Annotated in this window: 112 protein-coding genes, 1 tRNA gene and 1 pseudogene (2 of these 114 only partly in view); 63 read left to right on the top strand and 51 right to left on the bottom strand. The window is 58.2% G+C overall.

The genetic code is table 11. The features are described 5' to 3' along the window. On the top strand, nucleotides 1-122 hold the 3' portion of the coding sequence (gene ung / locus KFS80_RS15320) for a uracil-DNA glycosylase (protein WP_053118204.1). 574 nt of this gene lie to the left of the window's left edge; only the last 122 of its 696 coding nucleotides appear in the window; its start codon lies beyond the left edge, outside the window; its stop codon occupies nucleotides 120-122. Between the two features lie 145 nt (nucleotides 123-267). Here ung and KFS80_RS15315 read toward each other — a convergent pair whose 3' ends face one another. From KFS80_RS15315 to KFS80_RS15295, 5 genes are all read right to left on the bottom strand, one after another. Then, the gene (locus KFS80_RS15315) at nucleotides 268-1,302 is read right to left on the bottom strand and encodes an AbrB family transcriptional regulator (RefSeq protein ID WP_212545218.1); all 1,035 of its coding nucleotides are present in this window, start codon (nucleotides 1,300-1,302) and stop codon (nucleotides 268-270) included. Then, the gene (locus KFS80_RS15310) at nucleotides 1,295-2,809 is read right to left on the bottom strand and encodes a tripartite tricarboxylate transporter permease (RefSeq protein WP_008083559.1); all 1,515 of its coding nucleotides are present in this window, start codon (nucleotides 2,807-2,809) and stop codon (nucleotides 1,295-1,297) included. The genes KFS80_RS15315 and KFS80_RS15310 overlap by 8 nt, the downstream gene beginning before the upstream one ends. A 1-nt stretch (nucleotide 2,810) precedes the next feature. After that, entirely contained in the window at nucleotides 2,811-3,269 is a 459-nt protein-coding gene (locus tag KFS80_RS15305) for a tripartite tricarboxylate transporter TctB family protein (protein WP_053118040.1), read from the bottom strand. Nucleotides 3,270-3,325: 56 nt separating this feature from the next. Beyond that, on the bottom strand, nucleotides 3,326-4,303 hold the full coding sequence (locus tag KFS80_RS15300) for a Bug family tripartite tricarboxylate transporter substrate binding protein (RefSeq protein WP_053118042.1): 978 nt from the start codon (nucleotides 4,301-4,303) through the stop codon (nucleotides 3,326-3,328). Between the two features lie 104 nt (nucleotides 4,304-4,407). After that, nucleotides 4,408-5,700 (bottom strand): OprD family porin, encoded by a 1,293-nt coding sequence (locus KFS80_RS15295; protein ID WP_053118044.1) that lies wholly within the window; start codon nucleotides 5,698-5,700, stop codon nucleotides 4,408-4,410. Between the two features lie 236 nt (nucleotides 5,701-5,936). On the opposite strand from KFS80_RS15295, the gene KFS80_RS15290 reads away from it, so the two are divergent. Then, nucleotides 5,937-6,608, top strand: coding sequence for a response regulator (locus tag KFS80_RS15290; RefSeq protein ID WP_053118046.1), 672 nt, complete (start codon nucleotides 5,937-5,939; stop codon nucleotides 6,606-6,608). Then, nucleotides 6,601-7,986: a sensor histidine kinase gene (locus KFS80_RS15285; protein ID WP_212545217.1), complete on the top strand. Its 1,386-nt coding sequence runs from the start codon at nucleotides 6,601-6,603 to the stop codon at nucleotides 7,984-7,986. Before KFS80_RS15290 ends, KFS80_RS15285 begins: the two co-directional genes overlap by 8 nt. A gap of 106 nt (nucleotides 7,987-8,092) precedes the next feature. Here KFS80_RS15285 and KFS80_RS15280 read toward each other — a convergent pair whose 3' ends face one another. Next, complete coding sequence (locus tag KFS80_RS15280) at nucleotides 8,093-8,914, bottom strand: HDOD domain-containing protein (RefSeq protein ID WP_212545216.1); 822 nt, start codon at nucleotides 8,912-8,914, stop codon at nucleotides 8,093-8,095. A 34-nt stretch (nucleotides 8,915-8,948) separates the two neighbouring features. After that, nucleotides 8,949-9,890: a CAF17-like 4Fe-4S cluster assembly/insertion protein YgfZ gene (gene ygfZ / locus KFS80_RS15275; protein WP_212545215.1), complete on the bottom strand. Its 942-nt coding sequence runs from the start codon at nucleotides 9,888-9,890 to the stop codon at nucleotides 8,949-8,951. Between the two features lie 150 nt (nucleotides 9,891-10,040). Between ygfZ and KFS80_RS15270 the strand changes: the two genes are divergently transcribed. Together KFS80_RS15270 and KFS80_RS15265 are read left to right on the top strand one after the other, a co-directional pair. After that, nucleotides 10,041-10,295 carry an FAD assembly factor SdhE gene (locus KFS80_RS15270; protein ID WP_053118052.1) on the top strand — a complete coding sequence of 85 codons (255 nt, stop codon included), beginning with the start codon at nucleotides 10,041-10,043 and terminating at the stop codon, nucleotides 10,293-10,295. Then, entirely contained in the window at nucleotides 10,279-10,731 is a 453-nt protein-coding gene (locus KFS80_RS15265) for a protein YgfX (protein WP_212545214.1), read from the top strand. Before KFS80_RS15270 ends, KFS80_RS15265 begins: the two co-directional genes overlap by 17 nt. Here KFS80_RS15265 and nadB read toward each other — a convergent pair. Beyond that, nucleotides 10,700-12,316 carry an L-aspartate oxidase gene (nadB, locus tag KFS80_RS15260; RefSeq protein WP_212545213.1) on the bottom strand — a complete coding sequence of 539 codons (1,617 nt, stop codon included), beginning with the start codon at nucleotides 12,314-12,316 and terminating at the stop codon, nucleotides 10,700-10,702. The genes KFS80_RS15265 and nadB overlap by 32 nt on opposite strands. Nucleotides 12,317-12,874: 558 nt before the next feature. On the opposite strand from nadB, the gene rpoE reads away from it, so the two are divergent. From rpoE to KFS80_RS15240, 4 genes are all read left to right on the top strand, one after another. Beyond that, entirely contained in the window at nucleotides 12,875-13,456 is a 582-nt protein-coding gene (rpoE, locus tag KFS80_RS15255) for an RNA polymerase sigma factor RpoE/AlgU (RefSeq protein WP_003172477.1), read from the top strand. Between the two features lie 30 nt (nucleotides 13,457-13,486). After that, entirely contained in the window at nucleotides 13,487-14,074 is a 588-nt protein-coding gene (locus KFS80_RS15250) for a sigma-E factor negative regulatory protein (RefSeq protein ID WP_053118059.1), read from the top strand. 8 nt (nucleotides 14,075-14,082) lie between these two features. Further along, nucleotides 14,083-15,045, top strand: coding sequence for a MucB/RseB C-terminal domain-containing protein (locus tag KFS80_RS15245; RefSeq protein ID WP_053118061.1), 963 nt, complete (start codon nucleotides 14,083-14,085; stop codon nucleotides 15,043-15,045). Nucleotides 15,046-15,254: 209 nt separating this feature from the next. After that, nucleotides 15,255-16,688: a DegQ family serine endoprotease gene (locus tag KFS80_RS15240; protein ID WP_212545212.1), complete on the top strand. Its 1,434-nt coding sequence runs from the start codon at nucleotides 15,255-15,257 to the stop codon at nucleotides 16,686-16,688. 81 nt (nucleotides 16,689-16,769) lie between these two features. On the opposite strand, the gene KFS80_RS15235 is transcribed toward KFS80_RS15240, so the two are convergent. After that, the gene (locus KFS80_RS15235) at nucleotides 16,770-18,203 is read right to left on the bottom strand and encodes a M48 family metalloprotease (protein ID WP_053118065.1); all 1,434 of its coding nucleotides are present in this window, start codon (nucleotides 18,201-18,203) and stop codon (nucleotides 16,770-16,772) included. Between the two features lie 98 nt (nucleotides 18,204-18,301). On the opposite strand from KFS80_RS15235, the gene KFS80_RS15230 reads away from it, so the two are divergent. Then, nucleotides 18,302-18,541, top strand: a complete 240-nt coding sequence (locus KFS80_RS15230; protein WP_134178123.1) for a sulfurtransferase TusA family protein — start codon at nucleotides 18,302-18,304, stop codon at nucleotides 18,539-18,541. Between the two features lie 33 nt (nucleotides 18,542-18,574). Beyond that, complete coding sequence (locus KFS80_RS15225) at nucleotides 18,575-19,645, top strand: AI-2E family transporter (RefSeq protein ID WP_053118069.1); 1,071 nt, start codon at nucleotides 18,575-18,577, stop codon at nucleotides 19,643-19,645. 139 nt (nucleotides 19,646-19,784) lie between these two features. On the opposite strand, the gene KFS80_RS15220 is transcribed toward KFS80_RS15225, so the two are convergent. Continuing rightward, entirely contained in the window at nucleotides 19,785-20,258 is a 474-nt protein-coding gene (locus KFS80_RS15220; RefSeq protein WP_159814175.1) for a peroxiredoxin, read from the bottom strand. A 10-nt stretch (nucleotides 20,259-20,268) separates the two neighbouring features. Beyond that, a complete protein-coding gene (locus KFS80_RS15215; protein ID WP_053118073.1) occupies nucleotides 20,269-20,829 on the bottom strand; it encodes a glycine cleavage system transcriptional repressor in 561 nt (186 codons plus the stop codon). Nucleotides 20,830-21,157: 328 nt separating this feature from the next. On the opposite strand from KFS80_RS15215, the gene dapA reads away from it, so the two are divergent. The 14 genes from dapA (at nucleotide 21,158) to KFS80_RS15145 (ending at nucleotide 33,731) form a co-directional block, all read left to right on the top strand. Then, nucleotides 21,158-22,036 (top strand): 4-hydroxy-tetrahydrodipicolinate synthase, encoded by an 879-nt coding sequence (gene dapA, locus KFS80_RS15210; RefSeq protein ID WP_007911392.1) that lies wholly within the window; start codon nucleotides 21,158-21,160, stop codon nucleotides 22,034-22,036. A 17-nt stretch (nucleotides 22,037-22,053) separates the two neighbouring features. Next, entirely contained in the window at nucleotides 22,054-23,169 is a 1,116-nt protein-coding gene (gene bamC / locus KFS80_RS15205) for an outer membrane protein assembly factor BamC (protein WP_053118076.1), read from the top strand. A gap of 6 nt (nucleotides 23,170-23,175) precedes the next feature. Next, complete coding sequence (locus KFS80_RS15200; protein WP_159814173.1) at nucleotides 23,176-23,937, top strand: MBL fold metallo-hydrolase; 762 nt, start codon at nucleotides 23,176-23,178, stop codon at nucleotides 23,935-23,937. 28 nt (nucleotides 23,938-23,965) lie between these two features. Then, the gene (gene purC / locus KFS80_RS15195; protein WP_008077821.1) at nucleotides 23,966-24,679 is read left to right on the top strand and encodes a phosphoribosylaminoimidazolesuccinocarboxamide synthase; all 714 of its coding nucleotides are present in this window, start codon (nucleotides 23,966-23,968) and stop codon (nucleotides 24,677-24,679) included. A gap of 83 nt (nucleotides 24,680-24,762) precedes the next feature. After that, nucleotides 24,763-24,852: transfer RNA gene (locus KFS80_RS15190), tRNA-Ser, on the top strand. Between the two features lie 1,157 nt (nucleotides 24,853-26,009). After that, a complete protein-coding gene (locus tag KFS80_RS15185; protein ID WP_212545211.1) occupies nucleotides 26,010-26,522 on the top strand; it encodes a hypothetical protein in 513 nt (170 codons plus the stop codon). Next, nucleotides 26,519-26,701: a hypothetical protein gene (locus KFS80_RS15180; RefSeq protein WP_212545210.1), complete on the top strand. Its 183-nt coding sequence runs from the start codon at nucleotides 26,519-26,521 to the stop codon at nucleotides 26,699-26,701. The genes KFS80_RS15185 and KFS80_RS15180 overlap by 4 nt, the downstream gene beginning before the upstream one ends. Continuing rightward, nucleotides 26,698-27,099, top strand: a complete 402-nt coding sequence (locus KFS80_RS15175; RefSeq protein WP_212545209.1) for a hypothetical protein — start codon at nucleotides 26,698-26,700, stop codon at nucleotides 27,097-27,099. The genes KFS80_RS15180 and KFS80_RS15175 overlap by 4 nt, the downstream gene beginning before the upstream one ends. Before the next feature lie 348 nt (nucleotides 27,100-27,447). Next, nucleotides 27,448-29,667, top strand: a complete 2,220-nt coding sequence (locus KFS80_RS15170) for a hypothetical protein (RefSeq protein WP_212545208.1) — start codon at nucleotides 27,448-27,450, stop codon at nucleotides 29,665-29,667. Next, nucleotides 29,667-29,945, top strand: coding sequence for a hypothetical protein (locus KFS80_RS15165; RefSeq protein ID WP_212545207.1), 279 nt, complete (start codon nucleotides 29,667-29,669; stop codon nucleotides 29,943-29,945). The genes KFS80_RS15170 and KFS80_RS15165 overlap by 1 nt, the downstream gene beginning before the upstream one ends. Nucleotides 29,946-30,343: 398 nt before the next feature. Then, on the top strand, nucleotides 30,344-31,450 hold the full coding sequence (locus KFS80_RS15160; protein ID WP_212545206.1) for a hypothetical protein: 1,107 nt from the start codon (nucleotides 30,344-30,346) through the stop codon (nucleotides 31,448-31,450). Between the two features lie 246 nt (nucleotides 31,451-31,696). Further along, complete coding sequence (locus KFS80_RS15155; RefSeq protein WP_212545205.1) at nucleotides 31,697-32,509, top strand: hypothetical protein; 813 nt, start codon at nucleotides 31,697-31,699, stop codon at nucleotides 32,507-32,509. 287 nt (nucleotides 32,510-32,796) lie between these two features. Beyond that, complete coding sequence (locus tag KFS80_RS15150) at nucleotides 32,797-33,036, top strand: hypothetical protein (RefSeq protein WP_212545204.1); 240 nt, start codon at nucleotides 32,797-32,799, stop codon at nucleotides 33,034-33,036. A gap of 134 nt (nucleotides 33,037-33,170) precedes the next feature. Further along, nucleotides 33,171-33,731: a recombinase family protein gene (locus KFS80_RS15145; RefSeq protein ID WP_212545203.1), complete on the top strand. Its 561-nt coding sequence runs from the start codon at nucleotides 33,171-33,173 to the stop codon at nucleotides 33,729-33,731. A gap of 287 nt (nucleotides 33,732-34,018) precedes the next feature. Here the strand turns inward: KFS80_RS15145 and KFS80_RS27320 are convergent. The 5 genes and pseudogenes from KFS80_RS27320 to KFS80_RS15125 all read right to left on the bottom strand — a co-directional run. Beyond that, nucleotides 34,019-34,153: pseudogene (locus KFS80_RS27320) on the bottom strand (hypothetical protein); the annotation flags it as partial. A gap of 324 nt (nucleotides 34,154-34,477) precedes the next feature. After that, nucleotides 34,478-34,909, bottom strand: coding sequence for a response regulator (locus tag KFS80_RS15140; protein ID WP_218959308.1), 432 nt, complete (start codon nucleotides 34,907-34,909; stop codon nucleotides 34,478-34,480). Nucleotides 34,910-35,295: 386 nt separating this feature from the next. Continuing rightward, nucleotides 35,296-36,762 (bottom strand): site-specific integrase, encoded by a 1,467-nt coding sequence (locus tag KFS80_RS15135; protein WP_212545202.1) that lies wholly within the window; start codon nucleotides 36,760-36,762, stop codon nucleotides 35,296-35,298. A 268-nt stretch (nucleotides 36,763-37,030) separates the two neighbouring features. After that, nucleotides 37,031-37,237, bottom strand: coding sequence for a hypothetical protein (locus KFS80_RS15130; RefSeq protein WP_053118083.1), 207 nt, complete (start codon nucleotides 37,235-37,237; stop codon nucleotides 37,031-37,033). Between the two features lie 154 nt (nucleotides 37,238-37,391). Beyond that, complete coding sequence (locus tag KFS80_RS15125; RefSeq protein WP_053118085.1) at nucleotides 37,392-37,583, bottom strand: YegP family protein; 192 nt, start codon at nucleotides 37,581-37,583, stop codon at nucleotides 37,392-37,394. A gap of 237 nt (nucleotides 37,584-37,820) precedes the next feature. On the opposite strand from KFS80_RS15125, the gene KFS80_RS15120 reads away from it, so the two are divergent. Both KFS80_RS15120 and KFS80_RS15115 read left to right on the top strand, forming a co-directional pair. Continuing rightward, nucleotides 37,821-38,741, top strand: coding sequence for a LysR substrate-binding domain-containing protein (locus KFS80_RS15120; RefSeq protein ID WP_212545201.1), 921 nt, complete (start codon nucleotides 37,821-37,823; stop codon nucleotides 38,739-38,741). A 240-nt stretch (nucleotides 38,742-38,981) separates the two neighbouring features. Continuing rightward, nucleotides 38,982-39,347: a 5-carboxymethyl-2-hydroxymuconate Delta-isomerase gene (locus KFS80_RS15115; protein ID WP_212545200.1), complete on the top strand. Its 366-nt coding sequence runs from the start codon at nucleotides 38,982-38,984 to the stop codon at nucleotides 39,345-39,347. 3 nt (nucleotides 39,348-39,350) lie between these two features. Here KFS80_RS15115 and KFS80_RS15110 read toward each other — a convergent pair whose 3' ends face one another. After that, on the bottom strand, nucleotides 39,351-40,286 hold the full coding sequence (locus tag KFS80_RS15110) for a LysR family transcriptional regulator (protein WP_053118090.1): 936 nt from the start codon (nucleotides 40,284-40,286) through the stop codon (nucleotides 39,351-39,353). A gap of 185 nt (nucleotides 40,287-40,471) precedes the next feature. Continuing rightward, complete coding sequence (locus KFS80_RS15105; RefSeq protein WP_212545199.1) at nucleotides 40,472-41,656, bottom strand: cyanate transporter; 1,185 nt, start codon at nucleotides 41,654-41,656, stop codon at nucleotides 40,472-40,474. 401 nt (nucleotides 41,657-42,057) lie between these two features. On the opposite strand from KFS80_RS15105, the gene KFS80_RS15100 reads away from it, so the two are divergent. The 4 genes from KFS80_RS15100 to KFS80_RS15085 all read left to right on the top strand — a co-directional run bounded on the left by KFS80_RS15100 (nucleotide 42,058) and on the right by KFS80_RS15085 (nucleotide 46,411). Next, nucleotides 42,058-43,707, top strand: a complete 1,650-nt coding sequence (locus KFS80_RS15100) for a phosphoethanolamine transferase (protein WP_212545198.1) — start codon at nucleotides 42,058-42,060, stop codon at nucleotides 43,705-43,707. Nucleotides 43,708-43,949: 242 nt separating this feature from the next. Next, the gene (gene rnd / locus KFS80_RS15095; RefSeq protein WP_212545197.1) at nucleotides 43,950-45,083 is read left to right on the top strand and encodes a ribonuclease D; all 1,134 of its coding nucleotides are present in this window, start codon (nucleotides 43,950-43,952) and stop codon (nucleotides 45,081-45,083) included. Further along, complete coding sequence (locus KFS80_RS15090) at nucleotides 45,080-45,373, top strand: YcgL domain-containing protein (RefSeq protein WP_007911350.1); 294 nt, start codon at nucleotides 45,080-45,082, stop codon at nucleotides 45,371-45,373. Before rnd ends, KFS80_RS15090 begins: the two co-directional genes overlap by 4 nt. A 105-nt stretch (nucleotides 45,374-45,478) precedes the next feature. Beyond that, nucleotides 45,479-46,411 carry a D-2-hydroxyacid dehydrogenase gene (locus KFS80_RS15085; RefSeq protein ID WP_212545196.1) on the top strand — a complete coding sequence of 311 codons (933 nt, stop codon included), beginning with the start codon at nucleotides 45,479-45,481 and terminating at the stop codon, nucleotides 46,409-46,411. Nucleotides 46,412-46,500: 89 nt separating this feature from the next. Here KFS80_RS15085 and KFS80_RS15080 read toward each other — a convergent pair whose 3' ends face one another. Further along, complete coding sequence (locus KFS80_RS15080) at nucleotides 46,501-47,094, bottom strand: nitroreductase family protein (protein ID WP_053118102.1); 594 nt, start codon at nucleotides 47,092-47,094, stop codon at nucleotides 46,501-46,503. A gap of 165 nt (nucleotides 47,095-47,259) precedes the next feature. Between KFS80_RS15080 and KFS80_RS15075 the strand changes: the two genes are divergently transcribed. Continuing rightward, complete coding sequence (locus KFS80_RS15075) at nucleotides 47,260-47,709, top strand: YcgN family cysteine cluster protein (RefSeq protein ID WP_053118104.1); 450 nt, start codon at nucleotides 47,260-47,262, stop codon at nucleotides 47,707-47,709. Nucleotides 47,710-47,795: 86 nt separating this feature from the next. After that, nucleotides 47,796-49,025 carry a hypothetical protein gene (locus tag KFS80_RS15070; RefSeq protein WP_212545195.1) on the top strand — a complete coding sequence of 410 codons (1,230 nt, stop codon included), beginning with the start codon at nucleotides 47,796-47,798 and terminating at the stop codon, nucleotides 49,023-49,025. Between the two features lie 102 nt (nucleotides 49,026-49,127). Here the strand turns inward: KFS80_RS15070 and KFS80_RS15065 are convergent, their stop codons facing one another. From KFS80_RS15065 to KFS80_RS15050, 4 genes are all read right to left on the bottom strand, one after another. Next, the gene (locus KFS80_RS15065) at nucleotides 49,128-49,505 is read right to left on the bottom strand and encodes a YgaP family membrane protein (RefSeq protein WP_212545194.1); all 378 of its coding nucleotides are present in this window, start codon (nucleotides 49,503-49,505) and stop codon (nucleotides 49,128-49,130) included. 81 nt (nucleotides 49,506-49,586) lie between these two features. Beyond that, complete coding sequence (locus KFS80_RS15060) at nucleotides 49,587-50,057, bottom strand: RNA methyltransferase (protein WP_210700897.1); 471 nt, start codon at nucleotides 50,055-50,057, stop codon at nucleotides 49,587-49,589. A gap of 193 nt (nucleotides 50,058-50,250) precedes the next feature. Beyond that, the gene (locus tag KFS80_RS15055; RefSeq protein ID WP_007911336.1) at nucleotides 50,251-50,622 is read right to left on the bottom strand and encodes a YajD family HNH nuclease; all 372 of its coding nucleotides are present in this window, start codon (nucleotides 50,620-50,622) and stop codon (nucleotides 50,251-50,253) included. A 48-nt stretch (nucleotides 50,623-50,670) separates the two neighbouring features. Next, nucleotides 50,671-51,357, bottom strand: a complete 687-nt coding sequence (locus tag KFS80_RS15050; RefSeq protein WP_007911335.1) for a spermidine synthase — start codon at nucleotides 51,355-51,357, stop codon at nucleotides 50,671-50,673. An 80-nt stretch (nucleotides 51,358-51,437) separates the two neighbouring features. Here KFS80_RS15050 and KFS80_RS15045 point away from each other — a divergent pair, with 80 nt between their 5' ends. After that, nucleotides 51,438-51,722 carry a hypothetical protein gene (locus tag KFS80_RS15045; protein WP_053118110.1) on the top strand — a complete coding sequence of 95 codons (285 nt, stop codon included), beginning with the start codon at nucleotides 51,438-51,440 and terminating at the stop codon, nucleotides 51,720-51,722. Here KFS80_RS15045 and KFS80_RS15040 read toward each other — a convergent pair. After that, a complete protein-coding gene (locus KFS80_RS15040) occupies nucleotides 51,719-52,192 on the bottom strand; it encodes a Crp/Fnr family transcriptional regulator (RefSeq protein WP_008085900.1) in 474 nt (157 codons plus the stop codon). The genes KFS80_RS15045 and KFS80_RS15040 overlap by 4 nt on opposite strands. A gap of 238 nt (nucleotides 52,193-52,430) precedes the next feature. After that, a complete protein-coding gene (locus tag KFS80_RS15035; RefSeq protein ID WP_212545193.1) occupies nucleotides 52,431-54,485 on the bottom strand; it encodes a S9 family peptidase in 2,055 nt (684 codons plus the stop codon). A gap of 228 nt (nucleotides 54,486-54,713) precedes the next feature. Here KFS80_RS15035 and KFS80_RS15030 point away from each other — a divergent pair, with 228 nt between their 5' ends. Genes KFS80_RS15030 through KFS80_RS15020 form a run of 3 tightly spaced genes read left to right on the top strand, consistent with a single transcriptional unit; the run spans nucleotide 54,714 to nucleotide 56,559 of the window. Further along, nucleotides 54,714-55,211: a hypothetical protein gene (locus tag KFS80_RS15030; protein ID WP_053118114.1), complete on the top strand. Its 498-nt coding sequence runs from the start codon at nucleotides 54,714-54,716 to the stop codon at nucleotides 55,209-55,211. Between the two features lie 16 nt (nucleotides 55,212-55,227). Continuing rightward, nucleotides 55,228-56,004 (top strand): class II glutamine amidotransferase, encoded by a 777-nt coding sequence (locus KFS80_RS15025; RefSeq protein WP_053118116.1) that lies wholly within the window; start codon nucleotides 55,228-55,230, stop codon nucleotides 56,002-56,004. A 12-nt stretch (nucleotides 56,005-56,016) separates the two neighbouring features. Further along, complete coding sequence (locus KFS80_RS15020; RefSeq protein ID WP_053118118.1) at nucleotides 56,017-56,559, top strand: DUF2937 family protein; 543 nt, start codon at nucleotides 56,017-56,019, stop codon at nucleotides 56,557-56,559. Nucleotides 56,560-56,701: 142 nt separating this feature from the next. On the opposite strand, the gene KFS80_RS15015 is transcribed toward KFS80_RS15020, so the two are convergent. Beyond that, a complete protein-coding gene (locus tag KFS80_RS15015; RefSeq protein ID WP_212545192.1) occupies nucleotides 56,702-57,616 on the bottom strand; it encodes a LysR family transcriptional regulator in 915 nt (304 codons plus the stop codon). A gap of 159 nt (nucleotides 57,617-57,775) precedes the next feature. On the opposite strand from KFS80_RS15015, the gene KFS80_RS15010 reads away from it, so the two are divergent. From KFS80_RS15010 to KFS80_RS14995, 4 genes are all read left to right on the top strand, one after another. Beyond that, entirely contained in the window at nucleotides 57,776-59,062 is a 1,287-nt protein-coding gene (locus KFS80_RS15010) for an MFS transporter (RefSeq protein ID WP_212545191.1), read from the top strand. Nucleotides 59,063-59,124: 62 nt separating this feature from the next. Continuing rightward, on the top strand, nucleotides 59,125-59,877 hold the full coding sequence (locus KFS80_RS15005; RefSeq protein WP_212545190.1) for a 5-oxoprolinase subunit PxpA: 753 nt from the start codon (nucleotides 59,125-59,127) through the stop codon (nucleotides 59,875-59,877). Continuing rightward, entirely contained in the window at nucleotides 59,874-60,578 is a 705-nt protein-coding gene (gene pxpB / locus KFS80_RS15000; RefSeq protein ID WP_212545189.1) for a 5-oxoprolinase subunit PxpB, read from the top strand. Before KFS80_RS15005 ends, pxpB begins: the two co-directional genes overlap by 4 nt. Next, the gene (locus KFS80_RS14995) at nucleotides 60,575-61,498 is read left to right on the top strand and encodes a 5-oxoprolinase subunit C family protein (RefSeq protein ID WP_212545188.1); all 924 of its coding nucleotides are present in this window, start codon (nucleotides 60,575-60,577) and stop codon (nucleotides 61,496-61,498) included. The genes pxpB and KFS80_RS14995 overlap by 4 nt, the downstream gene beginning before the upstream one ends. A 117-nt stretch (nucleotides 61,499-61,615) precedes the next feature. Here KFS80_RS14995 and KFS80_RS14990 read toward each other — a convergent pair whose 3' ends face one another. Both KFS80_RS14990 and KFS80_RS14985 read right to left on the bottom strand, forming a co-directional pair. After that, complete coding sequence (locus KFS80_RS14990) at nucleotides 61,616-62,794, bottom strand: vWA domain-containing protein (protein ID WP_007911295.1); 1,179 nt, start codon at nucleotides 62,792-62,794, stop codon at nucleotides 61,616-61,618. Between the two features lie 12 nt (nucleotides 62,795-62,806). Then, entirely contained in the window at nucleotides 62,807-63,652 is an 846-nt protein-coding gene (locus KFS80_RS14985) for an AAA family ATPase (RefSeq protein ID WP_038358424.1), read from the bottom strand. A gap of 302 nt (nucleotides 63,653-63,954) precedes the next feature. Between KFS80_RS14985 and KFS80_RS14980 the strand changes: the two genes are divergently transcribed. Beyond that, nucleotides 63,955-64,215, top strand: coding sequence for a DUF2442 domain-containing protein (locus KFS80_RS14980; protein ID WP_172680085.1), 261 nt, complete (start codon nucleotides 63,955-63,957; stop codon nucleotides 64,213-64,215). A gap of 3 nt (nucleotides 64,216-64,218) precedes the next feature. Here the strand turns inward: KFS80_RS14980 and KFS80_RS14975 are convergent, their stop codons facing one another. Further along, nucleotides 64,219-65,295: an AsmA family protein gene (locus KFS80_RS14975; RefSeq protein WP_212545187.1), complete on the bottom strand. Its 1,077-nt coding sequence runs from the start codon at nucleotides 65,293-65,295 to the stop codon at nucleotides 64,219-64,221. A 128-nt stretch (nucleotides 65,296-65,423) separates the two neighbouring features. Between KFS80_RS14975 and cysK the strand changes: the two genes are divergently transcribed. Beyond that, entirely contained in the window at nucleotides 65,424-66,398 is a 975-nt protein-coding gene (gene cysK, locus KFS80_RS14970; RefSeq protein ID WP_159814663.1) for a cysteine synthase A, read from the top strand. Nucleotides 66,399-66,581: 183 nt separating this feature from the next. After that, nucleotides 66,582-67,520 (top strand): aspartyl/asparaginyl beta-hydroxylase domain-containing protein, encoded by a 939-nt coding sequence (locus KFS80_RS14965; protein ID WP_212545186.1) that lies wholly within the window; start codon nucleotides 66,582-66,584, stop codon nucleotides 67,518-67,520. Nucleotides 67,521-67,565: 45 nt separating this feature from the next. On the opposite strand, the gene KFS80_RS14960 is transcribed toward KFS80_RS14965, so the two are convergent. Together KFS80_RS14960 and KFS80_RS14955 are read right to left on the bottom strand one after the other, a co-directional pair. Further along, nucleotides 67,566-67,745 (bottom strand): hypothetical protein, encoded by a 180-nt coding sequence (locus tag KFS80_RS14960; RefSeq protein ID WP_212545185.1) that lies wholly within the window; start codon nucleotides 67,743-67,745, stop codon nucleotides 67,566-67,568. A 42-nt stretch (nucleotides 67,746-67,787) separates the two neighbouring features. After that, nucleotides 67,788-68,327, bottom strand: a complete 540-nt coding sequence (locus KFS80_RS14955; RefSeq protein WP_212545184.1) for a hypothetical protein — start codon at nucleotides 68,325-68,327, stop codon at nucleotides 67,788-67,790. A 446-nt stretch (nucleotides 68,328-68,773) separates the two neighbouring features. Here KFS80_RS14955 and KFS80_RS14950 point away from each other — a divergent pair, with 446 nt between their 5' ends. Next, on the top strand, nucleotides 68,774-69,637 hold the full coding sequence (locus KFS80_RS14950; protein WP_212545183.1) for a DMT family transporter: 864 nt from the start codon (nucleotides 68,774-68,776) through the stop codon (nucleotides 69,635-69,637). 119 nt (nucleotides 69,638-69,756) lie between these two features. On the opposite strand, the gene KFS80_RS14945 is transcribed toward KFS80_RS14950, so the two are convergent. Then, entirely contained in the window at nucleotides 69,757-70,665 is a 909-nt protein-coding gene (locus KFS80_RS14945; protein ID WP_212545182.1) for a DMT family transporter, read from the bottom strand. A gap of 220 nt (nucleotides 70,666-70,885) precedes the next feature. Here KFS80_RS14945 and aceK point away from each other — a divergent pair, with 220 nt between their 5' ends. The 6 genes from aceK (at nucleotide 70,886) to KFS80_RS14915 (ending at nucleotide 81,478) form a co-directional block, all read left to right on the top strand. Further along, nucleotides 70,886-72,607 carry a bifunctional isocitrate dehydrogenase kinase/phosphatase gene (aceK, locus tag KFS80_RS14940; protein WP_212545181.1) on the top strand — a complete coding sequence of 574 codons (1,722 nt, stop codon included), beginning with the start codon at nucleotides 70,886-70,888 and terminating at the stop codon, nucleotides 72,605-72,607. Between the two features lie 155 nt (nucleotides 72,608-72,762). Beyond that, nucleotides 72,763-75,057: a hypothetical protein gene (locus tag KFS80_RS14935; RefSeq protein WP_212545180.1), complete on the top strand. Its 2,295-nt coding sequence runs from the start codon at nucleotides 72,763-72,765 to the stop codon at nucleotides 75,055-75,057. A gap of 113 nt (nucleotides 75,058-75,170) precedes the next feature. Next, the gene (gene hrpA, locus KFS80_RS14930; protein WP_212545179.1) at nucleotides 75,171-79,082 is read left to right on the top strand and encodes an ATP-dependent RNA helicase HrpA; all 3,912 of its coding nucleotides are present in this window, start codon (nucleotides 75,171-75,173) and stop codon (nucleotides 79,080-79,082) included. Nucleotides 79,083-79,409: 327 nt separating this feature from the next. Next, nucleotides 79,410-80,531 (top strand): beta-ketoacyl-ACP synthase III, encoded by a 1,122-nt coding sequence (locus KFS80_RS14925; RefSeq protein WP_141127922.1) that lies wholly within the window; start codon nucleotides 79,410-79,412, stop codon nucleotides 80,529-80,531. 105 nt (nucleotides 80,532-80,636) lie between these two features. Next, on the top strand, nucleotides 80,637-81,251 hold the full coding sequence (locus KFS80_RS14920; RefSeq protein ID WP_212545178.1) for an RNA polymerase sigma factor: 615 nt from the start codon (nucleotides 80,637-80,639) through the stop codon (nucleotides 81,249-81,251). Beyond that, entirely contained in the window at nucleotides 81,245-81,478 is a 234-nt protein-coding gene (locus KFS80_RS14915; RefSeq protein ID WP_212545177.1) for an anti-sigma factor family protein, read from the top strand. The genes KFS80_RS14920 and KFS80_RS14915 overlap by 7 nt, the downstream gene beginning before the upstream one ends. Nucleotides 81,479-81,615: 137 nt before the next feature. Here the strand turns inward: KFS80_RS14915 and KFS80_RS14910 are convergent, their stop codons facing one another. Further along, on the bottom strand, nucleotides 81,616-82,947 hold the full coding sequence (locus KFS80_RS14910) for a putative porin (protein ID WP_212545176.1): 1,332 nt from the start codon (nucleotides 82,945-82,947) through the stop codon (nucleotides 81,616-81,618). A 283-nt stretch (nucleotides 82,948-83,230) separates the two neighbouring features. On the opposite strand from KFS80_RS14910, the gene KFS80_RS14905 reads away from it, so the two are divergent. Beyond that, complete coding sequence (locus tag KFS80_RS14905; RefSeq protein WP_212545175.1) at nucleotides 83,231-84,355, top strand: GNAT family N-acetyltransferase; 1,125 nt, start codon at nucleotides 83,231-83,233, stop codon at nucleotides 84,353-84,355. 113 nt (nucleotides 84,356-84,468) lie between these two features. Here the strand turns inward: KFS80_RS14905 and aqpZ are convergent, their stop codons facing one another. The 5 genes from aqpZ to KFS80_RS14880 all read right to left on the bottom strand — a co-directional run bounded on the left by aqpZ (nucleotide 84,469) and on the right by KFS80_RS14880 (nucleotide 89,675). Then, nucleotides 84,469-85,164 carry an aquaporin Z gene (aqpZ, locus tag KFS80_RS14900; RefSeq protein WP_212545174.1) on the bottom strand — a complete coding sequence of 232 codons (696 nt, stop codon included), beginning with the start codon at nucleotides 85,162-85,164 and terminating at the stop codon, nucleotides 84,469-84,471. 281 nt (nucleotides 85,165-85,445) lie between these two features. Further along, nucleotides 85,446-87,278: an ABC transporter ATP-binding protein gene (locus KFS80_RS14895; RefSeq protein ID WP_212545173.1), complete on the bottom strand. Its 1,833-nt coding sequence runs from the start codon at nucleotides 87,276-87,278 to the stop codon at nucleotides 85,446-85,448. An 88-nt stretch (nucleotides 87,279-87,366) separates the two neighbouring features. Next, nucleotides 87,367-87,930, bottom strand: coding sequence for a peptidylprolyl isomerase (locus KFS80_RS14890; RefSeq protein ID WP_053118162.1), 564 nt, complete (start codon nucleotides 87,928-87,930; stop codon nucleotides 87,367-87,369). Between the two features lie 3 nt (nucleotides 87,931-87,933). Continuing rightward, the gene (locus tag KFS80_RS14885) at nucleotides 87,934-88,737 is read right to left on the bottom strand and encodes an alpha/beta fold hydrolase (RefSeq protein WP_212545172.1); all 804 of its coding nucleotides are present in this window, start codon (nucleotides 88,735-88,737) and stop codon (nucleotides 87,934-87,936) included. 14 nt (nucleotides 88,738-88,751) lie between these two features. After that, nucleotides 88,752-89,675: a PA3225 family LysR-type transcriptional regulator gene (locus KFS80_RS14880; RefSeq protein ID WP_008086429.1), complete on the bottom strand. Its 924-nt coding sequence runs from the start codon at nucleotides 89,673-89,675 to the stop codon at nucleotides 88,752-88,754. A 49-nt stretch (nucleotides 89,676-89,724) separates the two neighbouring features. Here KFS80_RS14880 and KFS80_RS14875 point away from each other — a divergent pair, with 49 nt between their 5' ends. From KFS80_RS14875 to KFS80_RS14865, 3 genes are all read left to right on the top strand, one after another. After that, on the top strand, nucleotides 89,725-90,039 hold the full coding sequence (locus tag KFS80_RS14875; protein ID WP_053118166.1) for a hypothetical protein: 315 nt from the start codon (nucleotides 89,725-89,727) through the stop codon (nucleotides 90,037-90,039). A gap of 231 nt (nucleotides 90,040-90,270) precedes the next feature. Next, a complete protein-coding gene (locus tag KFS80_RS14870; protein WP_212545171.1) occupies nucleotides 90,271-90,870 on the top strand; it encodes an FMN-dependent NADH-azoreductase in 600 nt (199 codons plus the stop codon). Between the two features lie 345 nt (nucleotides 90,871-91,215). Further along, nucleotides 91,216-92,082, top strand: a complete 867-nt coding sequence (locus tag KFS80_RS14865) for a carboxylate/amino acid/amine transporter (protein WP_212545170.1) — start codon at nucleotides 91,216-91,218, stop codon at nucleotides 92,080-92,082. A 109-nt stretch (nucleotides 92,083-92,191) separates the two neighbouring features. Here KFS80_RS14865 and KFS80_RS14860 read toward each other — a convergent pair whose 3' ends face one another. After that, complete coding sequence (locus KFS80_RS14860; RefSeq protein ID WP_053118172.1) at nucleotides 92,192-93,490, bottom strand: mechanosensitive ion channel family protein; 1,299 nt, start codon at nucleotides 93,488-93,490, stop codon at nucleotides 92,192-92,194. Nucleotides 93,491-93,681: 191 nt separating this feature from the next. On the opposite strand from KFS80_RS14860, the gene KFS80_RS14855 reads away from it, so the two are divergent. Then, nucleotides 93,682-95,022 (top strand): DEAD/DEAH box helicase, encoded by a 1,341-nt coding sequence (locus KFS80_RS14855; RefSeq protein WP_053118174.1) that lies wholly within the window; start codon nucleotides 93,682-93,684, stop codon nucleotides 95,020-95,022. 90 nt (nucleotides 95,023-95,112) lie between these two features. Here KFS80_RS14855 and KFS80_RS14850 read toward each other — a convergent pair whose 3' ends face one another. Continuing rightward, complete coding sequence (locus KFS80_RS14850; protein ID WP_053118177.1) at nucleotides 95,113-95,388, bottom strand: hypothetical protein; 276 nt, start codon at nucleotides 95,386-95,388, stop codon at nucleotides 95,113-95,115. Nucleotides 95,389-95,570: 182 nt separating this feature from the next. Continuing rightward, a complete protein-coding gene (locus tag KFS80_RS14845; protein ID WP_212545169.1) occupies nucleotides 95,571-96,305 on the bottom strand; it encodes a DUF899 domain-containing protein in 735 nt (244 codons plus the stop codon). Between the two features lie 175 nt (nucleotides 96,306-96,480). Here KFS80_RS14845 and KFS80_RS14840 point away from each other — a divergent pair, with 175 nt between their 5' ends. After that, on the top strand, nucleotides 96,481-96,873 hold the full coding sequence (locus KFS80_RS14840; protein ID WP_053118180.1) for a hypothetical protein: 393 nt from the start codon (nucleotides 96,481-96,483) through the stop codon (nucleotides 96,871-96,873). Between the two features lie 103 nt (nucleotides 96,874-96,976). On the opposite strand, the gene KFS80_RS14835 is transcribed toward KFS80_RS14840, so the two are convergent. From KFS80_RS14835 to KFS80_RS14825, 3 genes are all read right to left on the bottom strand, one after another. Then, nucleotides 96,977-97,849, bottom strand: coding sequence for a DUF6279 family lipoprotein (locus KFS80_RS14835; protein ID WP_053118182.1), 873 nt, complete (start codon nucleotides 97,847-97,849; stop codon nucleotides 96,977-96,979). A gap of 76 nt (nucleotides 97,850-97,925) precedes the next feature. Then, nucleotides 97,926-98,642, bottom strand: coding sequence for a TorF family putative porin (locus KFS80_RS14830; protein WP_053118184.1), 717 nt, complete (start codon nucleotides 98,640-98,642; stop codon nucleotides 97,926-97,928). Nucleotides 98,643-98,859: 217 nt separating this feature from the next. Then, the gene (locus tag KFS80_RS14825; protein ID WP_016702300.1) at nucleotides 98,860-99,048 is read right to left on the bottom strand and encodes a hypothetical protein; all 189 of its coding nucleotides are present in this window, start codon (nucleotides 99,046-99,048) and stop codon (nucleotides 98,860-98,862) included. A 340-nt stretch (nucleotides 99,049-99,388) separates the two neighbouring features. Between KFS80_RS14825 and KFS80_RS14820 the strand changes: the two genes are divergently transcribed. From KFS80_RS14820 to KFS80_RS27095, 4 genes are all read left to right on the top strand, one after another. Further along, nucleotides 99,389-100,225 (top strand): CvfB family protein, encoded by an 837-nt coding sequence (locus KFS80_RS14820; RefSeq protein ID WP_053118186.1) that lies wholly within the window; start codon nucleotides 99,389-99,391, stop codon nucleotides 100,223-100,225. 103 nt (nucleotides 100,226-100,328) lie between these two features. Continuing rightward, entirely contained in the window at nucleotides 100,329-100,727 is a 399-nt protein-coding gene (locus tag KFS80_RS14815; protein WP_212545168.1) for a DUF2177 family protein, read from the top strand. A 252-nt stretch (nucleotides 100,728-100,979) separates the two neighbouring features. Further along, nucleotides 100,980-101,909 carry a DMT family transporter gene (locus KFS80_RS14810; RefSeq protein ID WP_212545167.1) on the top strand — a complete coding sequence of 310 codons (930 nt, stop codon included), beginning with the start codon at nucleotides 100,980-100,982 and terminating at the stop codon, nucleotides 101,907-101,909. A gap of 282 nt (nucleotides 101,910-102,191) precedes the next feature. Continuing rightward, complete coding sequence (locus KFS80_RS27095; RefSeq protein ID WP_003184145.1) at nucleotides 102,192-102,320, top strand: PA1414 family protein; 129 nt, start codon at nucleotides 102,192-102,194, stop codon at nucleotides 102,318-102,320. Nucleotides 102,321-102,409: 89 nt separating this feature from the next. Here KFS80_RS27095 and KFS80_RS14805 read toward each other — a convergent pair whose 3' ends face one another. The 5 genes from KFS80_RS14805 to speB form a co-directional block, all read right to left on the bottom strand. Then, complete coding sequence (locus KFS80_RS14805) at nucleotides 102,410-102,658, bottom strand: acyl carrier protein (protein WP_212545166.1); 249 nt, start codon at nucleotides 102,656-102,658, stop codon at nucleotides 102,410-102,412. A 130-nt stretch (nucleotides 102,659-102,788) separates the two neighbouring features. Then, nucleotides 102,789-104,168 carry a sodium:solute symporter family protein gene (locus KFS80_RS14800; protein ID WP_053118194.1) on the bottom strand — a complete coding sequence of 460 codons (1,380 nt, stop codon included), beginning with the start codon at nucleotides 104,166-104,168 and terminating at the stop codon, nucleotides 102,789-102,791. 155 nt (nucleotides 104,169-104,323) lie between these two features. After that, nucleotides 104,324-105,835, bottom strand: coding sequence for a purine-cytosine permease family protein (locus KFS80_RS14795; protein ID WP_159814646.1), 1,512 nt, complete (start codon nucleotides 105,833-105,835; stop codon nucleotides 104,324-104,326). Nucleotides 105,836-105,890: 55 nt separating this feature from the next. Further along, nucleotides 105,891-106,313, bottom strand: coding sequence for a YybH family protein (locus KFS80_RS14790; protein WP_053118199.1), 423 nt, complete (start codon nucleotides 106,311-106,313; stop codon nucleotides 105,891-105,893). A 10-nt stretch (nucleotides 106,314-106,323) separates the two neighbouring features. Continuing rightward, nucleotides 106,324-107,274: an agmatinase gene (gene speB, locus KFS80_RS14785; protein WP_008086245.1), complete on the bottom strand. Its 951-nt coding sequence runs from the start codon at nucleotides 107,272-107,274 to the stop codon at nucleotides 106,324-106,326. Between the two features lie 292 nt (nucleotides 107,275-107,566). Between speB and KFS80_RS14780 the strand changes: the two genes are divergently transcribed. Both KFS80_RS14780 and KFS80_RS14775 read left to right on the top strand, forming a co-directional pair. Beyond that, nucleotides 107,567-108,460 carry a LysR family transcriptional regulator gene (locus KFS80_RS14780; protein WP_053118206.1) on the top strand — a complete coding sequence of 298 codons (894 nt, stop codon included), beginning with the start codon at nucleotides 107,567-107,569 and terminating at the stop codon, nucleotides 108,458-108,460. Between the two features lie 18 nt (nucleotides 108,461-108,478). Next, entirely contained in the window at nucleotides 108,479-109,075 is a 597-nt protein-coding gene (locus KFS80_RS14775) for a tRNA-uridine aminocarboxypropyltransferase (RefSeq protein WP_212545165.1), read from the top strand. Between the two features lie 114 nt (nucleotides 109,076-109,189). On the opposite strand, the gene KFS80_RS14770 is transcribed toward KFS80_RS14775, so the two are convergent. Then, nucleotides 109,190-110,551: an HlyD family type I secretion periplasmic adaptor subunit gene (locus KFS80_RS14770; RefSeq protein WP_053118210.1), complete on the bottom strand. Its 1,362-nt coding sequence runs from the start codon at nucleotides 110,549-110,551 to the stop codon at nucleotides 109,190-109,192. Between the two features lie 310 nt (nucleotides 110,552-110,861). Then, nucleotides 110,862-110,929 carry the end of a type I secretion system permease/ATPase gene (locus KFS80_RS14765; RefSeq protein ID WP_159814645.1) on the bottom strand. The gene runs 2,092 nt beyond the window's last position, so the window shows 68 of its 2,160 coding nt (coding positions 2,093-2,160); its start codon lies beyond the right edge, outside the window; its stop codon occupies nucleotides 110,862-110,864.

Raw genomic sequence — 110,929 nt, 5'->3', positions numbered from 1 at the left:
ATCCGTCGCCGTTGTCGGCTTATCGCGGGTTTTTGGGTTGCGGGCACTTTAGCCGGACGAACAAGTTTCTTGAGCAGAATGGCGAAACGCCGATTGAGTGGCGTTTGCCGCCTGTCGCGTAATCTCGTTCCCACGCTCTGCGTGGGAATGCCTCAATGGACGCTCTGCGTCCGCTTGGGACGCGGAGCGTCCCGGGCTGCATTCCCACGCAGAGCGTGGGAACGATCATGTAGGAGTGAGCCTGCTCGCGAAAAGGGCGACGCGGTTTTATTCGGGACTACGATTCCAGTACTTGAACAACGGCTCCGCCAGAAACAGCACAAACAACAACCGCATCACCTGCATCGCTGTCACCAACGGCACCGACAATTGCAATGTTTCCGCCGTCAGACTCATCTCGGCAATCCCGCCCGGCATCATGCCCAGCGTCAGCGAACGCAGATCCAGATGCGTCAGCGCACTCAACCCTAACGCCGCCAGTGTGGCGATCAACATGGTCAGCGCCGTGCCAATCAACGTCCGCCCCATGAATGAAGGCGCACGCCGGAAGAACTGCCGGTTGAAGTGGCAACCCAAGCCACTACCAATCAACCACTGGCCAATCTGACTGCCACCATCCGGCAAACCGATGTGCAAATCCCAGGCAATGCTGACCGTCGCACTCACCAGCAACGGCCCGAACAACCACGGATTGGGTTGGCGCAAACGCTGCCAAAGCCAAGCGAGCAAAGCGCCCGCCGGAAACAAAATCGCCAGCCAGCGCCAATCGACGCTGCCAGCGTGAGAAATCGGGTTGCCGTCGCCGAGCAAATACTTGAACGCCGCCGGCACGCACAGCACCACCACCAACACCCGCAAACTTTGCCCCGCCGCCACATGGCTAAGCATCGCGCCATTGCGCGCGCCGAGATTGACCATCTCGCCGGAACCGCCGGGCATACTCGAGAAAAACGCCGTGGCGCGATCCTCACCGGTGCGGCGCATCAACCACACGCCAACCACCGCCGACACACTGGTGACCAGCGCACCGAAGAAGATCAAGCCGAAATGACTGAGCACCTGCTCCATCACCACCGGGGTGAAGTGCAGCCCAATGCCAATCCCGACGATCCACTGGCCGCACTTGCGGCCGCCAGGAATCTCGGTGAGCTGCCACGGTGTCAGGCAGCGCACGAGGATGATCGCCAGCAACGAGCCGACCATCCATGGCAGTGGCCAGCCGATCTGGCTGGCGAGGTAACCGCCGAGCAGACCGACCAGCGGGGTTCCCCACCAGGATTTCAGTGAGGCGCGATCAAACATCGGCGATGGCGCGACGCGCGACCGAACGTTTGCGCCAGATGCGGATCAGCGGGAAGGCCAGCATCAGCGCGGTCAGCACCCAGACACCGAAGGTGATCGGGCTCGACCAGAGGATCTCCAGCGCGCCATTAGAGATCGACAACGCACGACGCAGGTTCTGCTCCATCAGACCGCCGAGGATGAAGCCCAGCAACACCGGCGACAACGGGAAGTCGAGCTTGCGCAGGATGTAACCGAAGATGCCGATGCCGACCATCAGGAACAGGTCGAACGTAGTGGCGTGCACCGCGTAGACGCCGATCCCGGTGATGATCGCGATCACCGGCACCAGTGCCCAGTTCGGCACGGCAAGGATGCGGGTGAAGATGCGGATCATCGGGATGTTGAGGATCACCAGCATGATGTTGGCAATGAACAACGAGGCGATCAGGCCCCAGACGATGTCCGGTTGTTGCTGGAACAGCAGCGGGCCCGGGGTGATGTTGTACAGCGACAGGGCGCCGATCATCACCGCCGTGGTGCCCGAACCTGGCACACCCAACGTCAGCATCGGCACCAAAGCACCACAAGCCGACGCACCGATGGCGGTTTCCGGCGCGGCAAGGCCACGGGCATCACCCTGACCGAATTTGCCGCTGGCACCGGCGATGCGTTTTTCGGTCATGTACGCCACGGCGCTGGCCAGCGTCGCGCCAGCACCCGGCAACACGCCCATGATGAAACCAAGCAAGCCGCAACGAATGTTCACCACGAACACCGACGAGGCTTCCTTGAAGTTGAACATCATCCGCCCGGTGGCTTTCACCGCTTCCTGGCCGCGATGGGTTTTCTCCAGCAGTAACAGAATCTCACTGATCGAGAACAGGCCCAGCACTAGCACGACAAATTGAATGCCGTCGGTGAGGTGAATGTTGTCGCCGGTGAAGCGGTAAACGCCGCTGTTGGCGTCGATGCCGACACTCGACAGGAACAGGCCGATCAACGCCGCAATGAAGGTTTTCAACGGTCGATCACCGGCCATGCCGCCGAGACAGACAATCGCAAACACCATCAACACGAAGTATTCCGCCGGGCCGAAGGCTATCGCCCATTTCGCCAGCAGCGGGGCGAACAGCACCATGCCGCAAGTGGCGATAAATGCACCGATGAACGAACTCCACGCCGACAACGACAGCGCTACACCGGCCAGACCTTTGCGGGCCATCGGGTAACCGTCGAGGGTGGTCATCACGGTCGATGCTTCGCCCGGAATATTCAGCAAAATAGAGCTGATCCGCCCGCCGTATTCGCAGCCCAGATACACCGCTGCCAACAGGATCAGCGCCGATTCCGGCGGCAAACCAAGAGCAAAGGCAATCGGGATCAGCAGTGCCACGCCATTGATCGGGCCGAGGCCCGGGAGCAAGCCAACGACAGTGCCGATCAGCGTGCCGCACAGCGCGGTGACCAGGTTGTACGGGCTCAGCGCGACGCCGAAGCCTTGGCCCAAATAACCGAGGGTATCCATATCAGTTCTCCAGCACGTCGAGCAGGCCAAGGGGCAGCGGAACGTCCATCACACGGTCGAACAGCAGGTACAGACCGATGGCCATCAGCGTGGTGACTACGATGCTCGGCATCCAGCGACCGCCATACAGGCGCGCCATCGGAATGCCGATGAGGATGCTGCTGAGGATGAAACCCAGCGGTTCGAACAGACCGGCGAACACCAGCAGCAGGGCGACGCAGATAGCAATCTTGGTCAGGGTTTCGCGATCCAGTGGCGGCTCGTCCTCGCTGTGTTTGATCGGTGCCGGGCGAAACACCATGTACAACAGTGCCGCGCCCATCAGACCGAGCATCAGCAGCGGGAAGGCGCGCGGGCCGACCGGTTCGTAGGAAAAAGCCGCTTGGTACGGCCACGCCATCAGTGCCAGGCCGACACAGACCAGCAACAGCACCGAGGCGAAAATGCGTTGAATAAGCATGGGAGCTCCTGTGCCGCGTCCCCGCAATCGGGAACGCAGCCGCTAGACAGAGGCGATCACTGGATCAGGCCGAACTCTTTGGCCAGCACTTTGTAGTCGGCAACTTGCTTCTTCACGTAGGTGTCCAGCTCCGGGCCAGTCATGGCGAACGGGAACAGTTCACGCTGATCGCGCAGCTTGGCGAACTCGTCGGAGGCCAGCAGTTTGTCGAACGAGTCTTTCCACCAGGCGTAGTCTTCGTCGCTGACTTTTGGCCCCAGGTAGAAACCGCGAACCACCGGCCAGACGATGTCGTAGCCTTGTTCGCGAGCGGTCGGGATGTCTTTCATTTCCGGCTCGTCGAGACGCTTGTCGGAGAACACCGCGAGCAAACGCATGTCGCCACTTTGAATGTGCGGCATGGAGTCGGAGATGTCGGTACTGCCGACCTGGATGTGGCCGCCGAGCAGGGCGGTAGCGATTTCGCCACCACCTTCGAGGGCGACGTAACGCAACTCACGCGGGTTGATCCCGGCTGCCTTGGCGATCAGCGCGGTTTGCATCCAGTCCTGGCTGCCGACGGTGCCGCCGGAACCGATCACCACCGAGCCTGGATCTTTCTTCAGCGCTTGAACGAGATCGTCGAGAGTCTTGTAGGGCGAATCGTTTTTCACTGCGATGGCGCCGTAGCTGGTGCCGACGGCTGCCAGCCAACGCACGTTGGTTTCATCGAAACGCCCGAACTTGCCTTGCGCCAGGTTCAGCAACGATCCGCTCGACCACGCGACCAGCGTGCCGGCATCGGCCGGACGCTGAGCGACCACCGCGTTGTACGCCACCGCGCCGACACCGCCGGGCATGTAGGTCACGCGCATCGGTTTGCTCAGCAGTTTCTGGTTGACCAGTGCGCTCTGCACCAGTTTGCAGGTCAGGTCGAAACCACCGCCGGGCGAGGCCGGGGCGATACACTCCGGACGTTTCGGTTCGGCCATCAACTGCCCGGCCACCAGCATCATGCCGGCCGCCAAAGCAACTTTACGCAGTGAAAAATTCATTGGTCTCTCCACAGATTTCTTGTTGTAAGGGCTTTTTGTGTAGGAGCTGCCGAAGGCTGCGATCTTTTGATCTTCCGATCACAGCGCCAAGGCATTTCAATCAATTACCAAAGAGCAACGCTATAGCTCACCAGCAACCGCACTTCATCCGCATCACGAGCCGAGTAGTTGGAGCGGTAAGTGGCATTACGCAAACGCACGGCGACATCCTTCAAAGCGCCGCTTTGTACTACATATTTGATCTCGGTGTTGCGCTCCCACTCTTTGCCTTCCTCGCCGGTCTTGAGCTTGATGTTGTCACCGCTCAAGTAGCGGCTCATGAAGGTCAGGCCGGGGATGCCGAGTTTGGCGAAGTCGAAGTCGTAACGTGCCTGCCAGGAGCGTTCTTCCGCGCCGGCGAAGTCGTTGATCTGCACGAAGTTGACCAGATACGGGTCGCTGCCATCGACATACGGAAAGGCGCTGTCGCCGGACATGTGCTGATAACCGGCGCTGAACTTGTGCCCGCTCAACGCATAGCTGACCAGACCGTTGAGCGAGCGGTTGTCGATCTCGCCACCACGGGCCGCGCCCTGATCATCACTGACGGCGAAACGCAGATCCGTGCCAAACGTGCCCGGGCCCATCGGCCGCGACGCTACGAGTCCAAAGAAGTGCTGGTTGTAGACTTCGTCGAGTTGCGCGAAGTGGTAACTGCCGGTGATTTTGTCGGTGAACTTGTAATCGACGCCGCCAAAGTCGAAGTGCTTGCCGGCAGCGGTACCGGCGAAACGGCTGTTCTTGTTGTTGAGGGCAATGTCCTCGAAATCGGTGCTGTCGCGATCCTTGGCTTTCTCCAGTCGGCCACCGGTGAAGGTCAGGTTTTTGATCTCTTTGGAGGTCAGCAAACCGCCTTCAAAGGTCTGCGGCAGGATGCGTCCGTCGTTCGGTTTGAGAATCGGCAGTTCAGGAATCAGGCTGCCGATTTTCAGTTCGGTGGCGGAGATTTTCACTTTGCCGGTCAGGCCGAGCTTGGAGTATTCGTCCGCCGCGCGTCCGTCATCGTGGGTCGGCAGCAGGCCGGTGCCGGTGCGATCCGGGCTGGAATCGAGTTTGACGCCGAGCATGCCCAGCGCGTCGACACCAAAACCAACGGTGCCATCGGTGTATCCCGATTGCAGATTGAGCATGAAACCCTGGGCCCATTCGTCACGCTTGGATTGCTGGGCGCTGGTGCCATCGCGGAAGTCGCGGTTGAAATACATGTTGCGGGTTTCGAAGGTGGCGCTGCTGTCTTCAATGAAGTCGGCAAAACTCAGCGGCGAAAAACCGGCAAGGGCGGCGGCACTGGCGAGGGCGGTGTGGCTGAAACGGGAAGGGCGAACAGGCGTGAATGCCTGAGGCTGCATGGACGGCATGCGGGTGTACTCCGTTTATTGTTCTTATTGGTCGAAAACGCTTCGTGGCGTTTTTCGTATCGCTGTGTGGCAGCAGCGACGGCAGTCGGGACTGTCCGTGGGCCGACTCTAACCGGCTAACCTTTCACTAACCTTTCAGCTGACTTTCACGGTTTTCGGGCTTCACAGCGGCGGTTGCGGCTGTAAACTCCGCGGCAAAGAGTGGCGTCGGCCATCCCTGAACGAGGTAAAAATCCATGCGTGTCCTGCTCGTCGAAGACCATTTGCAACTGGCGGAAAGTGTCGCCCAGGCGCTCAAGAGCACCGGTCTGACCGTGGACGTGTTGCACGATGGCGTGGCCGCTGATCTGGCCTTGAGCAGCGAGGAATACGCCGTGGCGATCCTCGATGTCGGCCTGCCGCGCATGGACGGTTTTGAAGTGCTGGCGCGGTTGCGCGCACGCGGCAAAAACCTGCCGGTGCTGATGCTGACCGCGCGCAGTGATGTGAAAGATCGCGTGCACGGTCTCAATCTCGGCGCTGACGATTACCTCGCCAAACCGTTCGAACTGACAGAGCTGGAGGCGCGGGTCAAAGCCTTGTTGCGCCGCAGTGTGCTCGGCGGCGAACGCCAGCAGCGCTGCGGTGTGCTGGCCTATGATCTCGACACGCGACGCTTCAGCCTCGGCGAAGAATTGCTGACGCTGACCTCCCGCGAGCAAGCCGTGCTGGAAGCGCTGATCGCCCGACCGGGCCGCGTGATGAGCAAGGAGCAACTGGCCGCGCAGGTGTTCGGTCTCGACGAAGAAGCCAGCCCTGACGCCATCGAAATCTACGTGCATCGCTTGCGCAAAAAACTGGATGGTCAACCCGTAGCGATCGTCACCTTCCGTGGCCTCGGCTATCTGCTGGAAAGCCGTGATGCATAAGCCCAGCAGCCTGCGCTGGCGGTTGCTGTGGAACCTCGCTCTGTTGCTGGTGGTTTTGATGCTCGCCAGCGGATTGAGCGCGTACTGGAACGGTCGTGAAGCCGCCGACACTGCCTACGACCGCACGCTGCTGGCCTCGGCGCGCACCATCGCCGCAGGGTTGTCGCAACGCGATGGCAGCCTCAGTGCCGATGTGCCTTACGTGGCCCTCGATACCTTCGCCTACGACAGCGCCGGGCGCATTTATTATCAGGTCAACGACATCCATCAGAAGCTGATTTCCGGTTACGAAAATCTGCCAGGCCCGCCACCGGGCACGCCTCGAACTGACAGTTATCCGGCGCTGGCACGTTTTTACAACGCCACCTACAAAGGCCAAAACGTACGCGTGGTCAGCCTGCTGAAAGCCGTTACCGAACCGAACATGAACGGCATGGCGGAAATCCGTGTCGCCGAAACCGACGAGGCGCGCGTGAGCATGGCGCGCAGTCTGGCCGCCGATACTTTGCTGCGTCTGGGCATGTTGGCGATTGGCGCGTTGCTGCTCGTCTGGTTCGCCGTCAGTGCGGCGTTGCGCCCGCTGGAGCGTCTGCGCACGGCGGTGGAAGAGCGTCAGCCCGATGATTTGCGGCCATTGCCGCTGGTGGAAGTGCAGCATGAGTTGTGGCCGTTGGTGCGCGGGCTCAACCATTTCACCGAGCGGTTGCGCGTGCAGTTCGAGCGTCAGGCCCAGTTCATTGCCGATGCCGCGCATGAGTTGCGCACACCGTTGGCCGCGTTGAAGGCGAGGCTTGAATTGGGCCTGCGCTCGAACGAGCCCGAGACGTGGCGCACGACGTTGGAATCTTCAGCGCAAAGCACCGATCGTCTGACGCATCTGGCCAACCAGTTGCTGTCGCTGGCCCGTGTTGAAAACGGCGCGCGGGCGATTGCCGAGGGTGGCGCGCAGTTACTCGACCTGAGCCAGTTGGCCCGTGAATTGGGCATGGCCATGGCGCCGCTGGCGCACAAACGCGGTGTTGCGTTGGCATTGGAAGCGGACGAGCCGGTGTGGTTGCGCGGTGAGCCGACGTTGCTCAATGAGTTGCTGAGCAATCTGGTGGACAACGCTCTGGCGCACACACCACCGGGCGGCAATGTGATTCTGCGCGTGACAGCGCCGGCAGTGCTTGAGGTTGAAGACGACGGGCCGGGGATTCCGCTGGAAGAGCGTGATCGCGTATTTGAACGGTTTTACCGGCGTAATCAGCAGGTGGCCGGGTCAGGGTTGGGACTGGCGATTGTCGGCGAGATTTGCCGGGCGCATCTGGCGCAGATCAGTCTGCATGATGGCGAGCAGGCGGGGTTGAAGGTGCGGGTGAGTTTTGTTGCCGGGTGATTGCGGCGTCTTTGATGGCCTCTTCGCGAGCAGGCTCACTCCTACATTGGAATGCGGTCTCCTGTAGGAGTGAGCCTGCTCGCGATGGCTTCACCAAGGTTTCAGATCAGTAAAACATCGACCGCGATTCTTCCAGATCCACGCACAGCGCTCTGTTCTCCGGATCAATCCCCAACTTCCTGAACGCAGGCACACTCGCCAGATCAATCCGCGCAAACGGATGGTCGGTGCCTTTACGGCAATGCAAGTTCGCCACCTGCACCAGATCGACATAATCAATCTGCGTCGAATCGCGTTTGAAATCCTGATAACGCCCCGGCAATTCCACCAGCCGTTCCGGAAACTCCCAGACCCGCAGCAATTTGTCACCGAGCAACGGATGAATGCGGTCGATCACATGGTTGAGGCTGACCGGATCCGACAGCAACTCATAGTGATCTTCGGCATAAGTCAGAATCGGCAGCACACCAATCTGATGCACCAGCCCGCCCAGCGCTGCCTGATCCGGCTTGAGCTGGGTGTAGCGGCGGCACAGCGCGTAGCTGACCCCGGCGATTTCCAGACTGCTGCGCCAGACTTCGCGCATCTTCTGTTCGACCACTTCGGAGCGGGCGTGGAAAATCTGCTCCATCACCAGACCGATCGCCAGGTTGCTGCTGTAGTTGATGCCCAGCCGCGTGATCGCGGTGTGCAGATCGGTGACTTCCTGCGCGGCGCGCAGTAGCGGGCTGTTGACCACTTTGATCAGGCGCGCCGACAGCGCGGTGTCGCGACCGATGACTTTGCTCAGGTCGCTGACACTGATTTCCGGATCTTCAGCAGCCTTGCGAATTTGCAGGGCCACTTCCGGCAACGTTGGCAGAACCAGGTCATCGTTATCGATGGCCTCAACCAAATCCCGTTGGACCTTTTCCGCCAGTTCGCTCATTTGGACTCTCTAGGGTGTTGCAACCAGGCTGCGATCAACGCTGGATTTCGCGGTCGCGATCCAGTTCGTAGGGCAAATCGAGCACTTGCAACGCAGGCCCTTCAAGGCTGCCCAGATGCAGATCGCCCGCTTCGGCAGCTTCGGCCTGCAGCACCGCCAGGAGTTCAATGTTTTGCTCGGCGTTGGCGGCCAGCACCACTTCACCGATGGAGCTGTTGTGGCTCGGAGCGAACAGCTGTGTGCCAGGCTCTGGCAGTTCGCTCGCGTCGAGGCTCAAGCGATACAGGCGACGTTTGAGTTTGCCGAGGTACTGCATGCGCGCGACGATTTCCTGGCCGGTGTAGCAGCCTTTCTTGAAGCTCACGCCACCGACGGCTTGCAGATTGAGCATCTGCGGAATGAACAGCTCACGGGTGCTCGGCATGACCTGACCGATGCCGGCGCGGATCTGGCCCAGCAGCCATTGATTCAATGCGGCTTCTGGCAGTGCGGCGGACAGTCTGGATTTGATCGCATCGGCTTGATCGGCCGGTACCCACAGTTCGGCACGATCCGGCGAGACGCGAATCGCAATCAACCCTTCGTTGCGCACGACACTGTCGGTTTCTGCCGGCAAGTCGAGACCAAGGCTGCTCAGGGCAGCGTCAGCGTGCGCCAGACCAAAACGCACCCAGGCGGCGCTTTCGTCGGTCAGTTTCGATTTGGAGAACACCGCGTATTTTTTCAGATCGGCCAGTTGCGGCTCGAGCAACTCACTGGCCATCGCCAGCACCACGCCGTCACCTTCGAGCAGAATGCGGAAACTCGACTGCATCCGGCCTTTCTGCGTGCAGCGCGCGCCGAGGCTGGCCTTGGTGTCACTGAGGTAATTGAGGTTGCAGGTCAGCTGGCCTTGCAGGAATTTTCCGGCATCCGCGCCGCGAACCGCGAGAACGCCTTCATGAGACAGGGTGCAGAAAAAAGCAGAATCGGCCATGGGTCTTCGCAGGGTAAAAAGTCTGGGGCACATCATAAGGGTGCGTTGTTGAAATGGGTAGTTGATAAAGGATCGGTGGTGCCCGACCAAAGCCGACTGTGCGACCCGCTTGGGGGCTGTATACTTGCCGCCAAATTTGAGGAGGGCCCCATGGTCGAACAAGTTGAACTGAATCGCCTCTTTTGGCACAGCCGTCGCGGCATGCTTGAGCTTGACGTGTTGCTGGTGCCGTTCGTGAAGGAGGTCTACGCGACGTTGAATCAGGTGGATCGCGATCTGTATGTGCGTCTGCTGACGTGCGAGGATCAGGACATGTTCGGCTGGTTCATGGAGCGCAGCGAGTCTGAAGATCCGGAATTGCAGCGCATGGTTCGCATGATCCTGGATCGTGTCCAGCCCAAGTAATACGTTCGAATGCCGCTGGCATGCCTCACGGCAGTTGCTGGCGGCGTATCTGTTGGCCCAGGCGTTCGCCTTGGGTTCGTTGTTTCTTCTATCTATTCCACTCTGGGCCCATCTGCTCGGGGTTTTTGCTTGTCTGCTGCATGGCGTTTGGGTGTTGCCACGGCAGATTCTGCTGAGTCATCCACGAGCATTCTGCGGATTGCGCCGTGATGCCGATGGCTGGCAATTGTGGAATCAGGCGGCTGGCTGGCAAGCGGTGCAGCTGCGCCCGGACAGTCTGGCGCTGCCATTGATCGTGGTGCTGCGCTTTCGTTTGCGCGGCGAGTGGCGGGTCAGATCGATCTGTGTGCCGCGAGATTCGCAGGTCGCCGATGTGCATCGACGCCTGCGAGTGCGGCTCAAGTTCAGCCGGCGTAGGTGGGCGGTATCAGAATAGTGTCGAGCGCTTCGGGCAGCAGGTTCGGGTAGTCGAGGGTGTAATGCAGACCGCGACTTTCCTTGCGCTCCATGGCTGAGCTGATCATCAATTCCGCCACTTGCGCCAGATTGCGCAACTCGATCAGGTCACGGCTGACTTTATAGTTGCTGTAGAACTCGTCGATCTCGTCCAGCAGCAAACGCACGCGGTGCTGCGCCCGTTGCAGGCGCTTGTTGGTGCGCACGATGCCGACGTAGTCCCACATGAACCGGCGCAGCTCATCCCAGTTGTGCGCGATGATCACGTCCTCGTCGGAGTCGGTGACCTGGCTGGCGTCCCAGACGGGCAGGGCGCTTGGCGCATCGATATCGTCGAGTTGCGCAAGAATGTCCGCCGCCGCCGAACGGGCATAGACGAAGCATTCCAGCAGCGAGTTGCTGGCCATGCGGTTGGCGCCGTGCAGGCCGGTGAAACTGGTTTCGCCGATCGCATACAAACCCGGCACATCGGTGCGGCCTTGCTGATCGACCATCACGCCGCCACAGGTGTAATGCGCGGCGGGGACGACCGGGATGGGCTGTTTAGTGATGTCGATGCCGAAACCGAGGCAGCGCTCATACACAGTCGGGAAGTGCGTTTTGATGAACTCTTCGGGTTTGTGGCTGATGTCGAGATAGACGCAGTCGACGCCCAGACGCTTCATTTCATGGTCGATGGCGCGGGCGACGATGTCGCGCGGGGCCAGTTCGGCGCGCTTGTCGAAGCGGTACATGAAGCGTTCGCCATTGGGCAGTTTCAGATGGGCGCCTTCGCCACGCAGGGCTTCGGTAATAAGGAAGCTTTTCGCTTGCGGGTGATACAGGCAGGTCGGGTGAAACTGGTTGAATTCCAGATTCGCCACGCGGCAGCCCGAACGCCAGGCCATGGCGATGCCGTCGCCGCAAGCGCCATCGGGGTTGCTGGTATAGAGGTAGACCTTGGCGGCGCCGCCCGACGCGAGGATCACGAATCGTGCGCCGTAGGTGTCGACTTCGCCAGTCTTGCGGTTCAGCACATAGGCGCCGAGGCAACGATCGCCGTCCATGCCCAAGCGGCGTTCGGTAATCAGATCAACGGCAACCCGCTGTTCGAGCAGTTCGATGTTCGAGCGCTCTTTGGCTTGGGCCAGCAGGGTTTTGAAGATGGCTGCACCGGTGGCATCAGCGGCATGGATGATGCGCCGATGGCTGTGGCCGCCTTCGCGGGTCAGGTGAAATTCAAATCCACCGTCTTCAGTACCGGACTGTTCGTCGCGGGTGAATGGCACACCTTGGTCAATCAGCCACTGAATGGCTTCACGGCTGTGCTCGACGGTAAAACGCACGGCGTCTTCGTGGCAGAGACCACCGCCAGCATTCAGGGTGTCGTCGACGTGGGATTCGACAGTATCGGTATCGTCCAGCACGGCGGCAACGCCACCCTGGGCCCAGAAGGTCGAACCGTTGGCGAGATCGCCCTTGCTCAATACGGCAATGCGCAAATGACCCGGCAGGGTCAGCGCGAGACTCAAACCGGCAGCGCCGCTGCCAATGACCAGAACATCATGTTGGAATTGTTGGCTCATTACAGGATTCCGCTCAAAGCGACCCGGGTCGGGGGTGGCGCGATTCGCCTGGATCGGCGAGTTAAGTCAGCCACACAGCCCACTAGTATATAGAGGGGTGGGGCGGCACAATAGCCGAGCCTATATGGCATTGTGAAACTACTGTGACGGGAAAAACCGGGTGCTTCGTCGGAAGTTTTTTTCGCCGGTTTTGGGAAAAGACGACTGTATCGGCGCTGAAACAGCCTTTTTCCGCCCAGGGTTGCCCAATGTCGGGTGGGTACGGCTATAAATAATTGGAACTTTTGCCAAAGGCCCAAGATCAATAGTCGGTGCCAGAAACAAGGGACGTGTCGGCTTCAGTGCGGAATCTGCGGTTGGATTCCTGCCCGGCGAAACCGATAACAAGATTATTCGCGCAGCCGGTTCATCCCGTGCTGCGTTTTTCGTGCGTGCCAAATCAGAGCCCGCAGGAAACTTGCCTGGAGGGGGAGAACTTTTGCGAAAAGCCCGAGTCTATGTTTGCAAGTCTGGTCGTTTAGTTATGCAAGTCTCCTTCGGGCTTATCGAGGAGTGTTCATGCTAACCCAGGAAGAGGATCAGCAGCTGGTCGAGCGCGTTCAACGCGGCGACAAGCGAGCTTTCGATCTGTTGGTGCTGAAATATCAGCACAAGATTCTCGGGTTGATCGTGCGTTTTGTGCACGACACCCATGAAGCCCAGGACGTGGCTCAGGAAGCCTTTATCAAGGCGTATCGAGCACTTGGAAACTTTCGCGGCGACAGTGCGTTTTATACGTGGCTGTACCGTATTGCCATTAACACGGCAAAGAACTACCTGGTTTCTCGCGGCCGTCGGCCGCCGGATAGCGATGTAAGTTCAGAGGATGCGGAGTTCTACGACGGCGATCACGGCCTCAAGGATCTCGAATCACCAGAACGTGCGTTGCTGCGGGATGAGATCGAAGGCACCGTCCATCGAACCATCCAGCAACTGCCAGAGGATTTGCGTACGGCGTTAACTTTACGTGAATTCGATGGTCTGAGTTACGAGGACATTGCGAGCGTCATGCAGTGTCCGGTGGGTACCGTGCGCTCCCGGATTTTCCGCGCTCGGGAGGCCATCGATAAAGCCCTGCAGCCGTTGTTGCAGGAAAACTGAGACAGCGGCGATAGCCAAGAGAGGAACGCCATGAGTCGTGAAGCCCTGCAGGAATCGCTGTCCGCAGTGATGGATAACGAAGCGGACGAACTGGAATTGCGTCGAGTGATTAATGCACTTGATGACGTCGAAACCCGTGAGACCTGGGCTCGTTACCAGATCGCTCGGGCAGCCATGCACAAGGATCTGCTGCTGCCACGTCTGGACATCGCTGCGGCAGTGTCTGCTGCGCTGGAAGACGAAACGGCTCCGGCCAAAGTATCCCGCAGCCCATGGCGCAACCTTGGCCGTCTGGCTGTTGCAGCCTCGGTAACTGTTGCCGTTCTGGCCGGTGTTCGCCTGTACAACCAGGACGAAATCGCTGGTGTTGAACTGGCTCAGCAAAGCAACCAGACAACCTTGGCCACCCCTCAGGTGAAAGGCCCGGCTGTTCTGGCAGGCTACAGCGAGAGCTCGGAAGCCACTGGCCCTATGGCCAACGGCGTACTGCAAGGTCAGCCAGGCTGGCACGATCAGCGTCTGCCAGGTTACCTGCGTCAGCACGCTCAGCAGGCTGCATTGAAAGGTACTGAAAGCGCGCTGCCATACGCACGTGCCGCAAGCCTGGAAAACCGTTAAGGAGGATCATGCGCGCCATACCTCTACTTTCGCTTCTGCTCAGTGGCTGGTTCATTGTTCCAGCCCATGCCGATGAGGCCCAGGACTGGTTGACCCGTCTGGGCCAGGCCGAGCAGCAGCAAAGCTTTCACGGTACTTTTGTTTACGAGCGTAACGGTAGTTTTTCTACCCATAACATCTGGCATCGCGTCCAGAACGGTCAAGTCCGCGAGCGTTTGCTTCAGCTCGACGGTTCGGCTCAGGAGGTCGTGCGCATTGATGGACACACTCAATGCGTCAGCGGCACCCTGATCGCGGGGCTGGGGGATTCTCCCAACTCGACCGCTCGTGCTCTGGATCCTAAAAAGCTGAAAAACTGGTATGACCTTGCTGTCATCGGCAAGTCGCGCGTGGCCGGTCGCGATGCAGTGATTGTTTCGCTAACGCCTCGTGACCAGCACCGTTATGGTTTTGAATTGCATCTGGATAAGCAGACGGGTCTGCCGCTCAAGTCATTGCTGTTGAATGACAAGGGTCAGTTGCTCGAACGTTTCCAGTTCACCAGTCTCGATACCGACGAAGTTCCGTCCGACAAAGACTTGCAAGCCGATGCCGGTTGCAAAGCCGTGACGCTGGACAGCGACAAGGCCTCCGCCGTCAAGACCGCCCAGGTCTGGCGTTCGGACTGGTTGCCGCCAGGTTTCGAACTGACCAGCAGCACGTCGCACAAAGATCCGCAAACCAAAACACAGGTCAACAGCCTGATGTATGACGATGGCCTGGCACGTTTTTCGGTGTTCCTTGAACCGTTGAACGGCGCGACCGTCACCGACACCCGGACTCAACTGGGCCCGACCGTTGCCGTTTCCCGTCGCCTGACCACACCCGAAGGCGAAATGATGGTGACAGTGGTTGGCGAGATTCCAATCGGCACCGCCGAACGGATCGCCTTGTCGATGCGAAACGACAGTGCCGCCACCAGCAAGCAGTGAGCTGATTCCAGCCACTACCACTTCTTCGTCGAGACGGAGATGAAATGTTTGCTGAGCATTTTCATTTGCAAATAAGCCGAAAATTTTTTATAGGTCAGAGCCTCACGGCTCTGGCCTTGTAGTTGTTCCTGGAATAAAAGCGCCAGCCTGTGGTTGCCGGTGATTCTTGTTCCATATCGCTTAAACCTGCTCGTCGTAACGGGAGCTGTATGTCGATACCTAGCTTGAAATCTTATCTGTCCATTTTTGCCACCGTGCTATTGCTCGGTCAGGCGGTGCCTGCTGCACAAGCAGCCGACCTGCCGGACTTCACGCAACTGGTCGAACAAGCGTCGCCGGCCGTGGTGAACATCAGTACCACGCAGAAACTGCCGGATCGCAAAGTGAACCAGCAGATGCCGGATCTGGAAGGCTTGCCGCCGATGCTGCGCGAGTTCTTCGAGCGCGGCATGCCGCCTCAGCAGCGCTCGCCGGGCGGTGGTGGTCGTCAGCGTGAAGCGCAGTCGCTGGGTTCAGGCTTCATCATTTCCCCGGATGGCTACATCCTGACCAACAATCATGTGATTGCTGATGCTGACGAAATTCTTGTGCGTCTGGCTGATCGCAGCGAAATGAAAGCCAAGCTGATCGGCACCGACCCGCGTTCCGACGTGGCCCTGCTGAAAATCGAAGGCAAAGACCTGCCAGTACTCAAACTCGGCAAATCCCAGGATCTGAAAGCCGGCCAGTGGGTTGTCGCGATCGGTTCGCCTTTCGGCTTTGACCACACCGTGACCCAAGGCATCGTCAGCGCCGTCGGCCGCAGTCTGCCGAACGAAAACTACGTGCCGTTCATCCAGACCGACGTGCCGATCAACCCGGGCAACTCCGGTGGCCCGCTGTTCAACCTGAACGGTGAAGTGGTCGGCATCAACTCGCAGATCTACACCCGTTCCGGTGGCTTCATGGGCGTGTCTTTCGCCATCCCGATCGACGTGGCGATGGACGTTTCCAATCAGCTGAAAAGCGGCGGCAAGGTCAGCCGTGGCTGGTTGGGTGTGGTCATCCAGGAAGTGAACAAGGATCTGGCCGAGTCGTTCGGTCTGGAAAAACCGGCCGGTGCGCTGGTTGCACAGATTCAGGATGACGGCCCGGCAGCCAAGGGCGGCCTGCAAGTCGGCGACGTGATTCTGAGCATGAACGGTCAGCCGATCGTTATGTCTGCTGACCTGCCGCACCTGGTCGGCGCACTCAAGGCTGGCGCCAAAGCCAATCTGGAAGTGATTCGTGAAGGCAAGCGCAAGAACGTCGAACTGACTGTTGGCGCCATCCCGGACGAAGACAAAGAACTGGATGCACTGCCGAAGTCCGGCGCTGAAACCACCAGCAACCGTCTCGGTGTTGCCGTGGGCGAGTTGACCGCAGAGCAGAAGAAAACCTACGACCTCAAAGGTGGTGTGGTGATCAAGGAAGTGCAGGACGGCCCAGCTGCCCTGATCGGTCTGCAACCGGGTGACGTCATCACGCATCTGAACAACCAGGCCATCGGCTCCACCAAGGAGTTCGGCGAGATCGCCAAAGCGTTGCCGAAGAATCGTTCGGTGTCGATGCGCGTTCTGCGTCAGGGTCGTGCGAGCTTCATCACCTTCAAACTGGCTGAATAAACGAGCGGCAAGGTGAAAAAGAAACCGCCTCGAAAGAGGCGGTTTTTTTGTGTCCGAAGATTTTGTGTTGCTGGGTAAAACTCAGCCCATCATGTCCTTGATCATGCGCTCCTGCTCCATTAGCTCGCGCTGGCGGGCATCGATGCGTGACGACAACGGGAAGTTGTTGCCGGCCTTGCGCTTGGCAAAGTCGAGTTGCTGGATCGCCTGACGGTAATCGCCAACCAGCGCGAAGTATTCGGCGCGAGCCTGATGCAAACCGATGATGTTGCCCGACAAACCACGGGTCTCGGCAACCTGGTACCAGACGTCCGGATCGTTCGGGCGCGACTTCAACAGACCTTCCAGTGCTTTTTCGGCATCGGCAGAGCGATTCTGCTTCAACAGTAAATCTACGCGAACCTGATTCAGCGGATAGTTGCCCGGATACTGCGTGAGCATGCGGTCAACACGCGATTGCGCGTCAGGCAGGCGATTGTTGGTGATGTCCAGATCGACCTGCGCGAGGTTGTAGATGATCTCGTTCGGCGATTTGGCCAGCAGTTGTTTCAGGTTCTCGCGAGCCTCATTCAACTGTCCACCCTTGATCTGCGCGATGGCCAGACCGTAGCGCGCCACATCGTTTTTCGGGTTTTCGTCCAGCTGCGCGCGGAAACGCTTGGCGCCAAGGCCCGGGGTTTCTTCGTAGATCAACTGCACGCGCGCACGAATCAGCTGATAGCGCATGGTGTCTTCGATGCCGCCAGGTTTCGCCTGTTCGGCGCGGTTGCGGGTGTCGGCGATACGCGATTCTGTCACCGGGTGAGTCAGCAGAAATTCGGGTGGCTTGGCGTCGAAACGGTACTGACGCATCAAGCGTTCGAACATTGTCGGCATCGAGCGTGGGTCGTAACCGGCCTTTTCCAGATTGAGGATGCCGATGCGGTCGGCTTCCTGTTCGTTCTGGCGCGAGAACGTGCGTTGCGACTGAATCGCCGCTGCCTGGGTGCCGGCGATCGCGGCGATCCCGGCATCACCGCCGCCCGCCGCCGCAATGACAATACCGGCCAGCAGCGCGGCCATCATCGGCACTTGCATGCGCTGCGAGGCTTCGACGCCGCGCGCGAAGTGGCGTTGCGACAAGTGAGCCAATTCGTGCGCGAGTACCGAAGCGTATTCGCCCTCGGTCTGGGCATTGAGGAACAAACCACCGTTGACCCCGACCACGCCACCCGGCGCCGCGAAGGCGTTGAGCTGCGGGCTGTTGATCAGAATGAATTCGAGGCGTCGGTCAGTGACCTGGCTGGTCTCGACCAGTTTGTACACGCTGGACTCGACGTAGTCCTTGAGTTGCGGATCGTTGAGCTGCGAGACCTGGCTGCGCAACATTGCCAGCCACGCGCGGCCAAGCTGGTATTCCTGTTGCGGTGAGACGATGGCAGAACTGGCGTCGCCGAGTGACGGCAGATCGTCGGCAAAGCCTGGTGAGGCGAGCAGGCAAGCGAGCGTCAGCAGGGTAGGGCGCAGAAAAGTCATGCACAAAGCCTTAGAAGACAAAGACCTTACTGTAGCCGGACACCGGGCTTGCGACCAGATATTCTAGGCAGCTCGACTATCTCGATCGGAGTGACGCAATGACTGACGCTGTAGCCCATGACGTGGAACTGGACGCCAGTGGCCTGAATTGTCCGTTGCCGTTGCTCAAGGCGAAAATGGAATTGAATAAACTGCAAAGCGGCGCGGTGCTCAAGGTGATCGCCACCGACGCCGGCTCGCAACGCGACTTCCGCACCTTTGCCAAATTGGCCGGTCATACGCTGCTGCTCGAAGAAGACGACGCGGGCGTTTACCGTTACTGGTTGAAAAAAGCCTGAAGCCGACAGCGTAAAACAACCTAAGGATTATTGATGTTCAAAGTGTTACGCGACTGGATTCAGCGCTACTTCTCCGACGAAGAAGCGGTGGTGCTGGCAGTGTTGCTGATTCTTGCCTTCACCGCCGTGCTCACCCTCGGCGGCATGCTCGCGCCGGTACTGGCGGGGATGGTACTGGCGTATCTGATGCAGGGCCTGGTGGTCACGCTCGAACGCCTGCGCGTGCCGGGCGGTGTGGCCGTGGGATTGGTGTTTGCGCTGTTTATGGGCGTGTTGATGCTATTTATTGTCGTGGTCATGCCGCTGCTCTGGCATCAGTTGATCACGCTGTTCAATGAACTACCGGGCATGCTTGCCAAGTGGCAGTCGCTGCTGCTGTTGCTGCCGGAGCGCTATCCGCATCTGGTCTCCGACGAGCAAGTGCTGCAAGCCATCGAAGCGGCGCGCGGCGAGATCGGCAAGTTCGGGCAATGGGCGCTGACGTTTTCGCTGTCGAGTCTGCCGCTGCTGGTCAACATCATGATCTATCTGGTGTTGGTGCCGATTCTGGTGTTCTTCTTCCTTAAAGACCGGGCCATGATCGGCGAGTGGGTGCGCGGTTATCTGCCGCGTGAGCGCGCGTTGATTACGCGGGTCGCGCAGGAAATGAACCGGCAAATCGCCAATTACATTCGCGGCAAGGTCATCGAGATCGTGATTTGTGGTGGCGTGACCTACATCGCGTTCGTCGCGCTCGGGCTTAATTACGCGGCGCTGCTGGCGTTGCTGGTCGGGATTTCGGTGGTGGTGCCGTATGTGGGTGCGGTGGTGGTGACCGTGCCGGTGCTGCTGATTGCGCTGTTCCAGTGGGGCTGGAGCGATCAGTTCATCTATTTGATGGCGGTGTACGGGATCATCCAGACGCTGGATGGCAACGTGCTGGTGCCGTTGCTGTTTTCCGAGGCGGTCAACTTGCATCCGGTGGCGATTATTTGCGCGGTGCTGTTGTTTGGCGGGTTGTGGGGATTCTGGGGTGTGTTCTTTGCGATTCCGCTGGCGACGCTGTTCAAGGCAGTGTTGGATGCCTGGCCGCGCAAGGAGCCGGTGGTGGCGCCGTTGCTTTAGTGGTTTATTCAGATTGTTTGGTGGGGTTTAGGGCCTCTTCGCGAGCAAGCCCGCTCCCACATTGGATCTGTGGCGTTCACAAATCCAATGTGGGAGCGGGCTTGCTCGCGAAGGCGTCAGAGAAGACGCCGCAAAATCATCAGGCCTTGTTCAGTTCCTGAGCAGCAGCCAGAACAGCATCCACATGCCCCGGCACTTTCACACCGCGCCATTCCTGACGCAGCACACCGTCCTTATCAATCAGGAAGGTGCTGCGATCAACGCCCAGGTATTCCTTGCCGTACAGCTTCTTCAACTTGATCACGTCGAACAACTGGCAAACCGCCTCGTCCTTGTCGCTGATCAACTCGAAGGGAAATTCCTGCTTGCCCTTGAAGTTCTCGTGGGACTTCAGGCTGTCGCGCGAAATGCCGAAGACTTCGGTGTTGGCAGCCTTGAACGCTTCATGTTGATCACGAAAGCCCTGACCTTGAGTGGTGCAGCCCGGGGTGCTGTCCTTCGGATAGAAGTAAATCACCACTTGCTTGCCCTTGAGGGCAGACAACTTGACGGTCTGCCCGCTGGTGGCAGGTGCTTCGAAATCGGCAACCGGTTGGTCGATGACAACGGCCATGAAAGCTTCCTTACATTGGGTTCTGTGGGCGCCAAGGCTCGATCAGTGCGTCGAGATTCATTGCGTCGGAGAAATCGAGGAACTGGTCGCGCAGCCAACTGATCTGGGTGCCTGCCGGCAGGGTCACGGTGAACGTGGCGTTGAGCATGGTGCCGCCGGTCTGTGGCGCCTGATACGTGTCGCAGGTCAGGTTTTCCAGCTCGACGTTGTGATCCATGAAGAACTGGCACAGCTCGTTGATGATGTCCGGGCGATACGCCGAACTCACATAAGCCACGTACGGCAGGGCTTGTGGACGATTTTCCAGCGGCGCGCTGCGCACCACGTTGGCGGTGAAAGCGTGTTTCTTCGCCAGACTCGGCAGACTGCCTTCGAGGCGGGCGAGGGCGTCCCAACTGCCGGTGATCTCGAGGATCAACGCGCTGCACTCGCCGTGGCGAGTCAGACGGGAGGTGACCACGGCGCAGCGATTTTCATGGCTGGCGCGGCACAGGACGTTAGTCAGCTCCATGGGGTTGGCGCCGAGGGCACTGATGACAAGGAATTGTTCGCGAACTGTGGGGGTGGACATGCAGCATTCCTAAAGCGATGAGCGGTCGGTAGGTGACGGACGCTAGCGGCCGGGGCGCGCCTGTTCTGGCTGTCCATGCAATAGACCCGGCAAGCGCTCGCGGCTCGCTCCACTATAGCGGGAGCGCGTCGATGCGACGCAGGAACGGGGTCTGGGAGGCCGAAAAGGGAGGCTGGAACCCGGCGTACAAGCTGATCGGTACCGATCAAAGTCTGAAGGGTAGCGAAAAGCGCGGCCAAGGGGAATGGCGGCAGCGCAGTACTTCGCTTGTGCAAGCATCTTGGCGCCAGTACCATTACCGCTCTCTTTTTCCGGCAGGAGCGGTTTCATGATTGCGGGCAGTATGGTGGCACTGGTCACTCCCATGGATGCACAAGGGCGTCTTGACTGGGACAGCCTCAGCAAACTCGTGGACTTCCATCTCAAGAACGGCACCCATGCCATTGTCGCGGTCGGTACTACCGGCGAGTCGGCAACCCTTGATGTAGAAGAACACATCGCCGTCATCAAAGCCGTGGTCAAACAGGTTGCCGGGCGCATCCCGGTCATCGCCGGCACTGGCGCCAACTCGACCCGCGAAGCCGTCGAGCTGACCCGCAACGCCAAAGAAGCCGGCGCCGATGCCTGCCTGTTGGTCGTTCCGTACTACAACAAGCCGACTCAGGAAGGCTTGTACCAGCACTTCAAGCACATCGCTGAATCGGTCGACATTCCACAGATTCTCTACAACGTTCCGGGCCGCACGTCGTGCGACATGCAGGCCGAGACCGTGATTCGCCTGTCCACCGTGCCGAACATCATCGGTATCAAGGAAGCCACCGGCGATCTGAAACGCGCCAAAGCGATCATCGATGGTGTGAGCAAAGATTTCATCGTGCTGTCCGGCGATGATCCGACCGCCGTTGAACTGATCCTGCTGGGTGGTAAAGGCAACATTTCCGTGACCGCCAACGTCGCGCCGCGCGAAATGGCCGATCTGTGTGAGGCCGCGCTGAAAGGCGACGCCGACACCGCACGGGCCATCAACGAAAAACTGATGCCGCTGCACAAAGACCTGTTCATCGAAGCCAACCCGATTCCGGTGAAGTGGGCTTTGGTTGAAATGGGCCTGATGCACGAAGGCATCCGCTTGCCGCTGACCTGGCTGAGCACACCTTGTCATGAAACGCTGCGCTCGGCCCTGCGCCAGTGCAGCGTCCTGGTTTAATTGAGGAAGTACAACGCATGAAGCGAATGGCCGGACTTTCCGCACTTGCCTTGATTATCTCCAGCACCAGTGGCTGCGGATGGGTCTGGGGCCCGGAAGGTTATTTCCGTGACCGTGGTAGCGATTACCTGGAAGCGCAACAGACTGCACCGATGCAACTGCCACCGGATGTCAGCACCTCCAAGCGTCTGGATCCGCTGCTGCCGATCCCGCGCAACGTCGCTGATGACACCGCCAAGGGCGAATACGTGGTTCCACGTCCTCAGCCACTGTCGGCCATCGCCGATGCCACCGACTACTCGCTGCAGAAGAGCGGCGATTCGCGTTGGGTCATGGCCCAGCATCCACCGGCCGAAGTCTGGCCAGTGGCGGTGCAATTCTTCCAGGACAACGGTTTCCGTCTGGATGAACAGCGTCCGCAAACCGGCGAATTCACCACCACCTGGCAGCATTCCGATGAGCTGTCCGCGTCGATGGCCAAGCGCCTGAGCGCGGCCGGCGTCGCCACTGACAGCGAAACCCGCGTCCGTGTGCGCATCGAGCCAGGCGTGCAGCGCAACACCAGTGAAATCTACGTGGTCAGTGCTGAGCGTCCTGCCGGCAGCACCGCCGATGTCGATTTCACCAACCGTTCGGTCAACACTGGCCTGGACGCTGCGCTGGTCGACGACATGCTCGCAAGCATGAGCCGTATCTCCGAGAAGGGCGGTTCGGTGTCGATGCTCGCTTCGCGTGATTTCGATACCCCGAGCCGCGTCAGCCTCAGCGAAGACGGCAGCGGCAACCCGGTGTTGAACGTCGGTACCGATCTGGATCGTGCCTGGTCGAGCGTTGGCCGTGCACTGGAGCAAGGCGAATGGCGCGTTGAAGACATCAACCGCAGCCTCGGTCTGTACTACATCAACCTGGCCGAAAAAGCCGAGAAGAAAGACGACAAGCCTGGTTTCTTCAGCAGCCTGTTCGGCAGTGCGCCGACCAAGGAAGAAGTTGAATCCCGTGCCGAGCGTTATCAGGTTCGCCTGAGCAAGGTTGGCGAGAACATTCAGGTGACCGTCGAGAAAAACATCAACACCGTCGCGCCGGCTGAAGTGGCGCGTAAAGTGCTGAGCGTGATTCAGGACAACCTGGGCTGATCAACCATGCGTTTTGCCGTTCTCGGCAGCGGTAGCCAAGGGAACGGCACGCTGATCGCCAGTGCTGATACGTATGTGCTGGTGGATTGTGGTTTTTCCCTGCGGGAAACCGAAAAACGCCTGTTGCGCCTGGGTGTGAACCCGGCGCAACTGAGCGCGATACTCGTAACCCACGAACATGCCGACCACGTGCATGGCGTGGGTTTACTGTCTCGGCGCTACAATCTGCCGGTCTACCTCAGTCGCGGCACACTGCGCGGGATGCGCAAACCGATTGAACCCGCAGGCTTGCTGGCCGGCGGCGAGCAACTGCAGATCGGTGCACTGAACATCGGGGTCATTGCCGTGGCCCACGATGCGCAGGAACCGACCCAGTATGTGTTCAGTGATCAAGAGCAGCGGCGCTTCGGCCTGCTGACCGATCTGGGTTCCTACTGCGAGCGGGTGCTGGACGGTTATCGGGATCTCGATGCGTTGATGATCGAGTCCAACCATTGTCGTGACATGCTGGCCCGTGGGCACTACCCGTACTTTCTCAAGCAGCGGGTGGGCGGCGAGCTGGGACATTTGAACAACCATCAGGCGGCTTTCCTGGTGTCCGAGTTGGGCTGGCAGGGCTTGCAACACCTTGTCCTGGCTCATCTGAGCAGCAAGAACAACATGCCGCAGCTGGCCCGGCAATGTTTTGTCGACACCCTCGGGTGCGACCCGGACTGGCTGCAACTGGCCGATCAAGATTCAGGGCTCGACTGGCGCCACATCGCCTAGCCCACCTACTTAGCAAGCGGAGCCCATCATGGAAAAACGTGAAGAACTCTACCGCGGCAAAGCCAAATCGGTTTACAAGACCGACGACGCTGACCGCTTGATCCTGCTGTTTCGCAACGACACCTCGGCGTTCGACGGCAAGCGCATCGAGCAGCTCGACCGCAAAGGCATGGTCAACAACAAGTTCAACGCCTTCATCATGCAGAAACTCGAAGCGGCCGGCATTCCGACCCAATTCGACAAACTGCTGGCCGACAACGAAGTCCTGGTGAAGAAGCTCGACATGATCCCGGTCGAGTGCGTCGTGCGTAACTACGCCGCCGGCAGCCTGGTCAAGCGTCTGGGCGTCGAAGAAGGCCTGAAGCTCAATCCTTACACCTTCGAACTGTTCCTCAAGGACGACGCCAAAGGCGACCCGTTCATCAACGAATCCCACGTTGTGGCATTCGGTTGGGGCACTGCCGAGCAACTGGTTCGCATGAAAGAACTGTCGCTCAAGGTCAACGAAGTGCTGACCAAGCTGTTCGACGACGCCGGCCTGCTGCTGGTCGACTTCAAGCTTGAATTCGGCGTGTTCAGCGACGGCTCCATCGTCCTCGGCGACGAGTTCAGCCCGGACGGCTGCCGTCTGTGGGACAAGGACACCAAGAAGAAGATGGACAAAGACCGCTTCCGTCAGGGCCTCGGTGACGTCATCGAAGCCTACGAAGAAGTCGCCAATCGTCTGGGCGTACCGCTTTAATCGACGCAAGCATCTGATAGCACGAAGAAATTTTCGAAAGAGGGTTTGCTTTCGGTAAAAGTGTTGTTATGATGCGCGCCGTTGGAGAGATGCCAGAGTGGCCGAATGGGACGGATTCGAAATCCGTTGTACCTTCACCGGTACCTAGGGTTCGAATCCCTATCTCTCCGCCATACATTGAAAAGCCCCGTAGACTCTGGTCTCGGGGCTTTTTGCATTCTGGGATTCTACGTAGCGTTTCTACGTAAAATTTCTGTTTACGTCTGCCCGCCTGAGCGCTTCTGTGGCAAGTTTCCCCTCAGTGCTGCCCATCGCCCCATGTGAATGCCTATTCGCACCTGTGGCGCGCTAAGGCGTCCCTACGTAGGCGCAATGGATGAGGTGGAAGCGCTCAGCGGAACGACGTGGGAGCAGCCTGTACCGCTCGTGCCGACCAAGCCGGGGCATTAAGACATACGCCGATAGTGACGTCTCATACGGCAAACAAGCCATAATCACGATTTCACTTGACTTATAGAAAATGTTGTATTTGACAAATCGACGTCTATCGTTTATACTAAGCTTAACCGGTATAGCTTTTCGGAAGGCAGACGGACGACCGCTCGTCAGTTTCTTCAGAGTTGGCACAAATAATGCTTGCAATTTGAGAGACTCCGTGCGATACTGGTGCAGGGTAGAGGAGATTTTCTCATCCGGGCTTCACCCCTCCGCAACACTAGCAACAACCCAAATTCCAGAACATCCAACCGGGCCAGCCGCCAAGCTGAGTTCGGTTTCGTCGTTTCCGAATCATCCACACCGAACCTGTGTTGCCATAGAGTTCGGTGTGTCGTGTAGGCCAAGGGTTTCTGACGACCCTCTCTGTCGTATAAGCAAGGCGATGGCCGTTTCTTGCTAGACCGGGCTTTGTTAACCCAGTGCGTCGTCCGACAGGGGCGATAGGTCGAGACACTCTGTCAATCTGGCTTCCTCCCCTTGGGAGTGTCAACGCCGAGACAACTCCGGTGAGCCATGAGTTGAGAGGGCGTGTCGGTTAGATCCGCGCCCTCGACCCAGATTCGCAATACACTCATGTAACTTAGAATGATTCGTGCATTCACTTAGTCGGACATCGTTCCGGCTAATTTTTTACCTGAGTTTCCTTATTCTCACACAAGTTATTCTCACCGGAGGCCTAGTGGCATTAACCGTAGTAAGACCGTGCGTGGTGTGTAATGCGCCCATGCAAACACAAAGAGCATCAAAGCAAACCTGTAGCCACAGATGCTACATGCAACACCATCGCGCTCAACAGCGCCAAGCAACACCAACTAAAACTAGAGGTAACACCATGAGTCAATTGTTCCAATCAGATGCAGTGCATCTAAAACGTCTACAAGACTTCGAAGTAGGTCAGTACAACACCCGCACCCAATGTAATATCCAAGGCCGAGAACAGCTTGGCATTATGGAAGAGTTTGAGGTGCAAGGCTTGCAACAAGCCCTCGATAAATACGTCGAGCTTGTCGCTCAAGGCTTCGCGCCGACTGGCGAGATTGCCCATCTGCCCAAACTGATTGCAGGGCCAACAGTGGATTGGGTAATCCTCTCGCTGCGTAAGCCAGAATCACAAATTGAAAAAGAGATCGCTCAAATCAAGTCTCAAGTTGAGCAGGATTATTTGCAACGCTTGGAAGCTGACAAAGCAGCGTGCGTGGCCAAGGAAGTTGAATCGCTCTTGGCTGGCGAGAAGCGCAGAAAGCAACAAGCCGAGTTGGATGCCAAAGCAGCACAAGAATCCGAAGAATACGCCCGCGTTGAATCTGAAGTAATGCAAGCCCTCGGCATGGGAGAGCAGCAATGAGAAGCCGCTTTGATACAGAAGTCGATAAGCAGTTGGATGTGGCATGGAGCAACATGGATTTGAATGCAAAGCTCTACATCACTAAAGCCCAATACGACGCTACGGTGCTTCAGGCGTTTATTGAAGGTGCTCGCATTGCACTTAGTCTGCCATTGAGTGAATTAGGAGGTGCAGAATGACCGATAAAATCGATCCAAGCACTTTGTCAGGTACGGAGTTGCTACTGCGTGAGAAGTACGCCAAAGACACACTCGCTACAAGCCCCTCAGAGGCTCCTGTAGAGGCGGTAGTTAAACAAGCGCTACATACTCACAAGCAAGTCAATAAAGCGTCTCCTACAGTCTTTCAGGAGGTCACATACAAGTCTGCAAGTGGTCGCACTGGTGTGATGACTGTGGTGTTGGATTCAACCAAGTATGACGACGCTGTTATAACCAAGGCTTGCGCTGAGTTTAACAAGACGCATCCCGAGCAGATGAGTAACAGCTACCAACTGCCCTGCACCCATGAAGGCATCCAAGCCGGAAGCTGGGTGTTTATCGAATACCCTGAGGAAACTAATGGATCAAACAAGTAACACCGTTACACGGCTGAATAAAGCCGCTCACAGCTACCACGCAATTTTCGTAGTACACGATGCCGCAGTAATCTCGACCAGAGACTTCATGTCGCAGTTCGCAGACTTCGCTAATCGTTGGCACGGGCATCAAGCCACAGTTACATACAAATGGGTTCGCCACCGCAGAGCACTCTTCTATGTGCTAACTGGAACTCGGTCTGTTTTGAAAGCATTTGAAGCATACCTCGACCATCGGGGAGTTGCATTTCATGTTGAGCAATACGGCCATAGGCACTCGGAGTTTGAACGAGATGTCGCGCTGCTGTTTCACCCAGTTCATGGGCGCCATGGACGAGGGGGCAGCCGATGAACTCCGAGATCATCAGTAAACTCGTTGGCCTTCTCCAGTTTCAAGTGGATGTTTCCGGCCTCCAGAGATTTGAGCGTGGCCTAGCCCAAGCACGCCAGAAGATGGCGGCGCTGTCTCGTGAGGCTGATGCACTGAGCAAGAAGCTCGGCACCAAGATGGGCATCAAGGTCGATAGCGCCGGACAAGAAAAGCTAGCCAAGACTGTAAGAGCCAACCTCGACAGAGAGTTGAAACTTGAAAACGCTGTGCAGCGTACACGCCGCGCCACGTTCACCGCTGAGCTGGCAGGGCAGAAACTCATCAACCTTCGCCAAAAAGAAGGGGCAGCGATCCAGTCCCAGGCCCTTCGCGACAAGATCGCTCAGGCCGTCCTAGATGCCAAATCAGCCAAGGCCGAAGGCGAGCGTTTGAAGGTGTCGGGTGCAGCGCTTAAACAGGCTCAATCTGTTGAGCAGCACAAGGCCCGCCAAGCTCGTTGGGAAGCCTTGCTCACCCAGCAACAGCAGAAGACCGCTATCCAGCAACAGAAGCAACTTCAAGCCATGACGGCCACCCAGAAAGCCGAATATGTCCTCCAGCAAACACGAATCAGAGGGCAACGAGCAGCGGAGAAATTCACTGCGTCACAGGAGGCCGCAAAGATCCGTGCTCAGCGCCTTGATGTGAGTCATGCCCAGAAGGCCGAGCGCTTCCAATGGGCGCAGACACGCCAAGCGGCATGGGCAGCGAAACAAGCCGAACCAAAGCCATCTACAGGCTTCATGGGGCTTGGAACAGGTGCGTTGGCTCTCGGCGGCGTAACGGCTGGCCTTGCCGCAATCGTGGGGGCTGTAAGTGCTCTTGGTGACCGTCTCGCTGCAACACAGACCCGCGTGTCAGAGAGTCAGCAACTTGAAAACGTCCTGTCTCAAGCAGGGGGCAAGAATCCTGCTAATGCCGAGTTCGCCAAATCGGAGTGGCTACGGATCAATGCCAAATATGGCTCCGAAGCCAGTCTTGAATCCGCCAAGGCGTACAGAACGTTCTTGATGGCAGAGATGGCCCGTGGTCGCAGCCTTTCCCAAGCCACCGGCACCTATGAAACACGTCAAGCAGCCTTCCGTGGTGCTGGTATGACGGCTGAGGAACAACGTCGGGCAAATTTGCAATTACAACAGATTGCGAGCAAATCGGTCGGCGACAAGGAAGACCTGAACACCTTCAGCGAAAGCGCCCCATTGCTGGTGGAGCCAATCCGTCGTGCATGGGCTGAACGTAACAAGCATGCCCTAGACGCCAATCTAGAGAAGGACTTCAGAGCCAGCACCAAGACAGGCAATCTCAAGGCAATTGACTTCACTAAGGGTATTGAGTTGTTCGTGAAGGAAAACGCCGCCGCAATTGAGCGTCAGAGCGGGAGTATCGATGCAAACGCCACTCGCCTATCCAACCAACAATTCTTGCAGCAACAGGGTCTAGACCAGAATCCCGAGTTGATTGGTGCAATCAACGAGCGCATCAAAGCTGAAATGGAGCTGACAGAGGCGATGAAGCCTTTTAAAGAATCGATGGTGGCGTTCGATATTGGACTAGCCAAACTTGCGACTTCGATGCTTCGTCTCACCGCTGGCAAGAATGGAGACGGAACAGAGAAGACGGAGAAAGACCGAGCACGAGAAGTTGGTAGTGCCGGGTTCCCTGAGGGACTTGCCATTGATCCAAGTGTTATTGGTGGTGGGCCTAGACCATCTACCGGCGAAAAGGTAAAAGACCCTGTCGATAGATTTTATCGCTGGTTGTTCAATCAACCAGACTACGAGCAAGGGCCGGCTAACTCAGTCAAAACTCCGCAAATGAATATGCTTGGTATGCAATTTCCAAACCTGAATTTGTCCAAGCTAAGTCTTAAGCAGCCTAACTTCGCAGATGGTGAGTGCCGCCAGTTTCGTATGCCTTCCGTTGTCACCGCTGACTCCATTATGGAGGCTTCTGAAAAACAACGGAAACAGACGTTGCTGCCGAGTGACTGGATGTCGGCAGATGATCCTAATAATGGGCGGATTGTTAAACCGGCTGAAAGCAATATCGATCAGTCACACACAGAAGTGAATAACAATGTCACGGTGAATATCACAGCGCCTCCCGGTTCTGATGAGCAAGAGGTGGGGCGAATTGTTCGTGATGAAATCGGCAAGGTTTTGCAAACGGCCCGAGCTTCACAGACTGAGGTCGAATGATGAACAAAATCATCTGCACTATTGCATTGGGTTTCGTAGTACAGATTGCTGTTGCAACAGGCTTAACGTTCTGGCTCTTCAATCACAACAACGATATGGCGTTGCAGTATTCTCAATTGGCAGAGCGTAACGCCAACGCTTACACCGATGAGGCACTACGTTTGCGATATAACCAACTCCAGTTGGAACGCTCGCAAGAACGTGAAAGCCTTCACACATGGATTGATAAGCGGATCGACTTGAAGCTTTCTCAACTTCCCAAGGGACACGGACAATGAAACAAATCTTCACTAACGCAGCGGAGGCAATGAAAGTTGCCTTCGAGCTGTCCAAACTACTGAGGCGTCCAGTATGGCGCCATATGGGCGTAGATAAGCGCGGAGCTACAGTCTGGGTCGTCTCGTTAGATAGCGATCCCCATAACGCACTACAGGAGCTTACAGCATGAGTCGCGGACTACGTAACCAACGTACTTGCCACTGCCGTAACTGCGGTGGCTCTTTCCTTTCGTATAAGGCTATTCCTTTCTGCGGATCTGAATGCCGTATTTCATATGTTGCCAGCCATGGCACAACTAAACCTACAGGAGCGTACCTAGATGGCGCTAGCAGCACCGGTAAGAACACCTAAGAAGAAACACCGCATTACATGTCTTCACTGTGGGAAGCGCCCACGGATGAAATCGAAGACGGCAAAGTATTGTAACGCAGCATGTCGAAACAGTGCCCGTAATGAGTCCCGCCGAGTTACATACCTCTACAATGCTACAAACTCGCCATTCTTCCAAGAACTCGCCCGTCAGGCAATTCGTGCAAGAACAGAGTTGATCTTTGAGGGTTTCACCGAGGAAGATTTGGGCGCGCTGTATGATGTTTACGCCTTGGCTCAAAAGTACAATGGATACGGAGAACGAAAGAGTGCCGGGCTAGCTCCTTTCGAGTTGTCCCACATTTGTCCGGTACGTGGTGAAACAACTGTCGGCTTGTTTCGTGCCGACAACTTGGTCATTGCACCGAGAGGCTTGAACCGCTCGCACTCCGTTAGACACTTCTCTGGGGGCGCGTCTATTTCACGTGCCAAGGTGAGTCCACGCCACTTTCTAGGCAGAGACTCAAATCAGAAGGAGGTCATTGAACGGATTATCAAGATCATCGGTGAGGACACAGTTCTCGCCGTGGTGGAGTCTCGGAAGATCCAGCCAGCCAAGCGTCACGCCTTGGTATGTTGGTTGAGGGAGCACCTAGACCATGACAACCCAGACCATGCCAAACACTTCGCGATTCTAGAGAGTGCCAGCGCTACGGTGTTGGCAGGCATCAAGCGGGAGGTGCAAGGGAAAGAGGCGCTAGATGGTAGTGGCTGGTCTCCCCGTATGTCTGACGAAGTGACCGTACTACTGGCTGAGTGGGAGCGCATCGGTAAGGCGTACCGCCCCGACATTCTACCTGCAATAGAACGCCTGAGATTCATTGAAGCCGGTACAAGCAGACGCTTGCGTCTTGAGTTCGAAATTGATGATGCTGGAATTCAGATGGTGTTCGACATGCTACACGGCAAGCCTGTTTCCACGGTGAAGCCCTTGATTGACGCGGTGCTAGACAAAGCTCTGTCAAACGACATGGTGTACCAACCAACTCTAGAGTTAAAAGCGTTGGGTGCTGTAGTGGTGCCGCGTGTCCTTGGTTGTTTCTCAAGCGAACTGGACGGGGAACTGATTAGCTTCGTTCCTCGACTCACTGGACTAGATCCCCATGCAGACGATGTTCCACTCTGGTCGCTGTAACGCACAGCCCTACCTTTTGAGGTGGGGCTTTCTTTTGTCCGATGCCATTAGAAGCACCGCACTCAGTAGGGACGTGAGTCGCGAGGTAGTATCCCGCTGAAACCCTTGTAGGCTGTGGCCTACAGCATGATTTACGTGGACAGTAATCCGACCGTCCCGCATGCATCTGTATAGCGTGCGCTATAGTGCTTGGTCTGCTGGAGTGGGCGAAGCCAGCGTACAAACTCTCACGCTGAGGTGACACGGATGACCAATAACAAGAATGGCAATGATGACGACAAGATCCCACGCGACCATTTTGTAATCGGCCATACAACAGAGAAGGTGGAGCACTTCACCATCAGTTACGATCCTGTCACCGGCGTTCCCAGTATCCAAGAACTCGACCCAGAATCATTGCGTAGCCAAATTTCCTACGAGAAACAGAATGGCAAAGACAAAGTGATCTATTCAACGCCAGTCGAAGACTTCAAGGCATTGAACAGAACTCACCTAGATCAGTTGAAAGGGCAATTCGATTACTTGATTGCCGTAGACACCAATACCATCAAGGAGCCAGAGCGCACCCAAGGATGCCGTGTCAGTGTCTGTGCCAGCAGCGCCATTGCAGAGCCTCTAGCATCTGTGTCCTCGCAAGTCGCTTTGCAGCCAGTGGCAGCCTACTTGATCTTAGATCCTGGCCCCACTGTTAATCCTGAGCCATTAGGCTGGCATCTAGTGATTAGTCAGTTGTCACGTGTACCAGCGTTGAGTTCAAAAAGGATCGGCGTCGTCGTGGACAGTGAACTAGGTCAGCACATCGATATTAACGCTCGCAAAAAGCCGTATCACGGTGAGCACATGCTTCCCGCCAACATGACATTGGTTTACGCCTCAAGCGATAAGCCTGAGATCTTCGTCAACCAAATGCTTAAGCACTGCGATGCCATGGGTAAGCTTGGCATTGAAGAATTCAAGAAAAGCGACCCTAGTTTGATGTCACGTGTTCGTGGCGAGAAGCATGGCACCGCCATCTGCGTTCCCATTGTCCAGAAGCAGACAAAGCCTCCTGCGGCGTAACCGATGGCATAACCTCGAATAACTACCCGAAAACCTAGGGATAATAATGCGTGCATAATCCACTATTGGGATGTCATCTTAATAGAGCTTGGCTATAAGTCAGTATTTACGCGGGGTCTGGTTGAAGTGGTCAAGCTCGCTCCGGTGAGAACGCTTCAATCCGAGGTTTCTACGCCAAAACGGCAGTTTTGAACCGGAATCACCGATTTCTGCAAATCCATGACATTGACAGGTGCTGAGCTGGTGCCTTCACTCAGTCCTCAAGTCATGAGAGAACGGGGGTGTGTATGGACGTGTTTAGTGGTGATGAATACATAGCGTTGGCCTTACGCCTACACCATGGGCTTTCTGATATTCAAGGCGATGACGTGCCACTGTTCGAGCGTTTCATCGCTAACGGCTGGGCGACGGGTGAACCGAGTGACGTAAGTGGTCAGCGCACCTACTCCAACGCAATGTTGCTTCCTGTGTGCTACAAGGCGTTGAACCTGACTCCTGAGAGGCTGGTATCATCAAACGACCGTTAAGCGATACCGTCCATCCGATGGTCACACCGGTATCATAAAATACGGGTTTACAGGTTTGTTGATACCATTGCATGATGATCCCTCTATTGTTGATACCCCACGAACGGCGTGGGCATACCTAGGAGGGAGAGTAAATGAGTCGTCTATTCGGATACGGTCGTGTCAGTACGACGGAGCAGAACACCGACAACCAACTGGTGGCGCTCACCTCCAAGGGTTTCGATATCAAGCCCACCCGCTGGTTCTCTGAACAAATCAGTGGTGGCGTACCAGCCCTCCAACGTCCCCAGTTCAGCAAGATGGCCGAACGCATGGAAACGGGGGACACGTTGGTGGTGCTGAAACTGGATCGCCTAGGCCGTGACGTGCAAGACGTTCTCGCCACAGTTGAGAAACTGGCAAAGGATGGTATCCATGTCCGTAGTCTTGACCTTGACGGTGTAGACCTCACCAGTGCAGCCGGAAAGCTCCAGCTAACAGTTCTCGCAGCAGTTGCAGCCTTTGAGCGTGATCGAATCAAGGAGCGCACCAGAGAGGGCCTTGCAAGGTCGAGCAAGAAGGGTGGTCGTCCAGTGGCTACCGACACCACGGAAGCAGTGCAGAAGCTCAAGGTTAAAGGCATGACACAGGCTCAGGCAGCAGCCGAACTCAAGGTGAGCCTGCCCACCATCAAGAGACATTGGAACAAGGTTTGAATTAGACCCTGTACACCCACATCAGCCCGCCTTGAGCGGGCTTTGTTGTCTTTGTAGTGCATCCATCTTCGCTGAGGTTGCACGCCTCTGACAGCGTCAGAGAGCGCTACAGGGCGACTGTCTTTATTTTGAATTCATCCCACTCTACCCTTCGCTCAGACGTGGTCTGCTCAACACTTCTGAGAGAACTCAGAGCTACAGCTTATTTTTCCACCCCTGCACACAGACCACCCCCACCTAGTGCAAAGTCTAAAACGGCGGGGGTCAGGATCTGGGAAATTCGCGTCTTACTTTTTGCAAGGGAAGGCTTGCTGTAGTGCCATTAACATGAGGAAGCCGTCGTCGAGATTGAGCTTTTCTGGGTAGGACTTCATGAATTTGACGGCAATGCGGGCAGCCTGAATATTCGGCGGTGCGGGTGTCGGGAGGCAGGTTTGATATTATCTAGGGAATGTTGGGTTAGTAATTCCGCGAAGGCTGCTAACACCGCTGATTACTCCCATGCAGTAACCGGGGCCATATCCCCCACCTTCTTTGCCGTCACTGTCTATGAACCTAATCATTGCCTGACACTGCTTCAGTAACTCATTGCCATCCGCCAAGGCTTGCCCACATCCCAGCGCTGCCACCAGTGCAACCGCTACCGCTGTCCCTGCTCTCATGATGGCTCTCTATCGGCGTGTGTAATCGGCTGAGCTTACATTCTCGTTAAGCACCGTGCCATCACGTCACACGTTGAACCTGGCCTATCCTTTTCTAATCGGTGGTGGCGCTACCACGACAGCCGCCCCGGTAACTTCCGAGACCGCCTTCACCAGCGTGTCGATAGACCACGGCTTGCCTAAGAATTTGATACCCGGTGGCATCTTCACGTAGCTCTCTGCCCAACCGCTGGTGACAATTGCAGAGATGGAGGGCCATTTGCTCCGTATCATTTCAACGAGTTCCGCCCCTTGAACAGAGCCCGGTAGTCCATGGTCGGCAATGACCAAAGCAAATTGGGCATGCGATTCCAGCAGGTGCATGAGCGCATCGTCTGCGTTCGAGAAGCCTTCACATTCGGCTCCCACTTCTTCCAATATGTCCGTCATGAGCGTACGAAGCATTTCTTCATCTTCAATGACGATCACTTTGCCATTGATAGGCGACAGCTTGTAGTTCACATCCACGGTGGTCATCCAAGCTTTTTTAGGGTGGTCAGTGTTTCACCTTCGGTTCGCTTGGTCTACGGTGCAAGGATGGAGCTTATGCGCCAATCGCCTTAGAATTACAGTTTTAATGCTCTCGTGGAATAGAGTCGCATTATAAAAGGCGAAGCCCCCGCTCTTGATTTTGCCCTTCACGTTGTCAGCTCCGCTGACGGGGGCCACCCTCGACCGTAGGTCACGAGTAATCCTGACAGCGTTCGCTGTCGTGTCTGCACGGAAGACGAGACCAAAGGCACAAGCTGATTTGTGTAGATGGTGTGTATGGTCGAGGTGAACTCGTTCCGTTGAGGTGTTCCCGCTGCTGAGTTAGTCATGACCTGCGGTCGAGGGTGATTCCCGTCAGCGACGCTGACATTTTAATCAGTTGGTATGGCGGGTAGCTTAGCGACGGCGTCGAACTTCTGTTTAGGTGATGATCCATTCGAATATACGTCGAACGTCACCGTTCCTGTTTCATGACCTACAAGCTCCTTGATCAACCTGTCAGGTATGTCTGCACGTACCAGTTGAGTGATTACCGTCGCCCTAATGCTGTGGAACACGCGGGTACGATCAAAGCCCAAGGTGGTTTTCAGCCTACCAAACGCCTTACTCAATGCGTCCGACCGAATCCCGTATTTGTTGTTGCTGTCAGTCGGCACCAGATAGCCGTCCGTGGAAGCTTCGGCGAGTCGATCCACGAGTGCCGTTAGCTTGGGATGCACTGGCACCTGTCGAATTCCCGCTACTGTCTTCGAATCCACGATATCGAACATCGTCACCCCGTCCACGGTAATCAGATGTTCCTTGCGAAGCTGGCACAGTTCCTCAATGCGAGCGCCGGTATACCCGCCCAGCAAGATCAAGTCTGGTAGCGCGCCGAGATCCTGTTCCTGCGCTGCTTTGTATAGGGTGCCCACTTCCTCAACGGTGAACGCCTTCCGTTTCGCGTCGAGTTTGGCCTTGCCTTTGAGTGAGGGTAGGGTGTGTTTTTCGAACGGGTTCACATGCCCTTTGAAGGTCTGTCGCCACTGTGGCTCATGCGTCGTTGCCCATCGCCAGAGTTGGCTACCAGCGAGCAGGTATTGCTGCTTGGTTTTCGAGCTGAGTTTCATGCCCTGTAGCCAAGCACTCACCGAATCAAAGTCGAGCTTGGTGCCGGTCGTTTGCAGATGCTCCGACAGATTCAACAGCTTCGACTCTTGTTGATTCACCGTCTTCAGTGCGACGTGATGTTCAAGCCTGTAGGTGCGGAATGAGGCTAACCGTGCCTTCGTAATCGGCGAGCGGGCTTTGTAGCTGGCGGGATCTTTTACCAGTGTGCTCAGTTCCTGGCCCTGCTCGCTGGTGAGCTTGTAGTCAGTGCCAAGAAGCTTTTGCAGCATGTCCTTGAGCCCTTTATTCAGTTCATCCTGAATGTTGATACGTCCCTCGATACCATCCTTGAGGTGATCGCCTACAAGCATCCGTATGGATTCCTTGAACCGAGGGCTGTTCATCAGCTTTGCTTTGAAAGCTGGATCGACATCCGGTAACGGTGGGGCTGGCTCACCAACAAGCGCTCGCTTTTGCCCTTGGGTGATTGCATCCAAATCTTCAAGGGTCTGCACTACGTCTTCTTGCCAACCGTCCCCCAGTAACTTGCCATCGCGAATGGCGTTTATCTGGCTCCACCATGCGTGCAGGATGGGTAATCGCAGGTGTAGCGCTTCCGAGCGCGATCCCGTCTTGAGAGTCTGTGACAGGATACGACGACCGCCGAATGCAGCCTGTACATCTTTTGGTATGTCCAGTCGCACATGATACGTGCCGCCTTGCAGTTGCAGATTGTTGGCCTTGGGCATGGTCGCTTTCTCCGTTTTTCTACGTAAAGATTCTACGTAAAATCACCGGGAAAGCCAGTAAATACGGTATTTGTTGAGCTTGGTGGTTGCGTATGGTGAGTCCCTATCTCTCCGCCATTACATAGAAAAAGCCCCGTAGATGAAAATCTACGGGGCTTTTTTGTTTGCGTCGCGTTAACGAGTAAATATGAAAAAAGCCCCACAGACTCAAAGCCTGTGGGGCTTTTGCATTTCTGCGGGATCTACATCACCCCGCGCCTCCAACCAATCAAGGCTGCGAGTGGCCCAACTTGCGCTTGATCAGTTCATACACATCCTTATGCGTCGAGTTGTGCAGCGTCTTGTCCTTGCAGGCCGAGCTGAGGAAGGTTTTCACTTCTTCCTTGGCGTGCGGGTAGAGGCTGGCGACGTAGTCGGCTTCGTGTGCTTGTGTGCAGTTAAAGTGCATGTCGTCTTTCGCTTTGTCTCTGGCCATGTCTGCGGCTCCTTTTTGAGTGTGAATGATCGGGAGAAAACAGGGCCGGATGGCCCCCTGCATTGCTGAGCGTAGGGGTGCAGCGGTGGCCCGCCAGTCATTCGGTCAAAAAAGGAAGTGGCTGTAGGACGCTGCCTTTTTCCGATTCGCGCGCTTAAATTTCCTTGACCGGGGTTTCGCCCTGTACCGCTTTGATCAGCTCGATCACGTGCAGGCAATCCGCTTTGTTCACGTACGATTCGCCGCTGGCGATGGTTTCGTGATTGCCCGCGCGCAGCCTCCAGCGCCATTGGCCTTTGCCGGTGGTTGGGGTGCCGCGGGATTGCCTGTAAATCTCGAAATACATTCAGTTCGCTCCATGCGATAGACGTGTGCGCCAGCCTGTGTGGCGCATCGACGCAAGCCTAGCGCAGGCGGGTTTTTTGGCTACCGGACATTTGTTTCCAATCGTTGGCGGATGTTTCTGAAAGGCACAGACCAGAGCCCTCGAAGCGGTTGACGGTCAGCGGACGCATCGTGGCGATGGACGCCGCCCCCAACTGCTTTCTACACTGCCGGCAGTCTGGGGATCGGGGAGCAATGGATGAACCGCAATGAACTACGCAAGGCCGACATCAACCTGATGGTGGTGTTCGAGACCTTGATGCTGGAACGCAACGTAACCCGGGCAGCCGAGAAGCTGTTTCTTGGCCAGCCGACTATCAGTTCGGCGCTCAATCGTCTGCGCACGATGCTCAACGATCCACTGTTCATCCGCGTCGGCCATCGCATGGAACCGACGGCTCGCGCTGAAGATATTTTCCGCCACCTGAAGCCGGCGCTGGATTCGTTGTCGGTGGCGCTGAGCCTGACACGCGATTTCGACCCGGCTGTGAGCACCATGACCTTCCGCATCGGTCTGTCCGATGACGTCGAGTTCGGTCTGCTGCCGCCGCTGCTGCGCGCCTTGCGTCAGGAAGCGCCGAACGTGGTGTTTGTGGTGCAGCACGTCGATTACTGGCGCATTCCCGATCTGCTCGCCGCCGGTGACATCACCGTCGGCATCAGCCAGACCCGTGGCTTGCCGGCGAATGCCAAGCGCAAACTGCTGCGACACATTCAACCGAGCATCCTGCGCGCGGATGCTTCCGACACGCCGCTGACCCTCGACGAATATTGCGCGCGACCGCATGTGCTGGTTTCCCACACGGCGAATGTCAGTGGTTTCGCGGATGAGTGGCTGGCGGAACTGGGCCGCACCCGGCAGGTGGTGCTGTCGGTGCCGCAGTACAGCGCGTTGCCGGCGTTGTTGGCGGGCACCGATCTGATCGCCAGCCTGCCGGATTACACGGCGGCAGCGATGGCCACTTCGGGGTTGCTGTTCAAAGAGCCGTTCCCGTTCAAAACGCCGACGCTGGACTTGTCGATGGTCTGGCTCAGCCACGTCGACAGCGACCCGGCCGAGCGCTGGCTGCGTTCCCGGCTGGAGCAGTTCATGAGTGAACGGCCGGTCACCCCGCACTAACTGACACCGCAAATCCGCTTGTGGGAGCGGGCTTGCTCGCGAAAGCGCCGGGTCAGGCGATGCATTTGTAGCTGATCCACCGCCTTCGCGAGCAAGCCCGCTCCCACAGGAGATTTTCGCTAAGCCGGTCATTGAGCGCTGGTATAAATCTTCGTCCGACAGTCCGGAAAAAGCCGCGGAAGGGTAGGGCAGGGCTGTGTTATACGTACGACCTTTCTGCCGCCCGACTGGAGCCTCCCGATGCCACACCTGCACATGGAATACACCGCCAACCTGCCGCAGCTGAACGCCGACGTCGCGTTGATTCGCCTCAATAACACGCTGGTGGGTTCTGGTCAGTTCGCGGCGGAGTTTGATATCAAGAGCCGTGCGTTGAAGGTCGAAACCTTCAAGGTTGGCACGGCCATGAGCGAGCGCGGTTTTGTGGCGGTGAAGTTGGCGTTGCTCAGCGGGCGTTCAGCGGAGACCAAAAAACAGCTGTCGCAAAGTCTCTTGGCCGTGCTGCAGGATCTTTGTGAATGGCCGGCCGGTGTCGAGGTGCAGCTGAGTGTCGAGCTGATCGATATCGATCGCGAGTCCTACACAAAAACGGCCATCGGCGTGTAGGAATCAGGCCGCTTGCAGTTCACTGCAGACCTTGACCACTTGTTCGCGCAGCCAGACGTTGGCGCTGTCCTGATCAACGCTCTGGCTCCATTGCATGTCGAGGGTGAACCCCGGCAAACCGTTCGGCGCCTCACAGTGATTGAACACCGCATCGTTGGTCAGTAACCGCTGAATCCGCCGTGGCAGGGTGAGGATGAAATCGGTGCCAGTGATCATCTTCAACGCCGCGCTGTAACTGTTCGAACGCGCGACGATCTGACGTTTCTGCGCCTGTCGCGCCAGCCAGCCATCAACCATATTCGTCGTCGACGTCCACGGCGTCGGGAACACATGCCTGCGCTCGGTAAACGCTTGCAGGCTCAGGCGCGGTTCCAGCGGCGTCGCGCGTTTATCGAAGACGCAGACCAGGTCATCTTCCAGCAACATGCGCGACTTCAAGTCCGTGTGGTGGCGGTGGAAGTTGGGGCCGAAACTGATGACCAGATCGAGGCTGCCATCGCGCAACTCATCGGCGGGCACATCGGTTTCGAACTTGTGCATGTTGACCATCACTGGCAAGTCATCGAAGTCGAAGCGCTTCAACAGGCGCGGCAAAATCAGTTGTTCGAAGTATTCCGGGGCGCAGATGTTGAAAGTGACCGCTTGCTGGCTCGGGTCAAATGTCGGTGCGCCGGCGTGGCAGAGGTTGATGCTTTCGAGGATTTTCTGCACATGGCCGTACATGCTGCTGGCCTTGTAGGTCGGGCGCATGCCGGTGCGGGTGTTGATGAAGAGTTCGTCTTCGAAACTGGTGCGCAGTTTTTTCAGGCAGTAACTGACGGTGGACTGACTGACGAACAACGTTTCCGAGACCTCGGTGACGCTGCTCTGCTCATACACGGCGATAAACACCATGAGATCCTGCATGTCGAGCTTTCGAAGCAAGTTACTGTTCAGCATCCGTTCCGTCCCGCTGTGCTCCTTGCGCTGAATCCGCGCAAACGTGTGCGAATGATCCTAACGGAACGATGGTGCAAGGACAAAGGCTTGTAGGGCGTTTCACGGACAGTTGTGGGACAGATAGTTTTAGCAACACGACGTTACCGATGAAACCGTGGAAAGCTGGCCAGAGGCCTGTAGCCCGATCACTGGAAGTGTTGCGAATAACGTCGCGGATCGAAGCGCAACACCATCAACGCCATGATCACCATCACGCCGGTCAGCGACCACCATGCCCATTCGAAACTGCCCAGTTGATCGCGGATCATCCCGGCGAGCAGCGGCGACAGGCCGGCAATCAGATAGCCGATGCCTTGCACGAAAGCGGTCAGGCCGCCGGCGCGTTGCGGGTTGTCGAGGTGATCGAGGGAGACGATCAGGCTCATCGGAAACAGTCCGCCGATGCCCAGACCCAACAGGCAGGGCCACAGCAGGCTGAGGTGTTGCGGGCTGAGGATCAGGCCGCAGAAACCGGCGATGATCAGTCCAAGGAGGGCCATCAGTATGATGCGTCGGTCGCGGCTGCGATTGGCGATGGCTGGCACTACCAGGCCGGAAATCACCTCCATGGCTGTCAGAAAACCTAACAGCAGGCCGGCGTTTTGTTCGCTCCAGCCTTTCTCCACGTAGTACGGCGCCAGCCAGGCGAGGACGCAGGTGTAGGACGCAGTGCCCAAGCCGAAGAAGATTGCGAGTAACCAGGCGCGGGAATGTTTGAAGAAGGTTTCTTTTCTGACTGAAGTGTTCGCGGTCGCAGGCAGGTTGCCGCGTTGCGACCACCAGAACAGCAAAGCCAACATTGCCAGGATTGCCCAAACGGCCAGTGCCATCCGCCAACTGCCGGTGCTGATAAGCACCAACGGTGCGAAGGACGCAGCAATGGCGGCGCCGCCCATGATCGAGGTGACGTACAAACCCATGCACAGGGCGACGTTGTCGGGGAAACGCGATTTGATCAATGCCGGCATCAACGCCTGAATCAGTGCAATGCCGATGCCGGCCAGAATCGCGCTGACAATCAACTCGGCGGCGGAATCGACAAACAACCGCGACAACGTGGCCAGACCGATCAGCAGCAACGACCACAGCACCGTGCGTCGTTCACCCAGACGCTGGCTGATGCCGATGCCAAAAAACATCGCCAGTCCCATGGCCATCACCGGCAGCATGGTCAGCAGCGAGGCGAGGCTGAAGCTCAACGGGATGTCGCCGCGAATCGCCGACAGCAATGGCCCGACCGCCGCCATCGAAGGGCGCAAATTGAGGGCTACCAGCATGACGGCGAGCATCAGCCAGACAGCGGGACGGGCAGTGGCGCGGACGTTTTCCATCATCAAACCTTGGGGCAGGGCAGATGATTAGGCGCGGCGCCCTATGATTCGGGCAAACCAGAAAACCGACAGGCCTACCTAAAAACTCGATACCTCCACAATTCCCCTTGTGGGAGCGGGCTTGCTCGCGAAGGCGTCCTGTCAGTCAAAACAGATGTTGGCAGACAGACCGCTTTCGCGAGCAAGCCCGCTCCCACATAAAAGCCAGATCCGTGTTTCGTTGAATAAAAGCTGAACCATTCCCAAATACTCCACAAGTTTCAGACTTTGCTCTCAGTCCAACTAATCGTTGGCGTCTTTTTCACAAAAAATTGATGGTTGCCTGCCTAAAGTTTGTCATGCCTTGGTTAATGAATTTTTCACAACTAACCAAGGGTTCTTTTCAGGAACTGCCCCTCATCATGTTGAAGTTAAAAGCCGTGCGCCCGGAATGGGTGACGTTGATTGCCAGCGCCTTTCTTTTGATCGGTTTTAACGTTGTGCTCTGGCAGCACCTGTTCGACATCACCGCGTCAGACGGCAAAGGCATTGCCATGCGCGTGGCGTTCGGGGTGATGATCTTCGCGGCGTTCAACATCGTGTTGACCTTTCTGGCCTTCCGCCCGCTGCTTAAACCGGTATTGACGCTAATATTTCTGATCAGCGCCGGTGTGGCTTATTTCATGAGCCAGTATGGCGTCATGATTGACCCGGGCATGTTGCGTAACTTTGCCGAAACCAATGCCACCGAAGTACGAGACCTGCTCTCGTTAAAGTTGTTTGTGTATATTTTCTTTCTAGGTGTTTTGCCGTCGTTGTTGTTGTGGAAGCTGCCGATTAATTATCGGCGCTGGCACCGCGAGTTGTTCAGCAAAGTTATTGTCAGTGTGGCCTCGGTGGCGGTGATTGGTGGTGTGGCATTGGCCAACTATCAGGGTTTGTCCTCGTTATTTCGCAACCACCACGAAATTCGCTTGATGTTGGTGCCGAGCAACTACATTGGTGCGGCGGCCGGCTACCTGCGTGAGCAAGTGGCCTCGGCCGAGCAACCGTTCGTCAAAATCGGCGAGGACGCCGAGCGCAATCCCGATGTAAAACTTGAGCCGCGCAAATCCCTGACTGTATTGGTGGTCGGCGAAAGTGCCCGCGCCGAGAACTTCGGCATCCTCGGCTATAACCGTGACACCACACCAAAACTCGACAAGGAAACCGGGCTGATCGCGTTTACCGACGTGCATTCCTGCGGCACGGAAACTGCCGTCTCGGTGCCGTGCATGTTCTCTAACATGGGCCGCAAGAACTACGATGCGAGCAAGGCAAAGAACGAGGAAGGCCTGCTCGACGTACTCAAACGGGCCGGCATCGATGTGATCTGGCGCGATAACCAGTCCGGCTGCAAAGGCACGTGTGATCGCGTCACCGTGCAGGATGTCAGCAACCTGAAAGACCCGGCACTGTGCGCCAACAGCGAATGCCGCGACGAAATTCTGCTGCAAGGGCTGCAAAGCTTTATCGATCACCTGGACAAAGACACCGTGCTGGTTCTGCACCAGATGGGCAGTCACGGTCCGGAATACTTCAAGCGTTATCCAAAGGAGTACGAGCACTTCACGCCGGTCTGTGAAAGTAACGCCCTGAACAATTGCAGCCGCGAAAGTATCGTCAACGGTTACGACAACACGCTGGTGTACACCGACCATGTGCTGTCGAGTCTGATCGATGTGTTGCGCAACAATCAGGACAAAGTCGATACCGCGATGTTGTACCTGTCCGATCACGGCGAGTCGCTGGGTGAGTACAACCTGTTCCTGCATGGCACGCCGTATATGCTGGCGCCGGAACAACAGAAGCACGTGGCGATGCTGGCGTGGTTCTCCGACAACTATCAAAAGTCCTACTCGGTCGACACCCATTGCCTGCAAATGAGCCGCGATAAACCGCTGAGTCAGGACAACCTGTTCCACTCGATGCTCGGTTTGCTCGAAGTGAAGAGTTCGGTGTATGAACCGGATCTGGACATATTCGCCGGTTGCCGCGGGTCAGTGATCGACGGCGTGCTGGCCAAGGACTGAAGCATTCCCCTGTAGGAGCTGCCGCAGGCTCGGGCCGCGATCGGACGATCTTTTGATCTTCAAAAGCAGGATCAAAAGATCGCAGCCTTCGGCAGCTCCTACAGTTAATGGCCACGTTTGATCCTTCTGTCAGACTATTCTTGCCCATTGGCAGGACATTTCGTTACAGCTCTTGCCCTTCGCAGGCGCGAAAATCGCCGGTGGCGATATATACTGCGCGCCATTCTTCAAGGGAGAGCCGTGTGGCCATCGATATTCACTGGATTCGCGACAACGAAAGCCTCGCGCAGTTTTGCGCCGAGTGGCAGCAGCTGCCGTTCGTTGCCCTCGACACCGAATTCATGCGGGTCGACACCTTCTACCCGATTGCCGGCCTGTTGCAGATTGGCGACGGTAAACGCGCCTACCTGATCGATCCGCTGACCATCAATGCCTGGCAACCGCTGGCTGCGCTGCTGGAAAATCCGGCGGTGCTGAAAGTCCTGCACGCCTGCAGCGAAGACCTCGAAGTGCTGTTGCGTCTGACCGGTAGCCTGCCGGCGCCGATGTTCGACACACAATTGGGCGCGGCCTATCTGAACCTCGGTTTCTCGATGGGTTATTCGCGTCTGGTGCAAGCGGTGCTGGGCATCGAACTGCCGAAGGGCGAAACCCGTTCCGACTGGTTGCAGCGTCCGTTGTCCGACACGCAGATCAGCTACGCCGCTGAAGATGCCGTGCATCTCGCGGAAGTTTTCGTACAGCTGCGACCGAAACTGTCCGACGACAAGTTCGCCTGGGTGCTGGAGGACGGCGCCGAACTGGTGGCCAACCTGCGCCGCGAAACCGATCCGTACGAGGTTTACCGCGAAGCCAAACTGGCGTGGAAACTCTCCCGTGCACAGCTCGCGGTATTGCGTGAGCTGTGCGCATGGCGTGAAACCGAAGCGCGTGCCCGTGACTTGCCGCGCAACCGCATCGTTCGTGAGCATTCGCTGTGGCCGTTGGCTCGCACGCAACCGGACAACCTCGCCGCGCTGGGCAAGATCGAAGACATGCACCCGCGTACCGTGCGTCAGGACGGTCAATTTCTGCTTGATCTGATCAAGCGCTCTGGCAGTGTGGGCCCTGATCAATGGCCGCCTGCCGTGCCGGAGCCGTTGCCGATCGAAGCTGCTGCGTTGATCAAACAATTGCGTGCGCTGGGTCAGGCCGAGGCCGAGCGCCTCGACATCGCGCCGGAACTGATGCTACGCAAGAAAACCCTCGAAGCGCTGGTCAAAAGTGGCTACCCCGAGGGTCCTTACCAATTGCCTGAGTCGCTGCGTGGCTGGCGCCGCGAACTCATGGGTCAGACGCTGCTCGACAGCCTGGCCACCGCCGGAGAACAGCCTTGAAACGTATTTGTTCCATCTACCAAAGCTCGAAGCGCAGCGGCATGTACCTTTACGTGCTGAAAAGTGATGCACTCGAGCGCGTGCCGGAAGCGCTGATGCTGGCGTTCGGCAAGCCGAAACATTCATTTGACCTGGTGCTGTCGCCTGAGCGCAAATTGGCCAGCGAAGACATCGTCGTCGTGCTGGAAAACCTCGACAAGCAGGGCTATCACCTGCAAATGCCGCCGGCCGAGGACGAGTACATCGAGCACTTGCCCGAAGAGTTGCTGCGACGCAACGACCCGGTCTGATCTGCGAGGCCCTGTTCTGGGCCTCGATTAACCCTGGAACTGTTTTTACCGCGACGGTCGCCCGACATCCGGCGACCGTCTGCACGGTTTGCGAAAGGTTTGAAGATGCGCGTTCTGATTGCCGAACACGACCACGCGATATACGCCCGGCTGCTGCGTCAGGCAGTGCCCGAGCTTGAAGTGCTGACCAGTGGCGACTCCGCCGAACTGGCGCGGCTGGCCGCTGATTGCCCGGTGTGGCTGGGTCAGCCGGATCTGCTGGCGACCCTGTTGCGTCAGGGCCACCAGCCACAATGGCTGCAATCGACCTGGGCCGGCATCACGCCGCTGCTTGCCGATGGCTTGCGCCGCGATTATCGCCTGACCCGCGCCGTAGGCATTTTCGGCCAGGTGATGGCTGAATACGTTTTGACCTACATGCTCGGTCACGAGCGCGAGGTATTGGCGCGACTGGTCAGCCAGGTCGAGCGCAAGTGGGACAACCGCACCGGTCAGAGTCTGGTCGGGCGCAAAGTCTTGATCGTCGGAACTGGCGACATCGGCCAGAGCGTGGCGCAGTTCCTGCTGCCGTTCGGCGTCGAGTTGTACGGCATCGCCAGCAGTGCTCGCGAGCAGGCGCCGTTCGTTGAAGTCGCTTCGATGGCGGATCTGCCACGGCTGGTCGGCGAAGTGGATTACGTGGTCAATCTGCTGCCGAACACCGAACATACCCACGATATCTACGACGCGGCGTTGTTCAAGCAATTCAAGCCGACCGGATTGTTCATCAACGTCGGGCGCGGTGTGGCCGTGGTTGATGCGGATCTGGTCGAGGCGCTGAAGGAAGGGCACCTGGCGGGTGCGGTGATTGACGTTTGCCGTCAGGAGCCGTTGCCGCAGCGTCACCCATTCTGGACGGCGTGGGGCTTGCTGCTGACCGGGCACAGCTCGGCACCGACTTCACCGGCGTTGATGGTGCAGTTGTTCGTCGACAACCTGAAGGCCTATCAGGCGAGCGAGATATTGCGCGGCGAAGTGGATTTCAATCGCGGGTATTGAGTTGGCATCAAAAGATCGCAGCCTGCGGCAGCTCCTACAGAGGTACATATTCCCCTGTAGGAGCTGCCGAAGGCTGCGATCTTTTGCTTTTAGAGGGTGAAGTCGCCTTCAGCTGCCAGTTCGCTCAACGGACGACGCGGGCTTGGCTCTTCGCGTGCTTGCAGGTAATCCGCCAGCGTTGCCTTGTCACCCAGTTTGCCTACCGCAACAGCGGCATGCAGCGCATAACCTTCAGGAATATTCAGCTCCTTGCGCGTCAGCTCCTGATCGAAGCCGGCCATGCCGTGGGTGTGCCAGCCGCTGATGCTCGCTTGCAGCGCCAGATGGCCCCACGCCGAACCCGTGTCGAAGGTGTGCCACAACGCCGGGGTTTCTTCCGTCGCACCCGGTGCCGTAAAGGTGGTTTTCGAGATCACGATCACCAGTGCCGACGCATGCTGCGCCCAGCTACGGTTGAATTCATTGAGCAGACCCAGATAACGCTGCCAGTTCGGCGTGTCGCGGCGCGCGTAGAGGAAACGCCATGGCTGCGAGTTGTACGCCGACGGTGCCCAGCGGGCGGCTTCGAAGAAGCTCAGCAGGGTCTCTTCCGGGATCGCTTCGCCGGTGAAGGCGCGCGGCGACCAACGGTCGGTGAACTGCGGGTGAATGGCGTATTCGGCAACGCGAGGGTTGGCACTCATCAAGAGATTCCTGGCTACGTTTGAGTAAATGAATTCGAGGCAAAACCCTACTCGGCAGCGCTGAGGCTGACAAGCGCGATTTACCGACAGTCGCCAGCGCTTGGCCCGCGCGGCCCGGGGCACTAGACTGGCGGCCTTTCACCACCTGATGTTGATGCTTGAGCCATGGCCGCCGAAGTCGAACCGTTCTGGAAACACAAAACCCTTGATCAACTGGATCACCAGGAATGGGAATCGCTGTGCGACGGCTGTGGTCTGTGCTGCCTGCAAAAACTCGAGGATGAAGAAGACAACAGCGTTTATTACACGCGCATTGCCTGCAAACTGCTGGATCTGAACACCTGCCAGTGCAGCGATTACCCTAATCGCATCAAGTTTGTCCCGGATTGCATCCAGCTCACGCCGGGCCAGGCAGAAGAATTCAAATGGCTGCCGCCGACCTGCGGCTATCGACTGGTCAGCGAGGGCAAGGATCTGCCGTCGTGGCATCACTTGGTGAGTGGTGATCGCGAGGCGGTGCACCACGAACGAATTTCACAATCCGGGCGTATGCTCGCCGAAGGCAGCGTGCCGGAAGATGACTGGGAAGATCACCTGATTTTCCGCGCTGGCTAACGGGATAACCTGTAGCGAGGGAGCTTGCTCCCGATATTGAGTGCGCAGCACTCACACAATAATTCTGACTGCCACAAGGAGTGGGTATGGCTGTGGGTTTGCTGCGAGCGTTGCTGATCGGTCTGCTGATGTTCAGTGCGCCCGTCTGGGCAGCAAAAAAAGTCGATCTCGATTACCACATACGCCTGTTGCCACAGAGCGATCAGGCCGAAGTGCGCCTGACCCTGGCCAAAGGCGAAGCCGTGCGCAGCCTCGATTTCGACCTTGGCGACGGCAGCCATTACAGCGACTTCAAAGCCGATGGCCAATGGCTGTTGATTCCTGGCAAACACGTGCGCGGCGTCTGGCGCCCGACGAGTGCCAAGGCCAGCCTGACCTACCGCGTGCGCATCAGCCACGGCCGCAAAAACGGCAGCTTCGACACCCGCATGACGCCGAGCTGGGCGCTGCTGCGCGGTGATGAACTGGTGCCGCCAGCCAAACTCGATCAGCAGGACGGCACGGAACTGGTCTCGCGCCTGCAATTCGAATTGCCCGATGGCTGGAAAAGCGTCGAAACCGCCTGGCCAAGAATCGGCAAAAACAAATTCCGCATCGACAACCCTTCACGCCTGTTCGACCGCCCGACCGGCTGGATGCTCGCCGGCAAGCTCGGCAGCCGTCGCACGCGCCTGGGCGAAACCGAAGTCACCATCGCTTCACCGCAAGGGCAGGGCATGAGGCGCATGGATGTACTGACGTTGCTGACCTTCGTCTGGCCGCAGGTGCAGGCGGTTTATCCACGTCATCCGGCCAAGCTGCTGATCGTCGGTGCCAACGACCCGATGTGGCGCGGCAGCCTCGGTGCGCATGAGTCGATCTACGTGAACACGCGCTTGCCGCTGGTCAGTGAAAGCGGCAGCAGTGCGCTGATGCGTGAACTGGCGCAGGTGTTTGGGCGGATCAACGACGAGCAGCGCAGCGACTGGATCAGCGAAGGCTTTGCCGAGTATTACGCGATCGAACTGCTGCGCCGCGCCGGTGGCATGAGTGATGAGCGCTATCAGAGTTTGCAGGCGAAACTGGCCAGGGACAGCCAGAAAGTCGCGACGCTGCGCGGTGAGCAGATCAGCCCGGCGCAGGTGGCAAAAGCGGTGATTGTGTTGCAGGAACTGGATCGCGAGATTCGTTTGAAGACCCGCAATAAACGTTCGCTGGATGACGTGTTGCGCGGGGCGATGCATTTGGGGACGGTGAGTACTAAAGAGTTTGTGCAACTGGCTGAGAGCGTGCTCGGCGAGTCCTCTAAAGTCCTTGATTCTGAGTTACTGCAGTAATACCGCTTTCGCGAGCAAGCCCGCTCCCACAGGGGAATGCATTTCAAATGTGGGAGCGGGCTTGCTCGCGAAGGGGCCATCAGCCCCGGCGCAAATGCTGGATCAAACCCCGGCTTTCGGCGATTTCACCGAATCATTCCCGGTCACTGTCGCCGAACTGGTCGCCGCTTCGGCATTCGCCTTCAGCTTGCTCAACTCTTCCCCGGCACGTTCGATCTTCGCGCGCACGTTATTCATGTCCTGACGGCTCTTTTCGATCAGGCTTTTCACCAAGCTGTGCCCGGTGATCCCGCGAGCCATGGCCACGCCGCCAATCGCCACCTGAATCAAACCGAACACACCGCCACGGCGCAGGCCCTTGCCGACCATGATCACGCCACCGGCCAGCGAGCCGATGCGCTCCCAGCCTTCGACGTTCTGCTCGGAACGGCTCTGAAACGGGGTGGATTCGATACGCTCGACGCGTTTGAGCTCGGTCATGATCTTTCTCCAGGCTATGAGTAATGGATAAATAAGCTGACTGCGCGAGCGGTCAGCTTGTTCCATCGGATGTGCGACGCTTCAGCGGAATTTCGGCCCGGAGCGCGTATTCAGGCCTTTGGCCATGCGGTCGTAGAGCACGACGTTGACGGTGGCAGCGAGGTTCATGCAGCCGCTGGTCGGGATGTACACGACGTCTTCGCACCAGTCGCGGATCTCTTTATCCAGCGAACCGTCTTCAGGGCCGAAGATGTACAGGGCGCGATCCGGGTGGGTGTATTCCGGCAGCGGGCGGGCGCCTTCGACCAGTTCCACGGCGACGGGGACGCAGTTGAGCGGGAGGATCTTTTTCAGATCGTCGATGCCGATCAGCGGAATGTCGTAGTGCACGCGCTTGGTGTCGGTGACGAAGTCGGCGGCGCGTTCATAACGCTTGCCGGTGTAGAACACCGATGCCACGCCGTAGCAGCCTGCGGCGCGCATCACCGAACCGACGTTCTCCGGTGATTTGGGGTTATACAAACCAATGCAGCTGTACCGTTTGTCTGCCACGAGCGGGGTGCCTTCGGGAAAAAAGAGCGCGATTATACGGGGATTGGGCGGTTGTGGTCAGATCATGGATTGGCGGTGTCTGGACGGCCGCCTTCGCGAGCAAGCCCGCTCCCACATTGGTTTTGTGTACGCCACAGATCCAATGTGGGAGCGGGCTTGCTCGCGAAGGGGCCAGTCAGACCCATACAGATCTCTAATCTTCTTTCTTCATCAACCCGGCCAGCGCGGCAAACGGGTTGTGCGTCGCCTTGGCAATCTTCGGCGTGCTCAGCGAGCCTTCGCTGAAGTACTGCTGATCGGTATAGCGCGAGTGCTCGTTATCGTGGCAGTACAGGCACAACAGCTCCCAGTTCGAGCCGTCCTGCGGGTTGTTGTCGTGGTTGTGGTCGCGGTGGTGCACGGTCAGTTCGCTCAGGCGCTTGCCGGAAAATTCACGGGTGCAGCGGCCACAGACGTGCGGGTACATCTTCAGGGCTTTGTCGCGGTAGCCCATTTCCTTGTCGCGCTGGTTGTCGGCGAGGATGCGATCCAGCTTCGACGTATTGGTTGGGGTGGACGAACTCATGGGTTCACCTTTGTAAAAGACTAATGACGGTTATGGGCAGAGTTTAGCTCAGCCCTTGAGCTTCTCGGCAATCCAGATTGTGTGCCGCGTGCCCTTGTTGCCATGGGCGAAGACCTGAACTTCTTCGGCCTTGAAACCGGCCTTCTTCAATTTGTCGGAAAACAGCCGATCAGCGCTGGCTGACCACACGGCGAGCACGCCTTTCGGACGCAGTGCCTTGGCGCAGGCATTCAGACCAGCGGCGGAGTACAGCCAGCTGTTGGCTTTCTGGGTCAGGCCTTCGGGGCCGTTGTCGACGTCAAGCATGATTGCGTCGAAACCATTCGGCTCGCTTTGCAGCACCTTGGCCACGTCTTCCTGACGGATCACCGTGCGCGGGTCGAGCAGCGGACGACCGGACTTCTCGCCGAGCGGGCCACGGTTCCACTCGACCACGCCGGGCACCAATTCGGCGACCACTACTTCAGCGGTCTTGCCCAGATGCTTGAGCGCGGAGGCGAGGGTGAAGCCCATGCCCAGACCGCCGATCAGCACCCGCGAATCCGGCCGCCCGGCGACTTTGCGGCAGGGAATCTCGGCCAGCGCATCTTCGGAGCCGTGCATGCGCGTGTTCATCAATTGCCCGCCGTCGCCGCCCTGAATCTTGATGACGAAGTCCTCGCCATACTCGAACAGGCACAGGGCACCGCCGCTTTCGGGGATCGGGGTGGTGTCGAGCAGAACGAAACGTTTCATGGAAATCTCTACAAGGGGGAAGGCAAGCGGGCCCGTTGGGAGTAGCCTGAGCGCAGACTAGAGGCCAAACGGAGCCCTTGATGAAGCGCACCATTCTAACGGTCATTGCCCTGGCCGCGCTCTCGATTACTGCAGTGCAGGCGCAGCAGACCATTCCGGTCAGCCCGACGCCGCAGCCCGGCGCGCCCGGTACCGCAACACCGACACCGTATCCGCAGATCACCCCGATCAACATTCCCAAATCGGGTGCCGGCAGTGGCAGCCCGCCGCTGGTGCCGATTGAAATGCCGACTCCGCCGAGCAAAGATCAGCCAGTGCCGGGCATTGAACCGAGCGGCAGCAAGGCTAAATCGCCTGGCGGTTAGACCTGTTGTGCCGCCAGTTGGCCGTCGGCCATGCGCAGGCGTTTCGACAATGAGACGGCGAGGGCGCGGATGATCTTCGCGGCGATCTTCGGCGCGTCGTTGAGCATTTTTTCCAGCGAATCCTTGCCGAGGTTCAACAGTTGGCAGTTGCTCGCAGCGATGCAGGTGGCTGAGCGCCGTTCGCCGTCGAGCACGGCCATTTCACCGAACGCGCGGCCGCTGCGCAGAGTGGCCATGGTGATGACCTGGCCGTCGGGCCCGGTTTTCTGCACGGCGACCTGACCGGTGTGGAGGATGCACATGAAACTGCCGGCATCGCCCTCGCGGAATATCGCCTCGCCTTCCGCCACGGTGCTGATGCTGAAGTAGCCCGAGGCGGCGGCGAAGTCGGCCAGTTGCAATTGATCGAACAGGCCACAGTCCATCAGCCAGTCGCGGATTTCGTTGTTCAGGAAGGTTGGTTCTGACATGTCGGTGCGGTCTTTATTGTTTTCACATTTCAAGGCTATACACGGATCCCGTAGGAACGGGCTTTTGTGGCGAGGGGATTTATCCCCGCTCGGCTGCGCAGCAGTCGCAAATCCTGCCAACTCGGTGCTTCAGGAATACTGAGTTTGCAGGTTTTGGGGCCGCTTCGCAGCCCAACGGGGATAAATCCCCTCGCCACAGTGGGTCTGGAGTTAAGACCCAAGTGACCGACGGAGTTCCTCAGGCCAGGCCCAAAACCTTGAAGACAAATGCATATTCGAGTGCTACGTCACGTAATCCCTGATAACGCCCGCTCATCCCGCCATGCCCGGCGCCCAGCTCAGTCTTGAGCAGCAGCACGTTGTCGTCGGTTTTGCTCGCGCGCAGTTTCGCCACCCACTTGGCTGCTTCCCAATACTGCACGCGGCTGTCGTTGTAGCCGGCGATCACCAGTGTCGCGGGATAAGCCTGCGCAGTGACGTTTTCGTACGGCGCGTACGCCTTGATCCGCTCGTAAACCTCCGGCTCTTCAGGGTTGCCCCACTCGTCATATTCGGTGACGGTCAGCGGCAGCTCCGGGTCGAGCATGGTGTTGAGCACGTCGACGAACGGCACTTCGGCAATCGCCACGCCAAACAAATCCGGACGCTGATTCAATACCGCGCCAATCAACAGGCCACCGGCGCTGCCGCCGCTGATCGCCAGTTTTTCGGCCGTGGTGATGCCGTTGAGGATCAAAAACTCGGCGCAAGCAATGAAGTCGCTGAAGGTGTTCTGTTTGTGTTCCTGCTTGCCAGCGCGATACCAGGCTTCACCCAGCTCACCGCCGCCGCGCACGTGGGCGATGGCGAAGGCCATGCCGCGATCGAGCAGACTCAAACGCGCATGGGAAAACCATGGATCCAGGCTCGAACCGTAAGCGCCATAACCGTACAGATACAGCGGCACCGGTTTGCCGAGCATTTCGCGCTTCATCACCAGGCTGATCGGCACTTGTGTACCGTCCGGCGCAGTGGCCCACAGGCGCTGGCTGACGTAAGCGTCGGCGTCGAACGGGCCGAGCACCGGAGTTTCTTTCAGCACGGTTTGTTCGCCAGTGGCGAGGATCAACTGGCGCACCTGAGCCGGGCGATTCAGTGCTTCATAGCGCAGACGAATGCGATCGCTCTCGAATTCCAGGCTGTTTTGCACATAGAGGCTGTAGGCCGCGTCCGGTAATTGCACGCGATACGGCGCCAGGCCTTGTGGGTGAACTTCGATGATCGGCAGGCCACCTTCGCGCAAGCTCAGGGTCATGGCTTCGGTGTTGAGGCTGACGCCGTCGAGCATCACCGTGTCGCTGTGCGGGATCAGGTTTTGCCAGTCGGCTTCGGTCGGCGCGATGCCGGTATCCGGCGCCTGATACAGCGCGTAGTTGATGCCGTCGCGGTTGGTGCGGATAAACCATGTCCATGCGCCGTCGAGCAGGCCGTGATCGACGTCGTATTCGTGATCTTCGACTCGTGGCGCCAGGCACGTGAACGGCAAGTGCGGCTGATTGGCATCGAGCACCCAGACTTCGCTGGTGGTCTTGCTGCCCAGCGACAGCAGTAATTGCTGCTCGGAGCTGGAACGGTAGCAATGCAGGAAAAAGCGACCGTCCGTCTCAGTGAAGACTTCTTCAGCGGCGGTGCCGTCGAGGCGATAGCGCAGCAGTTTGTGCGGGCGATGGGTGTCGTCGAGTTCGCCGAAGAACAGGGTCAGGCTGTCGTTGGCCCAGGTCATGCTGCCGTCGCAGTCTTCGAATTCCAGCTCACTGACCTTGTCGTTGGACAGTTCTTTGACGAACAGCGTGTAAATCTCATCGCCCGTGGCGTCGACGCTGTAGGCCAGCCGCTGATGATCGGGGCTGATGCTGAACGCGCCCAGCGAGAAGAACCCGCCATTGGCCAGTACGTTCGGGTCGAGCAACAGTTGTTCGCGACTTTCATCAAGGGTCAGGCTGTCGTCGGCCGGACGCGGGCAGCGGTAGTGCCGCGCGTATTCGTCGCCAGCGGTGGTGCGCGTGTAATACAGGTACGGGCCCCATGGCGAGGGCAGGGACAGGTCGGTTTCGAGAATCCGGCCCTTGATCTCTTCGAACAGCGTTTCGCGCAGCTCGGCCTGATCGGCGGTTTGCGCTTCCTGCCAGGCGTTTTCAGCCTTGAGGTAATCGAGCACCGCGTCGGTGTCGCGTTCCTGCAGCCAGGCATACGGGTCGGCGCCGGGCGCCTTGTGGGCAATCGGAGCACTGCTGACGTTGGCGGATTGGGGCATGGAAGGCTCTCGAACAAAAAAATACGGAATAGGGTTTTCGCAGCTCTGGAATCCGCCGCAGACCCATGTGGGAGCGAGCTTGCTCGCGAAAGCGGTGTGTCAGATGACATTTGTTTCACTGACCCACCGCTTTCGCGAGCAAGCCCGCTCCCACAGGTCGTGTCTGTATTGGGACAAGCCGGACGGGCGAAAAGTCGTTACTATAAGCGCCTCTTTGCCTGCCTTGCCATGGACACCATGACCGAGAACGACTATCTGATCGCCTGGGGCCTCTACGCCTTTGCCGCCGTAGGCTGCCTGTTGGTATGGATGCGCCTGACCACTTGGATGTGGCGCTACCTGCGCGAGCCGCTGCGGGTGCTGATGGCGGTGTTGCTGTTCAGCCCGACCATCATTGACCCGGTGAAAGCCAAAGTTGCGCCGTCTATCGCCATTACCGCGCTGGATCTGGCGTTCAAGGTCGGCAACAACGCGTGGCGAGCGATCTCCGATCTGTTCATGTACAGCATGATCGCCCTCGGTATTTACCTGATCTTCGTGTTGATCCGTCTGCCAATCGAACGCGCGTCCCGTGCTCGCCGCGAGCAGGCAGAAGCCGCCAAGGCTGCCGCCCGTGCCGATGATCGCGATGACGATCAACCGTTCGGCGGCGTCGGCGATGACCGCTACGGTCGTCCGCCAGTCCCGAGCAATCCGCAGCGCACGCGGGTCGAGCCGCGCCTGTAATCCCGAGAGTCCGCACATGTGTGAATTACTGGGCATGAGTGCCAACGTGCCGACCGATATCGTGTTCAGCTTCACCGGCCTGATGCAGCGTGGCGGGCGTACCGGCCCGCACCGCGACGGCTGGGGCATCGCGTTTTACGAAGGTCGTGGCTTGCGCCTGTTTCAGGATCCGGCGGCCAGCAGCGAGTCGGAAGTCGCCAATCTGGTGCAACGCTATCCGATCAAAAGCGAAGTGGTCATCGGCCACATTCGCCAGGCCAACGTTGGCAAAGTCTGCTTATCCAACACTCACCCGTTCGTCCGCGAACTGTGGGGCCGCAACTGGTGCTTCGCGCACAACGGCCAACTCGCCGATTTCACCCCGATCAAAAGTTTCTACCGCCCGGTCGGCGATACCGACAGCGAGGCGGCGTTCTGCGATTTGCTCAACCGCGTGCGTGCAGCGTTTCCGGAACCGGTCGATATAGAAGAACTGTTGCCGGATCTGGTCGCGGCCTGCGCCGAATACCGCAGCAAAGGCGTGTTCAACTGCCTGCTCAGCGATGGCGACTGGCTGTTCTGCTATTGCTCGACCAAACTGGCACAAATTACTCGGCGCGCACCGTTCGGCCCGGCGCGCTTGAAGGATGTCGACGTAATCGTCGATTTCCAGGCGGAAACCACGCCCAACGACGTGGTCACCGTGATTGCCACCGAACCGTTGACCGAAAACGAAACCTGGACCCGCTACGAACCGGGCCAATGGAGCCTGTGGCGACGCGGCGAATGCGTCAGCCAGGGTAAGACCGAATAAGGATTGCGCGCCATGTTGCTCAGTTATCTACGGCTGGTGTTGTTCGCGGCGGGCCTGTTGATCGGTGTCCAGGTGCCGGGCTTCATCAACGATTACGCGAAACGCGTCGAAGCGCATCTGATTGAAGCGCAGACCGGATTGCGCGGCTTTCAAGGCACGGCTGATCAATTTTTCAAGGGTGATATGCAGGCGCTGGTCGCGCATTATCGCGCCAGTGAAGATCCGATATTCCGTAGCGATGCGGATAGCCTGAACACTTTGCTCACGCGTCAGGTGGCGTTGGACAAGCAGTTCCAGGCGATGCAGGGCCCTTGGTACATCCGCTTCCTGCAAGTGGTGCTGGCGGCGGATCCGGACATTCGCAAGGAAACCTGGAATGGCTACAGCTATCAGATTCTGCTGACCCCGGAAGCGATGATCTGGGGCATGAGCGGCGCGCTGTTGCTGTCGTTCGGGATCGAATGCGTGTTCCGTCTGATTGACTGGGTCGTGCTCGGCGGCCGACGCCTGCGCCAGAGCCGCCCGATCGAAGACCGCGATGTGCGCGGCCTCTGAAGATCGTTCCCACGCTCTGCGTGGGAATGCAGCCCGGGACGCTCCGCGTCGCAAAGCGGACGCGGAGCGTCCATTGAGGCATTCCCACGCGGAGCGTGGGAACGATCATGTAGGAGCTGCCGAAGGCTGCGATCTTTTGCTGTTAAGGGGTCAAAACCACATACCCATCACCAACCTTCTGCGCATACCCCGCCAACACCTGCTGACACAAGGTCACAATCTCCTCGACCCACTCAACCCCCACCCGCCACGACACCACCACCTGCAAATCCGGTGGCCGCTGATCGATGTCCAGCAACGTCAATTCCCCCCGCGCCAGTTCCTCCGCCACCAACACCGGCGGTAGCACGCCAATCCCGAATCCATCGCGCAACAATCGCGTGATCGCCGACACCGAATTCACGCAATTCAAACGCGGCGCCATCACGCCGTTCGCCTGCATCAACGCCAGAAGATCCTGATGCGGTCGGGAGTTTTTCGAGTAGGTGATGATGCGTTCCTGCGCCAGTTCAGCGAGGTCGGCGTAGTCGCGGTTGTAGATCGAATTACTGGCGACGATCCAGCCCAGCGGATGGCTGGCCAGTTCCAGGCTGCGCACACTTTCGTGGCGCACCAGATCGGTTTGCAGAACTATATCGAGAAAACCTTTTTGTAGCTGATCGCAGAGGTTCAGCGAGGTATCCGCCACCAGCTCGATTTCCACCCGTGGATACAGATCGGTCATCTGCGCCACCAACGGGCTCAGCCACGTGTGGATCACCGTGTCCATCACGCCGATGCGCACGCGGCCGACCTTGCTTGAGCGAGTCTCGATCGACTGCTTCAGCGCCGACATGGTGTCGAGCATCTGCTCGGCATAGTCGAGCACTTTCAGGCCTTCGGGCGTCAGGCTGACACCGCGCGAATCGCGCAGAAACAGCTTCACCCCCAGCTCGCCCTCCAGCACCGCAATGCGGCTGGAAATCGATGCCTGGGTGGTGAATAGCTTGTCGGCGGTCAGGCGAAAACTCTTCAGGCGGGCGACCCAGACAAAGGTCTCGAGAAACTTCAGGTTCATGGGCAAGGCTCGGGTGACAAATTTTTCTTATGCCTAAGGCGGGTTTTTATTCGTTGGACGCAGCACGCCCGGGCGACGAAAAATCGGCGCATCCGGTTCCCACGATAGGCGTCGTCGGGGCTACGAACAAGACCAATAAAAAACCTGCGGAGATAAGCCATGAGTGCTCCCGACACCCTAGAAGCATCCCCGGCACCGGCGCGTCCGGGGCCGTTCGACTGGTATCGCAACATCAATCAGCAGGAGCGCCGCACCTTCTGGAGCTGCAAGATCGGCTACGGTCTGGACGGCATGGACACGCAGATGCTCAGCTTCGTCGTGCCGACGTTGATTGCGATGTGGGGCATCACCACCGGCGAGGCCGGGCTGATTCATACCAGCACGCTGATTGCTTCAGCGATTGGCGGTTGGGTCGCCGGGATTCTCTCCGACCGCATCGGCCGCGTGCGCACCCTGCAACTGACGGTGCTGTGGTTCGCCTTCTTCACTTTTCTCTGCGGCTTCGCGCAAAACTACGAACAACTGCTGATCGCCCGCACCCTGATGGGCTTCGGTTTCGGCGGCGAATGGACGGCCGGCGCGGTGCTGATCGGCGAGGTGATCCGCGCCAAGGATCGCGGCAAAGCGGTGGGCATGGTGCAATCCGGGTGGGCGCTGGGCTGGGGGCTGACGGCGATTCTGTACGCGCTGCTGTTCTCGGTGCTGCCGCCGGAAGACGCCTGGCGCGCGCTGTTCATCCTCGGCATCGTACCGGCGATTTTTGTGATTTTCGTCCGCCGTCTGGTCAAGGATCCGGAGATCTATCGCGAAACCAAGGCCCGGCAAACGCCGGAGAATCAATCGAAATTTTACGAGATCTTCGCGCCGGGCATGCTCTTCACCACGTTCCGCGCTTCGCTGCTGACCACGGGAGCTTTGGGCGGTTATTACGCGATCACTTCCTGGCTGCCGACCTTCCTCAAGAACGAACGCGGTTTGAGCGTACTCGGTACTGGCGGTTATCTGGCGATGGTGATTGTCGGCTCTTACGTCGGTTACGTGATCAGCGCCTATCTGACCGATCTGCTCGGCCGCAAAAAGAATTTCATTCTGTTCGCGGTCGGCTCGTTCACCATCGTTTTGCTCTATACGCAATTGCCGGTGAGCAACGGCGTGATGTTGTGGCTGGGCTTTCCGCTGGGCTTTTTCGCCTCAGGGATTTTCAGCGGCATGGGCGCGTTTCTCACTGAGTTGTTTCCGACGCGGATTCGCGGTTCGGGGCAGGGTTTTTGCTACAACATCGGGCGGGCGCTGGCGGCATTGTTTCCGCTGCTGATCGGTTTGCTTAGCCAGACCGTGCCATTGAGTGTTGGCATTGGTGCTTTCGCGGCGGTGTCTTACGGCGTGGTGATCATCGCGGCATTGAGCCTGCCGGAAACCCGTGGCAAGCAACTCGATGCGCAGTAACTGATAACCTGCGAAACAAATTCCTACAGATAAAAAGACAAGACGCTACAGGAGTGTTCACCGTGAGCCGCCTGCTATTGAATTGCGACATTGGCGAGAGCTTCGGCAGCTGGACCATGGGTCTGGATGCCGAGGTCATGCCCTTCATCGATTGCGCCAACGTCGCCTGCGGCTTCCATGCCGGCGATCCGAGCATCATGCGCAAGACCGTCAGCATGGCGTTGAGCCACGGGGTCAAGATTGGCGCACATCCGGCTTATCAGGATCTGGTCGGCTTCGGCCGCCGTTCCATGGCGTATTCGGCGCAAGAGCTGCAAGACATCCTGCATTACCAGATCGGTGCACTCGACGGCATCTGCAAGGCGCAGGGTGGCGGGGTCAGTTACGTCAAACCGCACGGCGCGATGTACAACGACATGATGGCCAACCCGGCGCAATTGCGCGCGGTGATTCAGGCCGTGGCCGCGTACGACAGCAGCCTGCCGCTGATGTTGATGGCCACTCGCGACAACTCGGCCGCGCAGCAAATGGGTGATGAATATGGCGTGACGTTGTGGTTCGAAGCGTTCGCCGACCGCGCCTATGACAGCGCTGGCAAACTGGTTTCGCGACAACTGCCGGGGGCGGTGCATCACGACCCTGAAAAAATCATCGAGCAAGCGCTGACCATTGCCCGTGGCGACAACCTCACTGCCAGCGACGGCAGCGCCTTGCGTCTGCATGCCAATACCCTCTGCGTACACGGCGACAACGCCAGTTCGGTGGTCGCCGTGCAGGGTATTCGCGAGGCCTTGAATCAGCAGGACGCGCAATGAACCCAAGGATTGAAGTGGTGGCACTGGATTGCCTGATGCTGCGTCTGTTCGATGAAATCGCAGAAGCCAACATGCCGTGGATGCTCGCCGCCAGTGAGCGTTTGCGTACGGTGTTTGGCGCGCAATTGATCGATCTGGTGCCGTCGTACACGACGTTGATGGTGCATTACGATTTGACGGTTTTGAGCCCGAATCAGGCGCGGGAATTGATCGCTGAGGCGCTGATTGATCTGTCGCCGAATTCACGATCCGCCGGTCAATGTCATGTGCTGCCGGTCTGGTATGACTTGAGCGTCGGGCCGGAGTTGAGCTTGCTGGCTGAGCGCAGTGGACTCGCGGTGGATGAGGTGATCCGTCGCCACAGCGGCCGCGAATATCAGGTGTTCGCTCTCGGCTTCGCGCCGGGTTTTGCCTTTATGGGTTTGGTCGAAGAAATCCTCGCGGCGCCACGTTTGAACACGCCGCGCAAGAAAGTCGCCGCCGGCAGCGTCGGTATCGCTGAGCGGCAAACCGCAGCCTATCCCGTGGTCTCGCCCGGTGGCTGGAATCTGATCGGTCGTACGCCGGCGAAACTGTTCGATCGTCATCGCGATGGCTACAGCCTGATGCAACCCGGCGACACCGTGCGTTTCGAAGCCGTGAGCCATGCCGAGTTCATCAATCTGGGCGGCGACGACACGCCACTGGAGGCGCAGGCATGAGCCGATTGACGATTGAGGCGAGTACGGCGCTGTGCCTGTTGCAGGACGCCGGACGATTTGGTGTGCGGCATCTGGGCGTGACTCAGGGCGGCGCGGCGGATTGGAATTCCATGAGTTGGGCCAATTGGCTGCTGGGCAATGTGCTGGATGTACCGGTGATCGAAATCACCCTCGGCGGGTTTGCGCTGATCGCCGAAGAGGATTGCTTGCTGGCGCTGGCCGGGGCGGATCTTGGCGCGCAGGTTGATGGTCAGCCGTTGGCGCCGTGGCGCAGTTTCAAATTGGGCAAAGGGCAGAAATTGCAGTTCACGCAGCCATTGCTCGGTGCCCGGGCGTATCTTGCGGCGCCCGGCGGCTTTGACGCGCCGAAAGTGTTGGGCAGCAGCGCGACGGTGGTGCGCGAAGAACTCGGCGGGCTCGATGGCATGGGGTTGCCATTGGCCAAGGGGTCGATGCTGAGCTATTACGGGGACTCGCTGTGTGTTCGCGAAGTGCCTGTGGATTTACGGCCGGATCTGAAATCGAATGCGCCGCTGGATCTGGTGCTCGGCGCACAGATCGCTCAGTTCAGTGGGCAGAGTCTGTTTTATGTGTTTAATAGTGCGTGGACGCTGGACAGTCGCGCTGATCGCATGGGCATTCGCTTGCTGGGCAAGGCGCTGGAATATCAGGGGCTGCCGATGATTTCTGAGGGGATTCCGTTGGGCGCGGTGCAGGTGCCGCCGGATGGCCAGCCGATTGTGTTGCTCAATGATCGGCAGACGATTGGCGGCTATCCCCGGTTGGGCGCATTGACGCCGCTGGCGTTGGCGCGGTTGGCGCAGTGTCTGCCGGGGGCGCAGGTGCGGTTGCGGCCGGTGGTGCAAGACGTTGCGCATCGCGAGCACATCAAATATCTGCAGCGCTTCAGAAATAGCTAAAAGCATCGCGGGCAAGCCCGCTCCCACAGTGTCCGAGTTGTACACGAAATTTATGTACACCACCGATACCTGTGGGAGCGGGCTTGCCCGCGATGGCGTCAGTACAGACGCAGCAGATCACTTGGACAAAAACCGCATCCCTTCTTCCAAACCGCGCAACGTCAACGGATACATCTGATCCTCGATCAAATCGCGCACGATATTGGTCGACGAGGTATACCCCCACGTATCTTTCGGATACGGGTTAATCCAGATGAGCTTCTTGTACTTCTCCATAAACCGCTGCATCCACACATAACCCGGCTCTTCGTTCCAGTGCTCGACACTGCCGCCGGCCTGGGTGATTTCATAAGGCGCCATCGCCGCGTCGCCAATGAAAATCACCTTATAGTCAGCGCCGTACTTGTGCAGCAGATCCTGGGTTGAAGTGCGCTCGGAAGTGCGGCGCATGTTGTTCTTCCACACCGATTCGTAAACGAAGTTGTGGAAGTAGAAGTACTCCAGATGCTTGAACTCGGTCTTGCAGGCCGAGAACAACTCCTCGCAGATCTTCACGTGCGCGTCCATTGAGCCGCCGATGTCGAACAGCAACAACAGCTTCACCGTGTTGCGCCGCTCCGGGCGCATCTGAATGTTCAGCAGGCCCGCGTCTTTGGCGGTGTGATCGATGGTGCCGTCGATATCGAGTTCTTCCGCCGCGCCCTGGCGAGCGAACTTACGCAGACGACGCAGGGCAACCTTGATGTTGCGCGTGCCCAGCTCCACCGAGTCGTCGAGGTTCTTGTACTCGCGCTGATCCCAGACTTTTACCGCTTTGCCCTGACGCTTGCCGGCATCGCCCACCCGAATGCCTTCCGGGTTGAAGCCGCCGGAGCCAAACGGGCTGGTGCCGCCGGTGCCAATCCATTTGTTGCCGCCGGCGTGACGTTCCTTCTGTTCTTCCAGACGTTTCTTGAACTCTTCGATCAGTTTGTCGAGACCGCCGAGGGACTGGATTTGCGCGCGTTCCTCGTCGCTCAGCGAACGCTCGAATTCCTTGCGCAACCAGTCTTCGGGTATCAGCGCCTGTAAGTGATCGTCGAGCTTTTCGAGGCCATTGAAGTAGGCGCCAAACGCACGGTCGAATTTGTCGAAATGGCGCTCGTCCTTCACCAGAATCGCCCGCGACAAGTAGTAGAACTCGTCCATGTCGGCGAAGGTCACGCGCTGCTTCAGCGCGTTGATCAGGTCGAGCAGCTCGCGCACCGACACCGGCACCTTGGCTGCACGCATTTCATTGAACAGGTTGAGCAACATGGCATCAGCCTCTTAGCGGGTGCCGCGACGGCTCATGAACGCCAGGCGCTCAAGCAATTGCACGTCCTGTTCGTTCTTCACCAAAGCACCGGCCAGCGGCGGAATCGCCTTGGTCGGATCGCGTTCGCGCAGCACCGCTTCGCCAATATTGTCGGCCATCAGCAGTTTCAGCCAGTCGACCAGCTCGGAAGTCGACGGCTTCTTCTTCAGGCCCGGCACTTTGCGCACGTCGAAGAACACGTCCAGCGCTTCGCTGACCAGATCCTTCTTGATGTCCGGGTAATGCACGTCGACGATTTTCTGCAGGGTCGGGCGATCCGGGAAAGCGATGTAGTGGAAGAAGCAGCGGCGCAGAAAGGCGTCCGGCAGCTCTTTCTCGTTGTTGGAGGTAATGATGATGATCGGGCGCTTCTTGGCCTTGATGGTCTCGTCGATCTCGTAAACGTAGAACTCCATCTTGTCGAGTTCTTGCAGCAAGTCGTTGGGGAACTCGATGTCGGCCTTGTCGATCTCGTCGATCAGCAAAATGACCCGCTCTTCGGACTCGAAAGCCTCCCAGAGCTTGCCTTTCTTCAGGTAGTTGCGCACGTCGTGGACTTTTTCAGTGCCCAGCTGCGAGTCGCGCAGACGGCTGACCGCGTCGTACTCGTACAAGCCCTGATGGGCCTTGGTGGTGGATTTGATGTGCCAGGTGATCAGCTTGGCATTGAACGATTCGGCCAGTTGCTCGGCGAGCATGGTCTTGCCGGTGCCCGGCTCGCCCTTGACCAGCAGCGGCCGCTCCAGGGTGATGGCGGCGTTGACCGCCAGCTTCAGGTCATCGGTGGCGACGTAGGCCTGGGTGCCTTCGAACTTCATCTGCTAATCCTCGAACGGTAACGCCGACCTGAACGGGCAGGGCGGGGGCGAAATAATCGGATGCCCGACTATAACGCGCAGGCCGGTCGACTGTGAACGCAGACGGCTTATTCAGTCTCTGAATGGGGCGTCACATGTTGACTCAGTCTCGGCGCATGGCCAGTATTTTTACCCGGTTGATTCGGCGATAGCCTCTGAACACACCGCATGACTTGCGGCAAAAGGGCTTTCTGTGGCGAGGGAGCTTGCTCCCGCTGGGCTGCGAAGCAGCCCCATCCCGTTCACTCGGAGGCTTTTAATACATGTCGAGCATAAAAAGACCACGCTTGTCCGCTGCCGTAGCGCTTACAGACCGCCGACTCGCACTGACCTTTTGCGATAGCCGGCAAGTAACAGTCGATTTGAGTTGCGATATCCAAACATATCCAGGACTCGCCCCATTACTCGATCCGATAGTCTTTGCAACTGCTCGTCTGGCAGATAATGGCTGGACTGTTGAATGGTTGGCCGCAGATATCCAGATCGGCGCAGATACCTTTTATCGGGATGCATTTCGCCCGTAAATCCTAACCCGCATCCGGCTTGGGCCGTTCATACCGCGCATTGAATGCCTGAACAAAGCCATTACGCAAAATCTGCAAAAACGCTTCAAACGCGCTGATATTTTGCTGGTGCACATTGCCGCTCAGCTCAACCTTGGTCGCAAACTGGTTTTTCGCCTGATTCTTCAGCACGGTTTCCGTGCCGCCGACCAGCGCTTCCCAGACGGAGCGGAAGATGCTTTTGTTCTTGTTTTCCACGTCCTGCTGCCAGTTGAAGACTTCAACGTCACGCAGCAGCGGTTTGATGTAGCCGTTGACTTGCGCCTTTTTGGCTTTGGCTTCAATCACTACATCGCCGTGACCGGCATTGAAGTCGAACTTGCCGTAGGCCGAAGCGAAGTCGTTCATGCTCTTGAGTTCGATATCTTTGGCGCGCAGGCGGAATTCGAAGTCTTCAAAATTGCTCAACGGATCGAAGGTGGCGGTGGTTTCCAGCGGTGCATGGCCGAGTAGCAAGGCTTTGCCTTCGAATCGGGCGTCGCGTTTTCCTTCCTTGTCGACCACGTTGGTCAGGTTGTAGATGCTCGCGTTGACGTCAGTGGCATTCATGTTCACCGGCGGTTTGGAGTTGAAGTTGCGGAAACTGATGCGACCGTCGTTGATCTGCACTTCATCGAGGGTGATGGGCAACAACTTGCCCAACTGCTCACGCCAGTCGGTGCCTTGACCGGTTTGGGAATTCTGTTTGTTGGCGCCACCGTCGACGAAGTTGATTTCAGGTTTGAAGAACTTCACTTGAGCGACGACGGCATGGTCGTACCACAGCGAGTGCCAACTGACTGAAAGGTCGATCAGCGGTGCGTTAACGAACGGCACCGGCACTTTGCCGTCGACTTTTACAATCTTCAGACCGTTGATTTTGTAGGCGCCGCGCCACCACGCCAGGTCAACGTCGGTGATCTGACCACGGTAATCGCCCATGTTGGCCAGTTTGTCATTCAGGTAATCGCGCACCACGAAGGGCAGGGCGATGTGCAGCGCAATCAGCAGCACGACGATTCCCGCAAAAGTCCACAAGGGCCAACTGTAGCGACGTTTCATGGTGACAATTCCCGAACGATGTAAAGCGATTGACTACTGCGTGTTGCAGACGTTCGCCTCGACTGGACTGTGATGGGCAACAGGCATACCTTGGAGCGCTGAATTCAACGCTGCATAAGGACCCAGCCATGAGCCGTATTTTTGCTGACAATGCCCATTCCATCGGCAACACGCCGCTGGTGCAGATCAACCGTATTGCGCCGCGTGGCGTGACCATTCTGGCCAAGATTGAGGGGCGCAACCCCGGTTATTCGGTGAAATGCCGGATCGGCGCCAACATGATCTGGGACGCCGAAAGCAGCGGCAAACTCAAGCCCGGCATGACCATCGTCGAGCCGACGTCGGGCAACACTGGCATAGGCCTGGCCTTCGTCGCCGCCGCTCGCGGTTACAAATTGATGCTGACCATGCCGGCCTCGATGAGCATCGAGCGCCGTAAGGTGCTCAAAGCATTGGGTGCTGAACTGGTGTTGACCGAACCGGCCAAGGGCATGAAAGGCGCGATCGAAAAAGCCGCTGAAATCGTGGCCAGTGATGCCGACAAATATTTCATGCCAGCGCAGTTCGATAACCCGGCCAACCCGGCGATTCATGAAAAAACCACCGGCCCGGAAATCTGGAACGACACCGATGGCGCTGTCGACGTATTGGTGGCCGGCGTCGGAACCGGCGGAACCATCACCGGTGTTTCGCGGTATATCAAGAATACCCAGGGCAAACCGATTCTCTCCGTGGCCGTGGAGCCGGTGTCCTCACCGGTGATCACGCAAGCGCTGGCCGGTGAAGAGATCAAGCCGAGCCCGCACAAGATTCAGGGGATCGGCGCCGGTTTTGTGCCGAAAAACCTCGATCTGTCGATGGTAGATCGGGTTGAGTTGGTGACTGACGAAGAATCGAAAGCCATGGCCCTGCGTTTGATGCAGGAAGAAGGAATCTTGTGCGGGATCTCCTGCGGTGCAGCGATGGCGGTTGCCGTGCGTCTGGCGGAGACCCCGGAAATGCAGGGCAAGACCATCGTCGTGATCCTGCCGGACTCGGGCGAGCGTTATCTGTCGAGCATGTTGTTCAGCGACCTGTTCACCGAGCAGGAGAATCAGCAGTAATCTGGATTGATTCAGGTCAGCCAAGGTTCAGGATCGTTATGTTAATAAGCGCTTTATTGCGCATTGCTTAACACTGAATCTTGGAATGCACGGGTTTTTCCCGACGCCGGTAGTGTTTATCATGGCCGGCTGCCATGCCGGGTAAATGGCATCGCAGCGTCGTTTTTTATCAAGGAGTTGTGGATGACCGTTTCGTTTGCCGCCAAGGCGTTTGTGCTGTTGCTGTTTCTCGGCAGCACGCTCTATGTGCATTTGCGCGGCAAGGCGCGTTTGCCGGTACTGCGTCAGTTCGTCAACCATTCGGCGCTGTTCGCTCCGTACAACGCCTTGATGTACATGTTCTCTGGCGTGCCGTCGAAGCCTTATCTGGATCGCAGCAAGTTTCCAGAGCTGGACGTGTTGCGCGACAACTGGGAAACCATTCGCGACGAAGCGATGCACCTGTTCGACGAGGGCTATATTCGCGCCGCCGAGAAGAACAACGATGCCGGTTTCGGTTCGTTCTTTAAGAAAGGCTGGAAGCGTTTCTACCTCAAGTGGTACGACAAACCGCTGCCTTCGGCCGAAACACTTTGCCCGAAAACCGTGGCGCTGGTCAGTGCGATTCCGAATGTAAAAGGCGCGATGTTTGCGTTGCTACCGGGCGGTAGTCACCTCAACCCGCACCGCGATCCATTTGCCGGCTCTCTGCGTTATCACCTCGGCTTGTCGACGCCTAACTCTGACGATTGCCGGATCTTCGTCGACGGCCAGGTTTACGCCTGGCGCGACGGTGAAGACGTGATGTTCGATGAGACCTACGTGCACTGGGTTAAAAACGAAACCGAGCAAACCCGCGTCATTCTGTTCTGCGACGTCGAACGTCCGCTGAAAAACCGCTTCATGACTCGCATTAACCGTTCGATCAGCGCCTGGCTCGGCCGCGCGACTGCGCCGCAGAACCTCGATGATGAACGCGTGGGAGGGATCAACCAGGCTTACGCGTGGAGCAAGAACTTCAGCGACAAATTCAGCGGCGTTGTGAAACAGTGGAAGCGCCGTAATCCCAAGGCCTACCGCGTGGCACGACCGGTATTGGCGGTGGTGGTGTTGACGTTGTTGGGGTATTGGTTGTTTGGGTGAAGTTGGACATTTAAACGAAAAAACCGCTCTTTGGGAGCGGTTTTTTTAGGAGGGGAAAGTGAACGAGGCGCCAGCGAGGATGCCACCGGGCTCTTCAACGGCTGGATGTGCCAATGCCGCTTTAATTCGGCGCAACTCACTCTCTGGCAACTCGCCGAAAGAACGTTTTCTATCGGATTTTATTGATCTGGCGTTTGGGGTCTTGTTTTCGACGGCTACCTTCATGGTGCCTCCGGTGTTGATCATTAAATGAACAGTTATTCGATACTAGCCTTGGTCAATTGCCTTCACAAGCCTACCCTCTGAATCGAACTCGAAACCCAATTGTCGGTAAAGAGAGATGACTCCCGGAAGGGGCTCCTGAATCTCGATTTGCGTGCTGCCAATGATTCGCGCGAAGTGACTAACAGCGGTCAAAGCAAACGTCGCTACTCGGCTTTTGAGAGGGTGATCATTGCCAGGCTTGCCTTCCAGGCGGACAATTTTTACTCGTAGTCGACTTTGATTAGGGTTCGCAAAGCATAGCCCGCACAACTCTTGATCAAACCAGATGGCCAAATCGAAACCAAGCGGTTCTTTGGCTTTCCACCTGACCACCTCCTGCCACGAGAAATGAGGATCGAACCATTCCTCATAAGCTACAAGCGCTGGAGCGTCGATTGCTTCGAAACGAACTCTGGAGTGATCGACATCCACTACCCCTTGTTGCAGTAGATCTTCCTGAAGTTTTGCGAAAGTAATACCGGCTTGTTTCCTCGCCTGTGATTTGTACACTTGATAGCGCAAATACGTCCTTTCCCTTGGCATGTAATTCCGCGCATTCCTTGTCCTCCATGGATGGGTACTGCCATTGCAATTCAGCCTATGCGTCTCCAATCCACCTGTCGCTAGCGGCCATTCGCCCAAGTCATTGCAATCCATGTCCTACGCTGGTTATATTCAGCCCCACGTGAGCCAACCGACTTACGTATCCATTCAAAAAGATCAGCCCCAATGCCTGCATCCCTCATCAACGCGGTATTCGATTCAGCGGTCAACGCTGGCGTCGTGCCGTGCGGGAATCAGCAGCCAAGGCAGATCAGTCATTACCCCCCACCTGTCAGTAGCACGCCGGTGTGCGCAGTCGTATCACCGCCGGGCTTTGGCGTTTCGGGCTGATCAGCGTTTTTGCTGCCCCCCGTGCCCGCCTGAAAAAACCTACTGAATTTCAGCCTCGGCTGAGTTGGCTATTTGCCTGACTACAGGTGGTATTCATGTTTGTCCTTTCGAAAAAATCCGCGCTCGCGGCGGCGTCCACGAGCCTGTTCGTTCTGCTGTGGAGCAGCGGGGCGATCTTCTCCAAATGGGGTTTGGCGCACGCGTCGCCCTTTGCCTTTCTGCTGATCCGCTTTGCGATCGCCCTCTGTGGGCTGGTACTGCTGGCGCCGTTGCTCAAGTTGAAGTTGCCCAAGGGCGGCAAGCCGATGCTGTATGCGATTGCCACGGGCGTGGTGTTGTTGGGGGCTTATCAGATTTTCTATCTGCTGGCCCTGAACACCAAAGTCACACCCGGCGTGATGGCCACGATCATGGGTGTGCAGCCGATCCTCACCGTGGTGCTGATGGAACGGCAGCGCTCAGCGAGCCGCTTGTTCGGCCTGGCGCTGGGGCTGGCCGGGCTGATCATGGTGGTTTATCAGGGCATCGGTCTGGCCGGCATGTCCTGGGCGGGAATGCTCTTCGGTTTGCTGGCGCTCGCGAGCATGACGCTCGGTTCGATCATGCAGAAGCGCATCACCGACAATCCCCTCGGCACGTTGCCGGTGCAGTACCTCGCCGGGCTGTTGCTGTGCGGGATTTTTGTGCCGTTCCAGCCGTTTCATTTTGAACACAGCGCAGGTTTTTTCCTGCCGGTGTTGTGGATGGGGCTGGTGGTGTCGGTGCTGGCGACGCTGTTGCTGTATCGGCTGATTGCGCAGGGCAATCTGGTGAACGTCACCAGCCTGTTTTATCTGGTGCCGGCAGTGACGGCGGTGATGGATTACCTGATTTTCGGTAATCAGCTGGCGCCGTTGAGCGTGTTGGGGATGTTGCTGATCATTGTTGGATTGGCTTTTGTGTTTCGTAAAACCAGTTAATCAATAAATAGGCGGTGAGTGTGCCGCCGCCTTCGCGAGCAAGCCCGCTCCCACAAGGATCGCATTCCAAATGTGGGAGCGGGCTTGCTCGCGAAGACTTATTCAGCAACGCCGCAACATCAACGCGCTGACACCTTGACGGGCTTAACCACCGCAGGCTTCAGCACCAGCCACAACGCCGCCGCAATCAGCACGCCGCCATAAATGTGCGCCATCGACAGCGGCTCATCCAGCAGCAACGCTCCCCACAACACGCCAAACGGCGGAATCATGAAGGTCACGGTCATCGATTTCACCGGGCCGATCGAGCTGAGCAGGCGGAAATAAATGATGTACGCAAACGCCGTGCAACCCAGACCCAGACCGAGCAGCGACAGCCAGACATGCCAGCCGCCCCAACTCACGGGTGGCTGGGTCACCACGCTGTAGCCAAACAGCGGCAGCAGGAACAATGTCGCGCCGAGCATGCTGCCCAGTGCCGATAACCGACTGTCCAGTCCGCCGGCCTGATCCAGCCAGCGCCGCGCAAGAAACCCGGCGAAGCCATAACAGGTGGTCGCCAGCAGGCAGGCGACGGCGCCCATCAACAATTCCAGATCGAATGCCACCGGCCCTGCGCGCGTCAGCACGCCAACACCGAACAATCCGAGGAAGACACCGCTCAACTTGGCGACGGTCAATCTTTCACTGAAGAACAATCCGCCAATCAGTACGCCCATCAACGGCGTGGTGGCGTTGAAAATCGCCGAGTAACCGGCCGGCAGCACTTGCGCGGCAACCGAATACAGCGTCGCCGGAATCCCCGAGTTGATCACGCCGAGCAGCATCACGGTTTTCAGTTTGCCTTTGAAATCCCAGCTGATGCGCATCAAACCGAGGATCACCAGCAGGCCGACGGCCGCGATCGACACGCGAAAAAACGCAGTCGGGATCGTCCCGATCACGGGCGCAATCACGCGCATGAACAGGAAACTCGCGCCCCAGATGGCTGCCAGCGACAACATACGGAAAATATCGACAGGGCTCACGGCGGGGCTCCTTCCTTGATCGGGACGAGAGTGTTGCCGAGGCCCCGGATCATGGCAACCGCTAATCGGACATTTAATTTCCCGCAGTCGCCGCTTACACACAGAAAACCGTACGCGGTAACAACCGGAACGGCATTTGGCCGAAATTGCACTTCACCTGTGCCCGCAACTGTGGCTAAGCTCAGGCACAGATTTCCAAACGTACGCCGAGGTCTCATTTATGCCGCAGCAATGGCCAGCCACCGACATCGCCCGCATGATCCTCGATGGCTTTGACGATTACCGCGAGCATTTCCGGCGGATCACTGACGGCGCGCGCGAGCGTTTCGAGCAAGCACGCTGGCAGGAGACGCAAACGGCGTCGGCAGCGCGGATCAACCTCTACGAAGAAAAGGTCGGCGAGACAATCGCCCGCCTGCGCGAACATTTCGACGACGACACGCTGATGAACGTCAGCTGCTGGCCGCTGGTGAAAAGCGCCTATATCAGCGTTATCGACCTGCGCTTCGACGATGAACTGTCCGAGACCTGGTACAACTCGATTTTCTGCGGGCTGTTCAGCCACGATCTGATCAGCGATGGCTGCATGTTCATTCACACCACGCGCCCGAGCCTGCGCCGTGCCCGCGCCGCGCAAACCCGTACCTACAAACCGCAAGGGCAGTTATCGGGGATGCTCGCGAGCATTTTTGCCGATTACCGCTTCAGCGAGGATTACGCCGATTTACCGGGTGACCTGCTGCGACTCGAAGCGCAACTGCGTGAGAACCTGCCGGACTGGGTGTGCAAGGATCCGGAGCTTAGCGTCGAGCTGTTTTCCTCGGTGCTGTACCGCAACAAGGGCGCGTACCTGGTCGGGCGCATCTACACCCGCGACGAACAATGGCCGCTGGTGATTCCGCTGCTGCACCGCGAAGGGCGCGGGATCCAGATCGATGCGTTGATCACTGACGAAGCCGACGTGTCGATCATCTTCTCCTTCACCCGTTCGTACTTCATGGTCGATGTGCCGGTGCCGGCGGAGTTTATTGGCTTCCTGCGGCGCATTCTGCCGGGCAAACACATCGCTGAGCTGTACACCTCGATCGGCTTTTACAAACACGGCAAATCCGAGTTTTATCGCGCGCTGATCAATCACCTGGCCAACACCGACGATCAATTCATCATGGCTCCCGGCGTGCGCGGCATGGTCATGAGCGTGTTCACCCTGCCGGGCTTCAACACCGTTTTCAAAATAATCAAAGACCGCTTTTCGCCCTCGAAAAACGTCGATCGCGCGACCGTGATCGAGAAGTACCGACTGGTGAAAAGCGTCGACCGGGTAGGGCGTATGGCCGATACCCAGGAATTCGCCGATTTCCGTTTTCCACTGACCAAGTTTGATCCAGCCTGCCTTGAGGAGTTGCTGGAAGTGGCAGCGTCGACGGTATCGGTTGAGGGCGACACCGTACTGATCCGCCACTGCTGGACCGAACGGCGGATGACCCCGCTCAACCTTTATCTGGAAAATGCCAACGACGCGCAAGTGCATGAGGCCCTGGACGATTACGGGCTGGCGATCAAACAACTGGCGGCGGCGAACATCTTTCCCGGCGACATGCTGTTGAAGAACTTTGGCGTCACCCGTCACGGGCGTGTGGTGTTTTATGACTATGACGAAATTTGCTTCCTGACTGAGGCCAACTTCCGACACATTCCCGCGCCGCGTACACCGGAAGACGAGATGGCTTCCGAACCGTGGTATTCGATCGGGCCACTGGATGTGTTTCCAGAAGAGTTTCCGCCGTTCTTGTTTGCCGACTCAGGGCAACGAAAGTTATTCGATCAGTTACACGGCGAGTTATATAACGCCGATTACTGGAAGAGTCTGCAGGAGGCCATTCGGGCAGGAAAAGTGATTGATGTCTTTCCCTATCGACGTAAAGGCCTCGATAACGAATGAATCTTAAGTCAGGTGCGGCTGTTTTTTATTGTTTGAAGTGTTCTGTGTAGTGCGTGCTTACAGTTAGTGAGTAGCTCAGTACGCCCGGTTTGATTAGTTTGCGTAAATGCCTTCCATGGTGGAGGACTGTCACTAATTGAACTGGGCTAGCGTATATGAATGTTTCTGTGGGCGAACTGAGCCTGTATGGCAATGCTGAAAATCTGAAAAACTTTTTACAGATGTACCGAAAACATGGATTGCACAATGTGGAGACATCCAGTGAAGTACTTGAGCGCCTGCAGAGTGCGCGGATGCCGGTACATCCAGAATCATCCATTATTGAACATGAGGCGGTCGGCGCGGATCGTACCCTTAGCCTGGAAGCATTTATTCTTAGCCAGGGCTGGCTCGTTCCCCGGAACATTGAACAAGGTCAAAATCTGTATCAAGTTTTGATAACACCACTTCCACGCCTGACGGGAAATAACCATTACCTTAAGCTCATATCATGGAGTTTTGTACTGGACATAAACGATGCGCTCAGAAGCGAAATCGAAACGGCTGTACAAGACTGGATAAGTTCCAGGCCGGGCTCCGATGATACACGCGGCCTGTTAAAGCACTTGATTGAGACCCTCGGGGATACCGAATACGGCAACAGCGTTATTCAGCAGAAGATTGATCGGCTGCTAGCCGGGTTTGAAGCAGAACAGTTGGGCGTGTATTTGCAAACCCGGTTTCAAAACATTACTTTCGTCGAGAGCGCCAGTGAGTGGTGCATGGTCGCGATTCTGGTGAATATGCATGCTAATGGCTACATCGCCGACTATGAACTGTTGCAAAGCGACAATTGGGGTTTACCCGCTACAACGGTAGTTCAAAACGTCGAAACATATTTGTTTGCGACCGGCCATTTTGAACCGCCCGTCGCTACCGTGGCAGCGTATCTGATGATTGCAGGGATTGCGCCGGCGCTGACGGTTTATGACCTGCCTGGCGATCTGGTCTTTGGTTCAACCGCATGGGCATTGTTCAATGCCACGGCTTTGCGTCTGGATCTACAGACACCGGGTATCTGTGCCGCAATGAGTTTTGGTCAGGTCATGTCGGTCTCGGGGTTGCGGCCGATTACCAACGAGCAAGCATTGATCGATCAGCAGGCATGGCGTTCCACCTTGATTCAATGGGGGGTGATGAACGGTGTCATCGGCATCAAATCCGATGCGCAGTACGACGCGTATATCGAGCAGGTACGCGATGTCTACAATCAGCAGGTATGGGAGCAGGCTGAAAGCATTATCAGTTCAAGTGCGGTCATGCCCACTCGCAAAGCCTTGGCGGAATGGGAGTTGATTGGTCTTTTTGCTTCCGATACTTACGTGAACGAGCAGGAGCCAAGATACCGAGAGTCCCACGGTGCCAACGTAAAATTGTCGTTGGTCGAGATCTACATGAGGGGCTGGGTTCCCGGTAAAAAGATTACCTCGAATTTTGCCAATGACCCGTTGTCTGGTTACGCCGATCGACTGGACACTCTTCCTCGTATCGGAACACTGTTTAGTCAGGCATTTACGCCGTATGTCGAGAATCTGCGGGCCGGGTACATGACAATGGTGAAGTCCTTGTTGTCACAATTACCGCTCAAGGACAGGCGCTACCTGGAAACAGGAGAGATTACTGTTTATTCCCTGCAGTGCGGGTTTGCTCACTCAGCTTTTGAAAATTATGCGGCACGTGTCGCCCAGTTGACGTGGCGCCATGGCGTTCTATTGCGAGTTGCGGGAGGGTGGGGCGTTGAATATTACGAAATCATTCCGGGTGCTGGAATAATCAAGAAGAATTATGACCTCCCGGTAGAAATTGAAACGGGTTATGTGAGGCGCGGCGGCAGCATAGGGTCTTCCGATATAAACGGGTATTACGGGCGAGGTTATACATTCATCAGTAGTGATTATGTCTACACGCTGGCACACGCCGATGAGGGGCATGATTCAGGCCCCCGCTACGGGATTATTCTAGAGGAACTTGAGTTTGACCGCGCTGATGTTGTCGGGGCATGGACGCCAATCGATTCAACGGCTACAGGCGATTACACGTACTCGACTCGCACTACTCATTACATCGCTCAAATTGTCGCCCGACATTTGATTGGCCCAGAAGATGCTCTAAAAAGAACGGCATGGGGACTGTCGTTGCAAGACGAAATTGATGGCGAAGCCGACAAGTGGATCAGTTCCGCACTAGCGTTTATACCGTTCTATACCGCAATCAAAAACTTCATTGCTGGAAATACGGCGATGGGTTTGTTTTACGCTTCGCTGGATGTCTTCGGGTTCATGCTGAGCGGGACGGGCAATCGTCTTGTATCCGAACTGGTCAGGAGCGCAGCCGGCAAAGGCACGCTCAAAAGTCTGGCTGCTTTGGCACAGGCACCTAGCCTGAAAAGGCTTGAGCGAACTAGCGGCTGACGATCATCAGCGGCACAGCAAGACGGGCAGGGAAGTGGCCTCGCGAGCATTCCCTGCCCGATTTCTGCGACAATCGCGTCCTTGCATAACCAGACGACCGAATTGCGTACCCGATGACCGACGAATCGCCCTCCATCGACAAACTGCTGAAAAACCTCGACCACGCCATGCTCGCCGACCGTCACCGGCTGCGGCGACAGTTGCTTGAGCTGCGCAAGAAACCTGATGAGGCCAAACTGGCCCAGTGGGTGACGCGCATGCAGGCGTCCTGTGATCAGGTGCTGGCGCGCAAGGCCAGCCTGCCGGTGATTCGTTACGACGACAGTTTGCCGATCGCCGCCAAGCGCGACGAGATCAAGAAAGCGCTGGAAAAGCACCAGGTCTTGATCATCGCCGGCGAAACCGGCTCGGGTAAAACCACGCAATTACCGAAAATCTGTCTGGAGATCGGTCGCGGTCAGCACGGCTTGATCGGCCACACCCAGCCGCGTCGAATCGCTGCCCGCAGTGTGGCCAGTCGGGTTGCCGAAGAACTCGGCACGCCGCTCGGGTCGCTGGTCGGCTATCAGGTGCGTTTCGAAGATCAGAGCGATTCCAACACGCTCATCAAGCTGATGACCGACGGCATCCTGCTCGCGGAAACCCAGAACGATCGTTACCTCGAACGCTACGACACGATCATCGTCGACGAAGCCCACGAGCGCAGCCTCAACATCGACTTCCTGCTCGGTTACCTGAAAACCCTGCTGCCGCGCCGCCCGGATCTAAAAGTCATCATCACCTCGGCGACCATCGATCTGGAGCGCTTCTCCAAGCACTTCGACGACGCGCCGATTGTTGAAGTCTCCGGCCGTACCTTCCCGGTCGACACTTGGTATCGACCGCTGACCCTGGAGCAGGACGAAGAGGGCAACCGTGTCGAGGATGACCTGACGGTGGATCAGGCGATCCTCGCCACCCTCGATGAAATCGCCGCTTACGAACGCAGCGAACGCCGCAGTCCCGGCGATGTGCTGGTGTTTCTGCCCGGCGAGCGCGAGATTCGTGACGCTGCCGACATGCTGCGCAAAGCCCAACTCAAACACACTGAAATCCTGCCGCTGTACGCGCGCCTGTCGCCGGCCGAGCAGCAGCGGATTTTCCAGTCGCACCCGGGCCGCCGCGTGGTGCTGGCGACCAACGTCGCCGAGACTTCGCTGACCGTACCGGGCATCCGTTACGTGATCGACAGCGGCACCGCGCGCATCAGCCGTTACAGCTACCGCGCCAAGGTGCAGCGTCTGCCGATCGAGGCGATTTCCCAGGCCAGCGCCAACCAGCGTAAGGGCCGTTGCGGTCGGGTCGAGCCGGGTATCTGCATTCGTTTGTACAGCGAGGAAGATTTCCTCGGGCGTCCGGAATTTACCGATCCGGAAATTCTGCGCACCAACCTCGCCGCGGTCATTTTGCAGATGCTGCATCTGCGCCTCGGCGAAATCACCGCGTTCCCGTTTATCGAGCCGCCGGACGGCAAGGCGATCAGCGACGGTTTCAACCTCCTGCAAGAACTCTCGGCGGTGGATCGCAACAGCCAGTTGACCCCGCTGGGTCGCCAATTGGCGCGTCTGCCGGTCGACCCGCGCATGGGTCGCATGCTGCTTGAGGCGGCCAAGCTCGGCAGCCTGCAGGAAGTGCTGATCGTCGCCAGTGCGATGTCGATTCAGGATCCGCGCGAGCGCCCGCCGGAGCGTCAGCAAGCGGCGGATCAAGCCCACGCGCAGTGGAAAGACATCGACTCGGATTTCGCCGGATTGGTGAATCTTTGGCGTGGCTTCGAAGAACAGCGCCAGGCCCTGACCGCGAGTCCGCTGCGCAACTGGTGCCGGAAGAATTTCCTCAACTACCTGCGTCTGCGCGAGTGGCGCGATTCCCATCGCCAGTTGAGCTTGATCTGCCGCGACATGCAGTTGAGCCTGAACAAAGAGCCGGCGGATTATCCGAAGCTGCACAAAGCCGTGCTGGTCGGTCTGCTCAGCCAGATCGGTCAAAAAACCGAGGACGGCGATTACCTCGGCGCGCGGCAGCGACGTTTCTGGATTCATCCGTCGTCGGGCATCGGCAAGAAGCGTCCGCAATGGTTGATGACCGCCGAACTGGTGGAAACCACCAAGCTTTACGCGCGCATGGTCGCCAAGATCGACGCTGACTGGATCGAACCGCTGGCCGGGCACCTGATCAAGAAAAACCACTTCGAACCGCACTGGGAAAAGAAGCGCGGCCAGGTCGTCGCGTTCGAGCAGATCACTCTGTTCGGGTTGATCGTGGTTGGTCGTCGCCCCGTGCATTACGGCCCGGTGGATCCAGTGGTTTCCCGCGAGCTGTTTATCCGCGAAGGTCTAGTGCGCGGCGAAATTCAGTCGAAAGCCAAGTGCCTGACCGCGAACAAACAACTGCTGGAACAACTCGACGAACTCGAAGCGAAGGCCCGTCGCCGCGACATTCTTGCCGACGAAGAAACCCTCTACGCCTTCTACGACGCACGCTTGCCAGCGGAGATTCACCAGACCGCGACCTTCGACAGTTGGTATCGCATCAATAGCCAGAAAGATCCGCAGCTGTTGATCATGCGCGAAGAAGACGTGCTGGCCCGCGAGGCCAGTGAAGTCACCGCGATGCATTACCCGGACACGCTGCACATCGGCGATCTGGAACTGGCGCTGACTTATCACTTCGAACCCAACCACCCGCGCGACGGCGTGACCTTGCGTGTGCCGGCGCCGCTGTTGCCGATGCTGCCGCCGGAGCGTCTGGAGTGGCTGGTGCCGGGGCTGATCGAGGCCAAGTGCATCGCCCTCGTGCGTAACTTGCCGAAAGCCTTGCGCAAGAATTTCGTGCCGGTGCCGGACTTCATCAAGGCTGCGTTGCAACGCATGACTTTCGCCGAGGGTTCGTTGCCGCAAGCGCTGGGCCGTGAGCTGTTGCGCATGACCGGCGCGCGGGTCAGCGATGAAGCGTGGGCGGAGGCTGAGCAAGGCGTCGAAGGGCATCTGCGGATGAACCTGGAAATCGTCGACGGCCAAGGCAAATTCCTCGGTGAAGGACGTGATCTGGCCGAGCTGACCGCGCGTTTTGCCGAGGCCAGTCAGGCCGCGTTAGCGGTGCCGCAGAGTGCGAAAAGTCAGCAACCGGTAGAGGCGAAAGTCTTCGCACCGGTTGCGGAAAAGACTCAACAGAAGATCGCCGGGCTGTCGATGACGGTGTATCCGGCGCTGGTCGAAGAGGGCGGTACGGTCAAGGAAGGGCGTTTCTCGACCCCGGCCGAGGCCGAATTCCAGCATCGTCGTGCGTTGCAGCGTTTGTTGATGCAGCAACTGGCCGAGCCGGCGAAGTTTCTGCGCAGCAAGTTGCCGGGGCAGACTGAGTTGGGCCTGCTCTATCGCGATTTGGGCCGGGTCGATGCGCTGGTCGAAGACATTCTGCTGGCCAGCCTCGACAGCTGCATTCTCGAAGGCGAAGACCCGTTGCCGCGTGACGGCGCCGGTCTGGCGGCGTTGGCGGAGCGCAAACGCGGCGGTTGGACCGAGCACGCTGAACGTGTGGCGCGGTTGACCCTGGAGATTCTCAAGCTGTGGCACGGTTTGCAGAAGCGCTTCAAAGGCAAGATTGACCTCGCTCAGGCCGTGGCACTGAATGACATCAAGCAGCAGATTAGTAACCTGGTGTATCCGGGGTTCGTGCGCGAGACGCCGATGCAGTGGCTCAAAGAAATCCCGCGTTACCTGAAAGCGGTAGAGCAGCGTTTCGAGAAACTTGGCGCGCAGGTGCAGAAGGATCGCGTCTGGAGCGGCGAACTGGCCGGTCTCTGGGCGCAATATCAGGCTCGCGCCGCCAAGCATGCACAGGAAGGCAAACGCGATCCGCAGCTTGAGTTGTACCGCTGGTGGCTGGAGGAATACCGGGTTTCCCTGTTCGCCCAGCAGTTGGGCACGAAAACCCCGATCTCCGACAAACGCCTGAGCAAACAGTGGAGCCAGGTCGAACCCTGAGCCCCCACCGCTGATCGTTCCCACGCTCTGCGTGGAAACGCCTCTGGGGACGCTCCGCGTCCAGTGACGCGGAGCGTCACGGGCTGCGTTCCCACGCAGGAGCGTGGGAACGATCATTCGTGTTGTGCTTGAGAAAGGGGCCAAATCCCTGCGTTTATGGCAAACTTCGCGACCATAAACGCCGGTTTCGCGACCCAGAGCCTTCGGCCGTGTCGCGTGGCGGAATAAAACGATGCCAGGTTTGCGTCCCCCGGATGGGAATAGACCCTTTGTGTGTTGGTACGACGGTTCCAGCACTTTCTGCCTGAACAGATTAGAGAAACGACCATGCATAACGTCGTCATCAGCGGCACCGGCCTGTACACCCCGGCCAACAGCATCTCCAACGAAGAGCTGGTGCAGTCTTTCAATACTTACGTCGCGCAATTCAACGCCGACAACGCCGACGCGATCGCCAGCGGCGAAGTCCAGGCCCTGACCGAGTCCAGCGCAGCCTTCATCGAAAAAGCCTCGGGCATCAAAAGCCGCTTTGTCATGGACAAGGACGGCATCCTTGACCCGCAGCGCATGGCCCCGCGCCTGCCCGAGCGTTCCAACGACGAATGGTCGGTACTCTGCCAGATGGCCATCGGCGCGGCCGAACAGGCCCTGCAACGCGCCGGCAAAACCGCCGCTGACATCGACGGCGTGATCGTCGCCTGCTCCAACCTGCAACGCGCCTACCCGGCCATCGCCATCGAAGTCCAGGAAGCGCTGGGCATTCAAGGCTTCGGTTTCGACATGAACGTCGCTTGCTCCTCGGCGACCTTCGGCATTCAGGCCGCCGCCAACAGCGTGCAACTGGGCCAGGCCCGGGCGATCCTGATGGTCAACCCGGAAGTCTGCACCGGTCACCTGAACTTCCGTGACCGCGACAGCCACTTCATCTTCGGCGACGCCGCGACTGCGGTGATCATCGAGCGTGCTGACACCGCGACGTCCAAGCACCAGTTCGACGTGGTCAGCACCAAACTGCTGACCAAGTTCTCCAACAACATCCGCAACAATTTCGGCTTCCTTAACCGCGCAGCAGAAGAGGGCGTCGGTGCCCGCGACAAGCTGTTCGTACAGGAAGGCCGCAAGGTGTTCAAGGACGTCTGCCCGATGGTTGCCGAGTTGATCGGTGAGCACCTGCAAGAGAACCAACTCAACGTCGGCGACGTGAAGCGCTTCTGGCTGCACCAGGCCAACCTGAGCATGAACCACCTGATCGTGCGCAAGTTGCTCGGTCGCGAAGCCACCGAAGAAGAAGCCCCGGTGATTCTCGACACCTACGCCAACACCAGCTCGGCGGGTTCGGTCATCGCGTTCCACAAATATCAGGACGATCTGGCCGCCGGTTCGCTGGCCGTGCTGAGCTCGTTCGGTGCCGGTTACTCGATCGGCAGCGTGATCCTGCGTAAACGTTGATCGCGCCCAAGAGATCGTAGCCTTCGGCAGCTCCTGCACTGATCCTTGTAGGAGCTGCCGCAGGCTGCGATCTTTTGCTTTTGACCCTACGAAAAAGAGGCGCCAATGGCCGTAACGGACGACACCCAACTGCTCGAACGCCTGCTGGCCGGTGAGCAGAAGGCTTTCAAGGAACTGGTCAGCACCTATCAAAGCGCGATGCGCGCCGTGGCCTATGCCATCGTCGGCCAGCGTCACGTCGAAGAAGTGGTGCAGGACGCCTGGCTTTCCGTGGTTCGCCATATCGGCACCTTCGAAGGTCGTTCCAGCCTGAAAACCTGGCTGCTGACCATCACCGCCAATTCCGCCAAAAGCCGCTACAAGCAAAATCGCCGCGAAGTGCTGATGGATGACTTGCCGTCACCCCACGGCAGCATTGACGACGACCGCTTCTCCCCCGGTGACGGCCATTGGCTGATCGCCCCGTTCGCCTGGCACCAGGACACCCCCGAAGCACTACTCACCGAAGGTGAATTGCGCGACTGTCTTGAGCACACGCTGCTGAGTCTGTCGGAGCTGCAAAGCAGTGTTTTGCTGCTGCGCGAACGGCAGGGTCTGGAGCTGGAAGAGATCTGTAATCTTCTGGAGATCTCGCTCTCCAATGTCCGTGTGCTGCTGCATCGGGCGCGGCTGAAAGTCTTCGCCACGGTGGAGCATTTTGAGGAGACCGGGGAATGCTGACCTGTAAAGAACAAGTGGCGCGCTCCAGCGATTATCTCGATGGCCAGTTGAGCTTCCGCGAGAAACTGATGGTGCGTCATCACCTGATGTTCTGCCCCAATTGCCGCCGCTTTTTTCGGCAGATGCGCTTGATGCAGGCGACGTTGAAGGCAATGCCGGAAAAACCTGAAGAGGGCGTGGACGCCTTGGCCGAACGCCTCGCCGAACAACGCCGCAAAGACCTGTAGGAGCTGCCGAAGGCTGCGATCTTTTGACCTTGATAAACAAGATCAAAAGATCGCAGCCTTCGGCAGAGTAGCGCAGTGCGGGTGAAACGAACGGATGATGGGGATCGTCCCGCCCGCACCGGGCTAAATTGACGCGGTTAGAACTTGGCTTCGGCATCCAGTTGCAGGGTGTCAATGTCGGAGTCGGTCTTTCTGATGCTAGCGTTGGTGTAATCCGAGTTAGCCATAAAGTATGTGGCGCCCAGGGTGAAGTTCTTGTCCAGCTCGTAGCTCACTTTCAACTTGCTGCCGCGCGAACCGGTGTAACCGTTGGCGAAGTCGGAGTCGGTGAAGGCGCCGACCACGGCATTACGCTGCACGTCGCGATAGTTGTAGTCGACGTTGAAGCCGTACAGCTTGGACTTCACACCGGCCAGCCAGCCAGTGTCCTGATCGGTGCTGGCGTCTTGGTTGTTGACGTACTGACCGTAGATCGCCAATGGAACCGGCAGGTTGCTGAAGTCGATCTGACCGAAGCCTTCGTACAGTTTGAAGGTCTCGTTCGGGCTGTTGCCGTTGACGGCCAGGGCGCATGGCGCGGTAGCGGTGCCGGTAGTCGGGCAGGCGCTGTCCTTGTCGTTGTCGTAAGAATAAATGCTGCCGCCGACGGTCATTTTCACGCTGTCGGTGATGGCGAAGCGCGCACCCAACTGGCCGGTGTACAGACGCAGGTCGTGCTTGAACTGCACGCCTTCGCCGTCAACGTTGTCCTTGAGGGTGTAGTGGCCGGCGCTACCGAACAACTCGGCGCCACCGTCCAACGGATACTTGTAAGTGACCGCCAGACCTTCCGGGTTGATATCGCTGTCCCAGATGATGTCGCCCATGCTCACCCACGGCTGAGCCATTTTACCGGCGATCAGGTGCAGGTTTTTCACCGCGTCAGGGTGATAGTCGACGTAGCCCAGGTCGAGCCAGATCTGCTTCTTGTCGAAGTAATTGTTCAGATCCTGGTTGGTCGAGCGTGCGTCATCGCTGCTGCCGGTGGCGATACGAATGCCGGTGTCGACTTGCGGGTTGATCTCGCTGTAGGCACCCAGACGGGCACGAATGCGCTGACGATCCTGGTCTTTGCTGTTCGGCACGCCGTCGTTGTGCACGTTTTCCTGACGGAAACGCACGTCACCCTTGAACTGGGTTTTCGCCGCCCAGGCCAGTTTCTGGTCGAAAAGGCTTTGTTCGTCGTTTTTCTTCGCGACAGCCGCAACCTGTTGGTTGGTCTCTTGCTGCGCCTGCTGCGCGATTTGCTGAGCCTTTTGATCCTTGGCCAGTTCGGTTTGCAGTTCGATGTACTGCGCCTGGGAAATCGAGCCGTTGGCTTTAAGCATGTCGAGCAGTTTGGCGTCGACTGCGGCGCTGGCCGGAACACTCATGGCCAGCAACAGGCCGCCACACAGGGCCGCCGCAGTTTTCGTGGAAGCAAGACGCATAGCAATCTCCGAAGATGAAAGGGGATGGCTGAACCATCCTGGACACAACCGACGGTTGAAGGTCGGAAAACAGTGGCCGGGCTATAACCCGACGCTCTAAAAACAGGCGCCAGTATCGCGATGGTTTATGACAGTGCAGTGGCACAGTGATGGCAGGATGATGACGATGGGTGTTTGGCCGGAACGATTGATTTAGAGCGGTGTCGGCCGAAGGAGCGTGTGCAAAGCACGTCGATAAGCGATACTCGCCGGGCTTTGAAGCCCCGATGTGGAGAGCCCGTTGATGCCGTTGCAACGCCTGCAAAACCTGTCAGAAATCGCCCCCGCAAGCTGGGACGCATTGGTGCCCGAGAATCAGCCGTTTCTGCGGCATGCCTTTCTCAGTGCGCTGGAAGACAGCGGCAGCGTTGGCCCGCACACCGGTTGGCTGCCGGAGCATTTGCTGCACATCGAAGATGATCGCCTGATCGCCGCGCTGCCCAGTTATCGCAAGTGGCATTCCTACGGCGAGTACGTGTTCGATCATGGCTGGGCCGACGCCTGTGCCCGCGCCGGCATCGACTATTACCCCAAATTGTTGATCGCCGTGCCGTTCAGCCCGGTCAGTGGCCCGCGCTTGTTGGCGGCGAATGTCGAAGACGGTTTCGAACTGCTGAAAAGCCTGCCGGGGTATCTGGAAATCGAAGAGCTTTCCAGCGCGCACATCAATTTCACTGACCCGTTTACCGATGCAGCGATGGCCGAGCAACCCGGTTGGCTGCAGCGCATCGGCTGTCAGTATCACTGGCAAAATCGGGGTTATCGCGACTTTCAAGACTTCCTCGACGTGCTCGCTTCGCGCAAGCGCAAGCAGATGCGCAAAGAGCGCGAGCAAGTGGCGGGGCAGGGTTTTGAGTTTGAATGGCTGGAGGGGCGTGAACTGGATGAGGCGCAGTGGGATTTCGTCTATGCCTGCTACGCCAATACCTATGCGGTGCGCCGGCAAGCGCCTTATCTGACGCGGGAGTTTTTCAGTTTGCTCGCCGAGCGCATGCCCGAAGCGATTCGTGTGGTGTTGGCAAAACAGGGCTCACGGCCGGTGGCGATGGCCTTCAGTCTGGTCGGTGGCGACAGTTTCTACGGCCGTTATTGGGGTTGCCTGGCGGAGTTTGATCGGCTGCATTTCGAAACGTGTTTTTATCAGGGCATGGATTACGCGATTGCACAGGGTTTTCAGCGCTTTGATGCGGGTGCTCAGGGGGAGCACAAATTGATTCGCGGGTTTGAGCCGGTGATCACGCATTCTTGGCATTACTTGCGCCATCCGGGGCTGAAAGCGGCGGTCAAAGACTTCCTCGAGCAAGAGCGCGCCGGCGTCCTCGCTTATGCCGAAGAAGCCCGAACAGCCTTGCCCTACCGCCAAACCTAGAACCCTTGTAGGAGCAGAGCTTGCTCGCGATAGCGGTGTAGCAGTCACGAAAGTATCGACTGATACACCGCTTTCGCGAGCAAGCTCTGCTCCTACAGGGTTTTGTGTTGGGCTCAGGTTTCATCTTTGCCTAGCCAGCGGTAGATCCCGCCGCCCACCACCGCGCCTATCAGCGGCGCGACCCAGAACATCCACAACTGCGCAATCGCCCAGCCGCCCACCATCAGCGCTGGCCCGGTACTGCGTGCCGGGTTGACCGAGGTGTTAGTGACCGGAATCGAGATCAGGTGGATCAGCGTCAGCCCGAGGCCGATGGCAATCGGTGCCAGCCCCGGTGGCGCGCGTCTGTCGGTCGCGCCGAGGATGATGATCACGAACATCGCGGTCATCACCAGCTCAGTGACAAACCCTGCCGCCATCGAATACTTGCCGGGAGAATGCTCGCCATAACCGTTGGACGCGAGGCCGGAGGCAATATCGAAACCTTCCTTGCCGCTGGCGATATGAGCGATCAACGCCGCCGCGAGGATCGCGCCGAGCACTTGGGCAATGATGTAAGCAGGCAACTCTTTGGCGGGGAATCGACCGCCGACGACCAGACCGACCGACACGGCCGGGTTGAGGTGACATCCGCTGATGTGGCCGATGGCGAAAGCCATGGTCAGCACCGTCAGACCAAACGCCAGGGCCACCCCCAGCACGCCGATACCCAACGGCGAAGACGCGGCGATCACCGCGCTGCCGCAACCACCCAACACCAACCAGAACGTACCCAACAACTCCGTAGCTGAACGTTTCAACAGAGACATGAGAAGAGTCCTTGATAGCGCTGCTATCGAGACTGCATCGAGTTGTGCGTCCTTGCAGACTTACGACAGGCTCCGTTCCGAAGCCTTGGCTGAGTACAGCAGGGTTTTTACGGATTTCCAGCGGCCACAAAAAAACCGCCAGCGCCCGTGGTTGGCGGGCTGAGGCGGTGATCGTTCCCACGCTCTGCGTGGGAATGCCTCAAGGGACGCTCCGCGTCCAGTGACGCGGAGCGTCACGGGCTGCGTTCCCACGCGGAGCGTGGGAACGATCATTCAGGGCATCAGTCGATACCGACGAACCCACCGGTCTGGTGCGCCCACAGCCGCGAATACAGGCCACGGTGGGCGAGCAATTCCGCGTGAGTACCGCTCTCGGCGATCTTGCCGTTCTCCAGCACCACCAGCCGATCCATCCGCGCAATCGTCGAGAGTCGGTGCGCGATCGCGATCACGGTTTTGCCCTGCATCAGGGTTTCCAGACTTTCCTGAATCGCCGCTTCGACTTCCGAGTCCAGCGCCGAGGTGGCTTCGTCCATGATCAGGATCGGCGCGTCCTTGAGCAGCACCCGCGCTATCGCAATGCGCTGACGCTGACCGCCGGACAACTTCACCCCGCGCTCGCCGACGTGCGCATCGAAACCGGTACGGCCCTCGGCGTCCGACAGCAACGGAATAAACTCATCGGCGCGCGCCTTGTGCACCGCGTCCCACAACTCGACATCGGTCGCGTCCGGTTTGCCGTACAACAAGTTGTCGCGGATCGAGCGGTGCAGCAACGAAGTGTCCTGGGTGATCATGCCGATGCGCGCACGCAGGCTTTCCTGACCGACATCGGCGATGTTCTGCCCGTCGATCAGAATGCGCCCACCCTCGACGTCGTACAGGCGCAGCAGCAGGTTGACCAAGGTCGATTTACCGGCGCCGGACGGCCCGATCAAACCGATTTTCTCGCCCGGTTTGATGTTCAGGTTGAGGTCGCCGATGATCCCGCGCTTCTTGCCGTAGTGAAAATCGACGTGCTCGAAACGCACTTCGCCACGGGCCACTTGCAGCGGTTTGGCGTCTTCGCGATCGGTGACGCTGACCGGTTGCGCGATGGTCTGCAGACCGTCCTGCACCATGCCGATGTTTTCGAAAATGCCGGTGACCACCCACATGATCCAGCCGGACATGTTGACGATGCGAATCACCAGACCGGTCGCCAAAGCAATCGCACCGACGGTGATCAACGATTGCGTCCACAACCACAGGGCCAACGCGGTGGTGCCGACGATCAGCAAGCCGTTCATGGTGGTGATCGCCACGTCCATGCTGGTGACCACGCGACCGGCCAGTTGCGCTTTGACGGTCTGTTCTTCGATGGCTTCCTTGGCGTAGTGCTGTTCGAAATTGGTGTGGGCGAACAGCTTCAGCGTGGCGATGTTGGTGTAGCCGTCGACGATGCGCCCCATCAGTTTCGAGCGCGCGTCGGAGGCTTCCACCGAGCGTTGTTTGACCCGTGGCACAAAGTAGTAGAGCGCGCCGATGTAGGCGGCAATCCACAGCAGCAACGGGATCATCAAACGCCAGTCAGCTTCGGCAAACAGTACCAGCGAGCTGATCGCGTAAATCACCACGTGCCACAGCGCATCCACCGCTTGCACCGCAGAATCACGCAGCGAGTTACCGGTCTGCATGATGCGTTGGGCGATGCGCCCGGCGAAGTCATTCTGGAAGAAATTCAGGCTCTGCTTGAGCACATAGCTGTGGTTCTGCCAGCGGATCATGCTGGTCATGCCGGGGCTCAGCGTCTGATGCACCAGCAGGTCGTGCAGGCCGAAAAAGATCGGCCGCAACACGAGGGCAACCACCACCATCCACGTCAGTTCGAGGGCGTGGTCGCTGAAGAAATTCGGATTCGGTGTGCCTTGGGCCAGGTCGATGATGCGGCTCAGGTAACTGAACAGCGCCACTTCGATCAACGCGGCGAAGAGGCCAACGACGAGCAGGGCGGCGAAACTCGGCCAGACCTGTTTGAGGTAGTAAACATAGAAGGGCCAGACACGGTCTGGAGGGGACGCCGTGGGGGCGTCGCGGAATATGTCGATCAGTTGTTCGAAACGGCGATAGAGCATCAGATAACCGCCCGGAATGCGGGCTCTCCTTTTATCAGTGTGAGCGGCGCGGGATCAGCCCGGCGCCGCTCGATATGCCCTGCAGAACTTAGTCGATGCGCTTGGCCGACTTGATGATCACAGGGTCGACAGGCACGTTTTGCATGCCGCTTTTAGTGGTGGTCTGCGAGTTGACGATGATGTCGACCACGTCCATGCCCTTGACCACTTTGGCGAACACCGCGTAACCGGCGTCACGGCCCGGATCGAGGAAGGCGTTGTCGGCCACGTTGATGAAGAACTGGCTGGTGGCCGAATCCGGGTTGGAAGTGCGCGCCATCGACAGCGTGCCGCGAACGTTGTGCAGACCATTGCTGGCTTCGTTCTTGATCGGTGCCTTGGTGTCTTTCTGTTGCATTTGTTGGGTGAAACCGCCGCCCTGAGCCATGAAGCCCGGAATCACGCGGTGGAAAATGGTGTTGGTGTAGAAGCCGCTGTCGACGTACTCAAGGAAGTTCTTGGTACTGATCGGCGCCTTGACCGGATCCAGCTCGATTTCGATCTGGCCGTTGGTGGTGTCCAGCAGCACGTGTGGCGCCTTGGCTGGCGTTGCTGCCATCAGGTTGGCGGCAAACAGAACGGTACCGGCGGCGAGGGCGAGTTTTTTCAGCATGGGTCAGTGATCCTGAGATTGAAGGTCGGCTGTGGCGAGAAACTCCAGCAGCGTTTGATTGAAGCGTTGCGGTTGGTCGAGCGGGGTGGCGTGGCGCGAATCGTCGATCACCACCAGCCGTGCATCAGGCAGCAGTTTTACATAGGTTTCTTTCAGCGCGACGGGTGTGTAGTCGCGGTCGGCGCTGACGATGAGGGTTGGACAGGTCACGCGGGAAAGTCGTTCCTGAACGCCCCAACCGACAATCGCATCGAAGCTGGCGAGATAAGCACGTTTGTCGTTTTTTGCCCAGCGTTCGGCCATTTTCTGCCGCAGATCGGCCTGTTCCGGCTTGGGAAAAAGTTTGCCGCCGAGGGCTTTGCCGATGGTTTCGAGGCTGAGCACGCGCATCAGGCTCCAGCGTTTGAACCACTGCCAATAGTCATCACGGCTGCGCAGTTTGACCTCGGGCGCGCTGTTGACGATGGTCAGGCTTTTAAGCAATTGCGGGTGATCGACGGCGAACTGAAAACCGATCATGCCGCCCATGGACAGCCCGGCGTAATGCACCGGGCCGAGGTTCAAATGTTCGATGAGTGCGAGGAGGTCGGCGCTGAAACCGGCGATGCTGTAGCGCTCGCGGGGTTTGTCCGAGCGGCCGTGGCCGCGAACATCCGGGACGATTACCCGGTAGTGCGCGGCGAGTGCCGGGATCTGCATTTCCCAGTCCAGCGTGCTCGAACCGAGCCCGTGAACCAGCAGCAACGGCGTACCGTGGCCATATTCCTCGTAGTGCAGGTTGCAACCTTCGTGCTCGAAATACGCCATCGGTGGACTCCGTGTCAGGCTTGTTCAGGGGCGGCGTACGGCGCATCCAAAGGCAACGTATCGAAGGTGCGCAGCAGTTCGATGAGGATTTGCGTCGCCGGGCCCAGGGGTTTGTCTTTGTTCGAATACAGATAGAAGCTGGAGTTGCGGGTGCCGCCCCTGTCCAACGGTAGCAGCTTGAGCGAGCCATCCTTGAGTTCTCGTTCAATCATGTGCCGAGGCAACCAGGCAAAACCCAGACCGCTGCTGACAAATGTTGCGGCGGTGGCGAGGCTGCCGACCGTCCAACGCTGTTCGGCGCCGAGCCAGCCGACATCGCGGGGTTGCTGGCGGCCGGAGTCGCGGATCACCACTTGCATCTGCGTTTCCAGATCCTGAAAACTCAGTTCGCGATTGAGCCGGTGCAGCGGGTGATCGGGGTGGGCGACGGCGATGAACTCGACGTCGCTCAATTCCGCGCCGAGGTGGCCGGGAATGCTCAGGCCGGTGATGGCCAGATCGGCCACGCCTTCGAGCAGGACTTCTTCCACACCCGACAACACTTCCTCACGCAGACGCACGCGGCAGCCACGGCTTTGCGGCATGAACGCGGTGAGCGCGCGCACGATGCGCGCACTCGGGTAAGCGGCGTCGACCACCAGCCGCACTTCCGCTTCCCAGCCTTGTTCCATGTGATGGGCGAGGTCTTCGAGCTGACTGGCCTGTTTCACCAATTGCCGCGAACGACGCAGCAACACGCCGCCGGCTTCGGTGAGCACGGCTTTACGCCCATCGATGCGCAACAGCGGCACGCCGAGTTGATCCTGCATGCGCGCGACGGTGTAACTCACCGACGACTGCGAGCGGTGCAGGGCCTCGGCGGCCTGGGCAAATCCGCCATGGTCGACCACGGCCTGCAATGTTCGCCATTGATCCAGGGTCACGCGGGGCGCTTTCATCAATAGCTCCTCTTGTCCTAAGCTGGCGATCCCTCATGGAGACTGCCGAATGAAAAAATTCTGTTGTGTGTTGCTGGCGCTGCTGCCGCTGACGGCGTTCGCGTACCCGATCGACGTGGAAAAGGATCTCAACGGTTTGAAGATCGACTACGAAACCTACGACACCGACAACGACATCGGCTCCATTCGGGTCGCCAACTACGGCGATGTCGATGCGACGTGCAAGGCCGTGTTCAGCAACGGCCCCGAGGCGCCGCGCACCCGCAGCATCGATGTCCCGGCCGGCAAACATAAAAACGCCACGGCCAAGTTCACCCGCTCGATCATCAAGTTGCGCATCAAACTGACCTGCGTCCCGAAATAACCCCGGATCCCATTGTGGGAGCGAGCCTGCTCGCGATAGCGGTGTGTCAGATAAATTAATGGTGCCTGACACTACGCCATCGCGAGCAGGCTCACTCCTACAGGGTAGGTATCAGCATCTAAACGAATTATTCGATACTTTGCAGCAATTATTTGCGCTTTTTCATCGATTCAACTCTGTTTAACCTTCACTCCATCGACTTACAACATTCTCGGATGGAGGCTACACAACATGTCCCGCGTTCTGATCATTGAAAGCAGCGCCCGCCAGCAAGACTCGGTGTCCCGTCAACTGACCCAGACCTTCATCAGCCAGTGGAAAGCTGCACACCCTGCCGATCAGATCACCGTGCGTGACCTCGCCTTGAACCCGGTACCGCATCTGGACGCCAACCTGTTGGGTGGCTGGATGAAGCCTGCCGAACAGCGCAACGCCAGCGAACAATCGTCGCTGGATCGCTCCAATGAATTGACTGATGAACTGCTCGCCGCTGACGTGCTGGTCATGGCTGCGCCGATGTACAACTTCGCCATCCCGAGCACCCTCAAGGCCTGGCTCGACCACGTGCTGCGTGCCGGCGTGACTTTCAAGTACACCGAAACCGGCCCGCAAGGCCTGCTCAGCGGCAAGCGTGCTTACGTGCTGACCGCTCGCGGCGGCATCTACGCCGGCGGCCCGGCGGATCATCAGGAACCGTACCTGCGTCAGGTGATGGGTTTCATCGGTATCAACGACGTGACCTTTATCCACGCCGAAGGCATGAACCTCGGTGGCGACTTCCAGGAGAAGGGCCTCAACCAGGCCAACGCCAAACTGTCCCAGGTCGCTTGACAGGTTAATCGCCAGATAATCTCCGGATGGTCTAGTGACCTGGCGCAACCCCTTCAAGGTTCCACGCGCATCGAACCTCCCTTTGCACTTGTTGCTCCTGAGTGCTGTAGCCCGATTGAACGCATAGGCGAGATCGGGCTTTTTTTTGCCCGGGATTTCTCATTGACGCAAACCTTACTGTGGGAGCGGGCTTGCTCGCGAAAGCGGTGTATCAGTCAAACATTTGCTGTCTGGCACTACGCCTTCGCGAGCAAGCCCGCTCCCACAGGGGATTTGTATTGTTTGAGGGTTCGCGGTCTTGCGCAAAAACCGCTATCGTCGCCGCCATTCAAAACCGAGGCGAGCATGGGCTATCTACTTTTTGTCACGCTGATCCAGGCGTTTTCCTTCAGTCTGATTGGCGAGTATCTGGCCGGTCATGTCGACAGTTACTTCGCCGTGCTGGTGCGCGTGGTGCTGGCCGGACTGGTGTTCATTCCGCTGACGCGCTGGCGCTCGGTCGAACCGTCGTTCATGCGCGGCATGCTGATGATCGGTGCGTTGCAGTTCGGTGTGACCTACGTCTGCCTGTACCTGAGCTTCCGCGTGCTGACGGTGCCGGAAGTGTTGCTGTTCACCATCCTCACGCCGTTGCACGTGACGTTGATCGAAGACGCGCTGAACCGCCGCTTCAACCCGTGGGCGCTGATCGCCGCACTGGTGGCGGTGAGTGGGGCGGCGGTGATTCGTTTCGACAGCATCAGCCCGGACTTCTTCATGGGCTTCCTGCTGCTGCAACTGGCCAACTTCACCTACGCCGCCGGGCAGGTGATGTATAAACATCTGGTGGCAAAACACCCGAGCGATCTGCCGCATTACCGACGTTTCGGCTTCTTCTACGTCGGCGCACTGGCGGTGGTGTTGCCGGCGTTCTTGCTGTTCGGCAAAGCGAATTTTCTGCCGGAAGCGCCGCTGCAGTGGGGTGTATTGCTGTTTCTCGGACTGGTCTCGACCGCGCTGGGCATGTACTGGTGGAACAAGGGCGCGTGCATGGTCAATGGCGGCACGTTGGCGGTGATGAACAACCTGCATGTGCCGGTGGGATTGCTGCTGAATCTGCTGATCTGGAATCAGCATGAGGAGCTGGGGCGGTTGTTCCTAGGGGGTAGCGTCATCCTCGCCGCTGTGTGGATTAGCCGCCTCGGCATCCGCAAATCCCCAACCACTGCATAACCCCTGTGGGAGCGGGCTTGCTCGCGAAAGCGGTGTGTCATTCAACGATTATGTCGACTGATCTGACGCCTTCGCGAGCAAGCCCGCTCCCACAGTTTTGGTCTGTGCGTTACATAAGGTGTTTTTGTGGCTCGGGGATGCTTGCCGAGCCGAGCACCGCTGGCAGCAGGCCAGAGCGCAAATCCCCGCCACTCGGCTGCTGATACAGACTCAACCCAAACTCCGGCAACACCGCCAGCAGATAATCAAAAATATCCCCCTGAATCCGCTCGTAATCCGCCCATGCCGTGGTGCGGGTGAAGCAGTAGATCTCCAGCGGAATGCCCTGCGCCGTGGTCTGCATCTGCCGCACCATGCAGGTCATGTTCGGTTGAATCTCCGGATGACTCTTCAGATACGCCAGCGCATACGCGCGGAACGTGCCGATATTGGTCATCCGGCGGCGGTTTGCCGACATCGCCGCGACATTGCCCTGCGCCTCATTCCACGCCTTGAGCTCGGCTTTCTTGCGGCTCATGTAGTCGGTCAGCAAGTGCACCTGTGAGAGTTTTTCTTCCTCGTCATCGCGGATGAAACGCACGCCGCTGGCGTCGATGAACAGGCTGCGTTTGATCCGCCGTCCGCCGGATTGCTGCATGCCACGCCAGTTCTTGAACGACTCGGACATCAAGCGCCACGTCGGGATCGACACAATGGTCTTATCGAAATTCTGCACCTTGACCGTGTGCAAAGTGATGTCGACCACATCGCCATCGGCGCCGACTTGCGGCATTTCGATCCAGTCGCCGACCCGCAGCATGTCGTTGCTGGTCAACTGCACGCTGGCGACGAACGACAGCAGCGTGTCCTTGTAGACCAACAGAATCACCGCCGACATCGCACCGAGACCGGAGAGCAGCAACAGCGGCGAGCGGTCGATCAGGGTGGCGACGATGATGATCCCGCCAAACACATACAGAACCATTTTCGCCAGTTGCACGTAGCCTTTGATCGAGCGCGTGCGGGCGTGTTCGGTGCGCGCGTAGATGTCGAGCAGGGCATTGAGCAGCGCGCTGATGGTCAGCAGCAAAAACAGGATGGTGAACGCCAGCGCGACGTTGCCGAGGAAATTCATCGCGGTTTTGCTCAGTTCCGGCACCAGGTGCAGGCCGAACTGGATCACCAGCGACGGGGTAATCTGCGCCAGGCGCTGAAATACTTTGTTGTGGCGTAAATCGTTGATCCAGTGAAACGCCGGCTGACGACCGAGCATGCGGCTGGCGTGCAGGATCAGGTAGCGCGCCACTCGTCCGAGTACCAGCGCGATCACCAACAGCAGCATCAGCGCGAGGCTGGCTTGCAGGATCGGATGCTGTTCGAGGGTGCCCCAGAGGTCCTGGGCGTTGAGCCAGAGCTGTTTGATATCCATAAGTGAAACGATTCTTCTGTAAGACGCGATGGCCGATTAGAGCATTTAAGACGCCAGGTATTACGTTTGGAGACAAATCAGGCAACAAAAAAACCACTGATTGCTGCCGTTTGCATAAAGAAACTCGGCCTGAGCGCTCGAAACCGGTAACCTATGCAGCTGTTTTTTTGCATATCTTCGAGGTAGCACCCGTGTTTTCCCAATTCGCCCTGCACGAACGCCTGCTTAAAGCTGTGGCCGAGCTGAAATTTGTCGAGCCAACGCCTGTGCAAGCCGCGGCCATCCCGCTGGCGCTCCAAGGGCGTGATTTGCGGGTGACTGCGCAAACCGGTAGCGGCAAAACCGCCGCTTTCGTTCTGCCAATCCTCAATCGCCTGATCGGCCCGGCCAAGGTTCGCGTCAGCATCAAGACGCTGATCCTGCTGCCGACCCGCGAGCTGGCCCAGCAAACCCTGAAGGAAGTTGAGCGTTTCTCGCAGTTCACCTTCATCAAATCCGGCCTGATCACTGGCGGTGAAGACTTCAAGGTACAGGCCGCGATGCTGCGCAAAGTGCCGGACATCCTCATCGGCACCCCGGGCCGCATGATCGAGCAACTCAACGCCGGCAACCTCGATTTGAAAGAAGTCGAAGTGCTGGTGCTCGACGAAGCCGACCGCATGCTCGACATGGGCTTCTCCGAAGACGTTCAGCGTCTGGTCGACGAATGCACGAACCGTCAGCAAACCATGCTGTTCTCGGCCACCACCGGTGGTTCCGGCCTGCGCGAGATGATCGCCAAAGTGCTGAATAACCCTGAGCACTTGCAGCTCAACGCGGTCAGCCAGCTGAACTCGACCACTCGTCAGCAAATCATCACCGCCGACCACAATCAGCACAAAGAGCAGATTGTGAACTGGCTGCTGGCCAACGAGACCTATCAGAAGGCGATCATCTTCACCAACACCCGCGCCATGGCCGACCGCATCTACGGCCGCCTCGTGGCTCAGGAATACAAAGCGTTCGTGCTGCACGGCGAGAAAGACCAGAAGGATCGCAAACTGGCGATCGACCGTCTGAAGCAGGGCGGCGTGAAGATCCTCGTGGCCACCGACGTGGCGGCCCGTGGTCTGGACGTTGATGGTCTGGACATGGTGATCAACTTCGACATGCCCCGCAGCGGCGACGAGTACGTGCACCGTATCGGTCGTACCGGCCGTGCCGGTAACGACGGCCTGGCGATCTCGCTGATCTGCCACGGCGACTGGAACCTGATGTCGAGCATCGAGCGCTACTTGAAGCAGAGCTTCGAGCGCCGCACCGTCAAGGAAGTCAAAGGCACCTACGGCGGGCCGAAAAAGGTCAAGGCCTCGGGTAAAGCCGTTGGCGTGAAGAAGAAAAAGACCGACGCCAAGGGCGACAAGAAGAAAACTGCCGCCAAGACGCCGACCAAGCGCAAGAGCGCTAACCGTCCGAAGCCGGACTCATTGGTGAGCAGCGACGGCATGGCCCCGCTCAAGCGTCGCAAGCCGGCAGAGCCAGCGGCTGAGTAAGACTTTTCAGGCGCACAGAAAAAACCCGGACAATGTCCGGGTTTTTTTTTAGCCCCTCTGTAGGAGCTGCCGAAGGCTGCGATCTTCGCTTTAGCCTTCCGCCTTCTTCTCCGCCGTACCCAACTCTTTCAAGCGCTGATCAATCAACTGGCACTTGTCCGGCAGATCCGCGCTGGCCGTGCCCAGATCCATTTTCTGCAACTCGGCATTGATCTCTTTGGCCTTGGCCGGATTCTGTTCAGTGAGCTTGGTGACCTCTTTGGCCAGTTGTTCACGTTTGGCGGTCGCCTCCTCAGGCGTGCAGGCCCAGACGGGCAGGGCGCAGGCAAGGGTGGCGGCGAGGGTGAGCTTGATCAGGGTTTTCATGGGGGCAGGCCTCAGTTCCGGTTAAGGCGGGTTAACCGGTTGAGGGGCAAAGCCTGTGAAAAGTTCAGAAACTGTGGCAGAACCTGTGGGAGCGAGCCTGCTCGCGAAAGCGTCGTGTCAATCACCATGAATATTGGCTGACATACCGCTTTCGCGAGCAAGCCCACTCCCACAAAGGGCGATCATTTGCCGTGGCAGCAGCTGGATTTTGTCGCGCCTTCATACCGATCATGATGCCGCACCCATTCCATGATCTCGTCTTCATTGCGGCCCTTCGGCGTCAGGTCGAGGTAGTTGTAGGCGCCAACGAGCATGTCCAGACCCCGAGCGTAGGTCGAATAGGTGTGGAAGATGTTTCCGGCCTTGTCCTTGTAAAACACGCTCAGCCCGGGCATTTCTTCCTCTGCGCTGTCAGTTTTTTCGTAGTTGTACGTAGCCTTTCCGGCGGCAACATCCTCGGCACGGGCGCATACGCCGAAGTCATAGTTGAAGTCGCAGCCTTCTGAGGATACCCAGTCAAACTTCCAGCCCATGCGTTTTTTGAAGTCTTGAAACTGGTTAAACGGTGCGTGGGACACCGCAACCACGGCGATATCGTGATGGGCCAAATGCTGGTTGGCGCCGTCGATGTGGTCGCTGAGGAACGAGCAGCCCTGGCAGCCTTCCTCCCAATCCTTGGCGAACATGAAGTGGTAAACGACCAATTGGCTGTGGTCGCCAAACAGGTCTGCCAGCTTCAATTCGCCGTTCGGGCCCTGGAAGTGGTAGTCCTTGTCGACTTTCACCCAAGGCAAGGCGCGGCGTTCAGCGCTGAGGCGATCGCGCTCTTTGGTGAAGGCTTTTTCGTGTTCCAGATGTTGTTTGCGGGCGGCGAGCCATGCTTCACGCGACACCACCGGATGGTTCTCAACGTTCATGATGATTTCTCCTGCGGGGTTGAAACCGTCTGTTTCAGACTAGTCGTTCAACCCGCCGGGAAATCGACAGACCGCCGGTCGGTCGTTGAAGGAAATACAGCTGAACGGCTGCGTCAGGCTCCGGTCACAACCTAGGTACGCGCCCCAAATCATGCGCACCGGAGGTTGAATCAGGATGACAACTTATAACTGGGATTTGATTGAACGCTTGCTGCACGAAGTGCAAAACAGCGCCGGCCACAGCTTCGCCCCTCGCGCCTACGCTGAGGATTACGCGGCGGAGAAAGCCAGCGCCGGCGAGCCGATCGAGAATCTGGATCACCTGAAAACGGTGGCCTGCGACTATGAACGGCTGTTGCTTCTGCGCGGTTTTATCCAGCCGCGTCCGGATGAAGAGGGCAGCACCGGCAACAATTTTTCTCTGACCCCGCGCGGTTCGAGCTTGCTGAGCCTGATCGACAGCAGCATTCCCGGCAATGACCACCCGCGTCAGGTGCTGGATGAGCAGGCCGATGCGCTGGATGAAGCGACGTTTGATGAAGTCGCCTCCAAAGCCCAGATCGCCTAAAAGTTGACCGCGATCCTGCAGGAGCCGAGCTTGCTCGCGAAGGCGTCGTCAGCCCCAACGTTATTGTTGAATGACAGACCGCTTTCGCGAGCAAGCTCTGCTCCTACAAGGACTTTTGTGCGGCCTTCAGACATTTGAGGTCGTTGAAGTCTTTGCGTACGCCTTCGATTTTTTTCAATAAGCGCTGACGCTGCTGCGGCGTGCTCTCCGCCATCAAATCAACGAACAACGAGCGTGCCTGCGCTTCGGTATCGGCGTAGGCCTTGCGGTAATCCGCTGTCCATAAGCTCTCGCGATTCACCAGAAGCGTCTCGATACGCTGTGGGAATTCTGCACTCTTGCGTTGCGCCACGGCGGCACTGAACTGCTTTTGCCAATGCGCACGGTTGGCGATCCACTGGGTGTTCTGATCGCCGAGAGCGTTAGTCCAGGCCACTACGCGCTGTTCTTGCGTAGGGCTGAGCGGGCCGAGCCAGTCGTTGAGGCGTTTGGTCATGCGCTCGCCACGTTCCTTGATCTGCTGGGCCAGCGGCGGATTGACGTAATCCTGCTGGCGTTTGCGCAAGTCCTTGGCGAACGCTTCATTCATCTCCGCCACTTGCTTGTCGTCCAGACCTTGCAGCAATTCGATGGCCGACGGGGTGATCTCTTTCGCGGTTTCGGCGATGGCTTGCTTGGCTTCGGCGGTGCGCGCTTGCAGGGCGGCGTCGGTGACCTGATTGGTCTCGACCATGGTTTGCAAGCGATCCAGCCAGTCGAGGTAACCCGGCAACTGCGTGGTGCAGTGCCAGTTCAGGTGTTCCTTGAGGCGCTCGTTGAACCAGTCTTTCTGCTCGCCGTTCATGTCGACGTAGTCGCCGAGCGTCCACGGAATGATCACGTCGAGGTTGCGATAGGCCAGGCCGACGCGGCTGCAGGCGCCGAGGGCGAGGGTGAACATCAATAGCGCGGCAATGTGCTTGAACCAGCGAGACATGGGCGAATCCTTGCGATGGCCAGCCTGAGGGTCTGATGTTTATGTGAACGCAGAATGAGCCCGGCAGTTCAGCCGATCAATAGAAGGCGCGTTCGGCCTTGAGCGTGACGAGGCCGTCGCACTGGCTGTTGTGGCCAGAGTAGGCCGAGCAATCGCTGCCGCTGAGGCTGGAGTTGCTGTAGATGAGGTCGAGATCGACGCCCATCACCGGGCGGGAAAATTTCACCGACCAATCGGTAAAACTACTGACGTAGCCGCCGTCCACCGCTACTGGCGAGTTCAACTGGTGGGTGGTGTATTTCATGCTGACGCCGATGCCGAACGGCTGATTGCCGCCAAGGTCGGCGAAAAGGGTGTTGTTCTGTTTATCCGGGTCGTTGCTCAGCGCGATGCCGAAGCGGCTGCCGAGCAGGGTCAGGCCACCGAACACTTCCTGGCTGTCGAGGGTGTCGACCTTCGGATAGCTGTAATGAATCATCCCGACTTCGTAGCCGAGCAACTGATCGAATGGTTGTTTAAAGCCGACGTAGGAGTCGATTTCAAGGTTCTTGCCCGGCGAGATGCCCATGCTCGGCGCGTACTGACCGACGTAGAGGCCACTGTCGTGGCTCAGATCGAGACCGCCGTGGAACGAACCGACCGCCGCCGGTTTGACCAGGCCTTGCGCCATGCTCCGGCTGGGTGTGGTGCCGAGCTTGAGGTCGAAATCACCGAGTTCACGCTGGAAAATCTGCGCGTGCGCGGTCGTTGCCGCGAGCAGGCCTACAAGCAATAAACAGGAAGATGTGCGCATGCGTCACTCCATGAACAGCGAGCGCAGGACGGCGGGCCTGCTGAAACGCTTGATCTAGACGCGTGCAAGGATACCGGCGAATGCTCGGCATTGAAGGCCGTTCGTCGATTTCTGAATATTTGATATCTGGGATGTTTAAAACGGGGAGGGTGTTGGGCGGTGCCAGTCCAGGCGCTTCGAAGCTCAAAGCGCCTCTGGACGGGTGTAAAACCGGGTGTTACTTCTTGCCCAGGCTGATCTGCTTGGACGGGCCGAACGTCTGGCCACTGACGCCTTTGGCAATTTGCTGGATCTCGCCGCCGGACTTGAGGAACGCTGCGATTTGATCGTTGATCGATTCGCTGGTTTCAACGGCTGGAGCTGGCTTTGCTTTGCTGTTGGATGCTTTTACACGCATGGCGGCCATTAACCTGTAGAAAAGTAACTCGGCCAGGCATCGTACAGTAATTACTTGACAATTGCTTGGTAAATATCCCCGGGAATAACCCAGTGCAGCGCTGCATTATTCGCGGTTAATTAATTGGAATATCCAGCTAACCTGCTGTTTTAAATAAGATCATTGCTGTTTGGCGGGACATTATGTCGCGGCTGAAACCCTCGCTGACAGACTGACGAGCGGCACCTCGCTCGTCGGCGATCAAGGAAAATCAAGGCGTGGCGCAGATTTAGCCGAAACCGAGGATCTGCCGGCGAACGTTCACGGCAAAAACGGGTAGAATGCCGCCCACGTAATGAGGGTTCTGGAAATGGCTTTAGTCGGGCGTTACAACAGTTTGCAAGTGGTTAAACACACTAACTTCGGTTTATATCTGGACGGCGGTGCGGACGGCGAGATTCTTTTGCCTAACCGTTATATCCCTAAAGATATTCCCAGCGAAGATGAAGATTGGCTCAACGTTTTTGTTTATCTGGACAGCGAAGACAAACTTCTCGCTACCACAGAGAAACCAAAAGTTCAGGTCGGCGAATTTGCCAGTCTGAAAGTTGTTGAAGTCAACAGCATTGGTGTGTTCCTCGATTGGGGGCTGCCGAAGGATCTGTTGCTGCCGTATTCCGAAGAAAAGCGCCAGATGACCGCCGGCGAGTACTGCGTGGTGCACGTCTACCTCGACAAGCACACCCGCCGCATCACCGCCACCGCGCGGCTGGATCGCTATCTCGACAAAACCCCGGCCAATTACAGCCAGGGCCAGGAAGTTGATCTGCTGGTCGCCGAAGCCACCGACATGGGCTTCAAGGCGATCATCAACAACAAGCACTGGGGTTTGATCCACAAGAACGAAATCTTCAAGTTCATGCGCGCCGGCATGAGCGAGAAGGGCTACATCAAGGAAGTGCGCGCCGACGGCAAGATTGCCCTGAGCCTGCAACCGGTGGGTCAGGAAGCAGCGAGCAGCCTCAACTCGAAGATTCTCGCCAAGTTGCGTGACAACGACGGCACGCTGCCGGTCAGCGACAAGAGCGATCCGGCGCTGATCAGCAGCCTGTTCGGCGTCAGCAAAGGCAACTTCAAGAAGGCCATCGGTTCGCTGTACAAGGAAGGCAAGATCGTTATTCATGCCGATCGCATTGAACTAACCTGAGCCCACGCCAGCCCCATGTAGGAGCTGCCGCAGGCTGCGATCTGTTGATCTTCAAGGTCAAAAGATCGCAGCCTGCGGCAGCTCCTACATTGAGGGTGGTGTGATGAAAAGATCGCTGATTGCCTACGTCGCCACGCTGCTGACGTTTCTTCTGCTCGACGGCATCTGGCTGGGGCTGTTGATGGCGCCGACCTACCGCGAACTGCTCGGTTCGCTGATGCTGGAAAAACCGCTGCTGTTACCGGCCGCGGTTTTTTATTGCCTGTATGTTTTGGGTTGTGTGGTGTTTGTAGTGTTGCCCGCGCTGAGTTGGCAGTGGGCGATGAAGAGGGGGGCGTTGCTGGGGCTGGTGGCGTATGGGACGTATGACCTGACGAATTGGGCGACGTTACGTGGGTGGTCGGTGCAGGTGACGTTGATGGATTGGGTGTGGGGGATGGTGGCGACGGCTGTGGCTTGTGCGGTTGGGTATTTGGTGGCGAGGCGGTTTGGCCGGCGCTGATGATCCTTCATATGGGGTGGCAGTGAGGGCCTCTTCGCGAGCAGGCTCGCTCCTACAGGGAAATGCGTTGCCATTGTGGGAGCGGGCTTGCTCGCGAATGGCGGCGCAGCCGACGGCCATTCACCGCTGACGCTACAGAAGAAACAAATGTCTTTTCCAGACGCCTTTTTCCCCTCGACTCATTGATAATCCCCAACACTGTTTTCTGACCATTGGATGGCCTGCCATGTTGTGTGTGTTCGAGGTGTTGCGGTGAGTGTCGAGCGGCGCAATGCCGACCGGTTTGCCCTGCAAGTGATGATCGGCCTGTGCCTGATCTGGGGCGTGCAGCAAGTCATGATCAAATGGGCCGCGCCGGACATTGCACCGGTGATGCAGGCGGCGGGGCGGTCAGGCATTTCCGCGTTGCTTGTAGGATTGTTGATCTGCTGGAAGGGCGGTTGGGATCAGGTCGGCAACACCTGGCGCGGCGGTTTGCTCGCCGGTGCGCTGTTCGGTCTGGAATTTTTCTTTATCTCCGAAGGCCTGCAACTGACCACGGCCGCGCACATGTCGGTATTCCTCTACACCGCGCCGATCTTCACCGCGTTGGGCGTGCATTTTCTGCTGGCCAGCGAGCGTCTGCGGCCGTTGCAATGGCTGGGGATTCTGCTCGCCTTCATCGGCATCGCGATTGCCTTCGCTGGCGGCGTGTCGTGGGACAACCTCGACCGGAACATGCTGCTCGGTGACTTCTTCGGGATTCTGGCCGGTGCCTGTTGGGGCGCGACCACCGTGGTCGTGCGTGCCTCGCGCTTATCCGACGCGCCGGTGACCTTGACCCTGTTCTATCAATTGATGGTCGGTTTCGTCGGGCTGTTGTTGATCGCGCTGTTCAGCGGCCAGATCACTCACGTCAACCTGACCACGGTGGCGGTGGCCAGTGTGCTGTTCCAAGGGCTGGTGGTGTCGTTCTTCAGTTACCTGGTGTGGTTCTGGCTGTTGCGTCGGTATCTGGCGGCCAATCTCGCGGTGTTTTCGTTTATGACGCCGCTGTTCGGCGTGACCTTCGGCGTGATTCTGCTCGGCGAAGAGCTGAGCCTGAACTTCATCATCGGCGCCGTGCTGGTGTTGCTCGGCATCACCTTCGTCAGCGCCGAACAGTGGGTGCGTCGGCGTTTGCGCAAAGCGCTGGGTCAGTAGCCGCTGGCCGAGCATTCAGGGGGTGCGACAACATGGCTCATGTGGCCAAAGGCAGGGTCGGGGCCAATCCGAATGCGTGTTTAGAAGTGCTGCAGGCTGTCTATCCCGCGGCTTCGGCGGATGTGCGAGAAACGGCTTGAACCAATGGCTGCAGATTCTGTTCCATTCAGTAACAGATCATTGCGGATTTCGCCGAGCATTGCGTAGGACTTCGGACTATTATCAGTGCGAAGCGGCCTCAGAATTCCGGTCGCTCAGCACCACCCTGAAGGGGGCATGACGATGAAAGAGAAAATTCAAAACTGGCTGCACGACTTGGGTGTTGCCCTCGGCTTGATCGAACCGCCTCTGCAACCTGTCCCGATCCGCACCGATGACGAGCAGCGTCGCCGCCAGCCGCGCCGGCGGTAAGTGCCTCTTTAAGGATCAAGAGATCGCAGCCTTCGGCAGCTCCTACATGGATTAGTGTAGGAGCTGCCGAAGGCTGCGATCTTTTGCTTTCAATGCCGCCCAATCTCTATTAAAAACCGGCTCAAGTCATTCGCGGTCTTCGCGGTCTTGAGCATGCGGTCTTCTTCGGCGGTGAATGCCGTCAGTCCGAATTCATCTTCCAGATGAAAGATCAAATCCTCGATATCGGCCTTTTCCAACCCCAATTGCACCAGGCTGGTGTGGTCGTTGAAGTCGCGGTTCTCCAGCAGACGGCGGATGAACCGGTGCACGGCGGCACGCACGGCAGCTCTTCTCATGGCAGTTTTTTCTAGTCGTTGTTCTGCCTGAGTGAAGCATCTTCATCAGCACTTTTCTACAGACGAAAAAAACGGGTGTGGCAACCGACGCCACACCCGTCGAAGAAAGCATCAAGTCGTTACATCAAGCTTAGATCGCGCTCGCCACGGTTGCCGGGCGAGGGGAGACCAGGCTGACCACCACGAAACTGATCAGGCCCACAGCCAGGCTGTAGTAGATCGGCGTGTTGGCATCGAGGCCGTCCTTGATCATGAACAACAGGGCGGTGGCGAAACCCAGACCCATGCTGGCGATGGCGCCGGCGGTGGTTGCGCGTTTCCAGAAGATCGCCCCGATCAACGGGATCAACATGCCGCCGACCAACAGGTTGTAAGCGAGGGTCAGCGCGCTGATCACATCGTTTACCACCAGAGCGATACCCAGCACCACAACACCGGTCAGCAGGGTGAACAGGCGGTTGATGCCCAGGCTCGATTGTTTACCGCCGCGCAGTTTCGGCAGCAGGTCTTCGGTAATGGTGGTGGCAGCGGCGAGCAGGCCGGCGCTGGCGGTAGACATCATGGCGGCCAGTGCAGCCGCGATCACCAGACCCCGGATGCCGTCCGGCAGCGACAGTTTGACGATGGCGGCGAAGGCATTGTTGACGTTGGACAGATCAGGAATCAGCACGTGTGCCGCCATGCCGATCAGGGCGCAGGCCAGGCCGTAGATGATGCAGTAGATGCCGGCGGCGCTACCGGCGTACTTGGCGACTTTTTCGTTCTTGACGGTGAACACCCGTTGCCAGATGTCCTGACCGATCAGAATGCCGAAGAAGTAGATCATGAAGTAGGTGATGATCGTGTCCCAACCGATCGTGGTGAAGTTGAACGCGGTGGCCGGCAACTTCAGCACCAACTCGTCCCAACCGCCCACGCGGTACAGGCAGATTGGCAACAGGATGAACATCAGGCCAACGGTCTTGATGATGAACTGGACGATGTCGGTCAGGGTCAGCGACCACATGCCGCCGATCGCCGAGTAGATCACCACCACGCCACCACCGACCAGTACCGAGACCCAGAACGGCAGGTCGAACAGCACTTGCAGAACGGTGCCGATCGCGAGGATCGAGGTCACGCCGATCATCAGTGCGTAGGCCAGCATGATCAGCGCGGAGGCCGAGCGAGCCATCGGGTTGTAGCGCTTTTCCAGCACTTGGGTAACGGTGTAAATCTTCAGTTTCAGCAGCGGTTTGGCCAGAAACAGGTTCAGCGCGAGAATCCCGCAACCCAGCGCGGCGCACAGCCAGAAACCGGAGATGCCATGCACATAACCGAGGCGAACGGTGCCGACGGTGGACGCACCACCGAGCACGGTAGCGGCCATGGTGCCCATGTACAAGCTTGGGCCGAGGTTACGACCGGCGACCAGAAAGTCCTCGTTGGTTTTGGCCTTGCGCATGCCGAAATAGCCGAGCAAAAGCATGCCGGCTGCGTAGATGAGGACGACGAATAAATCCAAAGCCATGATGGCGTGTCTCCGATTGTCTTTTTTATGTGAGGCTGAATTCAGTCTCCTGTGGGAGCGAGCTTGCTCGCGAAGGCGTCGGCACATTCAACACTGATGTGACTGACAGATCGCTTTCGCGAGCAAGCTCGCTCCCACAGGGGATAGGCGTTTGTTCAGGCGGCTTGTCGCATTGCCGCTTTAACCGGCGACTCCGCGCCTTGGCTCCGTGCATCCTTCGGGCCGAACACTTCCCGCGGTTCCGGGAACAGGCTCAGCAGCGTCAGGTACACCACCGAAGCCAGGCCCAGGGTCACTGGCAAGCTGATGTCGATGCCGCCGGCCATTTCACCCAGCGGGCCAACGAATTGCCCCGGCAGGTTGACGAAGCACAGGCCGACCGCCGCGCTCGGGATCCATGCGCCCAGACCGCGCCAGTTCCAGCCGTGGTTGAACCAGTAGCGTCCGCCCTGTTCGCCGCGCGTGAACACTTGCAGGTCATCCGGGCAGTAGAAACCGCGACGTACCAACAGGCCGATGATCATGATCACCATCCATGGCGTGGTGCAGGTGATGATCAGCACGGCGAAGGTCGACACGCTCTGCACCAGGTTCGCCGCAAAGCGACCGATGAAGATAAAGGCAATCGACAGCACGCCGATCAACAGCGTCGCTTTCACCCGCGACAGCACGCGCGGGAACACGCTGGACATGTCCAGCCCGGTGCCATACAGCGACGTGGTGCCGGTGGACATGCCGCCGATCACCGCAATCAGGCACACAGGCAGGAAGAACCAGCTCGGCGACACCGCCAGCAAACCACCGACATAGTTGTTCGCCGCGATGTAGTCCGGCGCCTTGATCGCGACGATGGTCGCGGTGGTCAGGCCGAACAGAAACGGAATCAGGGTTGCCAACTGTGCCGCGATCACCGCCAGCATGATCCGGGCTTTCGGGGTTGTACGCGGGATGTAGCGTGACCAGTCGCCGAGGAAGGCGCCAAAGGAAATCGGGTTGCTCATCGCCACCAGCGCGGCGCCGATAAACGCCGCCCAGAAACCTGCCTGGCCGAGGGCCACGCTGCCGGCGTACTGGCTGTCGAAGGCGGGGGCAAAGGCGAAAATGCCGAGCAGGAACAACAGGCTCGCGGCCCACACCGCGATGCGGTTGACCCACAGCATGATGCGGAAGCCGTAGATGCACACGGTGAGTACCAGCAACGCGAACAAGCCGTAGGCCAGACCCAGGGTCAGGTCGGTTTCCGGCAGGCCGATCAGACGTTTGGCACCACCGACCAGCGCGTCACCCGAACTCCACACCGACAGTGAGAAGAACGCGATCGCCGTCAACAACGACAGGAACGAGCCGACGATCCGCCCGTGCACACCGAAATGCGCACCCGATGACACAGCATTGTTGGTGCCGTTGAGCGGGCCGAACAGGCCCATCGGCGCAAGGATCAGCGCACCGACCACCACGCCCAGCACAATCGCCCAGACGCCGGCCTGAAAAGACAGACCGAACAGCACCGGGAAACTGCCGAGCACGGCGGTGGCGAAGGTATTGGCGCCGCCGAAGATCAAGCGAAACAGGTCGCTGGGTCGGGCGTCGCGCTCATGGTCCGGGATCTGTTCGACCCCGTTTGTTTCAATGCTGCTAAGGCTTTTTTCGTTGTTGTTGTTATTCATGATCTGCTCCGATCACAAAGGCGCGCTCATCGTTCGTGAGCGTCACCTGTTTTGGCTAAGGGGATGGCAGCCCTTCCGGCATCGCGGACAAATGTTCGTGGCAGGCCAGCCAATGGCCTTGTTGTTCTAGGCTCGACGCTTGTTTCTTGAAAACAATCGTCTCGCGCTCCTGGCTGAAGTGTTGCTCCCCTTGCATGCGCAGCTCGGTGGCCACGTCATGGATGAAAATCGCCACGTCACCTTGCAGGCTGACGAAGGCGTTGCTCGAGGTGCACGCAAGCACCTCGAAGCCATCCTCGGCGCGCCAGCTGTCCCACAAGGCCTGATAGGCATCGCGCGACAGCAACGGCTGTTCGAGGGTGTAGAAAACGAAACTTGCATCGGCGCTGAACGCGCCGAAGTAAGCCTCGCGATCGTTACGGGCAAAGGCAGCCACCAGTTCGGCGGCCGCTTGCAGAACCTGATCACGTTCGTTCATGACGCAACCCTCAGCGGTGAACCACGCCAGGCAGTACGCAGAGCATTTCGTACAGCAGGTTGGCGGCCAGCAGCGAGGTGTTGCCGGTGGTGTCGTAAGCGGGCGAGACTTCTACCAGATCGCAACCGATCAAGTCGAGGCCTTGGCAGCCGCGAACGATTTCAATCGCCTGAATGGTCGTCAGACCGCCGATTTCCGGGGTGCCGGTGCCAGGTGCCCAGGCCGGATCGATGCCGTCGATGTCGAAGCTCAGGTACACCGGGCCGCCGCCGACTTTCTCGCGCACTTCAGCCATCAGCGGTGCCAGCGACTTGTGCCAGCACTCTTCAGCCTGAACCACGCGGAAACCCTGATCGCGGCTCCAGTTGAAGTCGTCAGCGGTGTAACCCTGAGCGCGCAGACCGATCTGCACGACGCGATCACAATCGAGCAGACCTTCTTCAACCGCGCGGCGGAAGGTGGTGCCGTGGGCGATTTTCTCGCCGAACATGTGATCGTTGACGTCCGCGTGGGCATCGATGTGCACCAGACCGACCTTGCCGTGCTTCTTATGAATCGCCCGCAGGATCGGCAGGGTGATGGTGTGGTCGCCACCCAGGGTCATCGGGATCACGTTGTGCTCGAGGATGTTGTCGTAGGCTTCTTCGATGATGCGCACGGCGTCGAGCAGGTTGAAGGTGTTGATCGCCACGTCGCCAATGTCGGCCACGGCCAGCGAGTCGAATGGCGCAGCGCCGGTCGCCATGTTGTAAGGGCGGATCATCACCGATTCGGTGCGAATGTCGCGTGGCCCGAAGCGGGTGCCGGGGCGCAGCGAAGTACCGATGTCCAGTGGCACGCCTACGAAGGCAGCGTCCAGGCCGGCAGCGGTCGGTACATGGGGGAGTCGGAGCATGGTGGCGATGCCGCCGAAGCGCGGCATTTCGTTGCCGCCCAGTGGTTGGTGAAGAATCTTGTCCACGGGTAGGGCCTCATCGTCTTTGTTTTATTTATATCGGCGCGCCGTTGAGCACAGGTTCGGACGCCGCTGTGGGGCCGATGATGCGAAATGTAGTGAGGGGAAAGAATCGCTACGGGCAAATACTTAGTTCAGATTTTTCTAAACTAATGCCAGACTTCCACACCGGCTCGTTCCCATGCTCCGCGTGGGAATGCATCTACGGACGCTCCGCGTCCAGCCGTACTTGCAGGTGACGCAGAGCGTCACAGGCTGCATTCCCACGCAGAGCGTGGGAACGATCCTTGGAGTAGACATGGCCAACGCTTTACCCGACCTGAAACTATTGCGCATCTTCGTCAGCGTCGTGCGCCATCAGGGTTTCGCCAATGCGCAGCAGGAACTCAACCTGTCGACCTCGGCGATCAGCACCTACATGAGCCAGCTCGAAGCCGCGCTCGGTCTGGTGCTGTGCCATCGCGGACGCGGCGGGTTCAGCCTGACCAGCAAGGGTGAGCTGTTCCATCAGGAAACCCTGCGCCTGCTCGCCGAACTCGAAGGGTTCGAGCAATACGCCGCCGCGCTCAAGGGCGAATTGCGCGGCACGCTCAACCTCGGCGTGATCGACTCCACGGTCAGCGACAAGGCTCTGCCATTTGCCGAAGCCATCGGCGGTTACAGCCAGGAACACCCGGCGGTGCATTTGCACTTATCGGTGATGAGCCCGTACGAACTGCAACTCGGCGTGCAGGACAATCGCCTCGATCTGGCCATCGGCGCGTTCTCCACACGGATGAGCGGTCTGGTCTACATGCCGCTGTACCGCGAACAGCACTGGTTGTATTGCAGCAGCCGCCATCCTTTGTTCAACGAGCGGCGCATCCCCGAACAAGTCATCACCCAGCAGCGCATGGTCGGTCGTGGTTATTGGAGTCAGGCCGAGCTGGCGCGTCACGGTTTCAAGCACAGCGCAGCGACCGTGGAAAGTATGGAGGCGCAGCTGATTCTGGTGTTGTCCGGCGCCTACATTGGTTACTTGCCGGAGCACTACGCGCAGGCGTGGGCCGACAAAGGGGATTTGCGGGTTCTGCTGCCGGCGACGTTCGGTTATCAGGCGCCGTTCTCGATGATCATGCGTCGCGGTCGTAGCCGCGAGCCGCTGATCCAGACTTTCCGTGATTTGCTCAAAGCACAGCTCAATCAGGCTTAGCTTGTAGGAAAAAGAAGTATGTCCAGACCACAATGCCCGCGCTGCCTGCGCCCACAAACCCATTGCCTGTGCCCGCTGATCCCCAGCCTCGACAGCCGCACGCGGGTGTTGCTGTTGCAGCATCCGAGCGAGGTCAATCATGCGTTGAACACCGCGCGATTGGCGGCGCTGGGGTTGAGCAATGCCGAGTTGATTGTGGGTGAGGTGTTTGAGGATTTGCCGACGTTGCTGAATCAGCCGGGGTATCGGGCGCGGTTGTTGTTTCCCGCCGATGATGCGCAGCCGATGCAGGCTTACGCCGAGTCGGATGAGCCGTTGTTGCTGGTGGTGCCTGATGGAACGTGGCGTAAAGCGCGCAAGATGCTGCACCTCAATTCACTGCTGGCGGCGTTGCCACGGATGACGCTGGCCGAGGGCGGGGTGTCGCGCTATCGGTTGCGCAAGGCCCCGGGGCCTGGGGCGTTATCGACGGTTGAGGCGATTGTGCAGGCATTGCAAACGCTGGAGTCACCGGTTTCGTTTGAGCCGTTGCTCAAGCCGTTTGAAGCGTTGATCGAGGGGCAGATTGCGGCGATGGGGGAGGAGACCTTTCAGCGTAATCATGGCGATAGATGATCGTTCCCACGCTCTGCGTGGGAATGCATCCAGTGACGCTCTGCGTCACAGTCGCAGAGGGACGCGGAGCGTCCCGGGCGGCATTCCCACGCGGAGCGTGGGAACGATCATTCGCTACCGCTCGCGCATCGCCTCGGTTCTGGCCTTCAGCACCGGTTTCAGCAAGTAATCCAGCACACTCTTCTCGCCGGTAATGATGTCCACCGTCGCAACCATTCCCGGAATAATCAGCAACGGCTTCACATCCCCGCCCAAATGGTTTTTATCGGTGCGCACCTGAATCAGGTAAAAGCTGTTGCCCTTGTCATCGGTAATCGTGTCCGCGCCGATCAACTCAAGCTTGGCGCTCAGCCCGCCGTAAATCGTGTAGTCATAAGCACTGAACTTGACCATCGCCTTCTGCCCCGGATGCAGAAACGCGACATCCTGCGGGCGCACTTTGGCTTCGATCAGCAGGTTGTCCTCCAGCGGCACGATTTCAACCATGTCGCTGCCCGGCTGCACCACGCCGCCGATGGTGTTGACCTTCAATTGCTTGATCACGCCGTGCACCGGTGAAGTCACGGTGGTGCGGGTGACCCGGTCGTCGATGGCGATGCTGGTCGCGGTGATTTTTGACAGGTCGGTGCGCTTCTCATTCAACTCTTTCGCGGCTTCGGAGCGGAAGGTTTGTTCGGATTCGTCGATCTTGCTGCGGATCTCGGCAATCGCCGATTCGGCGCGGGGAATGGCGAGTGTGGTGGCGTTCAGCGAGCCACGGATCTCCACGGCGCTGCGCTTCAATCGCAAGATTTCCACCGGCGACACCGCACCGGTTTTCACCAGCGGTTCGGACATGTTCATCTCTTGCTGCAGCAACGCCAGACTGGAACTGAACTGGCCCTGCTTGGAACGAAATTCCGCCAGTTCCTGGGTTTTCTGCCGCAGTTGTTCGCTGAGGGTTCGTTGTTCGCTGGCCAGTCGGCGCTGGCGTTGGTCATACAAAGAGCGCTCGTCTTCAGCGACTTGCGGCGCTTTGGCGACCACTTCATCGGAGAGCTTGAACGGCCGGCCTTCCGCTTCGGCCGACAGTCTTTCGACCTGCGCCGTCAGCGCATAACGATCGGCCTCGCTCTCGCCTTTGTTCGAACGGAAACGCGTGTCATCCAGACGCAGCAGGGTGTCGCCCTTGTTCACCATTTGCCCTTCACGCACGAAGATCTCGGTAACGATGCCGCCCTCAAGGTTCTGGATCACCTGAATCTTGCTCGACGGAATCGCCTTGCCTTCGCCCATGGTCACTTCTTCGAGCACGGCGAATTTGGCCCAGACCACCGCACTGATCAGCAGCCCCGCCGCCAGCCACACGGTGATCCGCGACCAGCGCGGCGAATCCTGCAACGCCGCCCCGGCGGTTTCCGGCATGAACTCGGCTTCGGCACTTTTGCCGAAACTGTCGAAGTAGCCGCGAGATTTGCTATCTGAAGATGCCGACATGGGGCGATACCCCTCAATTAAGAAACATCAAACTGGATGACCCATTAGTGGCCAGGGGCGCGTATCTGTAACCAGAGAACTCCCTTTGGCCTGAGAATTTCCCAGTGGCCACAGAAAATTCCTGTGGCCAAAAAGGTTTCCTGTGGCGAGGGGATTTATCCCCGTTGGGTTGCGCAGCAACCCCAAAAATCTTGTGGGCGCTGCGCACCCAAACGGGGATAAATCCCCTCGCCACAGGTTTTGTGTAAGGCACAGGTTCTGTGCAATGCAGGGCACTTTTTTGTGTAAGCCATAAATTATGGTTAAGCATCTACACCGCCGCAGAGCCGACGCGGCCCTTGCGCAGTGCTTCGATGACTGCTTCTTTCGGGCCGTCGG

The organism is Pseudomonas rustica (assembly GCF_018336155.1).
Lineage (GTDB): Bacteria > Pseudomonadota > Gammaproteobacteria > Pseudomonadales > Pseudomonadaceae > Aquipseudomonas > Aquipseudomonas rustica.
The sequence above is the reverse complement of the archived record's forward strand: the minus strand, read 5'-3'. Positions and strand labels throughout refer to the sequence as shown.

What these genes read in the sequence shown, in the direction of transcription:
- KFS80_RS15315 (WP_212545218.1), bottom strand. Translation starts at nt 1,302, where the DNA reads ATGTTTGATCGCGCCTCACTGAAATCCTGGTGGGGAACCCCGCTGGTC.
- KFS80_RS15310 (WP_008083559.1), bottom strand. Translation starts at nt 2,809, where the DNA reads ATGGATACCCTCGGTTATTTGGGCCAAGGCTTCGGCGTCGCGCTGAGC.
- KFS80_RS15305 (WP_053118040.1), bottom strand. Translation starts at nt 3,269, where the DNA reads ATGCTTATTCAACGCATTTTCGCCTCGGTGCTGTTGCTGGTCTGTGTC.
- KFS80_RS15300 (WP_053118042.1), bottom strand. Translation starts at nt 4,303, where the DNA reads ATGAATTTTTCACTGCGTAAAGTTGCTTTGGCGGCCGGCATGATGCTG.
- KFS80_RS15295 (WP_053118044.1), bottom strand. Translation starts at nt 5,700, where the DNA reads ATGCCGTCCATGCAGCCTCAGGCATTCACGCCTGTTCGCCCTTCCCGT.
- KFS80_RS15290 (WP_053118046.1), top strand. Translation starts at nt 5,937, where the DNA reads ATGCGTGTCCTGCTCGTCGAAGACCATTTGCAACTGGCGGAAAGTGTC.
- KFS80_RS15285 (WP_212545217.1), top strand. Translation starts at nt 6,601, where the DNA reads ATGCATAAGCCCAGCAGCCTGCGCTGGCGGTTGCTGTGGAACCTCGCT.
- KFS80_RS15280 (WP_212545216.1), bottom strand. Translation starts at nt 8,914, where the DNA reads ATGAGCGAACTGGCGGAAAAGGTCCAACGGGATTTGGTTGAGGCCATC.
- ygfZ (WP_212545215.1), bottom strand. Translation starts at nt 9,890, where the DNA reads ATGGCCGATTCTGCTTTTTTCTGCACCCTGTCTCATGAAGGCGTTCTC.
- KFS80_RS15270 (WP_053118052.1), top strand. Translation starts at nt 10,041, where the DNA reads ATGGTCGAACAAGTTGAACTGAATCGCCTCTTTTGGCACAGCCGTCGC.
- nadB (WP_212545213.1), bottom strand. Translation starts at nt 12,316, where the DNA reads ATGAGCCAACAATTCCAACATGATGTTCTGGTCATTGGCAGCGGCGCT.
- rpoE (WP_003172477.1), top strand. Translation starts at nt 12,875, where the DNA reads ATGCTAACCCAGGAAGAGGATCAGCAGCTGGTCGAGCGCGTTCAACGC.
- KFS80_RS15250 (WP_053118059.1), top strand. Translation starts at nt 13,487, where the DNA reads ATGAGTCGTGAAGCCCTGCAGGAATCGCTGTCCGCAGTGATGGATAAC.
- KFS80_RS15245 (WP_053118061.1), top strand. Translation starts at nt 14,083, where the DNA reads ATGCGCGCCATACCTCTACTTTCGCTTCTGCTCAGTGGCTGGTTCATT.
- KFS80_RS15240 (WP_212545212.1), top strand. Translation starts at nt 15,255, where the DNA reads ATGTCGATACCTAGCTTGAAATCTTATCTGTCCATTTTTGCCACCGTG.
- KFS80_RS15235 (WP_053118065.1), bottom strand. Translation starts at nt 18,203, where the DNA reads ATGACTTTTCTGCGCCCTACCCTGCTGACGCTCGCTTGCCTGCTCGCC.
- KFS80_RS15230 (WP_134178123.1), top strand. Translation starts at nt 18,302, where the DNA reads ATGACTGACGCTGTAGCCCATGACGTGGAACTGGACGCCAGTGGCCTG.
- KFS80_RS15225 (WP_053118069.1), top strand. Translation starts at nt 18,575, where the DNA reads ATGTTCAAAGTGTTACGCGACTGGATTCAGCGCTACTTCTCCGACGAA.
- KFS80_RS15220 (WP_159814175.1), bottom strand. Translation starts at nt 20,258, where the DNA reads ATGGCCGTTGTCATCGACCAACCGGTTGCCGATTTCGAAGCACCTGCC.
- KFS80_RS15215 (WP_053118073.1), bottom strand. Translation starts at nt 20,829, where the DNA reads ATGTCCACCCCCACAGTTCGCGAACAATTCCTTGTCATCAGTGCCCTC.
- dapA (WP_007911392.1), top strand. Translation starts at nt 21,158, where the DNA reads ATGATTGCGGGCAGTATGGTGGCACTGGTCACTCCCATGGATGCACAA.
- bamC (WP_053118076.1), top strand. Translation starts at nt 22,054, where the DNA reads ATGAAGCGAATGGCCGGACTTTCCGCACTTGCCTTGATTATCTCCAGC.
- KFS80_RS15200 (WP_159814173.1), top strand. Translation starts at nt 23,176, where the DNA reads ATGCGTTTTGCCGTTCTCGGCAGCGGTAGCCAAGGGAACGGCACGCTG.
- purC (WP_008077821.1), top strand. Translation starts at nt 23,966, where the DNA reads ATGGAAAAACGTGAAGAACTCTACCGCGGCAAAGCCAAATCGGTTTAC.
- KFS80_RS15185 (WP_212545211.1), top strand. Translation starts at nt 26,010, where the DNA reads ATGAGTCAATTGTTCCAATCAGATGCAGTGCATCTAAAACGTCTACAA.
- KFS80_RS15180 (WP_212545210.1), top strand. Translation starts at nt 26,519, where the DNA reads ATGAGAAGCCGCTTTGATACAGAAGTCGATAAGCAGTTGGATGTGGCA.
- KFS80_RS15175 (WP_212545209.1), top strand. Translation starts at nt 26,698, where the DNA reads ATGACCGATAAAATCGATCCAAGCACTTTGTCAGGTACGGAGTTGCTA.
- KFS80_RS15170 (WP_212545208.1), top strand. Translation starts at nt 27,448, where the DNA reads ATGAACTCCGAGATCATCAGTAAACTCGTTGGCCTTCTCCAGTTTCAA.
- KFS80_RS15165 (WP_212545207.1), top strand. Translation starts at nt 29,667, where the DNA reads ATGAACAAAATCATCTGCACTATTGCATTGGGTTTCGTAGTACAGATT.
- KFS80_RS15160 (WP_212545206.1), top strand. Translation starts at nt 30,344, where the DNA reads ATGAAATCGAAGACGGCAAAGTATTGTAACGCAGCATGTCGAAACAGT.
- KFS80_RS15155 (WP_212545205.1), top strand. Translation starts at nt 31,697, where the DNA reads ATGACCAATAACAAGAATGGCAATGATGACGACAAGATCCCACGCGAC.
- KFS80_RS15150 (WP_212545204.1), top strand. Translation starts at nt 32,797, where the DNA reads ATGGACGTGTTTAGTGGTGATGAATACATAGCGTTGGCCTTACGCCTA.
- KFS80_RS15145 (WP_212545203.1), top strand. Translation starts at nt 33,171, where the DNA reads ATGAGTCGTCTATTCGGATACGGTCGTGTCAGTACGACGGAGCAGAAC.
- KFS80_RS15140 (WP_218959308.1), bottom strand. Translation starts at nt 34,909, where the DNA reads ATGACCACCGTGGATGTGAACTACAAGCTGTCGCCTATCAATGGCAAA.
- KFS80_RS15135 (WP_212545202.1), bottom strand. Translation starts at nt 36,762, where the DNA reads ATGCCCAAGGCCAACAATCTGCAACTGCAAGGCGGCACGTATCATGTG.
- KFS80_RS15130 (WP_053118083.1), bottom strand. Translation starts at nt 37,237, where the DNA reads ATGGCCAGAGACAAAGCGAAAGACGACATGCACTTTAACTGCACACAA.
- KFS80_RS15125 (WP_053118085.1), bottom strand. Translation starts at nt 37,583, where the DNA reads ATGTATTTCGAGATTTACAGGCAATCCCGCGGCACCCCAACCACCGGC.
- KFS80_RS15120 (WP_212545201.1), top strand. Translation starts at nt 37,821, where the DNA reads ATGAACCGCAATGAACTACGCAAGGCCGACATCAACCTGATGGTGGTG.
- KFS80_RS15115 (WP_212545200.1), top strand. Translation starts at nt 38,982, where the DNA reads ATGCCACACCTGCACATGGAATACACCGCCAACCTGCCGCAGCTGAAC.
- KFS80_RS15110 (WP_053118090.1), bottom strand. Translation starts at nt 40,286, where the DNA reads ATGCTGAACAGTAACTTGCTTCGAAAGCTCGACATGCAGGATCTCATG.
- KFS80_RS15105 (WP_212545199.1), bottom strand. Translation starts at nt 41,656, where the DNA reads ATGGAAAACGTCCGCGCCACTGCCCGTCCCGCTGTCTGGCTGATGCTC.
- KFS80_RS15100 (WP_212545198.1), top strand. Translation starts at nt 42,058, where the DNA reads ATGTTGAAGTTAAAAGCCGTGCGCCCGGAATGGGTGACGTTGATTGCC.
- KFS80_RS15085 (WP_212545196.1), top strand. Translation starts at nt 45,479, where the DNA reads ATGCGCGTTCTGATTGCCGAACACGACCACGCGATATACGCCCGGCTG.
- KFS80_RS15080 (WP_053118102.1), bottom strand. Translation starts at nt 47,094, where the DNA reads ATGAGTGCCAACCCTCGCGTTGCCGAATACGCCATTCACCCGCAGTTC.
- KFS80_RS15075 (WP_053118104.1), top strand. Translation starts at nt 47,260, where the DNA reads ATGGCCGCCGAAGTCGAACCGTTCTGGAAACACAAAACCCTTGATCAA.
- KFS80_RS15070 (WP_212545195.1), top strand. Translation starts at nt 47,796, where the DNA reads ATGGCTGTGGGTTTGCTGCGAGCGTTGCTGATCGGTCTGCTGATGTTC.
- KFS80_RS15065 (WP_212545194.1), bottom strand. Translation starts at nt 49,505, where the DNA reads ATGACCGAGCTCAAACGCGTCGAGCGTATCGAATCCACCCCGTTTCAG.
- KFS80_RS15055 (WP_007911336.1), bottom strand. Translation starts at nt 50,622, where the DNA reads ATGAGTTCGTCCACCCCAACCAATACGTCGAAGCTGGATCGCATCCTC.
- KFS80_RS15050 (WP_007911335.1), bottom strand. Translation starts at nt 51,357, where the DNA reads ATGAAACGTTTCGTTCTGCTCGACACCACCCCGATCCCCGAAAGCGGC.
- KFS80_RS15045 (WP_053118110.1), top strand. Translation starts at nt 51,438, where the DNA reads ATGAAGCGCACCATTCTAACGGTCATTGCCCTGGCCGCGCTCTCGATT.
- KFS80_RS15040 (WP_008085900.1), bottom strand. Translation starts at nt 52,192, where the DNA reads ATGTCAGAACCAACCTTCCTGAACAACGAAATCCGCGACTGGCTGATG.
- KFS80_RS15035 (WP_212545193.1), bottom strand. Translation starts at nt 54,485, where the DNA reads ATGCCCCAATCCGCCAACGTCAGCAGTGCTCCGATTGCCCACAAGGCG.
- KFS80_RS15030 (WP_053118114.1), top strand. Translation starts at nt 54,714, where the DNA reads ATGGACACCATGACCGAGAACGACTATCTGATCGCCTGGGGCCTCTAC.
- KFS80_RS15025 (WP_053118116.1), top strand. Translation starts at nt 55,228, where the DNA reads ATGTGTGAATTACTGGGCATGAGTGCCAACGTGCCGACCGATATCGTG.
- KFS80_RS15020 (WP_053118118.1), top strand. Translation starts at nt 56,017, where the DNA reads ATGTTGCTCAGTTATCTACGGCTGGTGTTGTTCGCGGCGGGCCTGTTG.
- KFS80_RS15015 (WP_212545192.1), bottom strand. Translation starts at nt 57,616, where the DNA reads ATGAACCTGAAGTTTCTCGAGACCTTTGTCTGGGTCGCCCGCCTGAAG.
- KFS80_RS15010 (WP_212545191.1), top strand. Translation starts at nt 57,776, where the DNA reads ATGAGTGCTCCCGACACCCTAGAAGCATCCCCGGCACCGGCGCGTCCG.
- pxpB (WP_212545189.1), top strand. Translation starts at nt 59,874, where the DNA reads ATGAACCCAAGGATTGAAGTGGTGGCACTGGATTGCCTGATGCTGCGT.
- KFS80_RS14995 (WP_212545188.1), top strand. Translation starts at nt 60,575, where the DNA reads ATGAGCCGATTGACGATTGAGGCGAGTACGGCGCTGTGCCTGTTGCAG.
- KFS80_RS14990 (WP_007911295.1), bottom strand. Translation starts at nt 62,794, where the DNA reads ATGTTGCTCAACCTGTTCAATGAAATGCGTGCAGCCAAGGTGCCGGTG.
- KFS80_RS14985 (WP_038358424.1), bottom strand. Translation starts at nt 63,652, where the DNA reads ATGAAGTTCGAAGGCACCCAGGCCTACGTCGCCACCGATGACCTGAAG.
- KFS80_RS14980 (WP_172680085.1), top strand. Translation starts at nt 63,955, where the DNA reads ATGTCGAGCATAAAAAGACCACGCTTGTCCGCTGCCGTAGCGCTTACA.
- KFS80_RS14975 (WP_212545187.1), bottom strand. Translation starts at nt 65,295, where the DNA reads ATGAAACGTCGCTACAGTTGGCCCTTGTGGACTTTTGCGGGAATCGTC.
- cysK (WP_159814663.1), top strand. Translation starts at nt 65,424, where the DNA reads ATGAGCCGTATTTTTGCTGACAATGCCCATTCCATCGGCAACACGCCG.
- KFS80_RS14965 (WP_212545186.1), top strand. Translation starts at nt 66,582, where the DNA reads ATGACCGTTTCGTTTGCCGCCAAGGCGTTTGTGCTGTTGCTGTTTCTC.
- KFS80_RS14960 (WP_212545185.1), bottom strand. Translation starts at nt 67,745, where the DNA reads ATGAAGGTAGCCGTCGAAAACAAGACCCCAAACGCCAGATCAATAAAA.
- KFS80_RS14955 (WP_212545184.1), bottom strand. Translation starts at nt 68,327, where the DNA reads ATGCCAAGGGAAAGGACGTATTTGCGCTATCAAGTGTACAAATCACAG.
- KFS80_RS14950 (WP_212545183.1), top strand. Translation starts at nt 68,774, where the DNA reads ATGTTTGTCCTTTCGAAAAAATCCGCGCTCGCGGCGGCGTCCACGAGC.
- aceK (WP_212545181.1), top strand. Translation starts at nt 70,886, where the DNA reads ATGCCGCAGCAATGGCCAGCCACCGACATCGCCCGCATGATCCTCGAT.
- KFS80_RS14935 (WP_212545180.1), top strand. Translation starts at nt 72,763, where the DNA reads ATGAATGTTTCTGTGGGCGAACTGAGCCTGTATGGCAATGCTGAAAAT.
- hrpA (WP_212545179.1), top strand. Translation starts at nt 75,171, where the DNA reads ATGACCGACGAATCGCCCTCCATCGACAAACTGCTGAAAAACCTCGAC.
- KFS80_RS14925 (WP_141127922.1), top strand. Translation starts at nt 79,410, where the DNA reads ATGCATAACGTCGTCATCAGCGGCACCGGCCTGTACACCCCGGCCAAC.
- KFS80_RS14920 (WP_212545178.1), top strand. Translation starts at nt 80,637, where the DNA reads ATGGCCGTAACGGACGACACCCAACTGCTCGAACGCCTGCTGGCCGGT.
- KFS80_RS14915 (WP_212545177.1), top strand. Translation starts at nt 81,245, where the DNA reads ATGCTGACCTGTAAAGAACAAGTGGCGCGCTCCAGCGATTATCTCGAT.
- KFS80_RS14910 (WP_212545176.1), bottom strand. Translation starts at nt 82,947, where the DNA reads ATGCGTCTTGCTTCCACGAAAACTGCGGCGGCCCTGTGTGGCGGCCTG.
- KFS80_RS14905 (WP_212545175.1), top strand. Translation starts at nt 83,231, where the DNA reads ATGCCGTTGCAACGCCTGCAAAACCTGTCAGAAATCGCCCCCGCAAGC.
- aqpZ (WP_212545174.1), bottom strand. Translation starts at nt 85,164, where the DNA reads ATGTCTCTGTTGAAACGTTCAGCTACGGAGTTGTTGGGTACGTTCTGG.
- KFS80_RS14895 (WP_212545173.1), bottom strand. Translation starts at nt 87,278, where the DNA reads ATGCTCTATCGCCGTTTCGAACAACTGATCGACATATTCCGCGACGCC.
- KFS80_RS14890 (WP_053118162.1), bottom strand. Translation starts at nt 87,930, where the DNA reads ATGCTGAAAAAACTCGCCCTCGCCGCCGGTACCGTTCTGTTTGCCGCC.
- KFS80_RS14885 (WP_212545172.1), bottom strand. Translation starts at nt 88,737, where the DNA reads ATGGCGTATTTCGAGCACGAAGGTTGCAACCTGCACTACGAGGAATAT.
- KFS80_RS14880 (WP_008086429.1), bottom strand. Translation starts at nt 89,675, where the DNA reads ATGAAAGCGCCCCGCGTGACCCTGGATCAATGGCGAACATTGCAGGCC.
- KFS80_RS14875 (WP_053118166.1), top strand. Translation starts at nt 89,725, where the DNA reads ATGAAAAAATTCTGTTGTGTGTTGCTGGCGCTGCTGCCGCTGACGGCG.
- KFS80_RS14870 (WP_212545171.1), top strand. Translation starts at nt 90,271, where the DNA reads ATGTCCCGCGTTCTGATCATTGAAAGCAGCGCCCGCCAGCAAGACTCG.
- KFS80_RS14865 (WP_212545170.1), top strand. Translation starts at nt 91,216, where the DNA reads ATGGGCTATCTACTTTTTGTCACGCTGATCCAGGCGTTTTCCTTCAGT.
- KFS80_RS14860 (WP_053118172.1), bottom strand. Translation starts at nt 93,490, where the DNA reads ATGGATATCAAACAGCTCTGGCTCAACGCCCAGGACCTCTGGGGCACC.
- KFS80_RS14850 (WP_053118177.1), bottom strand. Translation starts at nt 95,388, where the DNA reads ATGAAAACCCTGATCAAGCTCACCCTCGCCGCCACCCTTGCCTGCGCC.
- KFS80_RS14845 (WP_212545169.1), bottom strand. Translation starts at nt 96,305, where the DNA reads ATGAACGTTGAGAACCATCCGGTGGTGTCGCGTGAAGCATGGCTCGCC.
- KFS80_RS14840 (WP_053118180.1), top strand. Translation starts at nt 96,481, where the DNA reads ATGACAACTTATAACTGGGATTTGATTGAACGCTTGCTGCACGAAGTG.
- KFS80_RS14835 (WP_053118182.1), bottom strand. Translation starts at nt 97,849, where the DNA reads ATGTCTCGCTGGTTCAAGCACATTGCCGCGCTATTGATGTTCACCCTC.
- KFS80_RS14830 (WP_053118184.1), bottom strand. Translation starts at nt 98,642, where the DNA reads ATGCGCACATCTTCCTGTTTATTGCTTGTAGGCCTGCTCGCGGCAACG.
- KFS80_RS14825 (WP_016702300.1), bottom strand. Translation starts at nt 99,048, where the DNA reads ATGGCCGCCATGCGTGTAAAAGCATCCAACAGCAAAGCAAAGCCAGCT.
- KFS80_RS14820 (WP_053118186.1), top strand. Translation starts at nt 99,389, where the DNA reads ATGGCTTTAGTCGGGCGTTACAACAGTTTGCAAGTGGTTAAACACACT.
- KFS80_RS14815 (WP_212545168.1), top strand. Translation starts at nt 100,329, where the DNA reads ATGAAAAGATCGCTGATTGCCTACGTCGCCACGCTGCTGACGTTTCTT.
- KFS80_RS27095 (WP_003184145.1), top strand. Translation starts at nt 102,192, where the DNA reads ATGAAAGAGAAAATTCAAAACTGGCTGCACGACTTGGGTGTTGCCCTC.
- KFS80_RS14805 (WP_212545166.1), bottom strand. Translation starts at nt 102,658, where the DNA reads ATGAGAAGAGCTGCCGTGCGTGCCGCCGTGCACCGGTTCATCCGCCGT.
- KFS80_RS14800 (WP_053118194.1), bottom strand. Translation starts at nt 104,168, where the DNA reads ATGGCTTTGGATTTATTCGTCGTCCTCATCTACGCAGCCGGCATGCTT.
- KFS80_RS14795 (WP_159814646.1), bottom strand. Translation starts at nt 105,835, where the DNA reads ATGAATAACAACAACAACGAAAAAAGCCTTAGCAGCATTGAAACAAAC.
- KFS80_RS14790 (WP_053118199.1), bottom strand. Translation starts at nt 106,313, where the DNA reads ATGAACGAACGTGATCAGGTTCTGCAAGCGGCCGCCGAACTGGTGGCT.
- KFS80_RS14780 (WP_053118206.1), top strand. Translation starts at nt 107,567, where the DNA reads ATGGCCAACGCTTTACCCGACCTGAAACTATTGCGCATCTTCGTCAGC.
- KFS80_RS14775 (WP_212545165.1), top strand. Translation starts at nt 108,479, where the DNA reads ATGTCCAGACCACAATGCCCGCGCTGCCTGCGCCCACAAACCCATTGC.
- KFS80_RS14770 (WP_053118210.1), bottom strand. Translation starts at nt 110,551, where the DNA reads ATGTCGGCATCTTCAGATAGCAAATCTCGCGGCTACTTCGACAGTTTC.